Raw genomic sequence first — 109,783 nt, forward strand, 5'->3', positions numbered from 1 at the left:
CCACAGAAGAACCCGGCCCACGGGCCGAGCAGGTCGGTGGAGAAATCGATGAAGGATTTGTACTGCAGGTTGGACAGCAGCAGTTCGCCCATCGCGCGCATCACGAAGAACAGCATCGCGCCGATGATCAGGTAGACGAAGACGATGGAGGGGCCGGCCAGGCTGATGGTCTTGCCCGATCCCATGAACAGGCCGGTGCCGATGGCACCGCCGATGGCGATCAGTTGCAGGTGGCGGTTGGACAGGCTGCGGCGCAGGTGCTCGGGGGGCGTTGCGGGCTCGGTCATGGGCGCGGGCAAAAGGGGCGGGCGAAGCATTCGACGGTAGTCCTCCGCGGCGCCGAGCGCCAGCGCCAGACGGACCTATTGCGTCAAAGCGGGCCGCTTTCACCACAATGTGACCGAATACCGTATTGATCCCATTCCGCCCGGCCCGGCGCCATGCTCAGATAGCCGCACCTGCCCAAGGACCGGCCCACCATGCGCCCTGCCCCGCCCGCCCCGCTGGAGCCCCGGCCATGAGCCGGCTGCGCGTCATCATCGGCGGCACCGCCCTGGCCCTGCTGGCCGCTGCGCTGCCGATCGCGGTCATGGCCTACGCCACCTGGGACCGCGCGATCAGCGTCGAACAGCAGCGCCTGCGCGACATCGCCGATCGCACCCTGCGCCGCTCCGACCTGTCCTACCAGGAAGCGCTGGCGGCACTGAAATCGGCCGAGGCCGGCGCCTACGTACCCTGCAGCCCCGAACACATCCGGCGCATGCAGACCCTGGTGATGACCACCCCATCGATCGACCAGATGGGCTACTTCGAAGGTGGCAAGCTGCGCTGCACCTCGTGGGGTCCGTTCCTGTCCGATGTGGATCAACCCACGCCGGACCACGTCACCAGCGATGGCGCAGGCATTGCAGTGGATGTGCGCCCGGAAATCAGCGGCCGCCGCCAGGTGCTGGCGGTCCTGTATGGGTCCTACGACGCACTGGTGGACCCGCGCCGCTTCGTCGATGTCATTGCCGACCCGAACGTGCGGCTGGCGCTGGCCAGCCCCGATGGACGCCTGCTGGCCAAACAGCCCGGCCTGGATCCGGACCTGCTGCAGGCACTGCTGCGCGACCCCGGCGAAGGCCTGGATCACGCCACGCTGTTCGCCACCGCGCGCAACGAGGAATGGCTGGCCATCGCCACCACGCCGCGCACCGCGCTGGCCGCCGCCTTCCGCCAGCAGGCATGGCTGTACGTGCCGGTCGGCCTGCTGCTGGCCGCCGCCGGGGCCGGCCTGGTGATCTGGCTGTCGCGGCGCCGCCTGTCGCTGCGCGGTGAGCTGGCCACCGCCATCCGCCGCCGCGAGCTGTACCTGCATTACCAGCCGATCATCGAACTGGACACCGGCATCTGCGTCGGCGCCGAGGCGCTGGTGCGCTGGCAGCGCCCGGATGGCACCCAGGTGCGGCCGGACCTGTTCATTCCGCTGGCCGAAGAGGCCGGCATGATCGCCGACGTCACCGACCTGGTGATCGAGAACGTGGTGCGCGACATGCGCGAGCTGCTGGTGGCCGACCGCAGCGCGCACATCGCGATCAACCTCGCCGCCGAAGACATCAGCAGCGGCCGCGCCCTGAAGATGATTTCCCGGCACATGGCCGGCAGCGGCATCCTGCCGCAGCAGATCTGGATGGAGGCCACCGAACGTGGCTTCCTCGACCTGGACCGCGCGCGCACCATGCTTGCCGCCGCCCGCCGCGCCGGCCACAGCGTGGCGATCGACGATTTCGGCGTCGGCTTCTCCAGCCTGCAGTACCTGCAGCAGCTGCCACTGGATGCGCTGAAGATCGACAAGTCGTTCATCGATGCGATCGGCACCGAAAGCGCCACCAGCCCGGTCACGCCGCACATCATCGACATGGCCAAGGAGCTGGGCCTGTGGGTGGTGGCCGAGGGCGTGGAAACCGAAGCGCAGCTGGCCTACCTGCACAGCCGGCATGTGGAATTCGGCCAGGGCTGGCTGTTCTCGCGGCCGCTGCCGCGTGATGAGTTCGTCGCCTTCCACCACAAGCGGCAGCAGCAGTACGGCGCTGCACGCGAGCACATGCAGAACCCGCGCAGCGTGCCGATCGAGCGTGAAGGGATCGAGTAGGACGGCCAACGGCAGAGCCCCTGGTGGTGGGTCGCGTACAGCTATCCCGGCGTTGGCCGGGACGGTCTCTGACAGGTTCTGGCGGCGGTCCCACCACGGAATCAACAGAAGAAGCAAACGCGGGTCGCTGCGCTCGGTAGATCCACGCCATGCGAGGATGGCGCGGCCCACGGTAGTGCCGGCCGCTGGCCGGCACCGCATCATCGTTGAGCGCCGCCTACGCCCACGCCTTCGGCCGTGCCAGCAACCACGCGACGGTCACCGCCAGCAACAGCAGCGGCAACCATCCCAGCTGGCTCGGGCCGCTGGCCTGCAGCAGCACGCCGCCCGCCACGCCGCCGGCCGCAATGGCCAGGTTCCAGCCGGTCACCAGCATCGACTGCGCCAGGTCCGCGGCGGCCCCGGCGCGTCGTGCCAAGGCGGTCTGGAACAGGGTCGGCACCGCGCCGAACGCCACGCCCCACAGGATCGTCGCCAGCAGCAGCGCGCTGGCCACGCCGGGCCATGCCAGCAAGGCCAGCACCGGTACGATGAAGCCGATCACCGCCGCCCACACCAGCGCACGCAGGTGGCGATCCACGCCCCAACCAGCAATCCCGATGCCGGCAATCGCCGCCACGCCGAAGGCGAGCAGCAGCCGGTCCAGCCACGGGCCGGCACCCGCCTCCACCGCCAACGGTTCGATGTAGGTGTAGAGCACGTTGTGCGCCAGCACGTACAGCACCATCACCAGCAGCGCGCTGCGCACGCCCGGCATGCGCCAGACCTTGGCCAGCGACGCACGTTGACCGGCACCGGCCGCTGGCAGCGCCGGCAGTGCCCAGCGCGCGTACGCCAGCAGGCCCACGCCCAGCACGCTCATCAACGCGAACGCCCAGCGCCAGCCGACCTGCTGGCCCAGCAACGTACCGGCCGGCACGCCCAGTGACAGCGCCAACGGCGATCCCACCATCGCCACCGCGATCGCGCGCCCCTGCAGCGACGGCACCACCATGCGTGCGGCATAGCCAGCCACCAGTGACCACAGCAGGCCACCGCTCACGCCGGCCAGGAAACGCGCAGCAAGGATCAGCGCATAGCTGCTGCTCAGCGCCGTCAACGTGTTGACCACCACGAAGCCGGCGATGGCCGCCAGCAACAGCGGACGCCGCGGCAGGCGCTGGGTCAACGCTGTCATCGGCAGTGCCGCCATCACCGAGCCCAGCGCATACACGCTCACCAGCTGGCCCACCGCCGCATCACTCACGCCCAGGCTGTCGCCCATCGGTCGCAGCACGCCGGCCGGCAGGGTCTCGGTCAACAGGGTGATGAAGCCGCCGCCGGCCAGCGCCAGCAGGCCCGCCCACGGCAAGCGCGTGGCCTCACCGGCCGGGCTGGCCGCATCGATGGCGTGGCCGCTCATCGCGTGGTCTCCAGGTCGGCATAGACCGCGTCGCGCAGTTCATCGACAAAGGCGCCATCCATGCCTTCGTACAGCGTGTTGGTCAGCGCCACCACGCTCAGCCCACGCGCCGGATCAACAAACCAGCTGTGCCCATAAGCACCGCCCCAGCGCCAGGTGCCTTCGCGCTGCGGCGTGCCGCTGGCAGCGGCCTCGCGCAGCACTGCAAAGCCCAGCCCGAAGCCCCAGCCGGCCGGTTCCGGCGGCCCAAATTCGCCCACCTGCGGGCTGGCCATCTCTGCCGCCAGCGCGGGCGGCAGCAGGCCGGAGCGCTGCACGTCACGCAGCGCCTCCAGCACCGACATCACGTCATCGGCAGTACCCACCAGGCCGGCGCCGGCCGAAGCGAAACGGCGGGCATCGAGGGCACGCGCAAGGCTGTACTCGATGCCCACCGTTCCCTCGAACGGCGCGACCACCTCCCCTTCCTGCAGGCGATGCGGCTGGGGCGTGTCGCTCACATACGGCGTGGCCAGCCGTGCGGCAGCGCGCGTGGCGAACGCGGTATCGCGCAGGCCCAGGGGGGCAGCCAGCAAACACTTGAACAGCACCTGCAGCGTTTCACCGGTCGCCGCTTCGGCCACTGCACCGGCCACGTCCACGCCCAACGAGTACAGCCATTGGCTGCCCGGTTCGAACAGCAGCGGCGCCTGTGCGATACGGCGCACGTTCTCGGCCAGGGACACCGGGTTGGCGTCCATGCCATCGCTGACGCCGGCCCGGGCGTACGGTCCGTGCGAATCGGCTTCCAGGAAACGGTAGCCCAGCCCGCTGCTGTGGCTGAGCAGCTGGCGCAGGCTGATCGGCGGCCTGCGGCCATCGGCCAGCGCCGGCCGGAAGTCCGGCAGCCAGCGCTGCACCGGCGCATCGAGGTCGAGCACGCCCTCGGCCACCAGGCGCAGGATCACCGTGCTCAACAGCGGCTTGCTGACCGATGCCAGCCGGAACAGCTGGTCGCGCTGCATCGGCAGGGCCGACTCGCGATCGGCCTGTCCGGTCGCGCTGGCATGGCGCAGCTCGCCGTACTCGCACACCAGCACCACCGCACCGACCAGGCGCGTCGGGTGGACCTGCTGCAGCAGCCGCTGCACCGAAGGCAGCATCGGTGCAGGTTCGAGGGAAAGAGCGGCATTCATCGCGGTGATCCGTGGGGAGAGGCCCGCCACGTTAGGCAGCACGGCGCGGTGCAAAAAGCCGGTTGCCGCTCCGGGCATCATGGACCGTGGAGTCCGCAATCGGCATGATGGCCGGAACTGCAAGGCCGCAACAGCAGGCGCCCCCCACCCTGCACCACAGTGTTGCGGTGGCGGCGCCGCCCGCCGTGATCACGCCGCCCCTACCCTGCCGCTTTCATTGCCCCTACGCCGATGTCAGTCCTGGACAACCTCGCCAACCTGCAGACCTTCGTGCACGCCGCCGACACGCGCAGCTTCGTCGAGACCGGGCGCCTGCAGGGCATCTCCGCATCGGCCGCCGGCAAGTGCGTTGCCCGGCTGGAGCACGCACTGGGCGTGCGCCTGTTCCACCGCAGCACGCGCAGCATCACGCTCACCGCCGAGGGCCAGCTGTTCCTGACGCGCTGCCGGCGCATCCTCGACGAGCGCGATGCCGCACGCACCGAGCTGGCACAACCGCACGCCACGCCCAGCGGCACGCTGCGCATCAGCCTGCCGCTGGTCGGCGATCTCACCCTGCCGTTGATGGCCGAGTTCATGGCGGCGTATCCGGACATCCGCCTCGACCTGGATTTCAGCGACCGCCTGGTCGATGTCATCGAGGAAGGCTTCGATGCAGTGCTGCGCGTCGGTGAACCCAGCGACTCGCGGATGAACGCACGCCGGCTGGGGGTGTTCCCGCGCCGTGTAATCGCCTCGCCGGGCTACCTGCAGCGCCGCGGGGTTCCGCGCACGCCGGCGGAACTGATGCAGCACACGCTGCTGCACTATCGCTTCCCCAGCGCCGGCAAGCTGGAGCCGTGGCCGATCCACTGGCCCGATGACGAAGCACCGCAGGAACTTCCGGTGCACATGGTGGCCAACACCATCGAAGCACGGGTGGCGCTGGCACTGCATGATGTCGGCCTGGCCTTCGTTCCGGTGCACTCGGTGCGCGATGCGCTGGCCGACGGCCGCCTGGTCACCGTGCTGGAGGATCATGTGCACTCCTGCGGCACCTTCCACCTGCTGTGGCCTTCGGGCCGACACGTGCTGCCGAAGCTGCGGGTGTTCATCGACTTCGTCGGCGCCCGCCTGGGTACCGTGCCGTAGATCCACGCCATGCGTGGATGCTCAAGGTCAGCCGAGCATGGCTCGGCTCTACCGCTGCGCGCAGCCATTCAGCCAGTCCCGCTATACTGGCCCCTCATTCCTCCAAGAGGCTCGCGACCGATGCGCCATTGATGCCGCCGTCTTCCCATCAGACGGCCTGACTCTTCCCGCCCCTGCGCGCAGGGGAGAACCCGGCATCCATGGAGGTCGCATGACCCCGCATTCCCTCACGCTCGATCGCGTGTCGTATCGACTGGCCGACGGCCGCCCGCTGTTTTCCGATCTGACGTTTTCCTTCGATCCGGTCGCCACAGGCCTGGTCGGTGCCAATGGCGCTGGCAAGAGCGTGCTCGCACGCCTGCTCGCCGGCCGGGTGCAGCCAGAGAACGGGCAGGTACGCGGCAGCGGCCGCGTGTTCCTGTTGCCGACGCCCGGCTATCCACCCGCTGGCACGGTCGGTGAACTGGCCGGCGTTGGCGCTGAACTGGCCGCACTGCAACGCATCGAAGCCGGCAGCGTGGACGAGGCCGACTTCGCCTGCGTCGGCGACCGTTGGGACCTGCGCGAGCGCCTGCAGCAGCAATGGCAGGCGCTACGGCTGCCCGACGACCTCGATCCCGCCCAACCCGCCGCGCGCCTCAGCGGTGGCCAGGCCATGCAGGTGGCGCTGTCCGGCGCCTGGGCCAGCGGCGCTGATTGGCTGATCCTGGACGAACCCAGCAACCACCTCGATGCCCGCCATCGCCAGCAGTTGTGCGAACGGTTGCAGCAGTGGCGCGGCGGCCTGCTGGTGATCAGCCATGATCGCGAACTGCTGGCGCACATGCAGCAGATCGTCGAGCTCGACGCGCGCGGGCTGCATCGCTATGGCGGGCCGTGGCAGCACTACGCCGACGCGCGTGCCGCCGAACGCGAAGCGGCCGCGGCACAGCTCGATCACGCCCGCGCCCAGCACCGGCAGCAGCAGCGCAGTGCGCGCGAACAGCACGAACGCCAGCAGCAACGCCAGGCACGTGGCAATCGCGATGCAAAGCAGGCCAACCAGGCGCCGATCCTGCTCGGCCGACAGAAACAACGTGCAGAGGGCAGCCACGGCCGCGCACAGCAGGTACAGGCCGAGCGCCTGCAGGCCAGCGCAGACCAGCTGCGCGCTGCGGCCTCGGCGGTTCACGCCACACCGGAGCTCGCACTGTTTGCCGGCGAGGGGGAACGCGGCAGCGCACGCCTGCTGCAGGGCGAGTCGCTGGTGCTGCCGCATGGCTGCCGCGCGCCGTTGCAGCTGGACATCCGCCGCTGCCAGCGCATCGCCGTGGTTGGTGACAACGGCAGTGGCAAGTCCACGCTGTTGCGCGTGTTGGCCGGCCAGTTGCCTGCACGCAGTGGCAACGTACAACGGCATGCACCACTGGCGCTGCTCGACCAGCAGTTGCTGGGGCTCTCCGGCGAGCGCAGCATTCTCGACACCGTGCAGGCTGCCAACCCGGCGGCCGATACCGGTGAACTGCGCACACGGCTGGCCCTGCTCGGGCTGGACGCGCAGCGCATCCAGCGTGCAGCCCATCACCTCAGCGATGGCGAACGGGTGAAAGGCGCGCTGGCCAGCGTGCTGTATGCCGCCCCCCCACCGCAGCTGTTGCTGCTGGACGAGCCCGGCAACGCACTGGACCTGAGCGCGTTGCAGGCACTTGAAGAACTGCTGGTGGCATGGCCGGGAGCGCTGGTGATGGTCAGCCACGACCGGCACCTGCTGCAGGCGTTGCAGCCGACGCAGGTGTTGCAGGTGAGCGCCGAGGGTTGGCAGTGGCGTGACGCCTTGTAGATCCACGCCATGCCTGGATCTACTGCAGCAGCCGAGCATGGGCTCGGCTCTACAGGATTGGCCGCGACGGATCACATTGTAGAGTCGAGCCATGCTCGACTCCGCCATGCATCCATCCACGCATGGCATATCGACCAGGGGTAGTGCCGGCCGCTGGCCGGCAACCCATCGATCCTCAGTGCACCGTCACCGCTTCCACACCGGGAACGCCTGCGGCAACTGATGCCACAGCAGCGGGCCCGCACGCAGCTCCTGGTCGTTGAGCAGGCAGGCATCCAGTTCCGCACGTACCGCACGCTCATCCATGTGCACGCCGATCACCACCAGCTCCTGGCGGCGATCCCCCCACAACGGGTGCCACAGGCGTTGCATCGCCGAGTGCGCGGCCGCATCCGGAAAGTCTTCCGGCCCCGGCAACGGTGCGCTCCAGCAATCGGCCTGCTGCCGCGCCCAGCCCAGGTCGCTGTACGGCAGCGGCGTGGGCGGCAGCAACGGCGGCGTGTCCTCCAGCCCGGCACGCACGCGATCGCGAGCGGCGTACCAGAACCCCGCCGCCTGCGTCCGCGTCGCGGCACCTACGGTGTTCAGCTCGCCCACCCAGTCCATGCGGTTGGCCAGCCAGAACCAGCCCTTGCTGCGGATCACGCCCGGCATGCCCGACTGCAACGCGCGGGCGAAACGCGCGGGATGGAACGGTCGCCGCGAGCGGTAGACGAAACTGGCGATGCCGTACTCCTCGGTTTCCGGCGTGTGCTCGCCACGCAGCTCCTTTACCCAGCCCGGCGCACGTTGCGCACGCTCGAAGTCGAAGCGACCGGTGTCCAGCAGCTCGGCCAGCGGCACGTCACCGAAGCTGGACAGCAGCAGTTTCGCGTCGCGGTTCAGGCCACGCAGCACGGCCAGCGTGTCCTGCAGCACTTCGTCATCGGTCTGATCGACCTTGCTGACCACGATCACGTCGGCGAACTCGACCTGTTCGCACAGCAGGTCGACCACGCCGCGATCGTCATCCGGCCCAGCCTGCTGGCCACGCTCGGCCAGGCGCAGCGTCGAGCCGAAGTCGGCGAGGAACGCGCTGCCATCCACCACCGTCACCATCGTGTCCAGGCGCGCGATGTCACTCAGGCTGAAGCCCTGCTCGTCGCGTACCGCGAAGGTGGCCGCCACCGGCATCGGCTCACCGATGCCCGTCGACTCGATCAGCAGATAGTCATAGCGCCCCGCATCGGCCAGGCGCCGCACTTCCTGCAGCAGGTCATCGCGCAGCGTGCAGCAGATGCAGCCATTGCTGAACTCCACCAGCGTCTCTTCGGTGCGGCGCAGTTCGGCGCCGCCCTCGCGTACCAGCTGCGCATCGATGTTGACCTCGCTCATGTCGTTGACGATGACCGCCACACGCAGGCCCTCGCGGTTGCGCAGGATCTGGTTGAGCAGGGTGGTCTTGCCGGCCCCGAGGAAGCCGGACAGCACGGTGACCGGAAGGCGACGGTCGGCGCGGGAAACAGTGTTCATGTCGGAGCGGGTTGGCTGCGGAACGGAAATGTTACTGTATAACAATTACTGCGCAAGGAACCTCCCCCCATGAAGTCGCCTTCTGCCGCCCTGCTTGATGCCGGCGCGGTCGCCCTGTCCAGCCTGTGCCTGCTGCACTGCCTGGCGCTGCCCCTGCTTGCCGCCGCGCTGCCGCTGTTCGGCACGTGGGCCGAAGCGGAATGGGTGCATCTGCTGTTCGTGGCCATCGCCTTGCCGCTGACCGGCTACGCGCTGTGGCGGGCAGAACGCCGTCACCCGCTGCCCGTGCTGGCCTGGGCCACCGCCGGCGCCGGGCTCGGCCTGCTGCTGGCCGGCGCGTTGGCGCTGCCCTCGCACGACTGGGAAACACCGATGACGGTCACCGGCAGCCTGCTGCTGGCCGCCACGCATATCTGGAACGCGCGACACCGCCACGGGTAGTGCCGGCCGCTGGCCGGCAACCTCATGAACGGGGAAGACAACCTGCAGTCGCCGGCCAGCGGCCGGCACTACCTGGTCATTTGCCGTAGCGGCGCAGCAGCTCGACCAGCACCTGGGCCTCGGCCGCCCGCTGCTGCGGGTCTTCGGCGCCCACCACGTGTTCCTGCAGGTGCTCGTGCAGCAGCTCCATCAGCAGGCTGTGGGCGGCACCGCGCACGGCGGCAACCTGCACCAGCACGTCCGCACAGTCGCCGGCCTCACCCTCCGGCCTGTCCAGCGCCTGCTCCAACGCCGCCACCTGTCCGCCGATGCGGCGCACCCGGGTCAGCAACTGCTTTCGATGCTTGTGTACATGAGCCATGCCGGAATCATATACCCTATGGGGGTATCCACTCCACCGCTGGCCCCCATGCACCTGGACGCCCTTGCCGCCGCCCGTCGCCACGAACACCGCTTCGACGACGGCAACCCGCTGGCCGAACGCAATACCCGCCGCGCCCTGTGGCTCACCGTCAGCATGATGGTCGTGGAGATCGTCGGCGGCTGGTGGTTCAACTCCATGGCCGTGCTCGCCGACGGCTGGCACATGAGTTCGCATGCGCTGGCGCTCGGGCTCTCGGTGTTTGCGTACCGCTGCGCACGCCGCTACGCGCACGACCCGCGCTTCGCCTTCGGCACCTGGAAGATCGAGATCCTGGCCGGCTATACCAGCGCCATCGCCCTGCTCGGCGTGGCCGCGCTGATGGCCGTGCAGTCGCTGGAGCGGCTGTGGGTACCAGCACCGATCCACTACAACGAAGCCATCGCCATCGCGGCGGTCGGGCTGGGCGTGAACCTGCTGTGTGCCTGGTGGCTGCACGACAGCCCGGGCCACGCGCATCATCACCATGGCCATGACCACGGGCATGGCCACGAACACCACGACCACGGCCATGCGCACGGTCACGACCTCAACCTGCGCTCTGCCTACGTGCACGTGCTGGCCGACGCCGCCACCTCGGTGCTGGCCATCGTCGCCCTGCTCGGCGGCAAGCTGCTCGGCCTCACCTGGCTGGACCCGGTGATGGGCCTGGTCGGCGCCGTACTGGTCACGGTGTGGGCGGTCGGCCTGCTGCGCGACAGCGGCCGCATCCTGCTCGACGCGCAGATGGACGCGCCGGTGGTGGCCGAAGTACGCGAGGTGATCGAACAGGGCCCGTGGCCGGCACGCCTGGCCGACCTGCACGTCTGGCAGGTGGGTCGCGGCAAGTACGCGGTCAGCGCCAGCGTGGTCACCAGTGACGCCACGCTGGATGCCGATACCGTGCGCAACGCGCTGGCGATCCACGAAGAACTGGTGCATGTAACGGTGGAGATCCACCGCAGCGAGTGATGCACGCCAGGTAGTGCCGGCCGCTGGCCGGCAACCCCATGAACACCGCACGCCACCTGCAGTTGCCGGCCAGCGGCCGGCACTACCGCTAGAGCTTCAGCATCATCCGCAGCAGGTACATCAGCAGCGGCAGCGCGCTCAGCACCGCACCGCTGATGCCGATCCATGGCCAGCGCTCGCCACGCACGCGCGCGGCCACTGCCAGGCCGCCGCCCACCAAGGCCGCGCCCAGCACGCCCACGCCCAGCCCAGCGGCCATGCCATTGCCACCGGCAGCGACTGCCGCCTGCGCCGCCACGGTTCCTGCCCCCCACCCCACAGCAATCCCCAGCCAACTGGCCACGCCGCACCACGGTGCCTTGCCCTGCGCCATCCGAAAACCCCTGTGTCCTTGCCGAATTTCTGTACGGGCCACGCCCGCGTGCTGCCTACACTAGCCGCACCTGCCCTGTAGGGACATCCCATGCGCACGCTCCGCCTGCTGCTGCCCGGTGCCCTCCTGCTGCTCACTGCCTGCGGCGACGATGCGCGGCTTCCCTTCTCCGCCGACCCATTGCAGGGCTGCTTCGCCACCGGCGCGCGCAAGCCCGCCGACTTCCGCATCGACAAGGAAGGCGGCCAGTACTTCGTTTCCTTCAGCCGTGGCGAGCAGTGGCAGCGCGAACCGAACGCCCTGCACAAGGCCACGTCCAGCGAGATCAGCCGCTACTTCCGCGACGACGCCGACCAGATCGACAATGCCCTGATCCGCATGTCCGGCGGCTTCGGCATCTTCCACTTCAACAAGGGCGCGACGCTGAAGGGCAAGGCCAGCGACAGCGACTACATGGCGCTGATGCTGATCGGGGCTGGGCCGGTGTATGCGGTGAAGTGCGATTGAACTGTAGAGCCGGGCCCACGCTCGGCTACGTTTGCAGTAGATCCACGCCATGCGTGGATGCAGGCATGGTGGAGCCTAGGGCGGGCTCGGCTCTACAACAGCTGCGGTACCATGCCCTCCCCCGAACCGCCCCGGTACCCGCCGTGCCCCATTACACCGGCCCCCTGCTGACCCGCGACAGCGCCGATACCCTGCGCCGTGCCCGTGACAAGGGCGCCGCCGACTGGCAGGGCTCGCTCGACCTCGGGCGCAGCCAGGACAGCGTGGCGCTCGATGCGGACGGCTTCCACTTCCGGGGCCAGCCCTATCCCTGGCCGGGCAAGCTGAAGGACCGCACCCTGTACTACTGGGATGGCGAGGACTTCGCGCCGATCTCGCGCTACAGCGGCTCGCTGATCAAGCTGGTGCCGACCGAATGGGGCGCACCGACCTTCGAGATCGACGGCATCAAGATGCTGCCGACCTCGAAGCTGTCGCCGTTCGAGGATGCACGCCGCAAGGTGGAGCTGGTCGCCCCGGCCGGCAAGGTCATCCTCGATACCTGCGGTGGCCTCGGCTACTTCGCTGCCTGTGCGCTGGAAGCCGGTGTCGGCCAGATCCGCTCGTTCGAGAAGAACGCCGATGTGATGTGGCTGCGCACGCTCAACCCGTGGTCGCCGGATCCGGACTCGGCTGCCGCCGGTGGCCGCCTGCAGTTCAGCCACGGTGACGTCTCGCAGCAGATCGAACAGGTGGCCAGCAACAGTGTCGACGCAATCCTGCACGCCCCCCCGCACTTCGGCATCGCCGGCGAGCTGTACTCACAGGTGTTCTACGACCACCTCGCCCGCGTGATCCGCAAGGGCGGCCGCCTGTTCCACTACACCGGTGCGCCGAACAAGCTGACCAGCGGCCGCGACGTGCCGCGTGAAGTGGCCAAGCGCCTGGAAAAGGCTGGTTTCAAGGCCGAACTGGCGCTGGACGGCGTGCTGGCCGTCAAGCGCTGAGCCTTACTCCGAATCGACCTTGGCCAGCTTCATCACCCACGCCGGCACCTCGGGCTCGCCGGCGTAGAAATCCTTCGGCTTGCTCTCCGCCATCGCCCAGCGGTGCAGCCAGCTAGGGCCATAGCGGCCGTTGTAGCCCTCGGCACCCCGCGCATAGGCCGGGTCACTCATCGCCTCGTCCAGCGAAATGAAGCGATAGCCGCGGCGCTTCGTGGCCGCCACCAGTTCGGCGAAGATGGCCGCGTTGAGCTCATTGGCGTGCATCAGCCACACCTGCGGCAGCGCGTACCCCAGCAGCGCCTGCGACTGTTTCTCGTAATAGTCCAGCTTGTTCAGCATGTACGGCACGTAGCCCTTGCGCAGCTGCGCCAGCGTCGCCGCGCGCGCGGGCGAGTCCGCCTGCTCGTTCATCACGTTGGCATAGGCGAACGCCCACACCCACTCACCGTTGTCCACCGTCACCGGTGCCACGCGGTAGCCATGCTGCTTGAAGAACGCATCCATCTGCACCCGCTCATCCGCGGTGCGCCCGGCACGCAGGTAGGGGTGGCGCATCCACTGCGGCGCCTGCCCCTTCTCGGCCAGCAGCGGCCGCAGCACCGTCTCGCCGCGCAGGAAATCCTGCTGGAACGCCGCCAGGCCCTTCGCATTCAGATCCATGTGCGAGTAGGTGTGGTTGCCCAGCACATAGCCCGCATCACGCCAGTCGCGCAGCATCTGCACCCGCGCCGGCTGCACCTGTCCCTCCACCTCAAGCTTGTTCTCGTTGACGAAGCCGACCACCGGCACGCCTGCCTGGTGCAGCTGGGCCATCAACGCCTCATGCCGCGCCTGCAGGTCTGGCGGCACGATCTGGTCCAGCCGTGCCCACGGCAGATCATCGATGGTCACCGCGATACGGCGGTCCACCTCGGCGGCATGCACCGCCAGCGACAACAGCAACAACGGCAACGCACGCAGCAACAAGCGCATCGGGTCTTCCCTGGAGTGGCGAGGCGTCGACTGTAGCGCGATTGCCGCGCGCCGCCGAGCGTGCTCAGCCCGCCCGGGCCCGCGCGATCGCACGCCACAGGGCAACGCCGCCGGCCATCGCGGCCAACAACAGCACCGTCAACACCAGCGCCAGATCATCCGGATTACGCAGCAGTGGCGCGTTCACCCGCGTCAGGATGTGGAACACCACGCGCTGCGCCTGCTCCAGCGGTACATCGCCCTCCGACACCAGCTCCACCAGGCACGCCGTGGGTGACAGCCGCGCCACATTGCTCCACGCATCCTCGTACAGGTGCAGTACCCATCCGGCCAAAGCCAGTGCGCCACCGTGCAGCACCATAAGCGCCACGTTCGCCGTACGCAGCCGATCGCGCAGCCACAGCGCACGGCTTGCGCATACCGCCATGGCCCCCAGCAAGGCCAGCACCAGGCCTACCCATGGAATCCAGCCCAGGGGTTGCCAGTCATCCAGTGCGCCCGCACGCGCCATCACCTGTTCGGCAACCTGCAATCGCGCCTGCGCGTCCGGGCCCCCACAGGCCACCGTCACCGGCTCCAGCAACAGCTCCACGCGGTAATGGAAGAAGCCGGCAGCCAGCACCACAGAAAGCAGCGCGACCCACTGGAGCATCAACAGGATCGGCCCCTGCCCACAGATGCGGCGGATTCGGGAAGTGGCGGCGCTCATCGGTTCATCCATGACAGTAAAGAGCCATCCTAACCAAGCGCTTCGCACGTGTCGGCTGGCGGATGCGACACGCACCACGCAGCGCCGTTACGATGACGAGGTTGATTGAATCCGTGTGTGCCAAGCAGGATGTTCCCGATGGTGATGCTGTATCTGGTGGTACGAACGCTGCTGCCACTGCTGGCGTTCGTGCTCGCATGGTGGCTGCTCTCGCGCCTGATCAATGCGCGCGTCGCCCGGATGCCACGCGTCCCGTTGAACCTGCCGGAGCACAGCAGCAGCCCCCGCAGGAAGGATCGACGCATCTACGCGCGCAAGCTGCGGCGCAAGCCGGGCCTGCGCACGGCAACCCGCGCCGCCACCGCACCCCGCAGCTGGCACGTCGCCGCGGCCATCCTCTCGCTGATGGCGCTGATCGCCACCGTGCTGGTCATCCCCGATGGCGCACGCTTCCAGGTGATGGTGGACAATCTCACCGGTTATGCGGGAACCGTCGTCGAGGCGCAGGTTCCCGTGGCCGCACAGCCCGTCGTGCTGCAGGCATGGCAACCCGCGCTCGCACAGCTGGGGCGGCCCACGGCGATGCGCTACCCGATCGGTCGCACCGGCGGTGAGCATGAAGCCCATGCGGTCGTGCCCGTGCAGGTCCGGCAGCAGGGCGACCGCCTGCAGGTGGCCATCGCGCTGCCGTTGGACACCGAAATGCTGCGTGCGGAACTGGCACGGCTGGCCGGGTTGCCAATCGAGGCCATTGACGTACAGCAACGCGAGGTTGCGCCATGGAGGGAGTCGGGCTGGCAGCCACTGCCCGGCCCTTAGCGCCGAGCCCATGCTCCGCTGCCCTTTGCCCCTTCTCCGGCTGGCACGCGCCCCGCGCGCCATCCGAGCATCGGCTCGGCGCTACACCAGGCCCACAGCCAGCCTTTGAATCACGACCCACGCGGCAGCTTCGCCGCCCACATGTTGTCGACCAGGTTGGGATAGCGCCGCCCGTTCTCCTCGGCACGTTGCCGTGCCGCCGCCTTCTGCGCATCCGATAGCGGTTGCGACGTCTGCCCCTTGGGGTTGGGCTTCTTCCATGGGGGGGTTCTGGTCTGGCGCATGGCCGCAGCTTAGCGTTTCAGGAAGTTCAGCAGGGCCAGATTGAAGCGGTCGGCGTGGCTGGTGTTGCAGCCATGTGGCGCGCCTTCCAGGATCACCACTTCGCTGCCTTTGATGGCCTTGTGGGTACGCTGGCCGGAGCCCTCGAACGGCACGATGGCATCGCTGTCGCCATGCAGGATCAGCGTCGGCACCCTGATCTTCTTCAGGTCATCCCGGAAATCGGTCGTGGCGAACGCCTTCATGCAGCCCAGCGCCGCTGCCTGGTCGGATTGATGGCACAGTGCGATCGCCGACTGGCGCGTCTCTTCGGTCACCATCAACTGGCCATTGGCGCTGAAGAAGTCGCGGGTGAAGCCGTCGAAGAACGCCTCGCGATCCTTCTCCAATCCGCTGCGCATTTCATCGGCCTTGGCCTGGGTCAGCGGCCCCTCCGGGTTGTCGTCACTGCGCAGCAGGAACGGCGGCACTGCCGCAGCGAACACCACACTGTGCAGGCGATCCTGGCCGTGGTTGGCCACGTAGCGCGCTACCTCGCCACCGCCCATCGAGAAACCGACCAGGGTGACATCGCGCAGGTCACGTTCCTCGATCACCCCCGCCAGGTCTGCCGCCAGGGTGTCGTAGTCATAGCCGCCGGCCGGCTTGTCAGAGCGGCCAAAGCCGCGCCGGTCGTAGCTGATGACCCGATACTGGGCATCGCGCAGGATCGCCACCTGGGTCTTCCAGGCATCGGCGGACAACGGCCAGCCGTGGATCAGGATCACCGGGCGGCCGTCGCCACCGGTATCTTCAACATGCAGGCGGATGCGGGAAGCAGGCATGGGCGCTCCTGTGGAAGGGGAGGAGTGCAGGCTAGCGGCCGCGTCCTGTGGCAGCCGTGAGGGAATCACGCCCACTCATGACATCGCCTGCACATGCCGCAACGCGAAGCCGCACCGGCATTTGCGGCCTTCGCACCCCGCCTTCCCGGTTTCGTCGCAGCGCCGTACCGCCGTGGTCACCGGCATGCCAGCCTGCGCAGACCATCCCCGGGAGTCCTGTCATGTTGCTGCTCACCCTGCCCTTGCTGGCCGCCGGCCTCGCCGCCGCACCGTCGCCCGTCGATGACCTGCGCGAACAGATCCGCCAGGCCGATACCCAGCTGTTCGCCGTCGCCTTCGAGGCCTGCGACGCCGACAAGGCCGCCGCGATGACCACCGAAGATATGGAGTTCTTCCATGACAAGGACGGCAAGTCGGCCAGCAACCGCGAGGATTTCCGCCGCAGCGTGGCCAACCTGTGCGACAACGCGCGCAAGGACGGCTGGCGCCTGCGGCGCGAGCTGGTGGACTCCTCGCTGCAGGTATTCCCGCTGCACGACGAGCGGGCGCTGGAAATCGGCGACCACCGCTTCCACGAGCGCGGCAAGGACGGCGTAGAGCACTGGGTCGGCCAGGCCCGTTTCATCCAGGTCTGGCGCCGCGTGGACGGGCACTGGCTGGCCGAACGGGTGATCAGCTATGACCACCGGCCGGCGGACTGACCTTTCCGGCGCCCTTCACCGGCCGGATCTATACTGGCGGGGTTGACCCCGACCCACCGCTACCGTTCGATCGCCATGGCAGAACTCACCCCCAACCACCCCGACTATGGCCTCCATCAGCAGGTCCGCCAGGGCGTGTCCGCTCTGGATGCCCAGCATGGCCGTGCGTTCGACCAGACCAGCGAACGCCTGACCGCCAGCCTGACCGTACTCGCCCGCGAGCAGGGCCTGCAGCAGGTCGACCACGTGCTGGTCAGCAACGCCACGGCCCAGCACCCGGCCGGGCACAACGTCTTCGTGGTGCAGGGCGACCCGGCCAATCCGGCGCACCTGCGCGCGATGATGCCGACGGCCGTGGCGGTACAGACGCCGGTGGAGCAGTCGATGCAGAAATTGGGGTTGGCCCCGCAGCAGCCGGCCGTGGGGTTAGTGCCCGAACAGCAGACCCGTGAGCAGGAGCAGCAGCAGAGCCCGGCACACCGTCTGGGCTGAGCCGCCTCCAGCGTTGTTGGCGGAGCGGCGCAAGCCTCTGATCATTTTCCCGACAGAGGGTCCGCGTGGACCCGCAGCTGTGCCGGGTAATGCTGGAGCAAGAGGGTGGGCTGCACCGTGCGCACATCGAGGCGGTAGCGGGCATCGGTTTCCATCGGCAGGGTGACGATGTTCAACCTGTATCGGCTGGCGTCCATCGATACCTGATGCGCGTAGCGCCAGTCTGCCGACTCATGCCATTCGGGTAGCGGCTGACCCAGACTGCGCGCCCTTGCCTGATGGACATCAGACGTTGCAACGTCCTGCCAGGCACCTGCGACCCAGCGCTGCAGGGACAGCTGGAAGGGAACATGAACATTGTCCATGTCAGGCCCACTGTCAGGCCCGGGGCCATGTCGCTGCACCTCAAGATCCAGCACGTAGGGTCGACCCGGATAGAAACTGCGGGGATTCGTCTCGAACTCGAACCGCACCGTCTGGCCTGGCTCGGCAAGGTTGATCGGCTTGACCAGATCCAGCGGCTCCGGTGCATCCGGTATGCGGCTGCTGCAGGCGCCGAGTGCACCCACCAGCGTGAAGATCAGGCCGGCGCGCAGCCAGCGGTGGATACCCAGCATGATGAAGACCCTTTGGCGTCCTGCCATGAAGTACCTATCCTGGCGAGCGACCAGTGGCGCCGCAACCAGGCGATTGATTACTTTCCGGCGGGACGGGCGGCATGGATCCGCAAACGGGCCGAGTAATCCTGCAGTGCCTCAGTCCTCTGCACCGTGCGCACGTCCACGCGGTAGCGGGAGTCAATTTCCACTGGCAGAGCAACCAGGCTCAGCGTGTACTGGCCATCACTGCCCATGTGCGGCGACGTATACCGCCATTCGCTGGATGCATGCCATTCCGGAAGCTGCTCACCGGCATTGAGCACCCCGGCTTGATAGCTGTCGTAGGTGGGAACATCCTTCCAGGCATCAGCACGCCATTGCTGCAGGATCACCTCGAACGGGATCCGCATTGTGCCCACGTCAGGCTCGTCGGGCTTTCGCGTCTCTTGGCGCTGCAACTCCAGCTCCAGCGCATACGTGCGACCCGGGTGGAAGTTGCGGGCATTCGTCTCGAACTCGAACCGCACCGCTTGGCCAGACTGGGTCACGTTGATCGGCTTGACCAGATCCAGCGGCTCCGGTGCATCCGGTATGCGGCTGCAGGCGCCGAGTGCACCCACCAGCGTGAAGACCAGGCCGACGCGCAGCCAGCGGCGGATAGCCAGCATGATTCAGATCCTTTGGCTCCCTGCCATGGGCTTCAACCCTAGCGGGCAGCCTCTTGAACTGCAACCGGGCAAAGAAGAAGGCAGAGCCTGCGCCCTGCCTTCCTCATGCGACGCGCGACGGCGCGGGGCCTTGCGTCAGCGCCTTACAGCTGGATGCGCGCCACGCTCTCGTCAGCGCCCTTGTCATCCTTCTCGCCGTTCTTGATGCTCACGAACAGCACGTTGTTCTTCGCATCCAGCGCCAGGCTGTTCGGGTGGGTCGGCACCTTGTAGGTCGCCACCTTCTGGTAGCTGTCACTGTTGTACGCGGTAACCGTACCGGCTTCGCGGTTGGTCACGTACAGGCGCTTGCGCGGTGCATCCAGCAGGATGCCCAGCGGGCCGGCATCGGTCGGGATGCTGGCCAGTTCCCTGCCGGTACTGCGGTCCAGCACCAGCACGCGCTGGCCCGGATGCTTGCTGACCAGGCCGCTGCTCTTGGCCTGGTAGCCACGCAGGAATTCCGAGCCCTGGTCGGTCACGAACAGGCGCTTGCCGGCCGGGTCCAGCGCGATGTTCATCGGCTGCTCGGCGGCGATCCTGTGCTGCGCCACCACCTTGTTCGAATCGGTGCCCACCACCACCAGGTCGGCCAGCAGGTTGCTGGTGTAGACGCGCTTGTTGGCCGCATCCAGCGCCAGACCCGGCGCCTTGGCATTGCCCAGGCCGTCGATGGTGTTGATCACCTTCAGCGTGTTCGTATCGATCACGAACAGCACGCTGCTCACGTCCGGCTGGCTGCTGTGGCCGGTCACGTACAGGCGGTTGGCCGCGCTGTCGACCACCAGCTCGCGCAGGTCGTGGGTGTAGGCAGCCTTGCCGTCCTTGCCGGTCTTCTTCTCCATCAGCTGGATGGTGCCGACGGCCTTGTTCTGCGCGGTGTCGACCACGGTCACCGACAGGTCCACGGTGTTGCCCACGTACAGGCGGTTGTGGGCGTCATCCAGCACCACACCGAACGCCTTGCGCTCCAGCGGGATGCGGGTTTCCACGGCCAGCGTGGCCGGATTCAGGCGCAGCACCTGGGCCGGGCCGGCGTCATCGCCGAAACCGCCGGAGGAGGCCACGAACACGGCGTTCTGCTTCGGGCTGTAGGCCAGCTCGTACAGGCCCTTGGCCACGGCCTGGCGCTGCACGGCGGTGGTAGCGCTGGCGGCGGGCGCATTGTCGGCGAATGCAGAAGGCGCGCCGAGGCTGAGCGACACAGCAAGAGCCAGGGCGGCCGAGCGGAAGAGAGGATTACGGAACATGCGAGCGTCCTTGAATGGGCACGGGAAGGTGTCCTGGCTCGCTGGGCCGTACTGCGACGGCCCGACCTGCATCTGTCTGCGCGGGTGGGCTGGCTGGGGTTGCGGGGGAATGGTAGCAGGTGAGGGGGCGTGGCGTGCGCCGGCGCGGGCATGGCAGACGTTCGACCTTGGCGCTACCCGCCGGCTATGCCATCCGTGGGCCGTGGCTCTGTTGCAGTTGCTGCTCTTCCTGCAGGTGCTGCGCATCGCGCTGCGGCGGGTTCTGCTGCAGCTGCGCCACCCGTTCGAACGAGGCCTCTACCGGTGCCTGCGCTGCCAGCTCCGCCGGCATGCTGGCGCGCTGGTGTGCCGGGTCACCGCGGTCCCCCTGCACGATGAACAGCTTCGGCGCGGTATCACCGCGCTGCTCGCCCAGCACCACTTCGTCCACGCGCGAAAACTGCTGCTCCTTCGACAGCGCGAGCAGGCTGGCACTGACATTGCCGTTGCGTGCACCGAAAGCGCCGAGGTCGGCCACCTGCTGGTGGATCTGGTTGAGGCGGGCATGATCCCCGTGCGCCGGGTCTGCGGGCGTGCCGCTTGCCGCGAGGGTGCTGTTGCCGCGCCACTGCTCGCCGTTCTCGGTGAACATCCACTCGCGGAAGGTCTGCTTCGGCATCGGGTTCCACTGCACCCTGTCCAGCTCGCTGCCCTTCACCTGCTGCGGAATGGCGTTGACGGCGCGGATGTTGTCCAGGACCTTGGTGGCGCCCTCGTAGTTGGTGATCTCCCCGGCCAGCCCGACCGGGCGCAGGCCTGCGTGGTTCAGGGCACCCCAGGCGAAATCGGTGCAGGCGTTGGAGAAGAAGTCGTAGTTCATGTCGAACCCGTGCTTCTTCGGGTCTGCCGAGAACTCGAGGATGCGGTCGTACTGCGCCTTGCTGATCTCGATCGTGCGCTCGAAGCGGGGTTTGTCGTAGACCGACACGTCCATGTCATCGACTTTGCCCCTGTTCGGCTCGTCCTTGGTGCCTGCGTGGGTGAAACCAATGCTCTCCGGCAAGGGTTCACCCGAACGGCGCAGCGACAGGAACATGTGCCCCGCGAACGAAGGCTCCAGCAGAAACCTGTTTCCCTCGGCATCACGGCCGTAGCGCGGCGTGCCGGGGGCCGCCAGATGGATGGTTACGCTGAAGCGTTCGGCATCGTCCTTGTGCATGTCTACTTTCCTAGTGATTGGTAGCCAACGATCAGTTCTGCTTTCAGGCCGTCCAGCTGGGGTCGATCCTCCACAAGGTCGACCCGCAGAACGTAGCGCCCGGGTGCAATGCCTCCGACCTGCGCCAGCTGCAGCGTGCGATAGAGCACGTCTTCAGAGTACAACCCGGCCTCGGCCAAGCTGTTGATGTCCACACTCCCCGTCGTCAGGTCTGTGACCACGCCATCATCCCCGATCTTCTGCGAGTCGCGTCCGTCGCGGGTACGCTGCCAGAGCTGCACATGACGAGGCGCGCTGCCATCAATCCGCTCCAGGCGCAGCCGCGCTGGCAAACGTCCGAGAGTGATCTTCTCCGAAGCATCCAGCAACCGTCGCGCGTCGGTATCCTGCAACCGCAACCCGATGTTCAGGATCGGAATGGCCGGCTTCTGGGCCGCCGGCAAATCAAACGTGACCTCGGCAATCCGACCGGCCTTCTGCAACTGCACGGCCCGCGTGAACGGCACAACCGTGCGGGCCTCGGCCTGTGCGCGCGTCAGCAGGGGCGGCGCAACCTCAGGCGCTGGTGACGCACGGCACGCCGCCAGCGCGCCCAGCACCGCCAGTACCACCAGCCCCCGCCGCAGCGGCCGCGTCATTGCTCCTTCAACCGCAGCGAATCGGCCACATCGGTCTTGGCCGCCACCTCGGTGGCGATGCTGGCGCGGCGGTGCCCTGGGTCGTTGCGGTCGCCCTGCACGATGAAGATGCTCTCGGCGGCATGACTGCTTTTTGTCGGCCGGCTGAGCAGCACGTGGTCCACGCGCGAGAGATTGTTCTGCTTGGCCAGCACCAGCAGGCTGGCGCTGATGCGCTGGCTGGCCGCATCGAACGGGCGGCCGTGCGCGGCGTCCAGTTCGGCCACTTTCTGGATCAGCTGCGAGAACAGGCGATGGTCCGGATGTGAGGGGTCCAGCAGCGTGCCGGCCACTTCAATCGGCGTCGGCGGCGGCTCATCGCTGGCACGGTCACCCTGGCGATGGTGCTCGGCCTCGTGCTCGGGCATCGCGTTGTGGGTTTCGGCATTCAGATCGCTGCCCGGGAACGGCGCGGCGATGCACTGGATCTCTGGCAGGTTGAACAGCACCGCGAACTCGCCCAGGTTGCTGCCCCCATCCAGCGGCGTCGGCAGCGGATGCAGCCCGGCGTAGTGCAGCGCGGCCCAGACGAAATCGCTGCAGCGGTTGATGGTGGCCGGGCGATCCACATCGAATTCGAACTCGGCCGGTTCCTCGGCGAAATCACGCAGGCAGCCGTAGTGCTCCTCGGTGATTTCCAGGGTGCGGCTGTAGTACGGGTCCAGATGCTCGTCGGCATCGTCGTGGCGCACCTGCGCGTACTGCACGCCGGTGCGGGTTTCGCCCGGTGCCTGGCGCGGTGGTGCGAAGCCGTAGCTGTGGGCCTCGTCGCCCGCAGCGACCTGCAGGTACATGTGGCCGCGCGGCGAGATGCCCCCACTCTTCAGCGGGGTGCCGGGGGCGGCCAGATAAAGGGTTACCGTGTAGCGTGTTGCCTGCTCCATGCCTGTTCAGCCTTGATGGGTGCTGCGGTCCTGGGCGGATGATGGCATAGGTGGGATGGGGGGCAGGTGGAGGAATAGAGGACGCCGATCGCGACTTGCTGAATATGTGAGCCAGCATGCAGTACCAGCGCCCCGAAAGCGCGCGGGTGGCGGCACTAGCCCATCTGCATGCCGCCGGACGTCTGGGTTGCCGCCTCGCGCTGCTGCGTTTCCTGACGGGTCTGCTCGGCCACTCGCGTGTCGATCTGCTGACTGCGGGCCAGCCCCTCCTCAAGGCTTTGCTGAGGCTGGTTCAGATCTACCATGGCCCTGAAGCCAGGCGTCGTGCCCATCACAAAGATCTTCTCTTCCTGCAGCACCACATCGCGCAGCTGTTGCGGCTGGTGAATGCCGTTCTCCCGCGCAGCAACCATCGCTGACATCACCTGCGCATCGCTCACCTTCTCAGGCAGCTCCGATCGCATGCGGTCAAACAGCTGCTGCGATTCCGGCGACAGTGCAGCCAAACGCTCCTGCGGCGGCCGTTCGCCCTCCACCTCGGTCAACAGCTTCTGCAACGTGGTTTGCTTCTTGGGAAGGGGGTTCTCGTGCGTCGAATTGAGCTTGCTATCGGGGAACGGCTTGGGAATGCTCTTCAGCGCATCGATGTTCGGAAGCACCTTCATCGTCCCTTCGAAGTCGGGATTGGGCTTCTCCAGCTTGGGTCGCAGACCGGCCTGACCAAGGCCCGTCCACACATAATCGACGCAGCTGTTCGACCAACCCTTGTAATGGAGATTGAAGCGGCTCTGATCCCTGTTGACGCTCGCCTCGCCGTACTCCTTCAGTTTGTCGTACTGATCCTTGGTGATCTCGAGCGTGTAGGAGAACCGAGGGTTCTGATAGGTCTCGAATTCTCCTTTCACCACGTGCCCAGGCCCGGCGATCCCCGTTTTTATCGGCGAGAACCCATATCCGTCTTTCTTGTCACCATCGGCAACCATGAAGTAGGCATGGCCCGCCGAAGATGAGTGGGTCGTGCCATCCTTGCCTGCAACAGGTGTGCCCGGGGCAGCGAGGTAGACCGTGACGGTATAAGGCCCCTTCTTGCCTTCCTGGGGTGCGGCTGCACTGTTCGATTGACTGTCCATAGTCCTATTTCACGTTGTAGTTGGCGACGAGAAGCTCGATGTTGAGATGGGCAACTTCCGGGTTGGCCTGAAGGTTGGTCACCTTCAGCCGGTACTTCCCGGCCGCCAGATCCGCGGAATCAGCACGGGCCACCTCGTATTCCCTGTAGGCCAGGGACATGTCGTACTTTCCTGCGTTGACCAGACTGTTCGAATCCGCGCCGACGGCGCTCCTGTATTCGTACACATCGCCCTTGGCCGGTTGATATCGGCTGCCCTGCCAGACAGCAGGCAGATCGCGATTCAATACCTGTAGTGCTATGGGTGTTTCGGTGTCCCCCTCCAGCTTCCACAGCTGCACCTTCAGGGGAATCCGGGCGTCTTCAAGGAAGTCGACATCGCCCGGTTTCATATCCGGGCGCTTGGCGGGCCCGCCGGTACGGAACCCAATCAGGAATGTGCGAGGTTTGGGATCTTTCTCCCAAGGCGGTGGCAGTTCAAAACGCGCCTCTACCGTCGCACCTGCATGGACCAGGTCCATCGGCTTGGCGACGGGGAAACCATCGCCATACATCTGGGGTGCCTGGGCGCCACAGCCGCCCGCGAGCAGGGGCAGCAGTACCATCCATGGCCTCAGTAGCTGTCGCATCCGTTCCTCACATTCGGGCACTCACGTGTCGGCAGTTTATACACCGCACCGGTCGGGGGACCTGAACTGGCTTCACATTGCCCAGCGGCGGGATGGGGATTTCTGCCGGTGAACATTGCGTGGGCCAGTTCTGGTGTTAGCAGGCACGCGATGGTGCAGGCACTATTCCTGCAGTCAGGAGGGTGACCATGACCACGATAGACACCGCATGGCTGGAAGCGTTCGACAAGGAGCTTCTCTACCTGTTCGCCGTCGACCATAGCGACGCCGGCATGGATGAGTACCTGCTGGGTTGCTACGCAGACCTTCCGCCACGCGAGGCGGCGCTGGCGTTCGGCAGCGACTACGCCCTGGAGCGCGACGATGCGCTGTGGCCTCGGCCGGGGGTGGCGCTGCAAGGTTAAGCCATGTCGCAATCGGCCAACTTCGGATCTCAGCCATGCGGGCGGACTGTCGCTTTTGAGACCCCGATCCTCTGCAAACCGTGCTTTTCAATGCGCATTGGGGCGGTAACTTAACACCGGCCGAAACCACTGCACCGCAAGGGCTCTGCCACGCGCGCGCCATGCAACAATGCCGTAAGCGTCAGCATTTACGGCCTCTGCGGCCTACGGTTTCTTGGCATCTCGCGGCCATGCGAGTACACCTTGGCGTGCCACCGGAAAAGGGTGGCGCGGGGTTCGAAAGCCCGCTCAGTAACCTTGTGTTTTGCGCTTGTCAGCCGGCGTCACCTTTTGTGTGGCGCCGGCTGGCAATCCGTTCGCGTTCCATGGCGGGCGGTGCGTGGGGGTCTTCGGACCCACCGGCTTGGTTACTGTCCGGCTTTCGAACCACGCACCGTCCGCCGCCTCTATCGGTGGCGTTGCTATCTGTCCTGTACGGAGCATTGCCATGAATACATCGGACTTCCGTTCCCTGCACGCGCAGTACGATCCGGACAACGCCGAACCCGAGCGCGAGCCGTCCGTCGATCCCAACGCCTTCGTAGCCACGCTGCGCCGCATCGGATCTGGTGCAGCTGCGGATGGCCAGCCTTGGCCGGAACGGCATCAACTGCCTGGGCGGTGTCTTCAGTTGGCGGATGCAGATTGCGCACTAGCCGGGCTGCGTGTGGTGGCGGAGCTGATGTTGGCTGCGGAGCGCACCCGGCAGAACGGCGCGCCCGAGGAGTACCTGGGGGACCGGGTGATGGAAGGGTTGAAGATGGCTTGCGTGGCGTTGACTGCGCAGGTGGCTGAGCGGTTGCACGTGCGGGAGTAGCCCATTTGGACCTTGCCATCTGTCGCGTGGCTGCTGGGTATCCACGCGCTATCGGCGGACCGTTCGCCTTCTGGTCCCTCCCCTATCTGCAGAGCGTCCAATGAAGTCTGTGATCTATGGCGCTGTGCTGCTGGCGGCGCTGTCTGCCACGATCGCCAGCCGGCATGTACCCAAGGCAGGCTTGGAACTGCGGACGTTTCGGAAGGTGTCCGACGCTGAATTTTCTGTCATGCGCGAGGAGGCCGTTCGACTTGTGCACGAGGGCCTAGTACAGGACGCGCGCTACGCGGGAGAGAGGTACTTTGAGGTCAGCTGTAACGGTGCACCTGTGATGATGGTGGACAACTCGTTGGAACAGCTTGTGATTGTGCTATTTGCGGATAGATGGATTGATGTTCCGTGCGTTGTGCCGCTAATGTCGCATTGGAGTGGGCGGATTGTTGCGGAACGAGCGCGCACATAGCGAATGTGAGTACAGCGAGATGGGAGGCCACGCCGGACCACCTCTGTACGGCCCAAATTCTGCTATGACTAGCCGCCACCACTGCGCCCTGCATCTGATCTCGTGCTGCACATGCTGGTCGTCCGCATGCAGTTGGCCGTCCCCAATTGCACCCTAGGCGGCCTACGCTCCCTGGTCAAGATGGCCTTGGCTGAGGAGCTCACGGGGCAGAACGGCGCGCCGGAACAGCCTCTGGGCGAAGGGCAAATGGAGGGGCTACTGATGACGGTACTTTCGCTGACGATGATGGCCAGCGAGCGGGTGCAGGGGCAGCGGTAGGTCCCTGCTCCGGCACCCCCTCGATCACGCGCGAGGAGTTTCGCCATGACCAGCGCACCGGCACGCCGGTTGGCCTGCGCGCCGCTAGTGACCGTACTGGCTGTCAGCGGCCGCGCAAGGCCGCCATCCACGGGTTTGGAGACAGCATCGCCGCCACGCTCAAGGGCGCCACCAGCGCCCGCACGATGGGCGACCGCGCCCACACGACGCGGCCGGTGGAGACCAATCTGGGCCCGCACCGTTTCATGTTCCCGGCCAACCTCTACTACCACCAGATCGACCCGTTTGCCGGTGGCGGGATGATGCTGGCAGTGTTCTGGAAGGACTTCGATACCCCGCCGCCGGGGGATGACCCTATGCAGTCGGTGGAAGATGAATACCGGCGGGTCTCGATAGAGGCTGCAGTAGGTGGATGTCCACCTCCACATCCGTTCTACACTCACGACGGGCGCTTAAGCAAATTTCTGGAGCAGCGGAAGATGGGAGACATCCTTACAAAGGAAGCTCGAAGTGAGCGCATGTCACAGATTGGCTCGGCCAATACCAAGCCAGAGCTCATCGTTCGCCGAGAATTACACGCGCTTGGATTTAGATTTCGCCTGCATGTGCGCCATCTGCCGGGCCGGCCTGACATTGTCCTACCAAAATTCCGGACCGTAATCTTCGTTCATGGATGCTTCTGGCATGCACACCGCTGCCAAAAGGGGCGAATCCCGGCTGCGAACTCCAGTTTTTGGCGTGAAAAATTTCGATCCAATCAACTCCGAGACGCAAGGGTTACGAGGGAGCTCCGAAACTCAAGCTGGCGAGTTATAAAAGTATGGGAGTGCGAGTTGCGAACTGCGGAGATGCGCAAGCGAACCATTAACCGGGTGGCACGACTAATTCGTGCCACCCGGTAAAGCCAATGAATTATTAGTGCGACGCCCTACGACTCCCCGGCAACATCGTAGCGGGCAAACTGGACCCTCATTCGTCCATTGCCAGCTTTAATAATCGCATCACCCTTGCCGGCCAATTGCTCGGCCCCGCCCTCGTCAAGAACCACTCGACTTTCAGTGGCAGTATTTACCCGAAGTGCGATTTTTCCCGGAAGGTTACCCTTGACAACGGTATTAACAACTGACACGACAGGCTTTTGCGTCGACACGATGACATGAATACCTGCGGCACGGGCCTTCTGCGAGATTCTGCGCAAGCTTTGCTCAATCTTCTTCCGCTCGTCATCATCACTTGTCAGATCGGCATACTCATCAAGCACCAAAATCCAGCGTGCCATCTCTCCGCCAGACGCTTGGTACTCAGAGATACTCCTCACATGGCCAGGCATGGACTTGAACAGCCGATACCTATTCTCCATTTCATCAACAGCGCTAGCTAGGAGCTCCACCGCATCCTCAGCCATGCTGCCAATCGGGCCATCGGTATGCGGCAGCCCCTCCAGCGTATTGAGTTCCGTCCCCTTAGGATCAATGAGCTTCAGCTTGAGCTCTTCAGGTGAATAGAATTTCGCGGCACCATGGAGGATGGTAAGAAGCGCCTCTGACTTACCACTACCCGTCACGCCAGCAATCAACAGGTGAGGTGAATTGGAGCTTGAAAAGTCGATCTCGGCGATTTCACCAGAGGAATCCTCCCCCACCGGCACTACGAAACCTTTGCGCGGACGCTTCCAGCGCTTCCACATTTCCTCTGCATCTACAAAGTAACGCTCGGAGTCATCCTTCGGGACGGATATAACAATGTTTCCCATATGGGTCGAACAGCCCAATTGCATATCCGCGGCGAGTCCCATCCTCAGCTTCAGATTTTGGATCTGTGCCTCAACGCGATTTACGGACACACCATAGGCCGGCACGACAGAATATTCTACGAATGCGGGCCCCTCTTTGTAGGGCACTCCTTCCTTAGGTCTATTTACCTTTACGTTAAACTCCGAAAGAGCGGAGATAAGTTGGTCGTACTTATGTTCCAGCATCCTGCTGCTTAGCATTGCTTCAACGCGGGCGGTAGAAGCAGTCGACACCGTTAAGGAAACCTCAGCTTCGCCATCCGCACGCTCGCCATCAGGAAGCCGACTATCGACATCAACAAGTTTCATCTCAAGCCCAACCTCGCCTCCTTTAGCCGGCTCGGGAAGGGCTACTGGCTGGCCACCAAGTTCATCAGCTTCACAAAACAGGTCCTCGTTCGCCGCGGAAAGTGCTTGAAGAACAACATCGTGACAGTGCCCCACGGCGGAAGCTCCCCAATAGCTCGAGTCATATGCCGCAGGGTTTATGCGAATTTCAATTCTTCGATCTGACTCATCGCCATAGTCGCCACCAAATTCATCCCAAGTAGCAGTCTCTCCATCCTCAGTTTTGGCGAATGCCTGATACCAAATTAGTATGCCGGTACCAGTGGCGAACTGAGCCCTTCCCTCTGCTACAGACCGAAGGACTTCGACAGCGTCGGCGCTCTGGGTGTTGTTCAGCTGCAATCCGGCATCAAGCACTGCAAGTAGTCGTTGCCTAAGCATGGACGCCTTGCTTCCTACCGCTGACGTCACGCCGGCGCAAAGCTCCGCAAGTTGCATCTTGTACATTTTGAGCTGTTCGGCATGCTCGCGAAGACGCTCCTCGCCGGCCTTTGGGAAGCCTACTTCGCGCTCAGTCTTGACTAGACCGTAATGCTTGATTTCGATTGGAATCAGGTTCACGCAGTACAGGCCGCTGTTCGTACTCTGAGCCGATATCGCGATGAGGTCAGCTCGACGTCGATTGTCCCCCTTTGGATAGCCGACGGTATCCCTAAGGAAGGGATCCACAGCGTCGACCGGAAGCACCAGGCGCAATTCTCCTGGGGGAGCCTCATCCACCCAGTGCTGTAGAGAACTGAGCGCAAAGAAGAACCCAATCGCGCCCGTTGCCTGGTGGTGGCCAACAGAAAGTAGGGTGTTCAGGCCAATAGCGCGCTTTGCCAGTGTTGTAACAAGTAGCTTCGCACGCTGCCGTATCTCCTCCTCAGACGCAGTTGAATTGAGACGGCTCAACCGATCGCGAATAGCACCACTGAGAGCACCGGGAACGCTCGCGAGGACAAAGTACGGCTGCACCCTCATGGCCCCGCCTCTTCCGGCAGAAACGGTCGTAGCCGGGCGCCAATCCCAAAGTACGTAGCTACCGCCGACATGGCTGGCTACAGCTCCAGCCAGGGACTGCGGATCCACACCAAAGTCTCCGGCTACTAGCCAGTTGGGACTCGCTGTCGCGCCAGAAAAATTGGCCATTATCTTCACGGCCCATGCTTTGCCGCTATCGCTCTGTTCGTACGCAAGCAAAGCCTTGGCCAGTCCACTCTCACGTAATGCTTCGCTGTTCAAGCTGTAATCGAGAACTGAGTGATTAATGGCACTCTTTCGAACCGGCGTTCGTCGAAGCGGCAGATCAGGCAACCACCCCAGCGACTTGCCTATAAGGGAGAATCCGGCTCTTGCTGCGCCCCCCTCCACAAAGGTGACATGGTTCTCAGCGACATCACCATCCGGTGCGGTGTGCCATGTGAGATTGAAGCCGGGACGTGCTGACAGCAGAGCCTCCCCAAGGCGCCCAAGCGGCGGGATGTCACCTAGCCGATTGACTGAGTCCTTGATGTTCACGCTGGAGACCCCCTCGAGCTCTGCGCTAGACTCTGCCAACTCCCTGAGCTTGCTGAGGAGCCCCTCATCCATCACGTTGGATCGTCGAGTGGGCACATTGCTAGTTACTGCGATTCTAAGGGTCTGAACTTCTGGCGAAACCCGCAAGAAGTCATCTACAGCAGTAGAGATTGACGAGGGAGTCAGGGATGAAAGTCCCTCTGCTGGGAATCTCTCTCCTTGAAGCCAGTCAGGAATAGCTGGCGATCCCGAAGAAACCGGAACGCTCACATGCCATCCTATATACAGATCGGAAGGCCGTGCATCCACAGGCACCGGCAAGAAGGCTTCCTCTTCTTGGAATGCATCGAGGTTGCTGACCAATGCAGGGAAGTTGGTGCCATCCAATAGTGACAGTGAGGCAGAAGGGCTTGCTGAATCGTCATACGCCTCGCGAAGGCCGACCTGAACCTCCCAGCTCCATGCAAGACGAATGGGATGCAAGGGACTCAGCAGGACTGCACATACTTGCTGTACACCACTACCAACAGGGTACACCGCGACAGAGAAAGGGTTCCTGGCCCAGAATCGATCTGAAGGCTGGAGATTGGCCGAGACTGAGAGCATCTCCCTGTAAGCCGACAGCACGGCCCCGATCCGCTCTCGATCCAGCGAATCGAGCGGAAGGCGAGACACTGTCAGCTCGCCAGACTTCTCCCTGCCCTCTGTTTCGAGGGAGAGCTCTACCAATCCAAGTTCTGCGTACGATTCCCGCAGCCTCTTGTACTCAGGCAGCTCGAGTAGAGCAACACTAGGTTGGGCAGGATAAATATCCAAGCGAGCAGCTAGGCTCGTAGCAGCCTTGGTCCCGGGCCGGATAGTCTCGAATTGCTCAGCGACTTTGGAACTACTTGCTTGAATCGCGCCCAGCGCGTGCCCTTCAGCTAGTTCTCTGATGATGCAGTTGAACTCGGCCTCGAGCTTGCCAAGCACCGAAGGCTCGAGCAGCCTATCTGTCGCAGGGCGTGCACCGATAGCTGCGGCTACGAAAGGAGAGAGAGGCCTTGCCGCCGTAGATGCAACGTCTAGCAGAATCTTCAGGCTGTAGCCATCTTCAAGCTTGGGCCTGAGTTCAACAGTCGACGTGAGGTCTTCAGTGCCAATGGCGAATGCACCATCTGCACTTGACCATGGCAAGCACTCAAGATGCCCGTCATCCAATTGCCAAGTGGACTGATCGAACGGGAGCTCATGCCCCCATGCAAGAGCAAATTCATAGCGAGATGGTTTGTTAACAAGAAGGGTGGCTTCCGTTGCTCCATGAGCGCCGACAACGCAGAGGCGTGGTACCTGACGTTTTGATGATTCTTCCTTCAGCCAAAGCGCGCATTCGGATGACCGAATCTGTACAAACTTCAGAGGCTCCACCTTTCGGAGGTACTCAGGTACCTCTAACGATATAGCAGGTTCATTCTGCTTCGCTTTTCCGGTCTTGATGGTGAGGTCGCCTAGTAGGTGCATGCTCCCTGCGACCTTGACAGCGGACTTGAGCGTGAATGAAGAGCCTCGATAAGTTCCGACGCCTTGCACTTTTACTTGTGGAAGCTCAACACCCTCGAGCACGGCAGAAGGCACTTCAGCGCCGTCAGAGAGCGGAACGACGATCTCCATATCGACGTACGTAGAAGACCGCGAGCCCGAATCAAACTGATCTCCAGGTGTCGCGACTAGTACTGGTACGCCTTGCGGGAACGGAGAAGGCAGCGCCTTTCCATTTCGCCGCATCTCCATTTGCATGCGGTCACTTCTACTAGACGACTTGAACGTCGCTTCGTCGATCGCTGCCCAACCTAATGTTTTTAGCTCCTGATCAGCAGTTGCAGCCGCAGCGACTCGCGCCACCGCCGAGCCGCTGTCGTACTCTGAGCTCTCCACAACGTTTGCCCAATCGATTTTCTCCAACGTCTTCGCGCCGGAAGCCTCGTCACCCAGCATCCCGAGGCGACCCAGCTCTACACGAATGCCATCCGCATCGATCCAATCGCTTTCGAGCTTTCGCACGTAGTCTTTTGGCGTGATTGCAAGACCATCGGAGGAGGCAGGATTCGGCAAGCCCGCGGCACCGTACAAGAACGCTCCCGTCCTGGAGCCACGCCCCCCTGCGAATGCCACAACATTCGCGGCCCACTGTTTAATATGCAGCCACCAGTCGCGGGAAACGCTTGCCTGCCCACCAACGGAGAGCTCATAAGCATCCGCGAGAAATTTCAAAACGCCTCGGGTGACTGAAGCAAGTTCCCCATGCGAGATTTCGAGGGAACTACATTCCTCTATGAGGACAACCGACAGAGCCGCTGAGAAGTCCTCAAGGTTTGCCACCCCAGCTCCTACCTCGCCAGACCGGATAGAGGGGAAACCACTGCTAAGAAGCAGGGGGTAGACGCTGCTATAGGTGGACATTCCGCGGTTCTTGCTTGCATATGTAACTGCGAGATGCCGCCCTTGACGGTACATCGCAAGCTCACGGAAATCCACGCGGGGCGTGATTTCCCTGACGTCATCCCGCGCCTCATGAACGAACATTGCGAATTTGACTTCTTGAAGAATCCGCTCGTTTGCCCCATCAACAATCTCCCGCACGAAATCTGGCGGCAGGTCATCCGGCAGCTCCAGCATAAGCTGGCCGCCGACACTTTTAGCAACGAGCGCAATTGCCTTGCCTATCAATGGCATGTTAGTTCCCCCCAATACCCAAATTAATTTGTATCCCCTCGTCGCCATCTGAAGCGCTGACGCAGAGTCCTGCGCGCTCCAGCTCGGCAAGAAGAAAGTCAATTCGGGGTTTCAGCCCTAGCGAATCAAGTTGCCTCTGAACGTCACCAAGGCGTAGTTCTTGCGTGGGAGAGGAGGCGGAAACCGCTGCCATAACAACAATCCACTCTGGCCCTGGCGATACATGAGTGTAGTTCCTGCTGATCCTTCTCAACAGCGCGTGATGATCTGGAACATCGGACGCACTACGTTCGATGAGCGAATAGCGCACTGTCTCAACGAGGTTGGTCGTGCCAGATACGTCTCCGGCCTCCAGCTTTTCCCTGAGCGCCGCGGAGTGGTCGCGCCTTAGCAGGTTAATTACGTCAACGAAATTTCTGCAGGGGTCGATTTCTCCTTCTAGCACCTCGCCAAGGGCTTTGCGATATGCCGATCCTTGAATCAATGCCTGTTTTATCCCAGGCATGACATCCATTTGAGAAATGCTCCCTTTTTGGTACGCAATCAGCGGGCGCGTTGGCACAAGCGCACTTCGCGCGACGGCAGAGGATTCACGCGTGCCATCCCTGACCCCGCGGACCAGCTCCGCAAAGAAATTTGCTTCCCACAGGAAGGAAAATCCCAACGCATTGCGCAGCACACACACCGCCCACGCTGCCCACTTTCTTGGCGTCAATGCTGTGTACCAACTTTCAGAGCACAGTCTGTCCCAGCTGTCGCGGAACCAGGAGAATGGCGTTCCAATCTGTTTCGCGATCACGTCCTCATGCCACCAGGAAGGCAGGGGCGTCGATCGGGCTCCCTCGTGCAGCTGTACTTTAGTCGGCGGCCAGTCTGCAGGCAGAAATTCACTTAGAGTTGTTTTTGCCAGCGCAGTCTCTATGCGGCTCAGCGTAGTATCCGCCGCATAGTGAGTAGCAACTTTGAACCAACGCTCGGATGCAGTTCCCTCCCCCCCTCCAAGCGTGTACATCGTATTTAGAAGACTGGCAAAGTTAGGGGGATTTGGTGCACCCAGACCTCCTGCCGGATCCTGAAGCAATGCGCCACACAGCCCGATAGCAGACGATGCGTATCCGACTCCCTTCTCAGCACGCGCACCCATCAATGAATCAGTAACGGCCTCAACAACGAATTTAGGAAGTGTCCCGTCGTGAATGACGAACCCTTCCTGCTTTAGAATTTCTGAAAACGCCGTCAGATCCTCACCTACAGGCCTGGTAGGGTGAGTATTGAACTTGGATGCTGATGGCCGCGTTAAGTTGTTGCTGTCCTTTCTAACGTATATCAACCCCGTGTTGCGGGGAGCACTGGGCGGCCTAGGTATAACCGACCATGCCAAAGCCGAGAGAAGAATTTCTGGACTCGATGGATACTGCGGCCGCTTTAACTCAGGGAAATAATTACTCATCTCGCAACTTCCTTGTAGGTTCCATTGGCCACAACTGCAAGTCTTCGCTGCGTTCGATCGATTGCAGCCATGCTTGAAGACCTGCATCTTTCGATGCGCGGCTCAATAAAAGTCGTGGATTCGGTCTGGCCACAGAGCCCCTGGTTGAACGCCTGAGCCTCTCGAATCAGTGCGAAGTCGAGCACGAGCTGACCAATCGGCGCGGGATTACCTGCGATGTAGCATTGGATAACCAACCTGCTTCCCTGCCTCCGGACCTGAAGGCTCACGCTCGCAACGGAGACGATCTCAACGAGCTTTGGCTGCACTTGCTCCTTGACAGAGGAGACAGGCTCCGCCCTAGCGGAGAAGGCGGGCAACAGCATGCTGCTGGCGGGACCTTCAGGATGCGGTGGGAATATGAGCGCGCTGATCGACTGCTCGAGCTCGATTGGGAGCCTCGCGGATCCGGAGTTGCAGGATCGATGGCATCTCCGCCACTGTTCTATTACATCGACGTTTCCATAGGCGCCTCGCGCCACACCTACCAGTCGCGCGACGTATGCGCCGTACCAAGAAATCAGTCTGCGACGTTCGATATCGCTGCACTTAGGACTATCTACGTACTCGAGCAGAGTCCTTTCCAAGTATTCATCAAATTTAGACCAGACATTAGCAACATCGGGAATTTTCAAAAGCTCCCTGCTAGGAAGTTCGCCCATTGCTATGCACTGCATAGCTGCTTCCACGCTCTTCGAGTCAGCACTCCTCCATACCGCAGGATCAACCAGTGCCAGCCCGGCATGGATCGGAGTTGCAGGGGGGAACTCGGTGCCGTCAAGCTCCATCTGTGGAACTGGAGAGCGGAATATTGCGCAGTGTGCGCGATGCTTTGAGAGCGAAATAACTGCGGCAAGCCGGCCACGAGCATCGGGGCAGTTTGTCGCAACCTCTATTAGCGAATCCAAGTACTCCAGAATTTCTTGGCTTTTTGATCCAAGATTTACCCTTGGCCCTAACAGCGACATGGCTGCAGCACCCCATACGTCTCGATAGCTATACAACCGACCTGACGCGATCTCTGCAGATGACATCAGCTGCTGCCAAGAGCCCTGACCCGTTTGAGATTGCCACTGGATGATATTGGAGCGAATCGGACACAAGTCCGGTCGTTCGCCATCCACACCGTCAAATCTAGCGAGTAGCTCCGCGAACAGTGTTTGGCCGCGGGAGAATCCAACACTACTATCCAGCTCGAAGAGCGAATAAGAGTCCACGGCAAGGGCAACCAACCTCACTCGACGACCAGCTAGTACAAATTCCAACTCGCGTGTAGCACTCTGAGCATCGTGCTGTCGGGCCGTCAGCTCAGTCGCACCAATCTGATCGAATCTCAGATCTTCAGGATTAGCTAGCCATCGAAGGATCGAGAATGAAAGCGGCGGCTCAGGACCCTGAACCTCTTGCAGCCCACGAATCTCGTCGGCCACGATACCTCGATTGACGCAACAGAAGCCGCGCACCAGCATTTGGGAGGATTGCTCGAACCAGTCGAATAGATCGGCTGCCAAAGCAACCTCTTGATTCTTATACTCCCTTCTGGGGGCGATGGTCGCATCATTTAGTAGATAGTATTTTGCGCCATCAACGGTCGCAGTGTAGGTTCGCTGCGCCAGTGCACCTGGATTTTCGCTGCGAAGCCCAAGGCGCTCACCCAGCTCTCTCGCTGCGAATGATTTTCCGTTTCCAGCGCCTCCCATAAGGAAGACCACCTCCATCGCCACTTCCGGCGATGGAGTTGTACTAAAGCGATCAATTGCGATTTGAACTCCCGGAAGAAGAGCCGCTCGAGGCCACCATTTATCATCCGGTTTTTCGGGCTTGGCGGCGACGTCTTCGCCGCCAAATGCTCTCCCCTGCAGACGTTCCAATCCATCCCTGATGGTTGTACCGCTCACGCCTTCACATTTACGAATTGATGATTTTTCCATACCCCCCCCTGCTCCTTACTCCATGGAAATTTATGATCGCTTTGGGCTACCGCTTCGCAAAAAGGATTCCCGCCAAGTTTTTCCCGATCTCCCGAGCGAGCGGCACCGGTACCGCATTGCCAATCTGGGTGTATTTCGGCAGTTCTCTGAAGTGAATTCCTTCCTGAGGATTTCCTGCGCGTCGAATCCCGCCCGTGGTTCGCTTTCCGCGGAACTGGTACCAGTCGGGGAAACCTTGCAGTCTCGCCCATTCTCGTACAGTCAGAGTTCGCGCTTGTTCGAAGTGAACGTAGTCATCGGGAAGGGAAGTCGCTGTAATCATCGGCCCTTTAGCGCCCCAAACTGAAGGCAACAGACGTTGGGCAAATTTTTTCGTCCCTACGTAGTGGTCACCATTGATCATCGCCTGAAACTTCGCCCTCACGTGATCACTATGCTTGCTATATTCGTGATCAGTCAACGGTGCGCCTACTTCAGCTATCTCACCAGAAAGTTTTTGCCTGAGTAGATACTGGATGTCAGCCGATGGCCCTCTCGGATAGACAGCGGTCCGCCCGCCATTTGTATATTCTGGATCTATTAAATCACCAAGAAGATCCACCAGATCTGGCGCCCCACCGATCGCCCGAGGCAAAAAACCAAGACTGATGGCGGTGTCGTCTATTTCATCGATACAGTCTGCACGAGTAGCCGCCCCTGCAATGTCGTCACGGATTCCAACGAGCATTACTCGCGGCCGATTCTGCGCAACCCCATAATCCTTTGCATGTAACAATTGGGAAGCAATTCGATAGTTGCCAATGCGTGCGAATGCACGCTTGACCGCCCACCAAATTTCGCCAGGCTCCCCTTCGGGAGTCCAACGCGCAGTAAGCAAGCCCCTTACGTTCTCAAAGACGAAAGCCTTGGGCTGAAGGTGGCGAATGATGCTCGCCATGTCCTTGAAAAGATGATTCGACGGGATGTCATGTTTGTCTACGGAGTAGGAACGTCGATGACCAATTCCTGAAAAACCCTGACAAGGAGGCCCACCGACGATGAGATCGATCTCTCCATGCTTTATTCCGAAAGTCGACTCGAATCTGGACTCCAGATCATTGAGGTAGGACTTCTTCGTCATTTTTCGCGCATCAGAAGAGCTAAATGGATTTAGCCAACGTGACTCATCCATACCCTCTCGAAAATGAGCGTAGCGATCTCGCCTATTTACGAGGTAGGTGCTACGGGCATCATCATTAAGCTCGTTAACGAAGATGGGCGTGAATCCCGCCTCTTCAAGACCAAGTCCGAAGCCGCCGCAGCCTGCGAACAGGTCAACAACACTCAAAAAGTTCTTCTGCAAGATCTTCCCCAATCGCCGCGTCGAGATGGAGCTCGCCGCAACACAATTCACTCGCCCAGGGTCTCGGTCCATGCATAGCGAGCTGGTGATACGACATCCCAGTCGAAAGGATGACTTACGTAGCAGCGCTCCCTGACCACAACCCTGGGGCCGCCTGCGCCGGCGCCTTCTAATAAGGAGGCCGCATCAGTCACAGTCTGGCGTATTTTGACAGGACAGTTGAGGCCGGGCTACCCCGTTGGAATGGCGCTGACGCCATCAGTACGTTGGCCAGCGCATACCCTTGGCCTAGTTCTGGCCGGATATGAAGTCACGAATGTACAGGTGAGCTTGTCATTTCCAAATTGCACCTCGCCATCTAGAGAAGGTGCTGCTGATGAGTTCGTACGAATCCTGTTCGTCATCAACATCAGTTCGGTCGAAGGCCTCTGCTTGGCACCAGACGTCGCGGAAACAAACCTAAGGGGGCCTTGCCGGAGCAATTGATCCACGCGAAGTGACTCTTGCGCGCCAGCTGCAATGCACTTTTAGACCTTAGACGTCACTGGGTTGGCAGCCAACTTTTCACTGGGCTCCCGAACCATCAAAACGGCAAGGGCGACCAGTGGCCGCCCTTACTGCAGATCGTCATCAATTAATAAATCAATTGACCCAATCAAACCCCAACAGGATTAGCCTTCTCTGGATCAATCTTGTACTGCTTGATCGCCCGGGCCACATCCTTCGCGGTCATCTTCCCTTCCTTCGCCAGCGCCGCAATCGCGGCATGGGCGATGTAGTAGCGATCCACCTCGAAGAACCGACGCAGGTTCGCACGCGTATCCGAACGGCCAAACCCATCCGTACCCAACACCGTGTACGACATCGGCACGAACGCACGGATCTGGTCCGCATACGCACGCACATAGTCGGTGGCGGCAATCGCCGGGCCCTGGCGGCCTTCCAGCAGCTCGGTCACGTAGGCCTTGCGCTGCTCACCTTCCGGATGCAGGCGGTTGGCACGTTCCACGTCGAAACCATCGCGACGCAGTTCGTTGAAGCTCGGGCAGGACCAGATGTCGGCGGTCACGCCGAAGTCCTTGTCCAGCAGCTCGGCGGCGGCAATGGCTTCGCGCAGGATGGTGCCCGAACCCAGCAGCTGCACGCGCAGCTCGCCCTTCTTCGGCTTGCCGGCGTCGGTCAGCAGGTACATGCCCTTGACGATGCCTTCGGCCGCGCCTTCCGGCATTTCCGGGTGGGTGTAGTTCTCGTTCATCAGGGTGACGTAGTAATACTCGTCCACCTGGTCTTCCATCATGCGCTTGGTGCCGTGCTGCAGGATTACCGTCACTTCGAAGCCGAAGGTCGGGTCGTAGCTGCGCACGTTCGGGATGCCACCGGCCACCAGATGGCTGAAGCCATCTTCGTGCTGCAGGCCTTCACCGTTCAGCGTGGTGCGGCCGGCGGTGCCACCCAGCAGGAAGCCGCGGGTACGCATGTCGGCGGCCTGCCAGGCGATGTCGCCCACGCGCTGGAAGCCGAACATCGAGTAGTAGATGTAGAACGGCAGCATCGGCACGTTGCTGACCGAGTAGCTGGTACCGGCGGCCATCCACGAGCTGATCGCACCCGGCTCGCTGATGCCCTGCTGCAGCACCTGCCCGCTCTGGTCTTCGCGGTAGAACATCAGCTGGTCGGCATCGACCGGCTTGTACTTCTGGCCGAACGGCGCGTAGATGCCGATCTGGCGGAACAGGCCTTCCATGCCGAAGGTACGGGCTTCGTCGGCCACGATCGGCACGATGTGCGGGCCCAGTTCCTTGTCGCGCAGGGTGATGTTCAGGCTCTGCACGAAGGCCATGGTGGTGGAGTAGCTGCGCTCGCCGCTGCTCTTCAGCAGGCGCTCGTACGCTTCCAGCTTTGGTGCCACGAAGGTCTTGTCGGCCTTGCGGCGGCGCTGCGGCAGGTAACCGCCCAGCGCGGCACGGCGTTCCTGCAGGTACTGCACTTCCGGCGAATCCGGGCCCGGGTGGTAGAACGGCACCTGGCCGTCGGCCAGCTGCGCGTCGGTCACCGGAATGTTGAAGCGGTCGCGGAAGTGGCGCACCGCTTCGTCGTCCAGCTTCTTGGTCTGGTGGGTCGGGTTCAGTGCCTCACCGGCGCTGCCCATGCCGTAACCCTTCACGGTCTTGGCCAGGATGACGGTCGGCATGCCCTTGGTGTTCACGGCCTGGTGGTAGGCGGCGTACACCTTGTGCGGGTCGTGGCCACCGCGGTTCAGGCGCCAGATGTCGTCGTCGGAAAGGCCGGCGACCATCGCAGCGGTTTCCGGGTACTTGCCGAAGAAATGCTCGCGGGTGTACGCGCCGCCGAAGGCCTTGCAGTTCTGGTATTCGCCGTCGACGGTTTCCATCATCAGCTTCTTCAGGACGCCGTTGGTGTCCTTGGCCAGCAGGGCATCCCAGTAACCGCCCCACAGCAGCTTGATCACGTTCCAGCCGCCGCCACGGAACACGCCTTCCAGTTCCTGGATGATCTTGCCGTTGCCGCGCACCGGGCCGTCCAGGCGCTGCAGGTTGCAGTTCACCACGAAGATCAGGTTGTCCAGGCCTTCACGGCCGGCCAGGGCGATGGCACCCAGGGTTTCCGGCTCGTCGCTCTCGCCGTCGCCGATGAAGCACCACACCTTGCGGTCGGACTTCTCGATCAGGCCACGGTTTTCCAGGTAGCGCATGAACTGCGCTTGGTAGATGGCGGCCAGCGGGCCCAGGCCCATCGACACGGTCGGGGTCTGCCAGTAGTCCGGCATCAGCCACGGGTGCGGGTACGAGGACAGGCCACCGCCGTCCACTTCCATGCGGAACTTGTCCAGCTGCTCTTCGCTGATGCGGCCTTCCAGGAACGAACGCGCGTAGATGCCCGGGGCGCTGTGGCCCTGGATGAACAGCAGGTCGCCCGGGTGGTTTTCGCTGGGGGCGCGCCAGAAGTGGTTGAAGCCCACGTCGTACAGGGTGGCGCCGGAGGCGAACGAGGCGATGTGGCCGCCCAGGTCACCCGGCTTGCGGTTGGCGCGGACCACGGTGGCCATCGCGTTCCAGCGGATGATCGAACGGATGCGCCATTCCAGCTCGGCGTTGCCCGGGCTCTTGGCCTCGAACTGCGGTTCGATGGTATTGACGTATTCGGTGGTGGGAGAGAACGGCAGGTAGGCGCCCGAACGACGGGTCAGTTCCACCATGCCTTCCAGCAGCTGATGCGCGCGCTCGGAGCCCTCGACATCAATAACGGCCTTCAACGACTCGATCCACTCCTGGGTTTCCACAGGATTCGGGTCGTTGTTCAGCACCTCGTTCAACCAGTTCATTAGCGCTCCCATAACCGCACGCACGCGCGCGACTGTTGTATAGATTTCTAGACCGCAAAGTGTAGCGCACCAAGGGCTTTCGTCACTTGGCTACGCAGGCGTATGGATGCAACCGGCCAGTGTCCGCAAGGGGCTTGCCGGGCCCGCTGACGGCCCTGCGGCGGGCCTTGGCGGCTGCGCGGGCTGTCGCTTGCGGGCCGCTGCGCCCATGTGCAGGACGCAGTGTTACTGCTGCCGATGACGGTTGTAGGGCAACTCCGGCACCGCTGTAGGGGCGGATCGGGCAACGGTACTGAACCGGCGACAACATGTCGCACCTGCCTCTGGATCGGTACCGGCTGCGGGTCCAGCGTGGGCCGCGAGTGAGGGGCCTGGCGGCCCTGCTCCCTTCCACAGCATCGCCGGGGCGCCCTGCAAGGGGCGCCCCTTTTGCTGTGCACGCGGCCGCCCGTGGCCCAAAACGGTCCTGCTTGTGGCCGGATCGATGATTGCCGGCTTCGATATATCGATATATCGTTTGCACACTCGTTTACCGATATATCGAAATGAGCCGCCCCCCTTCTCCCAGAGCCCGTTCCACCGATCCGGCGGTGCCCCGCCGCAACGGCCAGCCACGCGTGCTGAGCCGCGGCGACCTGCGCCTGCTGGTGCTGGCCCTGATCGGCGAGCAGCCGCGCCATGGCTACGAACTGATGCAGCTGATCAGCAACCAGTTCATGCAGGCTTACACGCCCAGCGCCGGCACCATGTACCCGCTGCTGGCCAGCTTCGAGCAGGCCGGCTGGATCGAGGCCGAGGAAGTGGATGGGAAGCGGATCTTCCGCATCACCGCTGCCGGCGAGTTCGAGCTGAAGGTGCAGCGCACCCAGGTGCGTCTGGCGCAGCGACGTGCCTTCGACCGTGCCCGCGAGATCACCAAGGCCTCGCTGCCGCCGCCGCTGGCCACTGCCCTGCGCGAGTTCAAGCGGGCGCTGGTGCATCAGCACGGCCGCTGGGCCGAGGGCGAGGCGGAAGAAGTGGCGGCGCTGCTGACGCGGGCCTCGGCCCTGCTCAACGGTACCGCCGGTAGCGAGAACCCACCGTTTTCAACGACCCAGCCAGACTGAATCCAGCCAGGTCCTCCCCATGCCGCGCGCCCTCGCGCGACACGTTTACAGGTATCCCCATGACCGAACACAACAACACGCGCCTGCGCCTGGATGTGCGCTTCCGTGAACTGACCGTGCTGCGCACCGAAGACGTCACCCCGCACATGCGCCGCGTGGTGCTGGGCGGCGACGAGCTGGCCGGCTTCGATTCGCCCGGCGCCGACGACCACATCAAGCTGTTCTTCCCCAATGCCAGCGGCGAGATGGTGCTGCCGGTGCTGACCGCCGAAGGCCGCAGCTACCCGGACGGCAAGGAGCCCTCGCCGGCCCGCGACTACACCCCGCGCTGGTGGGACCACCAAACCGGCGAGCTGGCCATCGACTTCGTGCTGCACGACCAGGGCGTCGCCGGGCCGTGGGCCGAACGCGCACAGCCGGGCGACACGCTGGTGATCGGCGGCCCGCGCGGCTCGTTCGTGGTGGCCGACACCTACGACGCCTACGTGCTGATCGGCGATGAAACCGCGCTGCCGGCCATCGCCCGCTGGCTGGACGTGCTGCCGGACGCTGCCGAGGTGCAGGCCTTCATCGAAGTGCGCGACGAGGCCGAACGCCAGGACCTGCCGCAGTACGAGAACGTGCGCATCCACTGGCTGGAGCGCAACGGCTTCCCGGCGGCCAGCAGCACGCTGCTGGAAGACATGCTGACCGACTTCGAGGCCCCGGACGGCGATGTCTTCTATTGGATCGCCACCGAATCGCGCCGCGCGCGGATGATGCGCAAGTTCATCGAAGGCCACCTGGGCGTGCCGCGCGACTGGATCCGCTCGACCGGCTACTGGAAGGCTCACCCGGACGAAACCGACGGCGATTGACCGGCTCGGGGTCAGATCCCTTTTCCTGTGGAAAAGGCATCTGACCCCATGCACCAGAACCTGCCTGGTGGGTGCGGACCGTTGGTCCGCACGCCCTTGACTGTGTAGAGCCGAGCCCACGCTCGGCTGCTCTCCGCTCGGCCACCGATGGACCCATCGCGCTACGCGCGATGAGCCGAGCATGGGCTCGGCTCTACAGGAGGGGCCGCGACCGGCGGCTTGGCCACCTGCCGCGTCCACCCGAACCGCTGCGCGGCCCAGATCTCCAGCGCTACCAGCAGCGCGATGACCAGCAGCGGCAACAGCAGCCCGAAGTACACGCCGGGCATCATGCCGTTGATCTGTGCCTTCACCAGCCGCAGCACGCCACGGGTGTGCAGCAGCTCATCCACATGCATGGTCAGCGCCTCGCGCACCACCTTGGGTTCCAGCCCGACCGTGCCGGCCTTGTCCACCAGCGTGTCTTCCACCATGCCGCGCAGCAGGCCTTCGCGCACTTTGCCGATCACCCAGCCGGTGCCGCGTGCCAACGGGCCATTGCCAAGACGGTCCAGGCCGGGCAACGGATGTTCGCTGAGGTAGGCAGAGGCAATGGTGTCGGCCACATCGCCCACCGTGCCCTGGCTGCGCAATGCCTCGCGCATGCGCGGGTCGTCCAGCGAGTCGGTGAAGCCTTCGCTCCAGCCTTCCACCAGGGTCTGCAGGTGCGGCTGGAAATGATCGAGCTGCTTGAACAGCGCGCGGTGCGCACCGGCGGTGAAGCCCAGCTGCAGGCCGAAGAAGGCCGTGGCCAGCGGCAGCAGCACCACGTAGCTGGCCAGCAGCCAGTGATGCCAGCGCTTGCGCCGCTGCAACCAACCCCGGCTGTGCAGCCAGCGCCAGCCGAGGATGCCCAGCACCAGGCCAAGCAGCGTACCGAGCACACTGCCGCCCAGCAGATCGAGCACGCTCAGGCCCGACCAGAATTCGTTCAACCAGTACTGCGCGTCCTGCATGGGTCTTCCTTCCGTGGGTGATACAACAGCCATTGTAGAGCCGAGCCCACGCTCGGCTGCTCTCCGCTCCGCCATCGGAAAACCCTCGCGCTGCGCGCGATGAGCCGAGCGTGGGCTCGGCTCTACACGGATTCCGACACCCGGTTCAACGCATCAGCCGCCAGGCAATGCGACAATCGCGCTCCTTTCCTGCAGCAACGAGGCCCACATGGCCAAACTGACCCTGGCCAGCGTGGATGCGCTGCGTACCCGCTTTGCCGATGACGCCGCCTGCGATGCGGCGCTGGCCGCGTTCGCCGACACCGCCGTACTGCGCGCGCCGCTGCGCGAGCTGGTGGCGGCACAGCACCGCTACCTGCAGGCCGAATTCGAAGTGGCCCAGGTGGCCGACGTGCTGCGCCGCGACCAGAAGTACGCGCCGGTGGGCCGGCCGTCGGTGCACATCGTGCAGCTGCGCAAGCAACAGGCCGCGACCAAGCAGGCGGCGCTGATCGCGCGCCAGGTGGTGGCGCAGGCCGCGCAGACGTTCGTGCGGGTGAGCGGGCTGGCGGTGAAGGCCAAGCAGAGCCCGAGCGAAGCATGTGGGGCGTGGCTGGGCGCGTTGCGCTGAGGGCGCGTACCCGGTAGTGGCCAACCTTGGTTGGCCTGCGGAGTGCCCATGTGCCAACCAAGGTTGGCATCTACCAACGCGCGTTCCCCCGCACCCAAAAAGAAGGCCCGCTTTTCAGCGGGCCTTCTGCCTTCTCACGACGAGTGAGCGGGGTGCATCAAGCGGCCGGCTTTTCGCCGGTGGCTTCGGTGGTGATGCGGATCTTCACTTCATCGCTGACATTCGGAGCATACGCGCCGACGCCGAAATCGCTGCGCTTCAGGGTGGTGGTGGCATCGAAGCCGGCGGCCGGAACCTTAGCCATCGGGTGCTCGCCGCCGCCGTTGACGGTGACGTCCAGGGTGACCGGCTTGGTGATGCCCTTGATGGTCAGGTCACCGGTAACGGTCAGCTTGTTGGTGCCGGCCGCTTCCACCTTGGTGCTCTTGAAGGTGGCATCGGCGAACTTGGCGGCGTCGAAGAAGTCGGCGCTCTTCAGGTGCTCGTCGAACTTGGCGGTGAAGCTGTTCAGGCCACTCAGCGGCAGCTTCACTTCCACGGTGGACTTGGTCACGTCTTCGGCGTTGTACACCAGCGTGCCTTCGACGTTGCCGAAGTGCGCGCTCGGGTTGGAGAAGCCGAAGTGGCTCCACTGCGCCAGCACGTCGGTGTGGCTCGGGTCCAGCTTGTAGGTGCCCGAGGCGATCTTGATCGCTTCGGCAGCCGGCGCAGCAGCGGCGGCATCGGCGGCCGGGGTGGCGGCCTGCTCGGTGGTGGCCGGGGCGGCGGCATCGGCCGCCGGGGCAGCGGTGTCGGCCGGCTTGGAGCAGGCGGCGATGGCCAGGGTCAGGGCCAGCGGCAGCAGCAGTTTACGGGTGGCGCTCATCTGAGGAACTCTCCGGATCGTAGGGTGGGTACACGGTGCAGCAAGAGCCCGCCGCACGACGGCGGGCCCGAAACCGATACAGCGACTTACGCGATGCGCGCCGCTTCGTCGAACGACAGGCGCGGCAGGCGCGGGAACAGGCCCGCCGGATCACCGTAACCCAGGTTGACCAGGAAATTCGACTTGATGGAGGTGCCGGCGAAGAAGGCTTCGTCGACCTTGCCCGGGTCGAAGCCGGACATCGGGCCGGCATCCAGGCCCAGCGCGCGCGCGGCCAGGATCAGGTAGGCGCCCTGCAGGCTGCCGTTGCGGATGGCGGCTTCGTGGCGGCCTTCCTGCGGGCCGTCGAACCAGGCCTTGGCATCGGTATGCGGGAACAGGTACGGCAGCTTCTCGTGGAAGTCCAGGTCGAAACCGATGATGACGGTGACCGGCGCGGCCATGGTCTTGGCCAGGTTGCCTTCGGACAGCGCCGGGGCCAGCTTGTCCTTGGCTTCCTTCGAGGTGACGAAGACGAAGCGGGCCGGCGTGGTGTTGGCCGCGGTGGGACCCCACTTCACCAGGTCGTACAGTTCCTTCAGCAGGCTCTCGGGGACCGGCTTGTCGAGGAAGGCGTTCTGGGTGCGGGCCGTACGGAACAGCTGGTCGAGGGCGGCGGCGTCGAGCGCGTGGGACATCGGTGGATCTCCAGGGCGGCGAAAGGAAGTCAGTGCCCGCGGGCGGCGCGGGGCGAATCGACGAGCCGCAGTGTAGAGTGTCGCGACTGTTGCAACACCCAGCAGGACTGAAACGAATTAATGCCAATGGTGAAACGATCGAGCGCGCCCTGGACGGTCACTGACGGCCGTGCGGGCAATGTCCGCCAGGCGGTCGCGCTGGCCTCGGCACTGCGCCAGGGCACCCACCGACCGCTGCTGCTGCAACCGCGCGCGCCCTGGCGCTGGCTGTCGCCGCGGCGCCTGCCCGGCGATGTGAACGGCTACGGCGAGGCCTTCGCGACGCTGGCTGCCGACGCCCCGGCGCTGGCGATCGGCTGTGGCCGCCAGGCCGCTGGCGCCCTGCGCGTGCTGCGCGCACGCGGCACCCAGGTGGTGCAGATCCTCGACCCGCGCATTGGCGAGCGCCACTGGGACGTGGTGGTGGTGCCCGAACACGACGCCCTGCGCGGCAGCAACGTGCTGACCCTGCTCGGCAGCCTCAACCCGGTGGACGATGACTGGCTGGCCTGGGGCCGCGCTGCGTTCGCCGGCTTCAGCACCCTGCCCGGCCCGCGCACCGCACTGCTGGTCGGTGGGCCGACGCCACTGGCGCCGTGGGATGAGACGGCGATGGTCGGTGTATTCCAGGCGCTGGCCGACCAGATCCGCAGCGAAGGCGGCAGCCTGCTGGCGACCACCTCGCGACGCACGCCGCCGGCCTTGGCCGAGATCCTGCGCGCGAAGTTCGCCGACCTGCCGCACGTGATCTGGGGCGATGGTGGCGACGGCACCAATCCCTATGGCGGCCTGCTCGGCTGGGCCAACCGCGTGGTGGTCTCGCCCGATTCGGTGAACCTGCTCTCGGAGGCGTGCGCCACGCGCATGCCGGTGATGGTGGCGCTGGCCGACACAGCGCAGGGCCGCCTGGCGCGCTTCCAGCAGCAGCTGCGCGAACGCGGGCGGTTGCAGGCGCACTGGCTGGACTGGCAGTACGACCGCATCGAGCCGCTGCGCGAAACCGCGCGGGTGGCGGCGGAAGTGAAACAGCGCCTGGCACTGGGGTAGTGCCGGCCGCTGGCCGGCAATCCTGGGCGCCTGGCATCGCGGTAATGCCGGGTGCGCAGCGTTTTCTGAACATTTCGATCCGGCACCACGGTTACAGTCCAAGGCCCCCCGTTGGACTGAACTTCTTCATGCGTACCCTGCTCCTGCTGCCCCTGGCCCTGCTCGCCGCGTGTTCCACCGCGCCCACCGAGCTGGATCCGATCTCGTATCAATGCCAGCAGCAGCTGGACGCGTACCGCGAACAACCGGCGCTGCGCGATCCGAAGGGCCAGCGCCCGCCACTGCCGGTGGCTCCCATCAGTGACGCCTGCGACAAGGAGCTCAAGCGCAAGGGCGTGGATCGCCCGCTGCGCTGAGCAGCGTATGATCGGCGCGCGGGCCTGCCCGCCGTTGAAGGTACCGACATGGATCGTTTTTCCCGCCTGCCCCGCGCCGCGCTGCTGATCGCCAGCCTGCTGGCGACCGCACCGTCCTGGGCCAACAGTACCGAATGCCGCGAGCGCTCCCCCAGCGTGGCGTCGCAGGCGGCGATGCTGGACGTGGCCTGGACCACCGCCGAACGCCTGGACGCGCTGCCCGATGTGGACGTGGTGGTCGCCGCGCGCGGTGGCCAGGACCTGAGCCGCTATGGATTGCGCCACAGCCACCTGGCCTTCCTGCTGCGCGAGGACGACGGCCGCTGGCGCGCGATGCACCTGCTCAACCGCTGCAAGACCGACAGCTCGCAGCTGTACCACGAGGGCCTCGGCAACTTCGTCGGCGAGAGCGGCGGCCATACCGACCTGCGCATCGGCGTGCCGTCGGCCCCCTTGCGTGCCGCACTGCGCGCGATGCTGGTGCCGCCCTCGATCCAGCCCAAGGCGCTGCACGAAACCAAGTACAACGTGGTCGCCTACCCGTTCGCCACCGACTACCAGAACTCCAACCAGTGGGTGCTGGAAGTGCTGGCGGCGGCGATGGCGCAGGCCGAAGGCGCGCCGGCCATCGTCAAGCGCGAACAGGCACAGCAGTGGCTGCGCCAGCAGAAGTACCAGCCCAACGTGCTGCATATCGGCCTGGGCAAGCGCGTGGGTGCGCGCCTGTTCGTGGCCAACGCCACCACCACCGACCATCCGGCCGGCGAACGCATCTCCGGCAACTATTCGGTGGTGACGGTGGAATCGGTGTTCGACTTCCTGCACCAGCGCAGCCAGCTGCAGCAGGAACTGGTGATCCCCCATGTGCCGGTGGCCGGTGCCACCGCCGCCTCGCCCTGAATCCCGCAAGGAGAACGACATGCGTCTGCTGCACAACTCCCTGGTATCGATGCTGATCGTCACCGCGCTGGCCTGGTCATCGGCCGCCCATGCCGAACGCCGCATCGTGATCATCCATGACCCGGGCCCGCAGGGACCGAGCCTGGAAATGTCCACGCAGATGGTGGCCTCGGCCCGCGCCGCCGCGGCGAAGGAAGCCCAGGATGCCGCCGATGCCGGCCAGCCGCTGGCCCGCCCGCAGCAGATCAAGCTGCCGCAGATGGAGGTGAGCGCGATTGCCACTACCGTCGACGGCCGCCGCGAAGTGCTGCTGCGCGATGCCAACGATCCGCAGAACACCGCGTCGATGCAGTACCCGCGCGGCGTTGGCGACCCGGCCGTGCAGTTCACCGTGGGCCAGACCGTGAACTTCGAGCCGACGGGCAATGACCAGGGCTGGCAGTTGAAGGACAACCAGGGCCGTGCGCTGGAATACCTGCCCGAGGCTACCGGCCCGCGCGACATCTTCGATACCCGGCGCTGAGCCGCCGCCCCACGCTGACCAGGAGGTCTCCATGTTCCGTTGCCTGCGCGTTCCCACCACTGCATTGCTGCTCTCAGCGCTGCTGGTGCCCACCGTCCATGCCGGCGCCGCGCCGCAGTTGAACAGCAGCGAGGCCAGCGTGATCGTGACCTCGTTCGTGGTGCTGTCGCTGCCGATGGCGGCCTCGATGGGCCTGTCCGAACTGTCCAAGGCGCCGTTCAAGGCCAGCGAACGCAATGCCAGGGCGACCCGCACCAAGGCGGTGCCGCTGCCGCCAATGGAAGTGAAGAAGGTGGAGACCACGCCCACGGGCGAACGCCAGGTGCAGTTGCAGGTACCGGACAAGGCCGACCACACCGCCACCCTGCGCTGGCCGGTGCAGCCGCCGGGCGAGAACCCGACTGCAGCCTTCGTGGTCGGGCAACGGGTGCATTTCGACCCCACCGAGGCCGGTGCCGGCTGGAACGTGAAGAGCGCGCAGGGCCAGACCCTGGCCTATGTGCCGACGGCCTATGCCGCCGGTGATGTGATGAGTGAAGCGCTGTAAAGCTGAACGACCGGTTTTGGCTTTGCCGCAGGCCGGGCGGATAATGGGCGATCCCCTTTGTCCCCCTGGCTCGCCATGTCCGTGCGTCCTGCCCCTCTGTTTGCCCCGCTGACCCCGCGCGCCCTGGTGCTGGCGGTACTGGCCATGGGTGCAGTGGTGCTGCTGTCCAACGTGCTGGTGCAGTACCCGATCAACGACTGGCTGACCTGGGGCGCCTTCAGCTATCCGGTCGCGTTCCTGGTCAGCAACCTGATCAACCGCCGCTTCGGCCCGGGCCCGGCGCGCCGCGTGGCGTGGATCGGCTTCGCGGTGGCGGTGCTGCTGTCGATCTGGGTGGCCACCCCGCGCATCGCCATTGCCTCGTGCTCGGCGTTCATCGTGGCCCAGCTGCTGGACATCACCGTGTTCGACCGCCTGCGGCGCGGCAGCTGGTGGCGCGCACCGATGGTGGCCACCACCTGCAGCGCGACGGTGGACACCACCCTTTTCTGGTCGATCGCGTTTGCCGGTTCTACCTTGCCGTGGGTGAGCTGGGCCGCCGGCGACCTGGCAGTGAAGCTGGCGATCGGTGTCTGCCTGCTGGCCCCGTTCCGCGCGTTGTTGTGGAAGATGGCGCCGTTGCGCGCCACCAGCTGACCGCCATTGATCCGGTGGGTGCCGACCGTTGGTCGACACGCCCTGCAGAACTCATCGCTGCCGACAGATTGTGCCGACCAACGGTCGGCACCTACCAGGAGCGGGCCACCGAAGGGCCATTGATCCGGTAGTCGCAAACCTTGGTTGGCGCTTTGCATTCATGCCAACCAAGGTTGGCATCTACCAACGGCGTGCCATCGAAGGGCCATTGATCCGGTGGGTGCCGACCGGTGGTCGGCACGCCCTGCAGAACTCATCGCTGCCGACAGATTGTGCCGATCAACGGTCGGCACCTACCAGGAGCGGGCCATCGCAGGGCCGATCTGGTAGTCGCCAACCTTGGTTGGCGCTTGGCATTCATGCCAACCAAGGTTGGCATCTACCAACGGCAGTCCCTCGCAGGGCCATTGAGCCGGTAGTCGCAAACCTTGGTTGGCGCTTTGCATTCATGCCAACCAAGGTTGGCATCTACCAACGGCGTGCCATCGAAGAGCCATTGAGCCGGTGGGTGCCGACCGTTGGTCGGCACCTACAACAGCGGGCCATCGCAGGGCCATTGATCCGGTAGTCGCCAACCTTGGTTGGCGCTTGGCATTCATGCCAACCAAGGTTGGCATCTACCAACTGCAGTCCTCCGCCATCCGGCACTCAGGCGAACGGCAGCTCTGCCGCTCTGCACGCCGCCGTAATCGCTGCACACGCCTCTTCAATCGCCGGCGTGGTCGGGGCCAGCCGCGGGCGGCGGTCCAGCGTGCAGGCCAGGCCCACGTCCAACAGCGTGGCGTGCGCGCCATGCAGCGCCTGCGCGGTGGCATCGGGCAGGAAGCCCGCAACCGCCAACGCATCGATCAACGATGGCGTATCGCGCGGCTGCAGCAACGCCACGTGCCGCGCGCTGCGCGCCAGCACGCCGGTCTGCAGCAGGAATTCCAGGTCCACCACGCCGCCCGCACCCTGCTTCAGGTCCAGCCGTGCGGCGTCGCTGCGGTCCAGTTCGGTGCGCATGCGCCCACGCATCTTCAGCACGTCGGCATACAGCACATCCATGTCGCGCTCACGCCCCAGCGTCTGTGCACGCACCTGCTCGAAATCGGCCAGCAGGCTGGCATCGCCGGCCACGCCACGCGCGCGCACCAGCGCCTGGTGTTCCCAGGTCCACGCACGTTCGCGCTGGTACTCGGTGTAGCTGGCCAGCGAAGACACCAGCGACCCCTTGCCGCCATCCGGGCGCAGGCGCACGTCGATGTCGTACAGGCGGCCGGCGGCGGTGACCGCACCGAGCAGCGCCATCACCTTCTGCGCCAGCCGCGCATACCAGCGCCCCGGCTCCAGCGGACGCGCGCCGTCGCTGGCCTCCACGCCGGCCGGGTTGTCGTGCAGGAATACCAGGTCCAGGTCGGAACCGAAGCCCAGTTCAAGCCCGCCGAGGCTGCCGTAGCCGATGATCGCGAAACGTCCACCGGGAATCGCGCCGTGCGCGGCGCGCATGTCCGCCTCGGCCATCGCCAGCACGGTGATCACCACCGCCTGCGCCAGTTCGGCCAGTTGCCGCGTGCTGTCCACCGCGCCCTGGCGGCCGTCCAGCGTGGCCATCGCCATGCGGAAACTGAGCGCCAGCCGCGTCTCGTTGAGCCAGCGCAGTGCCGATTCGGGATCTTCCACCGCCAGCACCTGCTGGCACTCGGCCAGCATGCCGGCCGCATCGGGCATCGGTCCGGACACGCGCACGTCCAGCAGTTCATCCAGCAGCAGCGGATACGCGACCAGCCGCTCGGCCAGCAGCGCGCTGCGCGCCAGCACATCGACCAGACGCGCCAGCGCGCTCGGTTGTTCGTCCAGCAGCGCGAGATAGCTGGTCCGGCGCAGCACCGCCTGCAGCAGGCCGAGCACGCGCTTGAGCGCGGCATCGGGCTGCGGCGAACGCGTGGCCGCATGCAGCAACGCGGGCAGTACGCGATCCAGCCGCGCACGCGCCGCATCGGACAATGACTTCACGCCGGTGCCCTGGGCGAAATCGCACAGCGACTGGTCTGCGCCATTGGCATCGATGAAACCGGCTTCGGCCAGCAACGGCGCGTTGCTGCCCTCGGGCAGGCTGCGCCAGTAGTTGGCCAGCGCGTCGGGCGCGGCCTGGCCCTTGCGCGGGGCCAGCAGCGCGGCGAATTCGGTGCTGACCCGCTGCTGCTGTTCGGCCAGTGCCGCGCGCAGTACCTCCCAATCCGGGTAGCCGAGGCCGATGGCGATGCGCGCGCGGTCCAGCGCGTCGCTGGGCAGCACGTGGGTCTGCGCGTCGCGCAGCATCTGCAGGCGGTTCTCCAACCGGCGCAGGAACAGGTAGGCCTCGCGCAGCGCAGCGCCATCGTCGGGCGCAATCTGTCCGGCGGACACCAGCGCGTCCAGTGCCACCAGCAGGCGGCGCTCGCGCAGCGCGGGCTCGCGGCCACCGCGGATCAGCTGCAGCGCCTGGCACAGGAACTCGATTTCGCGGATGCCACCGGCGCCGCGCTTGATGTCTTCGTGCAGCTCGCGGCGCGCGACTTCGGCGGTGATCGCCGCCTTCATCTCACGCAGGCCGTCGAGCGCGGTGAAATCCAGGTAGCGGCGGTATACGAATGGGCGCAGGGTCTGCAACCACGCTTCGCCGGCGTCGATATCGCCGGCCACCGCGCGCGCCTTCAGCCACGCATAGCGCTCCCAGTCGCGGCCTTCGCGCTGGAAGTACTGATCCATCGCCGCGAACGACAGCGCGACGCGACCGGCGCTGCCGAACGGGCGCAGGCGCAGGTCGACGCGGTGGCTGAAGCCATCGACCGTGGTTTCGTCCAGCAGCTTGGCCAGGCGCTGGCCGAGGCGGGCGAAATATTCCTCGGCGGCCAGCGCGCGCGGACCGTCGGATTCGCCGCCCTGCGGGTACGCATAGACCAGGTCGATATCGGAACTGAAGTTGAGCTCGCCACCGCCGAGCTTGCCCAGGCCGAATACCACCAGCTGTTGGGGGACGCCTGCGCCATCACGGACCACGCCGTGCCGCTGTGCGAATTCCTGCTGCAGGGCGTCCAGCGCCAGCCGCAGGCAATCCTCGGCCAGGGTGGTGGCGCCAGCCAGGGTCTGCGCCACGTCATCCAGCCCGGCCAGGTCACGCCAGATCAGCCGCGTGGACATCGCGGTGCGCCAGCGCCGCAGCTGTGCCGGCCAGTCGCTGGGTTGCAGCGGATCGAGCACCGGCGCCGGGATCGGCGGGCAGCCGGGCGCGGCCAGCTGCGCCAGCAGCGCCGGTTGCCGCACCAGGGTGTCCAGCGCGAAGTCGCTGGCCACCGCCAGCCGGGTCAGCAGCGGCAGCAGCTCGGCCGGAACGGGCTCGGGCAGGACCTGGGCCAGGCGCGCCAGGGCGCGGTCGACAAGGGGCTGCAGGGTGGCGGGCAGGTCAGCGGTGGCGAGGGTCATGCGCTGATTCTCGCGGGGTCGGATCCCTTTGCCAACGGCGAAGGGCTCTGACCCCGAGGTGCCGCCGGTTGATGCCGCTGCTGGGGTCAGAGCCTTTTGCCCTTGGCAAAAGGATCCGACCCCGAAGGGGTGCCGCGCATTCATTCTGGGCGGCAGGCAATAAAAAAGCCCGCTTGCAGCGAACTGCCAGCGGGCTCTGCTCCCTCCCCCACGTCGGGATGCAGGGCCATCGTGCGGGCTGCGAAAGCACTTTGCACGCTGCACTGCAAAACAAAACCGGTGGGTATGGGTGACCCCGGTGGGGAAAAGCCATTCCACGAAGGTAGAACCCCCCGTACGGATGAGGATGGCCGATAATCGGGTTTCCCCCCAGAAACACTGTCGTCATGTCTGTTGATCGCATCGCCAACGCGCGTCTTCGTGACCGCGTGGTCTCCGCCGAGGCCGCAGCCGCGCTGATCCAGCCCGGTGAAACCGTGGCCATGAGCGGCTTCACCGGCTCCGGGTATCCCAAGGCCGTTCCCGTCGAACTGGCCCGCCGCATCGAAGCGGTGCACGCCCAGGGCCAGCCCTTCCAGATCAAGCTGATGACCGGTGCCTCCACCGCGCCGGAACTCGATGGCGCGCTGGCCAAGGCCGATGGCATCGCCATGCGCATGCCGTTCCAGAGCGATCCGGATGCGCGCAACCGCATCAACGAGGGCAAGCTGGATTACATCGATATCCACCTCAGCCACGTCGCCCAGCACGTGTGGTTCGGCTTCTACGGCGAGATCGATACCGCCGTGATCGAAGTCTCGGCCATCCGCGAAGATGGCTCGCTGGTGCCCTCCACCTCGGTCGGCAACAACAAGACCTGGCTGGACCTGGCCAAGAAGGTGATCGTCGAGGTCAACGAATGGCAGCCGGCCGGCGTCGACGGCATGCACGACATCTACTACGGCACCGCGCTGCCACCGCACCGCAAGCCGATTCCGCTGGTGAACGCCAACGACCGCATCGGCGACACCGCGCTGCGCTGCGACCCGGACAAGATCGTGGCCGTGGTGCGCACCAACGGCCCGGACCGCAACAGCCCGTTCAGTCCGATCGATGCGGCCAGCGAACAGATCGCCTCGCACCTGATCGAGTTCCTCAAGCACGAGGTGAAGAAGGGCCGCCTGCCGCCGAACCTGCTGCCGCTGCAGTCGGGCGTGGGCAACATCCCCAACGCCGTGCTGGCCGGCCTGGCCAGGAGCGGTTTCCGCGACCTGGCCGCGTTCACCGAAGTGATCCAGGACGGCATGCTCGACCTGCTGCGCGATGGCGTGCTGAGCTACGCCTCGTGTACCGGCTTCGCGCTGAGCCCGCAGGCCAACGAGACGTTCAAGGAGAACATCGATTTCTACCGCGAGCGCATCATCATGCGCACGCAGGAGATCTCCAACCATCCGGAACTGGTGCGCCGCCTGGGCTGCATCGGCATGAACGGCATGATCGAGGTGGACATCTACGGCAACGTCAACTCGACGCACGTGATGGGCACGCGGATCATGAACGGCATTGGCGGTTCGGGTGACTTCGCCCGCAACGGTTTCCTGTCGGCGTTCCTGAGCCCGTCCACTGCCAAGAACGGCACCATCTCGGCGATCGTGCCGATGGCCAGCCATGTCGACCACACCGAGCACGACGTGTCGGTGATCGTCACCGAACAGGGCCTGGCCGACCTGCGTGGCCTGACCCCGCGCAAGCGCGCGCAGGTGCTGATCGACAACTGCGCGCACCCGGATTTCCGCCCGCAGCTGCAGGATTACTTCGACCGTGCCAGCCGCGAAAGCTACGGCAAGCACACCCCGCACCTGTTGCCCGAAGCACTGTCGTGGCACCAGCGCTGGCTGGATACGGGCACGATGAAGGGCTGACCCCGGGTCCGGACATCGGGTAGAGCCGGCCGCTGGCCGGCTTCCCCTACAGCCGGCCAGCGGCCGGCTCTACCTCACGCGGTGCGCCCGGCCAGCGGCCGGCTCTACCTTCACGCGGTGCGCAGCGCCGCCAGCGATTCGGCCTGCAGCCGCTCGTAGATCTCGAACTCGTCATTCACCGCCACGCCCAGCGCCTGCTCGAAAGCCTCGCGGTTGGCGTGCGCGGCATACGCGCGCTGTTCTTCGCCGCCCAGGTTCGACTGGAAGATGCCCGCGGCACTGACCGGCAGGAAATCCTCGTAGACGATCGGATCGGCCGTGGCCAGGCCGGCGGCCACCAGCACTTCGGCAGGCAGATCGGCCACGCGTTCCGGCGCGGCGCGGCCGGCGTCGGTCAGCTGGTAGCGGTAGTAGCCCAATCCTTCTTGGCGCAGCGTGTCATGGTCATCCGGGAAGCTGGCGAACACCGCCTGCAGGCGCTGCCCGTAGTCGCCACCGGTACTGCCTTCGCCACCGGCATCGCGTGCCTGCGACAGCAGCTGGTCGTACAGCGCGCGGCCCTTCGGGGTCAGCGCAAGGCCGCGTTGTTCGATCTCGCCGAAGCGCGCGGTATGGGTGCCGGCATCGCCACCGTCCGCATCCGGGAAATGCACGGCCTCTTCCAGCGCCTTGAAGCTGGTCTGGCGCAGCAGGATCGGGCAGGCGCGGCGCGGCGGCCCTTCGATCACCGCCTTGGCCGCCATGCCGTGCTCGATCATTGCCGCCTGCGCTGCGTCGATGTCCAGCGTGCGCGGGGTCAGGTGGTTGATGTGCGGGCCACGGAAACTGACCACGTCGGCCACCAGGCGGTGCGCATTGTGCAGCGCGTGGTAGGTCGGCAGATCGACCGTGGCATCGCCGTGCCAGCGGAAGGTTTCCAGTGCTTCGTCGACGAAGCGCTCGGCGTCGGCCTGCGACAGGCCACCGTCACGCTCGGCCTGGTCGATCAGCGCCAGTGCGCCGTCGGTGAAGATGCGGCGGCGTGCCAGGATCTTCGCCGACTCGGCACGCAGGGTTTCGTCTTCGATCAGCTCCAGGCGCAGCAGCGAGGTGAACACGCGGAACGGATTCTGCGCCAGCGCGGCGCCGGTCAGCGGGCGGAACGCGGTGGAGTGCACGGGCACGCCGGCTACCGACAGGTCGTAGTAGCCGACCGGGTACATGCCCATCACCGCGAACAGGCGGCGCAGCGTCGCCAGCTCCTGCGCGGTGCCGACGCGGATCGCGCCATGGCGCTCTTCGTCCAGGCGCGCACGCTCGTCGTTGCGCTGCAGCTGCGCGGCCAGTGCCGGGTCCTGGGCAAGCACCTGCGCGTTGATCCGCTCCACCAGCTCCACCAGCGTGCCGTACAGCGGCACTTCGGTGCGGTACATGCGGGACATGGCCTGCGCGAACAGGCGGCGGATCACATCAGGCGAAACGAAAGAGGCGCTCATCAGTCACTCGATTACGGGAACGGGGAACAGCTCGGACCCGTATTGTCGCCGGAGCGCGCGGCGGCGGCGATACGCAGAGCAACATGGCCGGGTAGTGCCGGCCGCTGGCCGGCAACCTCCTGATGCCTGTAAGGGTGCAGTTGCCGGCCAACGGCCGGCACTACCGCTTCAACTGCCGCTTCAGGGTGGCATCCAGGGTGATCGGCCGGTCCCAGTGCTGGTAGCTGGCCACGATGGCATGCCGCACAGCGCGGTAATGCAGGTTGTCCGGCTTGGCCGGCATGCGCTTCACCACCGCTTCCCAGCCGCCCTCCGGGTCCTGGCTGAAGGCGCGCACGCTGTCGCAGCAGGTCTGGCCGCTGGCCTTGGCCCAGAAGCAGGCGAAATAGATATCCCCGGCCTGCCAGCCATGGGTGGTGAACAGCGCATTGATGTAGCCGCGGGGGACATCGGCGTAGCGCGACACTTCATCGAGGAAGGCATCGGGGTAGCGTTCGGCGTAATGGTTGATGTCCTGCAACTGGGCATCGATCCAGCGGTCACCGGTTGCCACCTCATACGCAGCCGAACGCTCGGCGGTCTGCTGGGCCAGCACGGTGGCCGGCGCCAGCAGCAGGGACAACAACAGCGCGCGCAGTCGAACGTTCATGCCACGATTCTGCCGCACCTGCCGGGCCCTGTCAGGCCGCCGCAGCGGCCTTGGCCTCGATCGCCGCCAGTGCGGCCGGCCAGTCGTGGGCGGTATCGGCGGTGACCATGCGCGGTTCGTCGTCGGCCACGCCGTGCTGGGTCTCATGGGCCCAGGTCACCGCGTACGGGGTATGCACGCCCCAGCCACCCAGGGTCACCACCGGCTCGATGTCCGAGCGCAGCGAGTTGCCGACCATCACGAAGCGCTGCATCGGCAGTTCGAATTCGGCCAGCACGCGGGCGTAGGTTTCCGGGTCCTTCTCGGAAACGATCTCGATGCGCGGGAACAGCTCGGCCAGGTTGGCGACCTTGATCTTCGCTTCCTGGTGGAACAGGTCGCCCTTGGTGATCAGCACTACCGGGTAGCGCTCGGCGATGGCCGCCACGGCTTCGCGCACACCGTCGATCAGTTCCACCGGGTGGCGCAGGGTATCGTGGCCGATATCCAGAATGCGCTGGATGTCCTTGGCCTCGATGCGCTGGCCGGTGATGTCGATGGCCGCTTCGATCATCGACAGGGTCATGCTCTTCACGCCGTAGCCGAAGGTGCCCAGGTGGCGCTGCTGAACTTCCAGCAGGTGGCGCGCGGTCTGGGTGTCGTGCACGTCGACATAGCGCGACAGCAGGTCAAGGTAATCCTGCTCGGCCTTGCGGTAGTAGTCCTCGCTCTTCCACAGCGTGTCGTCACCGTCAAAACCGACCAGGCCGATGGCGCGCGACGGCGCAGGCGTGGACGTGTTCATCGGCCAAGGATACAGGGGTGGCGATGACGAGAAAAACCCGGGCGGCCGCAGCCGCCCGGGTCCCCATGCACCGGTCTTCCCGAATCAGGTCTGGATCAGCGGCCCTGCGCCGCGCCGGCACCCGCACCGGCCTGCTGCGCGGCCACGTAGGCCTTGTACTCGTCGGCGCTCAGCTCGCCGTCCTTGTTGGTATCGGCCTGGTCGAACACCTGGGCCAGGCCAGCGTTCACCTGCGCCTCGGTCTTGCTGATGGTGCCGTTGCCATCGGTATCGATGCTGGCCCAGGTCTGGCCACCACCGTTGGCCTGCGCCGAGGCCGCTGCGGCCGCATCGGTCGCCTGGTCAGCCGCCTGCCCGGCCTGTGCTGCCGCCTGCTGGGCCTGCGCCGCTTCATTCTGCGCATGTGCGGCCTGCTGCTTGGCCGACTGGGCCATCGCCGGAATGGCCAGCACGCTGCCAGCGGCGACGATCAGGGCGATCAGGGGCTTGCGGTTGCGAATAGTCATCAGGGGTGTCTCCTGCATATTGGGTGGTGTTGCGCGGCCTGTTGTTTCCGCACGGCACCTACCCTGCCACCGCGTTTCTGAATCGATTTTGGGCCGCGACCGGCCTCCACACGCACGATTAACCACTCGCATCCACGCATGCTTTAGCGCGCTGGTTAGCGAGGAGTGAGCAGCTCATAAGATGCGCATTCAGCGCCTCTGCATTTAACCGGCAGGCAACGAAAAACCTGCGTCAGTCGACGGTTTTTTCCAATGACCGCGAACTGAACAACACCCATCCCAAGGCGACACCGGCGAGCGCGCCGGCGATTTCCAGCACGACACGGCTGCCGAGCTCGTTCGGATCGTGGATGGTGGCCAGGAACAGGCGCGCGTACAGCGGCGACTCCAGTCGCACGATGCCCATGTAGAACAGCTTCCACGCATCGATGCCAGCGGAGGCCACCACCGAGATGACGCAGGACCAGCCGATCGCATGCCCCACCGACCAGTGCAGCAGCCGGCACAGCCGCGACCACACGAAGTACACCAGCAGCCCGACCAGCAGGGCGATGGCGCCGGCTTCCAGGGTGCCGAGCAGGCCGAAGTGCAGGGGAAGGTTCATCGGGTGGGCTGGGATGAGAAGGCGGCCAGTGTAAGGGATCTGCGCCGGACCCAATCGGCAGCCACAGTGGATCCACGCCATGCGTGGATGAATCTCCATCCAAATCGAATATCTCGACGATTGAACAAGGAGCAGCCGAGCATGGGCTCGGCTCTACAACGGACCACGCGGGAAACTGTCAGAGGCGGGGCGCAGCCCTGCCGATGCCCCTACCGTACCGGGACATCGTACGCGGTGCCGGGATCCGGTTCGGGCTGCAGGGTGTAGTGCCACCACTCCTGCGGATAGTTGACGAAGCCCCGCCGCGCCATCGCGCGCACCAGCTGCTGGCGATTGGCCTGTTGCGCATCGCTCAATCCGCTTGCCTGCGTATGCGCGCGTGGACCGAAGAAATCGAAGTCGGTGCCCATGTCCAGCGGCGTGCATGCACCGCTGCGGCAATCCAGCAGGCCCAGATCAACCGTGGCACCGCGGCTATGGCCGGAGCGCTCGGCGATGTAGCCGTCGGCCAGCAACCGTGGTTTGTCCAGGTCCGGGTACTGCTGTGCCTTGCGCGAGCGCTCGCGCGGATCGTTCACCCAGGCCATGAACGCCTGCACCGAACGCACCGGCCGGTAGCAGTCGTAGAGCCGCAGGCCGAAGCCATCGCCGCGCAGGTCCTGTTCCACCTGTGCCAGCGCCTTCGCCACCGGCGCCAGCAGATAACACGATGGCGCCTCGTAGCCGGGCACGCGCGCACCGGTGAAGTTGTTGGCACCGGCATAGCGGATATCCAGGTCGATGCGCGGCGACAACGTGCGGATCTCCACCAGTCCGGCGCTGGCCGCGTCGGCTGCCGGTGAAACGCGCGGTGGCTCAGCGGCGCGGGTGGTCGCCGCCAGCGCAGTCGCCAGTACGAGTGAAATGCAGGTCCTGGAAGTCATAGCTGAAGTCGATGTCCGGGTCGATGGCGCGCAGGTCCAGCGACGGTGCCGGGGCTTCGCCCGGCTGCAGCCACGCCTGCGCCTCGTCGCCCAGCGTATCCCAGCGCAGCAGCCAGCGCCCCTGCAGCTGCAGCACCGTGGCCTGCAGCCTGGGCGACTTGTCCACGCTGAAACGCAGGCCGTCCTTGCCCGGGCAGAGCGAGGCCGCGCCCAGCCACGGATCGCGGTAGCGGCCCTGCCAGCGGGACAGGTCCGTACGGCTCGTCTCCTGCGCCGCCGCGGTGGATGGCCGCGAATGGCCGGTCGCGGCCCGCGTTGCCTGGTCAGCCTTCAGTTCGGCCAGGTAGTCCATCGCCGGACGCGCATCGTCCGCTGCGGTGAAGCGCTTCAGCGCGGCCTGCATCAGGGCCATGCGTGCGTCCTCGCCTTCGCCGTTGATCAGCATCACCACGCCCACCTTCCGGTCAGGCAGCAGCGCCAGCGATGAATACATGCCTGACAGCGTGCCGGTGTGCGCCACTTTCCACTGGCCGTCCATGTCGGACACGCGCCAGCCATAGCCGTAGCCGTAGAAGTGCGCGTTGTCCCAGCGCCGCTGGCGTTCACCCAGCGGCATCGGCATGTGCAGGGTCCACAGCGTGCGGCGCTGCTCCGTGTCCAGCCAGCCGGGCGCCAGGGTGGGATCGAGCAGCACCTGCATCCAGCGCGTCATGTCGCGCAACGAACAACGGATGCCGCCGGCCGCCATCGACGGCAGGTCCGGGCTGGTTCCACCATCGGCGTTCACCACTTCATTGCGTTCGCCACGCCAGGCATGCGGCTGCGCTACGTTGCCCACGCGTTTCACCGACCACGCCCCCACCTGGCAGCGCGTCATGCCCAGTGGTTCGAACACCTGCTCGCGCATCAGCTGGTCATACGGCTTGCCGCCCGCCGCAGCGGCCACTTCACCGGCCACCACGTACATCAGGTTGTCGTAGGCATAGTGACTGCGGAAGCTGCTGACCGGCTTGAGATGCGCCAATGCGGCGATGATGTCGGCACGGGTGAACGCGTTCGGCTCCGGCCACAGCATCAGGTCCCCGGCGCCCAGGCCCAGGCCGCTGTTGTGGATCAGCAGGTCGCGCACCTGCATCTGCTGGCCCACCCACGCATCGTGCATGCGGAAGCCCGGCAGATGCCGCTGCACCGGATCATCCCAGCGCAGCCTGCCCTGCTGCACCAGCCGCGCCAGCAGTGCAGCAGTCATCGCCTTGCTGTTGGAGGCGATCTTGAACAGCGTGTCCTCGTCGATGCGGCCGCCATCGCCACGCGCGCCCTCGGCGTGGCGATAGACCACCTGCCCGTTGTCGACCACCGCCATCGCCAGCCCGGGCAGGTGCTCGAGCTGGACGACGGCAGCGACATCGGCATCGAGGGAGGCGGTCGCGGTGGTCTGTGCCACCGCAACCGGGAACACCGCCAGCGCCGCCGCGCAGACGCAGTTTCGAGCCTGCCGTGCGGGCTTCAATAGGCCCATGTCACGGTCAACTGCGCATAGCGCGGTGACTGGAAGCCGGTGCCGTAGCGGTACAGCGGGTTCGGCGTGCCGATGCTGTCCTGCGGCTCGTAGTCCTGGTCCACGGTCACCACGCGCTGCTGGTTGAGCACGTTGTACACCGCCAGCTTCAGGCGCAGATCGGTGGGAATCGGTACCTTGTACGAGACGCTCACGTCCAGGTCATAGGTCCAGGGCGTGCGGCCATCGCCACCGCGTGGCGAATGCACGAACACGCGCTGGGACGGAACCGTCGCCTGGCAGTTGGACACGCACACGTAGTAGCTGTGGAAGTCGGTGTCGTCGAACGGATTGCCGGCGCCGAAGCGGGTAATCGGGCTGCCCGACTGCACGCCCAGCGTAGCCGCCACACTGAGGTTCTCGGTCAGCGCGTAGCTGCCACGGAACTTGAACTGGTGGCGGCGATCATTGGCCAGGTAGCCATAGCCCCCGTAGTTCACCCACGGATTGTCGAAGTTCTCGGTGCGACCGGCATCGGCGAAGTCGGTATCGGAGTTGACCGGACCCTCGGCATTGCCGCGGCCATAGGCCAGCGTGTAGGACGCATTGAAGCCCCACTTGCCGTCCCACGCGCGGTCGACCTGCAGTTCCAGCGCCTTGTAGTCACGCTTGGGCTTCACCCAGCCGCGCTGGCCGACATAATTGCCGTTGTCGTCATACAGCGCCCAACCTTCCTTCGAGGTGTCGATGCTGATCCAGCCATCGTTGCGGCCGTCGCAGTCGGTGTCACCCCACACGGTGTTGGTGCGCCCCGGGTTGCCCATGATCCACACGCCGTCGACGGCACCACACTGGCCGGTCGCGGTGATGTTCATGTCATCGATGGCATTGTGCAGGCGCCGGTAGGTCACGCTGGCGCCTACCGACCAGGCCTCGTTGATCATCTGCTGGAAGCCCAGGATCGCTTCATCCTGGTAGACCGGGTCCATGTCCCGGTTCACTTCCGCGCGCAGGTCCGGCACGCTGCCGTCGCCCTGCGAGTTGTCCACCGGGCCGATCTGCGCGCCCAGGTTGGGGATGTTGTTGGCTGCGCCGGTGTAGCCGAGGAACTCGTACCAGGTGCGCTCGTCGAGGAAACCACCGGCCTGCTTGATGTTGATGACGTTGGCCACCGGCAGGAAGTATCGGCCCAGGTTGCCGAACACCTTGGTCGTGCCATCGCCGCGCACGTCCCAGGAGAAGCCCAGGCGCGGGGCCAGCATGTCGTCGATCTTGATGTAGCTGCTGCCGTCGCCGCCCTTGTTGTCGAAGGCTTCCAGGCGCAGGCCCATGTTCAGCAGCAGATTCGGCGTCACCTGCCAGTTGTCTTCCAGGTAGTAGGCCGAGTTGATCGTCTCGAAGGCCCCGTCCACTTCATAGCGACGGGTGCGCACGACCACGCCGCTGGCCGGCACCACGCCACCGTTCAGCGAGCTGCCGGGAGTGCGGTAGTAGATGTCGTAGCGGAAGCCGCCCGGGCCCGGATAGGCGCGGCTGTAATCGGAGGTGTTCTCTTCCCGATCCAGGCCGAACCGCAGCAGGTGGTTGCCCAACGTCCATTCGAAATCCGCGCGCGCGGCCTTGCGCGTGTCCAGCGCCGACTCCAGCTGCGAGCTGCTGGTGCAGCTGCGGTCGCCCTGCAGCGACGGCGGCACGCCCTGGCCGGCCGTGCGGTTGTCGAACACGCGGTTGCAGTTCTGGTCCATCAACGAGCTCTGCACACGGTTGCGCTTGTTCTCGCCGTACATCAGCTTCATGGTCAGGTCGTTGTTGACCTGCCAGCTGTAGGTACCGGACCAGTTCTTGCCACCCACCGTGTTGTAGATCTGGTTGCTGCGCTCGCCCACGGTCTGCCCCGTGGCGTAGTCGTAAGCGTAGACGTCGGTGAGGGTCTTGCTCTTGTCCGAGAAGCCGAACAGCGACAGCATCTGGTTGTCGGTGATCTGCCAATCGATCTTGCCGCCCCAGAACGGATCATCGGCCTTGCCCTGGCTCAGGCGCGTGCCGGCATCATTGGTCGAGGTGGGACGGTAGTCGCGCGCCTCGTACATGCCGAAGAAGAACAGGCGGTCCTGCACCAGCGCACCGGAAGCGAACACATTCAGCGCGCTGCGGCTGTAGTCATCGCGGCTGGCGGTGATGTAGCGGCTGCCGCTGCCGTCGTAGCGGTCGCGTGCCTGCGACTGCCACGCGCGCGGCTCGAACACCAGTTCGGCACCGGCCTTGAAATCGTTGCTGCCCGAGCGGGTCACCGCATTGATGACGCCGCCGGTGCTGCGCCCGAACTCCACCGAGTAGCCGCCCGTCTTGACCTGGAATTCCTGGTAGAACGAGAACGGCACCGACGAGAAGCCGACCCGGTTGTAGAAGTCGGTGACGTTCAGGCCATTGATGTAGACGGTGTTCTCGGCCACCGACGAACCGCCGAAGGAAATGCCCTGCCCGCCCAGCGACCCCTTGCCCTTCACCGCGCCCGGCGCGAGCAGCGCCACCGCGGTGATGTCACGGTCCACTGGCAGGCGCGACAGTTCCTCGCGGGTGATGTTGGTGGCCGACTCGGTGGACTTCACATCCACCATCGACACCACCTGCGGCGCCCGCACTTCGACCGTGCCCAAGGTACTGACCGCACCCAGCGGCACGTTCACCGTGGTCGCGCTGCCGAGACTGACCGTCACCTGGCCGACACGGCTGGCCCCTCCGCCGGGCAGGCTCACCTCCATCTCATAGGTGCCGACGGGCAGCAGCGGAATGCGGTAGCTGCCGTTGGCTTCGGCCTGCACGGAGCGCACGAAGCCCGTTGCCGGGTTGCGTACGGTCACCGTGGCACCGGCCGGTACCTGGCCGGCATCGCTGACCAGCCGGCCGACCACTGAACCATCCTGTGCGAATGCGCTGGGCGCGATCACGCCCAGACACGCCCCGAGAGCGACGCACAACGCCGCCCGCTTGATGCTGTAAGCCTTCATCCCCTGCTCTCTCCTGCAAGAATTGAATGGTGTGGAATGCGATGTGTCGCGCTAGCGTTGCCTGGCTGGCAGTACCCGCCACTGGAAGTCGTAGCTCCATTGGTCGAAGTACAGGTTGCCGCCTGCCCACTCGGCCTCGCCGCGCTGCGAGTCGACCGTTTCCGAGCGGAAGTGCTGCTTGGCCGGCACGAGGGGCTGGCCGAAATCATCGTTGAAGGCGATGCGGTAGCCATCGAGGCCACCCAGGTAGAAGTTGCGCAAGGCCGGCACATCGATGGCCAGTGCGCCGGTGGTAACGTCCATCGGCAGCCAGCCATACGGCGCCAGGTAGACCTGTCCCCAGTCATGCAGGTTGTTGTAGCCACTGCCGTCGTCGGAGAACACCATGCCCGACTGCCAGCGCGCGGGAATGCCGTTCAGGCGCAGCAGCGCGATCAGCAGCAGGGTCTGCTGCCCGCAATCGGCATGGCCGGAACGCAGCGCGTAATCGCTGATGTTGCTGAGCGTGGAATATTCGCGCGCACCGGCCCAAGGAATACGGTCGACCGCAGCAAACAGCTTGCGCACCACTTCATATGGGCGCGTCTCGCCCTGCAGCACCTGGTCGGAGAACAGCTTCAACGCAGGGGTGAAGCGCACATGCGGCAGCTGCTCGGCCAGATACGGCTTCAACGCCGTATCGGCCGGGGTCGGTTGCACCACGGCCGGGTCGATCGCGGTGTGCCGGGCGAAGATCGTGACCGCGTAGCGGATCTCGAAGCGGGTCGGCTGCCCGGCCACCGCTTTGGCCTCCAGATAGGCCGTGCGTTGCAAGGTGCTGGCCGGTGCCACCCGCGCCTTGCCTGGGCTGCTGCCCAGCCACTGCACCTGCTCCTGCTGGCCGGGGATCTCGCGTGGGTACGGAATCCAGGCACGCACGGTTTCGCCGGCCGGCACGGCATCGGCCTTCACCGTGAGCGATTGGGTGAATTCGATACGCTGCGGCAGCACCGACGCCCGGCCACTCTGTTCGGCCGCGGCGACCACGCGCGTGTGGTGCGCGTTGAGCACTTCGTTGGGCCCTGGAGGCGGCATCGGCGCATCCGCACGGCGGCGTGCGCGTGCTTCGTCGCTGAGCAGGAACAGATTCGACGGTGCGCGCTTGAAGTACCAACGCTCGCCATCGATATCGAGATGCTCGATCAGGCCAAGCTGGTCCCAGCGCGCGAATTCCTCGTCGGTCAGGTCGGGAATCCAGCGGCGCACGGCAGACTTGGCGGCGGTTTCGTCGAGGGAAAGATCCAGGCGGATGCGGCGCATGCGCTCACGCTGGAACGCGCCTTCGGCAGCATCGCTCCCTGTCGCCAGCAACGCATCGGCGTCGCTGAAGCGGCCGCCGTCGATCAGGTCGATCACCTGCGCCTGGCGCGCACGCTGCTGGCTGCTGCGCCCGTCTGCCGCCTGCGTGACCGACACCCACAGCAGCAGCGCGGCACACAGGCCGGCAGCAGCAGGCAGACGCGGTTTGCGAATGGCAGGATCCACAGCGACACTTCCCCAGCGCGGGTGGTAACGGCTGTGTAACACGGGCCGGGATGCCGGTCAATAATTTATTCTTGCTTTCGATGCCGAAAGGAATAAATATTCCACAAGGCATTCGAGGAGGGTGTGCACCGCATGAGCCTGGCTTCCCGCGAACGGCACCGGCATTGGCCGCGCCGCTTGACCTTGGCCCTGTGCCTGCTGGCCGCACCGGCCTTTGCACAGGCCGCCCCGGCGCCCGATCCCGGCGCACCGCTGCCCTATGTGATCGGCCTGCACGAGGCCTACCTGACGCCGCAGTACTGGGCGGCGCGTCTGGACAACGCCGATGCGCCGATCCTGGATCGCGCGCAGATCGAGGCACAGAACGCACGGATGCGGGCGCAGGACAGCCACATCCAGGACATCGCGGCGTTGCCAGCCCAGCTTGATGCGGCGACGGTGCGTGCCAGCATCACCGCGCTGTCGAGCTGGCCCACGCGCACCCTCTACAGCGACAAGGGCACGCCCATCGCGCCGGCCCTGCGCAGCGCGATCGAAGCCAACCTCGGCCTTGATGCGATTCCCGCCCAGGTGGCACCGGCCTACGCGCTGGTGGTGAAGCGTGCCGCACTGCGCACCTTCCCCACCCGCGAGCGCGTCTTCAGCACCGTCGGTGACACCGACATCGACCGCTTCCAGGAATCGGCACTGTTCCCCGGCGACAAGGTCGCCGTGGTCCACCGCAGTGCCGACGGCCGTTGGCTGTTCGTGCACAGCGAGCGCTACAGCGCGTGGATCGAAGCCGACGCCATCGCCAGCGGCGACAAGGCCACGGTGCTCGGCTACGGCGCGAAGGGACCCTACCGGATCATCACCGGTGCCACCGCGCAGACCGCCTACACCCCGGAAGAACCGCGTGTCTCGCGCCTGCAGCTGGACATGGGCGTGCGCCTGCCGGTGCTGGCCGACTGGCCCGCGTCAGAACCGGTGAACGGCCAGCAGGCGCACGCATCGTGGGTGGTGCAGCTGCCGGTACGCGAGGCAGATGGTCGCCTGAAACTGGTACCGGCCCTGCTGCCGCGCTCGCAGGACACCGCCGCCGACTACCTGGCCCTGACCCCGCGCCTGTTGCTGCAGCAGGCCTTCAAGTTCCTCGGCGAGCGCTACGGTTGGGGCCACGACTACGACACCCGCGACTGCAGCGGTTTCGTCTCCGAGATCTACCGCAGCTTCGGCGTGCTGCTGCCACGCAATACCAGTGCACAGGCGGTCAGCCCGGCGCTGGATCGCCTGCCGTTCACCGGCAAGGACGGCAAGGCACTGCGCGACCGTGCCGTCACCGACCTGAAGGTCGGCGATCTGGTCTACATCCCCGGCCACGTGATGATGGCCATCGGCCACGTCGACGGTCGTACGTGGGTGATCCACGATACGGCGGGCGGCAGCTGGTTCGGTGCCGACGGCACGCGCGTGCAGGCCCATCTCAATGGTGTTTCGGTCACGCCGCTGGAGCCGATGATGGCCAGCGATACCGTCCGCTACATCGACCGCATCACCAACATCCAGCGCCTGCGGGCCAAGACTCCTGAATGAAGATCACCGCCATCGAACTGGGCATGCTGCGCGTGCCGTTGAAGACACCGTTCAAGACCGCCCTGCGCACGGTGGAAACCGTGGAAGACGTGGTGGTGCTGATCCGCACCGACACCGGCAACACCGGCTATGGTGAAGCCCCAGCCACCGCCGTGATCACCGGCGATACGCACGGCTCGATCATCGAAGCGATCCGCCACTTCATTGCCCCGCGCCTGATCGGCCAGGACGTGGTCAACCTCAACCACCTGTGCACGCTGGTGCAGACCGCGATGGAGCGCAACACCAGCGCCAAGGCGGCGGTGGAGATCGCGCTGTACGACCTGTGGGCGCAGCTGCACGGCGCCCCGCTGTACCAGATGCTCGGTGGTGGCGACCCGGTGATCACCACCGACATCACCATCAGCGTGGACTACATCGACAAGATGGTGGCCGACTCGCTGTCGGCGATCGAACGCGGCTTCGAGTCGTTGAAGATCAAGGTCGGCAAGGACATCGGCCTGGACATCGAACGGGTCAAGGCGATCCATGCCGCCGTGGAAGGCCGCGCCCTGCTGCGCCTGGACGCCAACCAGGGCTGGACCGCCAAGCAGGCGGTGCATGCGATGCGTACCCTGGAAGACGCCGGCGTGGTGCTTGAACTGCTGGAGCAGCCGGTGAAGGCGGCCGACATCAGCGGCCTGAAGTACGTCACCGACCGCGTCAACACGCCGGTGATGGCCGACGAAAGCGTGTTCAGCCCGAGCCAGGTGATGGACCTGATCCAGCAGCGTGCGGCCGACATCATCAACATCAAGCTGATGAAGACCGGCGGCCTGTCCAACGCGATCCGCATCGCCGACATTGCCGGCATCTACGGCGTGCCGTGCATGATCGGCTGCATGATCGAATCGAGCATCAGCGTGGCCGCCGCCGTGCACCTGGCCGTGGCCAAGAGCGATGTGATCACCAAGGTCGATCTGGACGGCCCCTCGCTGGGCCAGTTCGATCCGGTCAGCGGCGGCGTGCATTTCAACGAATCGGAGATCAGCATCAGCGACGTGCCGGGGCTGGGCATCACCGAAGTGCGCGGGCTGGAGATGCTGGGTTGATTTCTGCCTTGCGGCTGACGTTGCCTGCCACTGACGTTGGGTCGCGCGTTACTTTTCTTTTCGCGAAGAGAAAAGTAACCAAAAGACACGCTCCGCCGGCCGCGAGCCGGTGCTACGCACCGGTTCCCTGCGCTCCTCGGCCCGTCGAGGGACGGCGCGGGAACTCGCTGCGCTCAGACACCCGCGCCTCTTCGCCCTCGCCGGACCTGCGGTGCTCGGCTCGCTACAAGGCGGACTCAACGTCCAATGCAACAGCTGCACCCAGTAGATCCACGCCACGCGTGGAAGCGCTTGTTTTTGCCCTACCCCGTAATCCCTTCGCGGCTGGCACGCGCGCGATGTGTCCAGGGTCGGGCGGGTGGGGCTTGCGGGGGTGTCCGCCGCATGGATGCGGCGGCCAAGCCTACACGGACGTACTTGCGGCGTCCCCCGCAATCCCCACCCGCCCGACCCACCCCATAATTCGCTTTATGCGGCCAACCGCAACGCCTTTGCAGACCCCCGGACACCCCGCATGCCGCCCCTGCTGAAGATCCGCACCGAGCGTGGGCAGATGTCGGCCATCGAGCGCCGCATCGCCGACTTCATCCTCGACAACGCCCACCTGCTGCGCGACTACTCCTCCCAGCAGCTGGCCAGCGCGCTCGGCATCAGCCAGTCCAGCGTGGTGAAGTTCAGCCAGAAGCTTGGCTTCAAGGGCTACCCGGATCTGAAGTACTCCATCGGCCAGGACGTGGCCCGCGCAGGTGCCGATCCGCAGCAGGCGCCCGACGAACCCGACAGCGGCGATGACTACCTGCGCCTGGGCGAGGCCCTGCGCCGCAGCAAGGCGCAGGCCGAGGAGGAAACACGCCAGGCCAATCCACGCGGGGAGATCGAGCGCATCGTGCAGCTGCTCGACGGTGCGCCCAAACTGTTCGTCTACGGCCTGGGTGACGACGGCCTGTTCGCCCGCGAGTTCGCCATGCGGCTGTCGCTGCTCGGACTGCTGGTGGTGCCGCATACCGATCCGATCCTGATGCTGGCCAACCTCTCGGCCGCACGCCCCGGCGATGCGCTGCTGATGTTCTCCGAGTTCGGCAACCTGCCCCAGCTTTCACAGTTGTCGCGGCAGTTCCAGGACATGGGTGGCAAGGTGATTTCCATCACCCGCCACACCGCCAACCCGCTGCGCGCGCATGCGGATGCGGCACTGGCGGTCTGCGCGCACGACCGCACGCCACAGGTCGCGCAGCTGCTGTACCGTAGCGCCATGCACGCCCTGCTCGATTTCCTGTTCGTGCTGCTCTGCCACACCAATCCGGATCGCCAGCAGCAGCTTGCGGTGAACCTGGAGCGGATCGACCACCTGCTGGATTCCTGACCGGAGCGCATGTTGATGAGATCGCTGGTCCGCCTTGCCACCACTGCACTGCTGCTCGCCGCGGCGGTGTCCGTTCACGCGGCGCCGCTGGATGGCGCGCGCCAGCTGATCGTGGTCACCAGCGATGGCTGGGACAGCACCCAGGGGCAACTGCAGGCCTATGTGCGCGACGGCCAGGGCTGGCACCCGCATGGCCAGGCGTTCCCGGTGGCGCTTGGCCGCACCGGCAGCGCCTGGGGCCTGGGCCTGCATCCGGCGCAGGCCGATGGCCCGCAGAAGCAGGAAGGCGATGGCCGCAGCCCGGCCGGCATATTCGCCCTCGGCAGTGCGTTCGGCTATGCCGTCACCCGCCGCGGCACCGCCATGCCCTACCAGCCGATGCTGGACAGCAGCTACTGCATGGACGTGCCTGGTTCGCCGTTCTACAACCGCATCGTTGATGAAAAGAAGGTCGGCAATGCAGCGGTCAAGGGCTCCACCGAGCCGATGCGGCTGGACCTGCACAACAAGGGCGACGTGCGCTACCGGGAAGGCTTCGTCATCGCCCACAACCCGGACAACCGGCCCGGCAAGGGCAGCTGCATCTTCGCCCATCTGTGGCGCCAGCCCGGCGAGGCCACCGCCGGCTGCACGGCCATGCCGCAGGAACGCATGCAGGCACTGCTGGACTGGCTGCGGCCGCAGGACGCGCCGCGTTTCGTCCTGCTGCCGCGCGCGGAGTACAAGCGCCTGCAGGCGCAGTGGCAACTGCCCGCGCTGGCCGGAGACGTCCGTTGAGCACGCAGGACGAACCGCAGCTGCAACGCGCGGTCAGCCGCTGGCAGATCGTCGGCCTATCGATCAACGATGTGATCGGCAGCGGCATCTACCTGCTGCCGGCCGCCACCGTCGCCCTGCTCGGCCCCTTCAGCCTGTGGGGCGTGGTCGCCGCCGGCATCGTCGTGGCCTTGCTGGTGCTGTGCTATGCGCAGGCCGCCAGCTACTTCGATGAACCCGGCGGCAGCTACCTGTATGCACGCGAGGCGTTCGGGCGCTTCGCCGGTTTCGAGATCGGCTGGATGATCTGGCTGACCCGCATCAGCTCGGCCGCTGCGCTCAGCAACGCGCTGGCCGACGCGGTTGCGCGTTTCTGGCCGTGGGCCGATGCCGGCCTGGGCCGCATCGCGGTGATCGTGGTATCGCTGGGCTTCCTCACCGGCATCAACATCATCGGCGTGCGCTCGGCCGCGCGTACCGGCGTGGTGCTGGTGATCGGCAAGATGCTGCCGCTGCTGCTGTTCGTGGCCATCGGTGCGTTCCACATCGACCCACAGCTGGCCTTCTCCGGCCAACGCCCGGACCCGCATGACCTGCAGCGCATGGGCGAAGCCGCCTTGCTGCTGCTTTACGCCTACGCGGGCTTCGAGAACATCCCCGCCGCCGCCGGCGAGTACCGCAATCCGCGCCGCGATATTCCGTTCGCCCTGATCACCATGATCATCACCGTCACCGTCATCTACGGCGCGGTGCAGGTGGTGGCGCAGGGAACGCTGGCCGGCCTGTCCAGTTCGGCCACCCCGCTGGCCGATGCCGCCGCCGGTTTCGGTGGCGAAGCACTGGCGCTGATCCTGACCGTCGGTGCCACCATCTCCATCCTCGGCACCAACAGCAACACGATGATGATGGGCCCACGCTTCCTGTTCGCACTGGCCCGCGATGGCTACGGCCCGAAGATCTTGGCGCAGGTGCATCCACGCTTCCACACCCCGGCCGCGTCGATCCTCTGCCAGGGCCTGATCGCGCTCGGCCTGGCCCTGTCCGGTTCGTTCGTGCAGCTGGCCCTGCTGTCGATGACGACGCGCCTGTTCGCCTACATCGGCACTGCCGCAGCAGTCCTGGTACTGGCCAAGCGCTACGCCGACCGCCCGGGCGCGTTGAAGCTGCCCGGCGGGCCGTTGATTCCGGTGCTGGCGCTGCTGCTGTGCCTGGCGCTGTTCGCCAGTGCCAGCTGGCAGAACATCGCTGCTGCGCTGGTGGCGTTCGCCATCGGCGCGGTGATCTACACGCTGCCGCGAAAAGATACCGATGCCGGATGACCGATAGCGCCGGGCCATGCCCGGCGGATTGATCTGGTGATCACGCTGCCGGACCGGGCCGTTAACCGCCACACAGGCACGATCGGGCTTCGTCCACAACGGAGCCTTCCATGACCGAGTACCAGATCCCCGGCCGCGTACCGGACGACAGCACGCCGCGCGACGCGGTCAGCAACTACTGGCGCGAGCGCTACACGGCCGAGCCGTACTACGACGACCAGCTGTTCTTCGAGGACTACGAGCCGGCCTACCGCATCGGCCACGGCGCGCGTGCACAGGACATGATCCGCGCCTATGAACAGGTCGAGGCCGAGCTCGAATCACGCTGGGCCAACGAACGCGGCCGCAGCCGCCTGGACTGGGCGCAGGCACGCAATGCGGTGCGTCGTGGCTGGGAGGAGGCACAGCTGGCGGATCCGCGGCTGGCACGATAGCGCCAGACTTCTGTAGAGCCGAGCCTACGCTCGGCTCTCGCACCTCGTCTGTAACGTCGAGCCACGCTCGACTGAGCCGAGCATGGCCCGGCTCTACACCGGATCGATCACTCCTGTTCCGGCAGCGGCGGCACGATCGCGCTGCGCTTGCTCTCGCCCCCACCGGCGGCGATCAGGTCGCGGGTGTTCTTCTGCACCGCCACCGCGCCGAACAGCGACAGCGCATACGCCATGCCATAGAAGCCCTTCTCACTCGGCGCCAGCGTGGCATTCCACAGGCCGACCAGCAGCAGCATCAGCGCCGACAGCAGCGCGAACCAGCACAGCGCGTAGTACAGGCCACTCACCGGAATGCCTTCGACGCGGTCGCGCACGCTCTTCTGCAGCGACACCGCCGCGAACAGGCCGAACAGCAGCAGGGTCAGGTAGTAGCCCTTCTCGTTGAGCGCCATCGTGGCGTTGAACAGGCCGATCAGGTACGCCGCCGCCCCCAGTAGCAGGGCCACCCAGGAGGCGACGATGAAGGCGGTGGACGGCTTGTGGGGCATGGCAGTGTTCATTGCAGGTCCTTGGCAGGCGGGCGGGCACGCTTTGCCCGGGCGTGCCCACCCTAGACGATCCCGCCGCGCTCGCACAGGGGGCGCAGGACCTTCGGGCCACGACGCTCACGGTGCCGGTGGTATACAAGGGACAGCCCGGCCATCCGCATCCCCGCACTGGAGATACCCATGACCCGCACGCCCCTGCTGCTCGCCCTCGGCCTTGTGCCGATCCTTGCCACCTCCGCCTGCAATGCTGCCGATCCGGCCGCCAACAGTGCGCAGAACGCCACGGCGGCCTCTGCCGCCACCGACCAGCGCCCGTTCAACGCCACCGAAGTCAGCCGCTTCGACCAGCCTTGGGCGATGACCTTCCTGCCCGACGGCAGCCTGCTGGTCACCGAAAAGCGCGGCAAGCTCCAGCACCTGGACCCGGCCAGCGGCCAGAAGCACGAGATCACCGGCGTTCCGAAGGTCGCCTATGGTGGCCAGGGTGGTTTCGGCGACATCATCCTGCACCCGGATTTCGCCCGGAATCATGTCGTTTACGTCAGCTATGCCGAGGAAGGCACGCTGGATACCCGCGGTGCCGCGGTGGCCCGGGCCACGCTGGCACTGGATGCCAACGGCGGTGGCCAACTGAAGGACCTGAAGGTGATCTGGCGGCAGAGCCCCAAGGTCAGCGGTGAGGGTCACTACGGGCATCGCCTCGCCTTCGGCCCGGACGGCAAGCTGTGGATCAGCTCCAGCGAGCGCCAGAAGTTCGATCCGGCCCAGGACATGGGCAGCAACCTCGGCAAGATCATCCGCCTCAACGACGATGGCAGCCTGCCCGCCGACAATCCGTTCGCGTCGCAGGGCGGGGTGGCCGCACAGGTGTGGTCGCTGGGCCACCGCAACATCCTCGGCATGGCCTTCGATGCCAACGGCAAGCTGTGGGCGCACGAGATGGGCCCGGCCGGCGGCGACGAACTGAACCTGATCGTGCGTGGCGCCAACTACGGCTACCCGATCGTTTCCAACGGTGACCATTACGACGGCCGGCCGATTCCCGACCACGACACGCGCCCGGAATTCGCCGCGCCGAAGGTGACCTGGACGCCGGTGATCTCGCCGGCCGGCTTCGTGATCTACAGCGGCACCCTGTTCCCGCAGTGGAAGGGCAGCGGCTTCATCGGTGGCCTATCGTCCACCTCGCTGGTGCGCGTGGCCTTCGATGGCGACAGCGCGCGCGAAGCCGAGCGCTTCAACATGGGCGAGCGCATCCGCGAAGTGGAACAGGGCCCGGACGGCGCGCTGTGGCTGCTGGAAGACGGCAGCAAGGCGCGCCTGCTGAAGCTCATGCCGAAGACCTGAGGTAGTGCCGGCCGCTGGCCGGCACCCTGGATCCTTCCGGCATCCTGCGGTTGCCGGCCAGCGGCCGGCACTACCCTTGCCAAACGGCCCCGCACGCGGGGCCGTCTGCATTCATTGGATGGTGATGACCTTCACCTCGGTCTTCGTGCAGGCCTGGTCCAGGCACTGGCCGCTCAACCACACCTGGCCGCTGCCGATCATCACGCCCTGCTGGTTGACGAACACCTTGCCGAAGTCCTGCGCGGACACCGCCTTGACCACCTCCGGCGTGATGATCTTCTCGTAGTGGCGCTGGAACTCTCCGGGGCCGGAGATCTTCTTTCCGCCGCTGATGTTCAAGGGGAATCGCACTTCCTCGACCACCGCAGCGCGATCACCGCCGACCACGGCGGCCTTGAACGCATTGAAGACCTTTTCGAACTGCGCGGCATCGCCGAGCAGCGACTCGATGCGCGCACGCGCATCCTCGGCGGCCGCCTCGGCTGCCGGTGCGGCAGGTGCAGCGGCGGCTTCGGCAGCCGGCGCCGCCGGTTCAGCCGCAGGCGTCGAAGCAGCACTGACCTCCATCGGCGGCGGCGCATCCGCTGCAGGCTCGGCCGGCGGCGCCGGCTGCGAACAGGCCGCCAGCAGCAGGGCGGGAATCAGGTAGACCATCCGGCGCATGCGCGCACTCCATTGGAACAGGAGGCCCGATGGTAGCGCCGCCACAGTGAGGACCACAAAAAAGGGGACGGAGGGGATTAAGTCGTTTGTGCACAAACGACTTAATCCCCTCCGTCCCCTTTTTTTCGATCAGGCCTTCAGCAGCTCGAACTGCACCGCTTCGCCGGCGGCCGACGAGGCACAGACCCACAGGTCGAACTGGCCCGGCTCGGCACGCAGCACGCCGTCGCGGCCGGTGAAGGCCAGTTGCTCGCGGGTCAAGGTGAACACCACTTCGGTCGACTCGCCCGGCTGCAGCACCACCTTGCGGAAGTCCTTCAGTTCACGCACCGGACGCACGCGGCTGGCCACGCGATCGTGGATGTATAGCTGCACCACTTCCTCGCCCGCCACGCGGCCGGTGTTGGTCAGCACGGTGGTGATGGTCAGGGTGTCGTCCCAGCCGAGCTGTGCCGTGCTCAGCTGCGGCACGCCGTAGGCGAAGGTGGTGTAGCCGATGCCATGGCCGAACGGGTACAGCGGTTCATTGGGAATCTCGCGCCAGCGCGCCTTGAACTCCGACATGGTCGGCAGTTCCGGGCGGCCGGTGCGCGGGTGGTTGTAGAAGTACGGCTGCTGGCCGGACACCTGCGGGAAGCTGACCGGCAGGCGGCCGGACGGGCTGTAGTCGCCGAACAGTACATCGGCCACGGCATGGCCGGTCTGCGTGCCCAGGTACCAGGTCACCGCCACGGCCTGCGCATTGCGCACTGCGCCCTGCAATGCCAGCGCGCGGCCATTGCGCAGCAGCACCACCAGCGGCTTGCCGGTCATCGCCACGGCCTCGGCCAGCGCCTGCTGTGCCGGCGGCAGGGTGATCTCCACGCGCGACTGTGCTTCGCCGCTGTAGCGCTGCGGTTCGCCCAGCGCCAGCACCACCACGTCGGCACGCAGTGCGGCAGCCACAGCGGCTTCCGTGCCGCCCGGAATCGCGGCTTCCAGTTCGCAGCCCGGCACGATTTCCAGCAGCGCTTCGTCGCCGATGGCGGCACGCACGCCGGTTTCCAGGTCCACGTAACGCTGCTTGTCGCCGAACAGCGTCCAGCAGCCTTCGATGTTCTCGCGGTCCTGCACGAACGGGCCGATCAGCGCGATCTTCTGCCCGGTCTTCTGCAGCGGCAGCACGTTGTCACGGTTGTTCAGCAGCACGATCGAACGCCGCGCGGCATCGCGCGACAGTTCGTCATGCGCGGCAATGTGCGAGGTATCCGCTTCGCGCGCCGGGTCCAGCGAACGGTACGGGTCGTCGAACAGGCCGATGGTCTCCTTCAGCCACAGGATGCGGCGCACGCCCTCATCCAGCACCGCCATCGGCACCTCGCCGCTCTCGACCAGGCCGGGCAGGTGTTCGGCATAGAAGCCGCTCTGCATGCTCAGGTCCAAGCCGGCGGTGAACGCCTTGGCCGTGGCATCGCGGTCATCGGCGGCATAGCCGTGCGCGACCAGTTCCATGTCGGCGGTATAGTCGGAGATCACCACGCCCGGGAACTTCCATTCGCCGCGCAGGATGTCGGTCAGCAGTTCGGCATTGGCGCTGGCCGGCACGCCATTGATGTCATTGAACGAGGACATCACGGTGATCGCGCCGGCCTCGAAGGCGGCCTTGAACGGCGGCAGGTGCACGTCGCGCAGGGTCTGCGGCGAGATGTCCACCATGTTGTATTCCATGCCGGCCATCACCGCGCCGTAGGCGGCGAAGTGCTTGGGCGTGGCCAGCAGCGAATCGGCCGCACGCAGGTCGCTGCCCTGGAAGCCACGCACGCGGGCGGCGGCGAACGCACAGCCCAGCACCACATCCTCGCCGGCACCTTCGGCGCCACGGCCCCAGCGCTGGTCGCGGGCGATGTCCACGGCCGGCGCATAGGTCCAGTGCAGGCCCGCGGCGGTGGCTTCGATCGCAGTGGCGCGCGCGGTGCGCTCGGCCAGGTCCGGCTCGAAGCTGGCGGCCTCGCCCAGCGGAATCGGGAACACGGTGCGCATGCCGTGGATGACGTCGGCCGCCAGGATCACCGGGATACCCAGGCGGCTCTCCTCGGTGGCGACCTGCTGGATGCGGCGGCCCAGTTCGGCGCCCACACCATTGAACAGCGAGCCGACCTTGCCCTCGCGCACCTGCTGCAGCACCTGGTCGGCATTGCGCACGTTGGCTTCCGGGTTCACGTCCGGGGCGAACGGGCGGACCATGTCCGCGAAGACACCCAGCTGGCCGACCTTTTCCTCGACGGTCATCTGGGCAATGAGGGATTCGATGCGATCGGAGGCCACCGGCAGTCCTTGATGAAAACGTTTACAAGCCCGGCATTCTAGCGATCCCGAGCCGTTTGGCGAGAGGTTTCTTCATTCAGTTTCAGCCACCAGCGGGGTCCGTATGGCCCCGCCGGGGGCACCGCAGCTTACTCCGAGCCGGCCAACTGGCGCTGCCCGGCCATCAACATGGCGTCACTGGAGGCCTGGAATACCCGCAGGCCGAAGGCCGGCAGGATCGCCAGCAGGTGGTCGAAGATGTCCGACTGCACCGCCTCATACTCGGCCCAGGCAGTGCTGCGGGTGAAGCAGTAGAGCTCCAGCGGCAGGCCCTCGGTGGTCGGCTGCAGCTGCCGTACCAGCAGGGTCATGTCGGTATGGATGCCCGGGTGGCTGCGCAGGTAGCGCTCCACATAGGCCCGGAACGTACCCAGGTTGGTCACGCGGCGGCTGTTGACCTCGGCCACGCCCTGCTCGCGCAGGCGCCCGTTCCACTGCCCCAGTTCCTGTTCCTTGTCGCGCAGGTAGTCGCGCAGCAGCGCGAACTCGCCGAGGAAGGCCAGGTCACCCTCGTCCAGGAAGCCGACGCTGTGCTGGTCCAGGTACAGCGCGCGCTTGATCCGGCGCCCGCCGGCCTCCTGCATGCCGCGCCAGTTCTTGAACGACTCGGTCACCAGCTTCTTGGTGGGGATGGTGGTGATGGTCTTGTCGAAGTTCTGCACGGTGATGGTGTGCAGCGCGATGTCGATGACGTCGCCGTCGGCGTTCTGGCTGGGCATCTCGATCCAGTCGCCGATGCGCACGCGGCCATCGCCACTGATCTGCACGCTGGCCACCAGCGACAGGATGGTGTCCTGGAAGATCAGCATCAGCACCGCCGTGGCCGCGCCCAGGCCGGTGACCAGATAGCGCAGGTCGACGCCCGCCAGGGTAGCGACGATCGACAGGCCGGCGATCACGAAGAGGACGATCTTGGCGACCTGCAGGTAGCCCTTGATCGGCTTGTTGCGTGCCTCGGGGCGGCGCTCGTACAGATCGTTGGCCGCATCCAGCGCATGCGAGATGGCCAGCACCACGGTCAGGATCGCCCACGCCTGGCAGGCGCCGATGATGAAGCTGACCAGGCCCGGCGGCAGGTCCGGCACGATGCGGATGCCCGAGGCGATCACCTGGCTGGGCACCACGTTCGACAGGCGCGAGATCACCCGCATCAGGTGGCTGCCGCGGCCAGTGTCAGCGCCCGGAAGGCGGCTCAGCAGCCGCCGCAGCCCGCGCAGCAGGATGCGCTTGGTCACCCAGTTGGCCAGGCCAGCGGCGATCAGCAGCGCCGAGATCATCAACGCCAGGTAGGCGCCGGGATAGGGTTCCAGTGTGTTCTGCAGCCGTTCCAGCAACTGTACCGCCACCACCGCGTCCACCATCAGTTGTCTCCTGTCTGTTTCGTTGTTGCCAAGGTTGCCAGCCAGCGGCCGGCACTACCGGGGTTGTCGGCCAGCGGCCGGCACGACCGGGTCAGTCCCGCGTGCGTTCGATGATCACGCCCACCGCGCGCGCGCCGCGCACTGCGCCCGGCTTGCTCAGCTTCAGGCGCAGCCACTTCACGTCGAATTCGTCCAGCACGATCTGCGCGCAGCGCTCGGCCAGGGTCTCGACCAGGCCGAACTCCGACTCGCGCACGAACTGTTCCAGGCGCTTGCTCACCGCCTTGTAGTTCAGGGTGTGGGCGATGTCATCGGTGGCAGCGGGGCGACGGTTGTCGAAACCCATTTCCAGGTCGAACACCAGGTCCTGGCGGATCCGTCGTTCCCAATCGTAGATACCGATCAGGGCGTCGATCGTCAGCCCCTCGATGAAAACCTTGTCCATTGCGCTTACCGGCACGAATACAGGCGGCCATGGTAACGGCACGGCGGTGAGCCTGCCCGGAACGGGCGGTGGGCCACCGGCGTGGGGCGGCCCGGAAAAAACAAAGGGCCCTGCTAGCGGGGCCCTTTGGTACTACCGTTTGTCCCCGGGGGGAGCTGAAATCCAGCCGCGAGTCCCGGTGGCGCAGGCACGCAGATTAGGCAAGGACCAGATCGCCGGTCAAGGCCAAATCCGACAGGACAGGTCAGGTATTCGTCCGAGGCAAAACGCAGAAAATCAGCCGCGCGGACAAGGACGTTCCCTGATGGTCGCCGCCGCCCACTCTCGCGAACATCGATTCCTCCTTCACCACCGCACATGACGATGGCTCCATACGATGTACTGCGGCGCGCGTTGTCAGCGGAGCGTCTGTCTACTTACGAGAGAATCGCATCGACCTGCAGCCCCGACGTCACAGCCGAATCCCTGTACCTGTGGAACATGCGGATGTGCAGTGCACTGATGATGCCGGTCCATCTGTGCGAAGTGGTCACCCGCAACGCCGCTGCAGCTGTGCTCGCCAGGCAGCATGGCCCGCGTTGGCCTTGGAATAATGCCTTCCGACGGAGGCTGCCAACCTCATCCAGTACTTCTCCGCGCACGGTACTGGAACAACTTGCCAGCCGCGTATCCGATACACCTGGGATCGTCGCCAACCTGCCGATGGTGTTCTGGCAGCAGCTCTTTACCTGTCGCTTCGACTCCACACTTTGGATACCCGCACTCAGCAGGGTTCTGCAGCATGCTCCCTCTGCTCATCCCAGTGCCGTCAGGAAAGCCATCCATGCGGATATCGGACGCATCCGCCACCTGCGCAACCGCATCGCCCACCACGAGCCGGTCCTGGAACGTGACCTCGGCGCCGACCTGGCCGCGATCGGGCGGCTGATCCATGCCCGCTGCCCACATACGCTGGGCTGGCTGCAGCGCCATGAGCGGGCGACAACCGTGCTGGCGGCGTCGCCGTTGGCAGTGCATCGGTGATGCGTCCGCCGGGCATGGCCCGGCGCCACCGGCTCAGACCGCCGGCAGGGTCGCCATGTCCCAGCGCGGTGTCACATCCACCTTCGGCGGGCTGTGCTGGCCGGCCTGCAGGCGCAGCGCGCCGGCGAAGGCGATCATCGCCCCGTTGTCGGTGCACAGTGCCGGCCGCGGGAAGCAGGCACGGCCGCCGAGGCGCTCGGCCATCTGCTGCAGGCGGGCGCGCAGGCGCGTGTTGGCGCCGACGCCGCCGGCCACCACGATCACGTTGGTCCCGGCCGCTTCCAGTGCGCGCTCGCACTTGATCGACAGGGTCTCGACCACCGCGTCCTCAAAGCCCCGGGCAATGTCGGCGCGGGTCTGCTCGCTCTGGTCACTGTCGCGCCAGGCCATCAGGACCTGGGTCTTCAGGCCGGAGAAGCTGAAATCCAGCCCAGGGCGGTCGGTCATCGGCCGCGCGAAGCGGTACGCGCCCGGCGTGCCCTGCTCGGCCAGCCTGGCCAGCTGCGGGCCGCCCGGGTACGGCAGGCCCATCAGCTTGGCGGTCTTGTCGAAGGCCTCGCCGGCCGCGTCGTCCAGGGTCTCGCCCAGCAGGCGGTACTGGCCGATCGCATCCACCGCCACCAGCTGGGTGTGGCCACCGGACACCAGCAGCGCCACGAACGGCGCTTCCGGCGGGTCGTCTTCCATCAGCGGGGCCAGCAGGTGGCCTTCCATATGGTGTACGCCCACGGCCGGCACCTCCAGCGCCCAGGCCAACGAACGCGCCACGCCCGCGCCCACCAGCAGCGCGCCGACCAGGCCGGGACCGGCGGTGTAGGCCACGCCATCGATATCGCCCACGCCCAGGCCGGCGTCGGCCAGGGTCTGGCGTACCAGTGGCAGCAGCTTGCGGACATGGTCGCGGCTGGCCAGCTCGGGCACCACACCACCGTATTCGGCGTGCAGGGCGATCTGGCTGTAGACCGCATGGGCGCGCAGGGCCGCGCTGCCGGCCAAGTCGGTGTCATACACCGCCACGCCGGTCTCATCACAGGAAGATTCGATGCCAAGGACTCGCATGCCTGCTATTATGACGCCCCTGCCGCCCCCTCGGGGGACGTGCAGATCTCACTGCTTTCGAACCCCCGGCCCGTATTCAGGGTTGGCCGCTTGCAGTTTGTCGTTTCGCCGCTATAATGTGCGGCTCGCCGGGCGTGACCCGGTTCTACTGTGTCCCGGAGATTCCATGCCCAGCGTCAAAGTCCGCGAGAACGAGCCCTTCGAGTTTGCTCTTCGCCGCTTCAAGCGCACTTGCGAAAAGGCCGGTGTGCTGGCCGAAACCCGCAAGCGCGAGTTCTACGAAAAGCCGACCCAGGAGCGCAAGCGCAAGGCCGCCGCTGCTGTGAAGCGTCAGCTGCGCCGCTCGTCGCGCGACGTCACCAAGCGTCAGCGCCTGTACTGATCGGACGCATCTTCATTGCGGCGGGCCTGCCTGTCGCGATGGAGCCGAAGCCGGCACGCGCGAGCGTCGCCGGCTTTTTGCGTTTCCGGGTTCGGGCATCCGCCCCGCCCCACCTACCACCACGAGGTTCCTCATGAGCATGAAGCAGCAGCTCACCGAAGACATGAAGGCCGCCATGAAGGCGGGCGAGAAGCACAAGCTGGGCGTGATCCGCCTGATCAACGCTGCCATCAAGCAGCGCGAAGTGGACGAGCGCATCGAGCTGGACGACACCGCCGTGATCGCCGTGCTCGACAAGATGGTCAAGCAGCGCAAGGACTCGGTCAGCCAGTACGAAGCCGCCAACCGCGAAGACCTGGCCGAGATCGAGCGCGCCGAGATCGTGGTCATCGAAGCCTACCTGCCGGCCAAGATGGGCGAGGCCGAGATCGTGGCCGCCATCCAGGCCGCCATCGCCGAGACCGGTGCCGCCGGCCCGGCCGACATGGGCAAGCTGATGGGCGCGCTGAAGCCCAAGCTCGCCGGCCAGGCCGACATGGGCCTGGTCTCCAAGCTGGTCAAGCAGCTGCTGGCGTAATCCAGCACCTGGGGTCGGATCCCTTCCGCAGCGCGGAAGGGCTCTGACCCCATTGATGCACCCGCTTCACCGCACCTTCGTCGGTCGCCTGCTACAACCGCACACATGGTTGAACCCGAGCCCAACGTTCCCGTGTCCCTGCACAAGTACCTCAAGCGCCTGCAGGACAGCTTTCCGATGGCGGTGGCCAAGCGCTTCATCGACGTCGACGTGCTGACCCAGGCAGCTTCCGTCTCCTTCTACGCCCTGCTGTCGATGGCACCGTTGCTGGTGCTGCTGCTGTGGCTGACCGCCTCGCTGTACCCACCGGCCCAGCAGGCGCTGATCGACCAGATCAGCTCGGTGGCCGGCAGCAGCGCGGCTACCGTGGCCGAAACCGTTCTGAAGAACGCCGACAACCAGCCGGATGTCGGCTCGCTGGCGGGTGTGTGGAGCACGCTGCTGCTGTTCGTCGGCGCCACCGCCGTGTTCGCCCAGCTGCAGAACGCACTGAACCTGATCTTCCGCACCAGCGGCGAGCGCCTGGAAGGCCTCAAGGCCTGGCTGCGCAAGCGCGTGTTCTCGTTCGGCGTGGTGCTGGCCCTGGGCTTCCTGCTGATCCTGTCGATGACGGCCACCACGGTACTGCAGGTGGCCTTCGCCCAGCTGCCCTCGATCCTGCCCGCGCTGGGGTATGTCACGAGCCTGCTGCTTTACGCAGTCGGCTTCGCCTTCATGTACCACTACCTGCCCGACCGCCGCGTGGCCTGGCGCCAGGCCTTCATCGGCGGCGTCATCACCTCGGCACTGTTCGCACTGGGCCGCTACGGCATCGGCGTCTACATCGCCACCGTGGCCCCCGGCAGTGCCTACGGCTCGATGGGTGCGCTGGTGATCTCGCTGGTCTGGATCTACTACGCCACCGTCGTGTTCTTCGTTGGCGCACTGATGACGGCGGTGATCGATGAGCGCCTGCGCGCGCGTCATCACCTGGCCGCAGCCGGCATTGATCCGGCAACCGCCAGCCAGGTGCCCGACAGGGGGTAAACTAGGCCGACCGCCCCCGGTTCCGTCGCGTGGTCCTGCACCGCGCCCTGCCCTGTTGCCCATGGCCCGTATCCCCGACGCTTTCATCGACGACCTGCTCGCCCGCACCGACATCGTCGAGGTGGTGGGCAGCCGCGTGCCGTTGAAGCGCCAGGGCAAGGAGTACGCCGCCCGCTGCCCGTTCCATGACGAGCGCTCGGCGTCGTTCACGGTCTCGCCCACCAAGCAGTTCTATCACTGCTTCGGCTGTGGCGCGCACGGCACCGCGATCAGCTTCCTGATGAACTACGACCGCCTCGAGTTCCTCGACGCGGTGGATGAACTGGCCAAGCGCGCCGGCATGGAAGTGCCGCGCAACGAGAATCCGCGCAGCCCGCAGCAGCAGGACGACAGCCGCGAGCTGTACTCGGCGCTGGACGCGGCGACCAAGTTCTTCCAGAAGAACCTGGAGGGCAGCGAGAAGGCCCGCAGCTACCTGGATGGCCGTGGCGTGGACGAAGAGAACCGCGCGCGCTTCCAGATCGGCTACGCGCCGGATGGTTACAGCGGCCTGCGCGACGCGCTGGGCAAGGACGAGCGGCGCATGAAGCTGCTCGACCGCGCCGGCCTGTTCTCCAAGAACGACCGCGGCCACGTCTACGACAAGTTCCGCGACCGGGTGATGTTCCCGATCTTCGACCGCCGTGGCCGGGTGATCGCCTTCGGCGGCCGCGTGTTCGAGAAGGACGACGGCCCCAAGTACCTCAACTCGCCCGAGACCGCGCTGTTCCACAAGGGCCGCGAACTGTACGGCCTGTGGCAGGTGCGCCAGGCCAACCAGAAGATCGAGCGGCTGATCGTGGTCGAGGGCTACATGGACGTGGTCTCGCTGTTCCAGTTCGGCGTCACCCAGGCGGTGGCAACGCTGGGTACCGCGACCACGCCGGACCATGCCGAGCTGCTGTTCCGCAACGCACCGGACGTGTTCTTCTGCTTCGACGGCGACGCCGCCGGCCGCCGCGCCGGCTGGAAGGCGCTGGAGTCGGTGCTGCCGCGCATGAAGGATGGCCGCCAGGCCTTCTTCCTGTTCCTGCCCGATGGCGAAGACCCGGACACCATCGTGCGCAAGGAAGGCGCCGAAGCGTTCAACGAGCGCCTGAAGCAGGCTACGCCGCTGTCGCAGTTCTTCTTCGATGAACTGACCCGCGAGATCAACCTGGGCACGCTCGATGGCAAGGCACGCCTGGCCGAACGCGCCAAGCCGATGCTGGCGCAGATTCCCGACGGCGCCTTTGGCGACCTGATGAAGCAGCAGCTGGCGCAGCTGACCGGCCTGGGCGGTACTGCCCAGGCCACGCGCGCGCCGATGCCGCAACGCCAGCCGCAGCGGACGATCCAGCCCGTGGCCAAGCGCAGCCTGGTGCGCGGCGCGATCGCCGTACTGCTGCAGCAGCCGTCGCTGGCGCTGACGCTGGGCGGCAAGCACCACTTCCAGGGCCTGCGCCTGCCCGGCGTGGAACTGCTGCTGGAGCTGCTGGGGCTGGTCGAACAGCGCCCGGACATCAGTACCGGCGCCCTGCTGGAACACTTCGACGGGCGCGAGGAACAGGCCTCGCTGCATACCCTGGCCGCACAGACGCTGCCCGGCACCGAGGCCAGCTGGACCCAGGAACTGCACGACGCAGTGGCACAGCTGGAGAAACAGCTGCTGGTGCAACGTCTGGAGGAGTTGTTGGCAAAGCAGCGCCAGCAGGGCCTGGACGATACTGACAAGTACGAACTGCGCGAGCTGCTGAAGGCGCGCGCCGGACTGCGCCTGTAGCGGCAGAACGTTTTCACGGAGAAGACCATGCTGCTGCGCCTGACCTGCCTGCTGTTGTTGTCGCTCTGCCTGTCACTGACGGCCCTGGCCGAAGACGCGCCCCTCAACGAAGTCCGCCCCGGCCTGTATGCCGGCGGCCAGCCCAGCGCCGCACAGCTGCAGGCCTTGGCTGCACAGGGCGTGCGCACTGTGATCGACCTGCGCCAGCCCGGCGAGGACCGGGGCTTCGATGAAACCCGCCTCGCCGAATCATTGGGCCTGCGCTACGTGCGCATTCCGGTGGCCGGCGCCGATGGCCTGGATACGGCCAACGTGCGCGCCGTGCACCTGGCCCTGCAGCAGAGCCAGGGGCCGGTGCTGCTGCACTGTGCGTCCGGCAACCGCGCCGGCGCCGTGCTCGGCCTGGTCAATGCACGGTACGAACATGCCAGCCCCGAACAGGCCCTTCAGCTGGGCCAGCGTGCTGGCCTGAAGTCGCTGGAAGCCGCCACCCGCCAACGCCTGGCAACGCCGGTCACCTCGCCCTGAACCCTCCGCACCAAGGACCCTGCCCACCATGACCCGCTGGTGGTCGCGCCTGCGACCGGACAACTTCACCCTCGCCCTGCTGTGCACCGTCGGCCTGGCCTCGCTGCTGCCGATGAAGGGCGCCGCCGCCATCGTCCTCGACGATGTCACCACCGTCGCCATCGCCGCGCTGTTCTTCCTGCATGGCGCGCGCCTGCCGCGCGAGTCGATCATCGGCGGCATGCTGCACTGGCGGCTGCACCTGACCATCCTGGCCTGCACCTTCATCCTGTTCCCGCTGCTGGGGCTGATGTTCAAGCCGCTGTCGGGCTGGCTGCTGACCCCCGAGCTGTACCTGGGCGTGCTGTTCCTGTGCACCCTGCCCTCCACCGTGCAGTCGTCCATCGCGTTCACTTCGATGGCGCATGGCAACGTGCCCGCAGCGGTGTGCAGCGCCTCGCTGTCGAGCATCCTCGGCGTGTTCCTGACCCCGCTGCTGCTGACCGCGCTGGCCGGCACCTCGGGCGGCATCCATGATCCGCTGCATGCGATCGGCGGCATCATGCTGCAGCTGCTGGTGCCGTTCGTGGCCGGCCACCTGCTGCGGCCGTGGATTGCCGGCTGGGTGGAACGCCAGCGCGCGCTGCTGCGCTACACCGACCAGGCCACCATCCTGCTGGTGGTGTACTCGGCGTTCGGCGAAGCCGTCACCGAAGGCCTGTGGAGCAAGACCCCGCTGCTGTCGCTGCTGGCTGTGGCCATCGTGGCCGCTGTGCTGCTGGGCATCGCCATGCCGCTGATCACCTTCATCGCCCGTCGCCTGCGCTTCAACCGCGAGGACGAGATCGCCATCGTGTTCTGCGGCTCGAAGAAGAGCCTGGCCACCGGCGTGCCGATCGCCAAGGTGCTGTTCGCCGGCGGCAGCCTGGGCGCCATCGTGCTGCCGGTGATGATCTACCACCAGATCCAGCTGATCGTCTGCGGCGTGATCGCGCAGCGGTATGCGCGGCGCAAGCCCTGACCTGATGGGGAAAACATCCACGCATGGCGTGGACCTACTTGAACACTCCACGCATGTCGTGGATCTGCTGTAGAGCCGAGCCCATGCTCGGCTGATGGTTGAACGGCGCCGGTAGATCCACGCCATGCGTGGATGCATCAGCCCCTCACAACCAGGGCAGGATCCAGTGGTCCACCAGCAGGAAGGCAAACAGCGCCATCAGGTAGACGATGGAGTAATAGAACATCTTCATCGAGAACAGCTCGTCCGGCGGGTTCAGCATGCGCCAGGCGTACCAGAGGAACACGGCGTTGAGCACGATCGCGCCGCCCAGGTAGAACGCACCGCTCATGCCCACCAGGTACGGCAGCAGGCACACCAGCGCCAGCACCACCGAATACACCATGATCTGCTTGCGGGTATGCACCACGCCGTGGGTCACCGGCAGCATCGGGATCTCCGCCTTCGCGTAGTCCTCGCGGCGGAAGATCGCCAGCGCCCAGAAGTGCGGCGGGGTCCAGATGAAGATGATCAGCACCAGCAGCGACGAGTACGCCCAGTCCGACGAACCCTGCATGCCGGTCACCGCGGCCCAGCCCAGCATCGGCGGCATCGCGCCGGCCAGGCCACCGATGACGATGTTCTGCGAGGTCGCACGCTTGAGGTACACGGTGTAGATCACCGCGTAGCCGATCAGCGAGGCGAAGGTCAGCACCGCGGTGATCAGGTTCACCCACAGCACCAGAATGGTCATCGACAGCACGATCAGCACGCCGGCGAACACCAGCACCTGCCACGGCTTGACCTTGCCCACCACCAGCGGGCGCCACGAGGTGCGCGCCATCTGCGCATCGATGTGCGCGTCCAGCAGCTGGTTGATGGCGGCCGCGGCCGAGGCCGCCAGCCAGATGCCGAGGAAGCCGAGCAGGCCGGCGCGCACCTGCTCCCAGCTCGGCACGCCGGGGATGGCCAGGACCATGCCGACCAGGGCGGTGAAGACGATCAGGGCGACGACCTTGGGCTTGGTCAGGTCCCAGTACTGGCGGTAATTGGAAAACATGGAATCAGTCCGGGGCACGCAGGCGGGCCAGCAGGCTGACCAGTACGAACAACAGGGCAACGGCCACGCCGTTGTGGGCCACGGCCACTTCCAGCGGCAGCGCCAGCTTCACGTTGAGGATGCCGAGGGTGACCTGCAGCACCAGCAGCGCGATCAGCGCGCTGGCCCAGCCACGCATGCTCGGCAACCGGAACAGGCGCACGCCCAGCCACAGCAGGTAGACGGCCACCACCACCGCGAACAGGCGATGCGCCATCTGGATGGCGATGCGCGAAGCACCATCCAGCACGCCGCCTTCGTAATCCACGCCGATGCCGCGCCACAGGGTGAAGCCTTCGACGAAGTTGTGCTGCGGCCACCACTGGTTGGCGCAGCGCGGGAAGTTGTCCAGCGAGGCGCTGCCACCGCCGCAGGCGAGTGCGGCGTAGTTGGCGCTGACCCAACCACCCAGCGCGATCTGGGTAACCAGCACCGCCACGCCGATGCGCATCAGCCACTTCAGCTTCGGCGCTTCGGCCAGGGTGATCGGCATGTGCGTCGCGCGCCAGGCCATCCACACCAGCAGGCCGAACATCAGCATGCCACCCAGCAGATGGCCCATCACCACGATGGGTTTGAGCAGCAGGGTCACCGTCCACATGCCCAGCAGGGCCTGGAAGATCACCACCGCCAAGGTCAGCAGCGCCGCACGTGCGAGATCGATGTTGCTCCAGCGCAGCGCGGCGATCAGCAGGATCGCCTCGCCGGTCAAGGCCAGGGCACTGGCGGTGCCGTGCCAGCCCATCATGTACAGCGGTATGCCGGCGGCCACCAGCACGCAGGCGGTCACCACCGCCGTGCTTCCGAATCGTCGCTTGCGCGTGGCCAGCAGCGCCAGGGTCAGGATCTCGATGCCCAGCGCGCCGGCCAGGAAGCGATGCACCTGTTCTCGCCAGGCCTTGTGGGTCTCCAGCGGGCGGATCTCCGCCGCCGGGTGGCCGATGGTCTCTTCCACGTGCTGCGGCCAGGTGGCCTGGCCATAGCAGGTCGGCCAGTCCGGGCAGCTCAGGCCGGCATCGGACAGGCGCACGAAGGCGCCGAACATGATCGTGCTCGCGGTCATGATCATGGCGAACCACGCCAGGCGGTGGAAATTGCGGTGCAGCGCCGGACGCGCGGAAAGGCTCATCAAACGGGACTCACTTCAGTTTCAGCAACGTGGCCATGTCCTTGCGCAGGCCACCGAGGTCGGAACCCGGGGCATGGCGCATGATCACGAAGCCGTTCGGATCGATCACGTAGACCGGCAGTCCCGCCGGATCATCGACGCCCGGCAACGCCGCGCGCAGGGCTGGCGACGGAGCCAGCGGCCGCAGCGCGGGCAGCGAGGCGATCGACGCCGGTGGCGTACCCAGCCACAGGATCTCGACATTATCGGCGTTATGGCCGAACAGCTGCCACACCTTGCCCAGTCCCTGCGACAAAGTGACGCACTGCGCGTCGCAGGCACCGGCCGGCGCCACCAGCAGGCGCCAGGTACGGGCCTCGGGGTTCCAGGGGTAGGACTGGCCGCTGGCCAGGGTCGGCGCCTGCTGGCGCAGGTCCACCGGCGGCTTCAGCAGCTGGCCGGCATTGCGGTGCCCGGTCGGCTGCCAGCCGGAGAAGCGCAGCACGGCGGCCAGTGCCATCGCCCCGAAGAACACGGCAAACAGCAGCACCAGGGTCCGGCGGCCGGAACCGCGCGCCTGCGGGGACGTAGCAGTGTTCATGCGGGGCATTTTCTCATGGTTGGGTAGGGGATGCCGGTAGTGCCGGCCGCTGGCCGGCATCCAGGATTGCGGGGGTTGCCGGCCAGCGGCCGGCACTACCGGGTAATCACGCGCCTCCGCCGCCGCTCCAGCACCACGGCCACCACCAGCACGGTCAGGGCCAGCCCGAACCACTGCACGGCGTAGCCCAGGTGGCGCTGAGGCGGCAGCGTGTTCGGCAGCAGGTCCAGATCGCGCTCGTCGCCAAAGGGCAGCGCCGGGTCCAGCCTCAGCACGCGGTCGGGTAGCGCCTGCAGCCCCAGCGCGCGCGCCAGCCCGTCGTCCGGCAACCGGCTGGCCAGCCAGCGCCCGGCCTCACCGGTAGCAGAGAACGCCGGGCCCAGTAGCAGTCCCGCCGATGGTGGCGGCGCGAGCAGCCCGCGCACGGCCACCGGCGAAGGCGGCGACGGCACCTCCGGAAGCGTGCGATCCGGCGGCAGCGCACGCCAACCGAGGTCGACCAGCAGCACGCTGCCGTCGTCACTGCGGAAGGGGCGATAGATCTTCACGCCGGCGCGGCCATGCCGGATCTGGTTGTCCAGCAGTACCACGCCGGGCAGGAAGCGACCGTGGTCGGCCACGCCGTGCAACGCGCCGGGCGCCGCCAGGGCCTCCGACAGCGGCAACGCCTGTGCCACGGCTGGACCCTGTGCATCCAACATTGCCTGTTTGGCATGCATGCGCTGCAGCTGCCACAGCCCCAATGCGGTGAATCCGGCCATCGCCAGCACGGCCAGCAACCATCCGAACACGCGCGTGTGCTGGCGCATCATGACAAGTCCGCGCAAACGCGGTCAGATAGGCACATCCACCCTGCCCTCGAGCCGCGCATGAGTGATTCGCTGAAGACCCTGCTGGTAATCGCGTTTCTGATCGTCATCGTCTGGAATCTGGGCGCCGGCCTGTACTACCTGCTGGTCGACCGCGGCCAGACCAAGCGCACGGTCAATGCACTGACGCGCCGCATCGCGGTGTCGGTCGCGTTGATCCTGCTGGTGATCGTGAGCATCTACATGGGCTGGATCAAACCACACGGCATCGGCGGCTGAGACCACCGATGCGCGCCTGATCAAAGCACGTAGACGAACAGGAACAGCATCAGCCACACCACGTCGACGAAGTGCCAGTACCACGCGGCGGCTTCGAAACCGAAATGGTTGTCGCGGGTGAAGTGTCCCTTGGCCGAACGCAGCCACATCACGATCAGCATGATCGTGCCCAGCAGCACGTGCGCGCCGTGGAAGCCGGTCAACATGAAGAACGTCGACCCGTAGATGCCGGAGCCGAGCGTCAGGTTCAGTTCCTTGTAGGCATGGATGTACTCCTCTGCCTGCAGGGTCAGGAAGCCCAGGCCGAGCACCACGGTCAGGCCCAGCCAGATCAGCAGCTGGCGGCGGTTGCCGGCCTTCAGTGCGTGGTGGGCGATGGTCAGGGTCACGCCGGAGGTCAACAGGATCAGCGTATTGATCAGTGGCAGGCCCCAGGCCGGGATGGTCTGGAACGCGCCACCGATCGCCGCCGGGCCATTGGTCGGCCATCCGGCGGAATAGCCCTGCCAGAGCAGCTCGTTGGTCATGACCCCACGGCCTTCGCCACTGAGCCACGACAGGCCCAGGTTGCGGGTGTAGAACAGCGCGCCGAAGAACGCGCCGAAGAACATCACCTCGGAGAAGATGAACCAGATCATCCCCATCCGGAATGATCCGTCGACCTGGTGGTTGTAGTTGCCGGCCTGCGATTCGCGCACCACGTCGCTGAACCACCAGAACAGGGTCAGCACCAGCATCGCGATGCCGATGTAGAACGTCCAGCGTCCCCAGCTGGCATCGTTGAGCCAGCTGGCCACGCCCACCATGGTCACCATCATGGCGATGGAACCCACGAACGGCCATTTGCTCTGGGCCGGGACGAAGTACACGTTGGCGTCGGTCGGTGTCTGGGCCATGTCGGTATCCGGGTCAGGGTGCGGCGTGCGCGCCGTCCGAGGTGGCGGCCGGAGCCAGCCGATCAGACAGCGCGTCGTTGCGGTAGAAGGTGTAGGACAAGGTGATCGTCTTGATCTCCGGCGGCAGGTCCGGATCGACGATGAAGCGCACCGGCATGTCGCGCTTCTCGCCGGCCTGCAGCGTCTGCGCGGTGAAACAGAAGCACTCGGTCTTGCTGAAGAAGCCCGACGCACGCGCCGGTGCCACCGAAGGCACCGCGCTGCCGACCACGGCAGCTGCGCTGTCGTTGCGGGCGAAGTACAGCGCCTCGTTGAGCTCGCCGGGCACCACGTCCATGGTCAGCTGCTCAGGATGGAACGACCACGGCAGTCGCGAATTGACGCCGCCATCGAACTCCACCCGCACGGTGCGCTTGCCGGCCGCGGCACCTGCGCTGGCTTCGCCACCCGGACCGCGTTCCAGGCGCACGCCGAACACCTTCTCGCAGGCAATGCGGTACAGCGGCACCAGCGAGAACGTCAGCAGGAACACCGCCACCGCCACGCCGATCAGGCGCGGCAGCCCGGCACTGCGTGACGGTGTGCTGGCCGGTGCCCCGCTCATCGCCCGATCACCCCGCTGAGGATGAAGCCGACGTAGACCAGCACAGCGATGGCGCCGACCCACATCGCGGTGCGCTTCGCACGCTGGCGCTGCTGCTCGATGCTTCCGCCCTGGTAGAGCCGACCGCTGGTCGGCTGCTTCTCATCCGCCGAGCATGGCTCGGCTCTACAGGTCTGCAGCGGGCTCTCGTTATGCATGCCCCACCTCAATGCGTGATGTCGTCATGCGCCAGATCCCCCGGACGGATGGTCGGCGGGGTGGTGAAGGTGTGCGCCGGTGCCGGCGACGGCAGCGTCCATTCCAGGCCGCGTGCACCCTCCCAGGAACGCGCTTCGGCCTTCTCGCCGTTGCGCAGCGAGGACAGCAGGATCGCGGCCATCATGAACGGGGTGACGAACATGCCGAACGCACCGATCGAGCTGATCAGGTTCCAGTCGGCAAACGCCACGCTGTAATCGGGAATGCGGCGCGGCATGCCGGCCAGGCCGAGGAAGTGCTGCGGGAAGAACAGCAGGTTGACGAACACGATCGACCACCAGAAGTGCACCTTGGCCCACTTCTCGCTGTACATGCGCCCGGTCCACTTCGGCCACCAGTAGTACACCGCGGCGATCAGCGCGAACACCGCACCGGTCACCAGCACGTAGTGGAAGTGCGCGACCACGAAGTAGGTGTCGTGGTACTGGAAGTCGGCGGCCACGATGGCCAGCATCAGGCCGGAGAAGCCACCGATGGTGAACAGGATGACGAAGGCCACCGACCACAGCATCGGTGCCTCGAACGTCAGCGAGCCACGCCACATGGTGCTGACCCAGTTGAACACCTTCACGCCGGTCGGGATCGAGATCAGCATGGTGGCGAACATGAAATAGATCTCGCCGCCCAGCGGCATGCCCACGGTGAACATGTGGTGGGCCCAGACGATGAACGACAGGAACGCGATCGCCGCGGTGGCGTACACCATCGCCTGGTAGCCGAACAGCGGCTTGCGGCTGAAGGTCGGGATGATCTCGCTGACCACGCCGAAGGCGGGCAGGATCATGATGTAGACCTCGGGGTGCCCGAAGAACCAGAAGATGTGCTGGTACATCACCGGGTCACCGCCACCGGCGGCGTTGAAGAAGCTGGTGCCGAAGAACTTGTCGGTCAGCAGCATGGTCACCGCACCGGCCAGCACCGGCATCACCGCGATCAGCAGGAACGCGGTGATCAGCCAGGCCCAGCAGAAGATCGGCATTTTCAGCAGGTCGATGCCCGGCGCACGCATGTTCAGCACGGTGGCGATGATGTTGATCGCACCCATGATCGAACTGATGCCGGCCACGTGGATAGCGAACACGCTGAAGGCCACGTTGTAGCCGCCCTGCAGCGACAGCGGCGGATACAGCGTCCAGCCACCAGCCGGCGCACCACCGGGCAGGAACAGGGTCAGCAGCAGCAGGCTGAAGGCCACCGGCAGCAACCAGAACGACCAGTTGTTCATGCGCGGCAGCGCCATGTCCGGCGCGCCGATCTGCAGCGGGATCATCCAGTTGGCGAGGCCGACGAAGGCCGGCATCACGCCACCGAAGATCATCACCAGCGCATGCACGGTGGTCATCTGGTTGAAGAACTCGGGCTTGACGAACTGCAGGCCGGGCTGTGCCAGCTCGGCGCGGATCACCACGCTCATCGCCGCACCGATGATGAACATGATGAAGCTGAAACCCAGGTACAGCGTGCCGATGTCCTTGTGGTTGGTCGAGAAGAACCAACGCTCGAAGAAACTCTGCTGGTGATGGTGATCGTCGTGCCCAACTGCCGAGTGCGCCATTGCAAAACACCTCTCAGAATCGGTTGTCACCACGGCCGCGGGCGGCCGCGGGCTTTACATCACGCGCCGCTGGCTGCAGTGGCAGGTGCGCTGGCCGCTTCTGCAGCAGCAGGCGCAGCCGGCGCCTCGCCCGCCGGTGCAGCCGGTTCGGCAGGTGCCGCAGGCGTGGCCGGCGCGGCAGCCGGCGCCGGCTTGCGCTGCGCCAGCCACTGTTTGAATTCCTCCTTGGACACCGCCTCGACCACGATCGGCATGAAGCCGTGGTCCTTGCCGCACAGCTCGGCGCACTGGCCGCGGTACACGCCAGGCTGCTCGATGCTGGTCCAGGCTTCGTTGATGAAGCCGGGAATGGCATCCTGCTTCCAGCCCAGCGCCGGCACCCACCAGGCGTGGATCACGTCGTCGGAGGTGATGACGAAGCGCACCTTGGTGTCGACCGGCAGCACCAGCCGGTTGTCGACATCCAGCAGGTAGTGCGGATGGCTTTCACGGGTCGGCACGATGCCACTTTGCCGCACGCGGTCGGACTCGCGGTCCAGGCGGCTGGTGAAGGTGACGTTCTCGCCGAGGTATTCGTACTTCCACATCCACTGGTAGCCGGTGACCTTGACCGTCATCTCGGCATCGCGGGTGTCGTACATCTTGATCAGGTTGGCCGTGGCCGGCCACGCCATCACGATCAGGATGATCACCGGGATCACCGTCCAGATGATCTCGGCCTTGGTGTTGTGGCTGAAGGTGGCGGCGACTGCCCCCTTGGATTTGCGGAACTTGAAGATGGCGTAGGCCATCGCGCCGAACACGATGACGCCGATCACCGTGCAGATGATCAACGAGAGATTGTTCGATTCCCAGGCCAGGCGCGAGGTCTGGGTCACCCCCTTGCCCATGTTCAGCTGCCACGGCTTGGGATCGGCCGCCTGGGCCCAGGCCAACGCCGGCATCAGTCCCCCGGCCACCATGGCGGTGACCACTGCAACGCACTTCGTGCCCCACCTGCTGCTTTGCTTCATTGCCTAGACCCTTAGCGTCGTCGGTTGCCGCCATCGCTGGCGGCGAGCAAGCTTTCAAGTGTCTCTGCGAGCGTCTGACGTTCGGCCGGCGCGAGGAAACTCCCCACCTCCACCTGCCGGCCGCTGGATGCCAGCCGGACCCTCTCATCGTCGGTGAGCAGGCGCACCCAGTGGGGGTGGGCCCGGAACACCGGCGATCCACCGGGTACGGGGATGACCTCCACGTACGCCGGCACTACCCGGATCTCCTCCTGCCGTTCACCGCTGCGCCACAAGGCACGCAGTGCCGCCGCAAGCACCAGGCTGTACAGCAGCGCGAACAGGGGGGCGAATGCATTGCCGGCCAACCACCCGAGGGCGGACACCAGCCACATCGCACCCGACAACACGGTGAACAACAGGACGAACTGCCGGGCATCGAGCGCCCGTGGGGGACGCAGCCGCAGCTGCGTACCTGACCCATCCGGAGCTGGAAGCACCTCGATCATGTCGCAACCGCGTTCCTGCCGCGGGAAACGTCTCGATGGTAGCCCTGCCCTCTCGCCGGTAGCAAGGGTGCATTCACACTTTTTCCCATGCTGCAACACAGCATGGGGTCGGCGGCGCGAATGCCGAATTCAGCACAAATATTGCCGGGCTTGCTGAACACGCTGAATACACCACCGTTAGGGGCTATCAGCCCTTCACGAAGGTGGCTGCGGGGCACTTCCGCAACCCGCAAAAATGATTAAAATCGCCAAGTTTTCCATTGGCCGGACCGGCATGAACGCACCTTCCTCCTCCCCTGCCGCCAGCGACGCCCAGCGTCCCGGCGTGCTGCTGTCGCCGGAACTGCCGGCGCCCCCCAACCCGTTCCGCCAGGCCATCACCGATGCCTGGTTGAAGGACGAGGCCAGCCACGTCCGCGAGCTGCTGGCGCAGGCCCGGCTGCCGGCCGACGAGCAGGCCAGGGTGCAGGCGCTGGCCGCCGACCTGGTCGGCCGCGTGCGCGTGCGTGCCAAGGACCAGGGCGCGATCGAAGCCTTCATGCGCCAGTACGACCTGGGCAGCGAAGAAGGCGTGCTGCTGATGTGCGTGGCCGAAGCGCTGCTGCGCATTCCGGACCAGGACACCGCCGACAAGCTGATCCGCGACAAGCTGGCCGATGCCGACTGGGAAAAGCACCTGGGCGGCAGCGACTCGGTGCTGGTCAACGCCTCCACCTGGGGCCTGATGCTGACCGGCAAGCTGGTACAGATGAACGACGCCACCCGCGCCGATGCGCCCAGCGCGTTCAAGCGCCTGGTCGGCCGCGTCGGTGAGCCGGTGGTGCGCCTGGCCGTGCGCCAGGCGATGAAGATCATGGGCCACCAGTTCGTCATGGGCCGCACCATCAGCGAGGCGCTGTCGCGCTCGCACAAGGGCGACAACGCGAACTACCGCTACTCCTTCGACATGCTGGGCGAAGGCGCGCTGACCATGAAGGACGCGCTGCGCTACCTGGAAGACTACCGTCGCGCGATCCACGCCATCGGCGGTGATCACAAGGCCCGCGGCGGCCGCCCGGATGGCGACGTCAACAACGCACCGGGCATCTCGATCAAGCTGTCAGCGCTGTACCCGCGCTACGAGCACGCCAAGCGCGAGCGCGTGCTGAAGGACCTGGTGCCGGGCGTGCTGGAGCTGGCGCAGCTGGCCAAGAGCTACGGCATCGGCTGCACCGTCGACGCCGAAGAGTCCGACCGCCTGGAACTGTCGCTGGACATCATCGAGCAGGTGTTCTCCGACGCCTCGCTGGCCGGCTGGGACGGCTTCGGCGTGGTCGTGCAGGCCTACCAGAAGCGCACGCCGTACACGATCGACCACCTGGCCGACATGGCGCGCCGCGCCGGTCGCCGCCTGCAGGTGCGCCTGGTCAAGGGCGCCTATTGGGATGCCGAGATCAAGCGCGCGCAGATCGAAGGCTATCCGGGCTACCCGGTGTTCACCCGCAAGCAGAACACCGACGTGTCCTACCTGGCATGCGCCAAGCGCCTGTTCACCCATGCCGACGCGATCTACCCGATGTTCGCCACGCACAACGCGCACACCATCGCTGCGGTGCGCAGCATCGCCAACGGTGGCGTGTACGAGCACCAGAAGCTGCACGGCATGGGCGATGACCTGTACGCCGAAGTGGTGCCGGCCGATCGCCTGGGCCTGCCCTGCCGCGTGTATGCCCCGGTCGGTTCGCATGAAGACCTGCTGCCGTACCTGGTGCGCCGCCTGCTGGAAAACGGCGCCAACTCCAGCTTCGTCAACCGCATCACCGATGAGCGCGTGCCGATCGCCGACCTGATCCGCGATCCGGTCGAGATGGTCGCCTCGTTCGCTTCGATTCCGCATCCCAAGATCCCGCTGCCGGTTGACCTGCTGCGCAGCCAGAACCACGACAGGAAGAACTCCATGGGCGCCAACCTCGCCAACGACAACGAACTGCGCGCCCTCGCCGAGCAGCTCAACGCGGCCGTGAAGCCGTGGCAGGCCGCCCCGCTGGTGCCGGGTGCGAACCCGGCCGGCACCTCGCTGCCGGTGACCAACCCGGCCGACACCCGCGAAGTGGTCGGCCAGTGGCTGGCCGCCGATGCCGCCACCGTGCAGAAGGCGCTGGCGAATGCCGTAGCCGCGCAGCCGGCCTGGAACCGCACCCCGGCCGCCAGCCGCGCCGCCATCCTCGAGCACGCCGCCGACCAGCTGGAAGCGCGCATGCCGGAGTTCATGGCGCTGTGCGTGAAGGAAGCCGGCAAGAGCCTGCCCGACAGCATCGCCGAAGTGCGCGAAGCCGTGGACTTCCTGCGCTACTACGCCAAGCAGGCGCGCGAGCAGTTCAGCCACGCCGAGAAGCTGCCCAGCCCGACCGGTGAGTCCAACGAGCTGCAGCTGCACGGCCGCGGCGTGTTCGTCTGCATCAGCCCGTGGAACTTCCCGCTGGCGATCTTCCTGGGTCAGGTCGCTGCTGCACTGGCCGCCGGCAACAGCGTCATCGCCAAGCCGGCCGAACAGACCAACCTGATCGGCTACTACGCGGTGAAGCTGCTGCACGAAGCTGGCGTGCCGGCCGAGGTGGTGCAGTACCTGCCGGGCGACGGCGCCACCGTCGGTGCCGCACTGACCGCCGACCCGCGCGTGGCCGGCGTGGCCTTCACCGGCTCCACCGACACCGCACGTGCGATCAACCGCGCCATGGCCGCGCGTGACGCCGCCATCGGTGTGCTGATCGCCGAGACCGGCGGCCAGAATGCCTTCATCGCCGACTCCTCGGCGCTGCCGGAACAGCTGGTCAAGGACGCGATCGGTTCGGCCTTCACCTCCGCCGGCCAGCGTTGCTCGGCCGCGCGCGTGCTGTTCGTGCAGGACGACATCGCCGACAAGGTGATGACCATGCTGGCCGGCGCGATGAAGGAACTGAAGGTCGGCAACCCGGGCCTGCTGTCCACCGACGTCGGCCCGGTGATCGACGCCGACGCGCTGAAGATCCTGCAGGACCACGCCGAGCGCATGGACCGCGAAGCGCGCCTGATCGCGGCCGCCGAGCTGTCCACCGAAGCGGCCAATGGCACCTTCTTCGCACCGCGCGCGTATGAACTGAAGGACCTGGGCCAGCTGCACAAGGAAATCTTCGGGCCGGTCCTGCACGTGATCCGCTGGAAGGGCGACCAGCTCGACGCGGTGATCGACCAGATCAATGCCACCGGCTACGGCCTGACCCTGGGCGTGCATTCGCGCATCGACGAGACCGTTGATCGCATCAGCAACGGCGTCCACGTCGGCAACGTCTACGTCAACCGCAACCAGATCGGCGCGGTGGTCGGCGTGCAGCCGTTCGGCGGCCAGGGCCTGTCCGGCACCGGCCCGAAGGCCGGCGGCCCGCACTACCTGCTGCGCTTCGCTACCGAAAAGACGGTGACGGTGAACACCACAGCCGCCGGCGGCAACGCCTCGCTGCTGACCCTGGGCGACTGATCGCCTGCTTGATGCAGTAAACAAAAAACCCCGCGAACGCGGGGTTTTTTGTGCTTTGCTTCCTGTAGAGGCGGGCCCACGCTCGGCTTTCCTGGCTGTAGAGCCGAGCCCATGCTCGGCTTTTCTGGCGCAGCCGAGCGTGGGCTCGGCTCTACAGAGGCAAGGCGACACTGAACCGATTGTCCGCCCGCTTCGCCAGCTCGCCCTGCACGCGTGCGATGCGCGTCTCCAGATCGCCTTCCAGCAGCACATGCGCGACACCCTCTGCCTGCAGCTGCTCCAGGTACCACGCATGCTGCTGCGTCCGGAAGGCTTCGCCCACGCGCGTGCCATCCTGGTCAAACGGAATATCCGGCGCGCACAGGAACAGCAGGTCGTAGCGTCGTCGTGCCGCTTGCCGCAGCGGCTGCGGCGCCGTGCCAAACATCCAGCCGCTGTAGCCCAGCGTCACCAGCGGCGTGGTATCGCAGAACAGCCAGCGATGCGCACGCCGCACAGCTTCGTCTTCGTGCTGTGGCTGTGTCATTGCGATGCGCAGCAGATCGCCCGGCGTCAGCTCTCCGCCTCGCTGCTCCCACAGCGTGCGGCCATACTCCGGCACCCAGACAGTCTGCAGACGCTCGGCCAGCACGCGGGCCAGCGTGGTCTTGCCGCTGGACTCGCCACCGATGAAGGCCACGCGCTGTACATGGTCGGCATACACCTGCGGTGCGAGCCCATGGCGATGCGCATGCGGATCGCTGCGCAGCTCGGTGCCGCAGGCCTGCCCGACGTCCAATGCGCGTTCGAGCCGCTCATGGCGTACCGGCGCACCGAAGTGCGTGGCCAGCGCCTGCGCGAAGCCGTCACCGTAGTCCTCACCGGTGTACACCGCCTGCACCGGCCCACCGAACAGGTTCAGGCACAGCCAGGCGGTAAAGTCACGTTGCACCTGTTCGTCATCACTGTCCTGCGGCAGCGCTCGCACCGGCAAGCCATGCTGCGTGCACAATGCGGCCAGTCGCGCGTCGTCAAGCACCGCTACCGTGGCCTGCGGGAAACGCGCACGCAGCCAGCGCTCGCGGCGCGCAGCGCTGTAGCCGGCAAAGCCCGGCTGCGACCAGCCGATCACCAGCAGCTGCTGGCAGCGCGTGGCGGCGAAGTCGATCAGTCGTTCATGGCCGCGATGCAGCGGGCAGAACTTGCCCACCACCAGGCCGCGTGCAACGCGCTCAGGCAGCGGCATCGGCCGCCCTGGCCTCGTCCCGCATCAGGTGCCGCCAATGGCGCAAGGCCACCAGCGCGTTGATCCAGAAGCCCACATACAGGATCGAGGTCAGGTGCAGGCCACGGCTGTAGTAGAGCGGCACCGCAACGGTGTTCACCAGCAGCCATACCCACCACGATTCCAGCTTGCGTCGCATCATCAGGATCTGCGCGATCACACTCAACACCAGCACCGCCGAATCGATGTACGGCGCATAGGCATTGGTCAGGCGGGTCAGCATCCAGCCGTAGCCGAACGTGGCCACTACCGCCAGCGGCGCCAGCCAGGCCCAGGCGCGCGGCCGCAATGAAGTGATCGGCAACGGCGCGCCATGGTCACCACGCAGCCACTGCCACCAGCCCAGCACGCTGATGGCGATGAAGAAGAACTGCAGCACCATGTCCGCATACAGATGCGATCGTTCGAACACGGCAGCAAACAAGGCGCAGCCGACGATGCCCAGCCACCAGGTGTGCACGTTGTTGCGGCCGGCCAGCAGGATCGAGCCGGCGACGGCGATGTTGGCAGCCAGCTCCAGCTGGAAGTTCGGATCGGACAGGTTCATGTCGCTATTGTCGTGGATCCGTGCGCTGCGTGGACGCCCCCGGCCCGTCCCCACAAGAAGAAAGGCCCCGCTTGCGCGGGGCCTCCTTCGTACTGCTTCAGGCAATCGCCCGAATCAGAACTTGTACTGCATCGAAGCCGCCAGCACGTCGCCGCTGACCTTGTACTTGCCGGTCACGGTGTCGCCGGTGGCCGAGGTCGAGGTGATGTTCGGATCCTTGGTGAACAGGTGGGTGTAGCCCACGCTGTATTCCATCTTGTCCGAAGCGGCGTAGGTCATGCCCAGCGACAGCCACTTGCGGGTGGTGTCCGGCACGCGCACGTCGCGGTGGGCATCGGTGGTCGGGGTCTGGTCATAGGCCAGGCCGCCACGCAGGGTCAGCTTGTCGTTCACGCGGAAATCGGTACCGATCGACGCGAAGGTGGTGTCACGGTAGTGGAACGGCAGCACGCTGTCCGGCTGGTTGGAGTCGTAATCGACGACGACCTGGTCGAACTTGCTCCACGCGGTGCGCGTGACTTCAGCCATGATCTGCCACTGGTCGTTCACACGGTGGGTGAAGCCCACGGTGGCGCTGGCCGGCAGGGTGATGGTCGCGCGACCGTTGCTGTCGATGAAGGTACCCGGGGCAGCAGTGGCCAGGAAGGCCGCCGCATTCTGCGGGATGGTGAAATCGGCCTTGCCGTCGGTGATCTTGTGCTCGACCTTCGAGCGGTAGCTGAACGCGATGTTGGTGCCTTCCACCGGGGTGACCGTCATGCCCAGGGTGTAGCCGACCGACACTTCATCGCCCTTGATGCGCAGGTAGCCATCGGCGGTGCCCGGCGAGAAGCCGAGCTGGGCGGCCTGGCGTGCAGCGGCCTGCGAGGCCGCCGCAGCCTGGGCTGCGGTGCCGCCGGCAGCCAGCACACGCGCCGCAGCGGTGCGCTGGGCAGTGGCGTTGATCGCGGTGCCGGTGTCGACAGCACTGGTCAGGTCGACGTTCAGGCGCTCGGCGAACACCGAAGCACCGAACGACAGGTACGGGTTGACGTCATAGGAGAACGCCACGCCCAGGTCGATGGCCTGCAGCTCGGTCTTGACGCCGTTGTAGCGGCCGACCCAGTCGCGGTCGTATTCGGTCTTGAAGCCGAACGGCACGGTCAGCGAAGCACCGAAGTGCATGTTGTCGTTCTCGCCGAACGGCACGTGGAAGTAAGCCGCCGGAACCGGGGCGATCATGCCGGCGTCGCCGCCGTTGCCGCCGGAAATCGGCGCGCCGTTGGCGTACTTGCCCTGGCCACGGAACTTGGCGCCGAAGCTGATGGCGCTGACGTCGCCCTGCAGCAGGGTGCCGTCGAGCAGGCGCATGGAGGCCGGGTTGGTGGCGATGACCGAGGCGTCACCTTCGGTCGAGGTGGAGCCGGCGAACGCGCGGCCCAGGCCCTTGGCGCTGTTTTCCTTCAGCTGGAAGGCGGCAGCATTGGCATCGGCAGCGGCCAGCGCACCGGCAACGCCGACGGCCAGCAGGGTCAGTCGGGCAATGGTGGAAGCGGTTTGCATCGTAGTTCTCTCTCTCCGGTAAGCGGTGATGGTGCTCTGAGTGCGCCTGCGCCCGACCGGCCCTGAAGCCCTTCGGAGCGCGCCGGATTCCCCTCCCGACATACGACGCCGTATGCGAGTATTACCCAGAGCTGTTAATGAAACAATAACAGCGCAGGCGGTTTTTTCGTCTCAAAAGCTGAACAGGACCATCCCCACCGAACGTGGCCGCACGCTAGGCTATTGGCATGTTCGTCTCCCTCCCGTCGCGCAAGAAGGCGGCCCTGCGCTGGGCCACGCCCGTGCTGTTCGCGTCACTGTGGCTGGCATTCCTGTGGTCGATCTCGCGCCCGGACGATGCCCGCGGCAGCCTCTGGCTGGACTGGGGCGCCCTGTCCACCGGCCTGACCCGTCCGCTGGACTGGTGGGCGACCCTGCAGGACGGCAGCGTGCTGCGCCTGTTCACTGCGCTGTTCCTGCACGCCGACTGGTCGCACCTGCTGGGCAACCTGGTGTTCCTGCTGATCTTCGGCCTCCCCGCCGAGCGGGTGCTGGGACCCTGGCGGTTGCTGCTGCTGTTCCTTGTGGGCGGCGCGGTGTCCAACCTGGTGGCGATCTACACCATGGGCAGCCCGGACCAGATCATCATCGGCGCCAGCGGCGCGGTGTCGGCGCTGATCGGCACCTATCTGGCCCTGTTCCCCGGTGCCCGGCTGGGCGTGGTGATCCCGCTGGGCCTGTTCCTGGAGTTCGTGCGCGCCCCGGCCTACCTGCTGATCGGCGTCTGGGCCGCGCTGCAGGTGGTATTCGCCCATATCGGCCCCAGCTTCGGCATGGTGGCCTGGTGGGCGCACATCGGCGGCTTGGTGTTCGGCGTGGTGTATGGCGTGTACGTGCGCGCCGCGATCGCGCGCCGCCTGCGCAAGCGGCACGGATTCTGACCCTTGGTAGTGCCGGCCGCTGGCCGGCTCCACGCTCACCCGCTCGTTCGTAGATCAGTCGAGCATGGCTCGACTCTACAAAATCAAGGCTTGGCCGGGACGGGTTCGGGCTTTGCTTCCGGCTTTGCTTCCGGCTTCGCCGCAGCGGCCTTCGCGGCCTTGGCCGCATCCGCCTTGGCGGCCTCGGCCTTCAACCGTGCGGCCACCGAGCCTGGGTTCTTCAGCTCGGCCAGCGCGTCGTTGATCGGGCCATCGCCCGGCAGCACCGCACCGGCGTGGTAGCCCTCGGTGCCTTCGTCATCGCCGCGCAGATGGCCCGGCAGGGTCGCTTCGCTGTAGTCGCTCAGGCTGGCTGGCAGTGCATCCTCGGCCGGCGTGGCGGCGGGCTTCAGTTCGACGTCCGGCACGATGCCGGTGGCCTGGATCGATTTGCCGCTCGGCGTGTAATAGCGCGCGGTGGTCAGCTTCACCGAATCACCGTTGTCCAGCGGCAGCACGGTCTGCACCGAGCCCTTGCCGAAGGTACGGCTGCCGACCACGCGCGCCCGCTTGTTGTCGCGCAGCGCGCCGGTCAGGACTTCCGATGCACTGGCCGAACCGGCATCGGCCAGCACGACCACCGGTGCGCCCTTCAGCAGGTCGCCCGGGGTCGCGTCGAATCGTGCATCGCTGATGCTGATGCGGCCACGGGTGCTGACGATGTTGCCCTTGTCGAGCAGATCATCGGCCACCTGCACGGCAGCGGTCAGCAGGCCACCCGGGTTGCTGCGCAGGTCCAGCACCAGGCCCTTGAGCTGGCCACCGGACTGCTTCTGCAGCTGCTGCACGTGCTTCTGGAAGTCCGAACCGGTATCGGCCTGGAAGGTGCTCAGGCGGATGTAGCCATAGCCGGGTTCCAGCAGGCGGCTGCGCACGCTGGTCACGCGGATGGTCTGGCGGGTGAGGCTCACGTCGAACGGCTTGGGCTTGCCTTCGCGCACGATGGTCAGCACCACCTTGCTGCCGGCCGGGCCGCGCAGCGGCTCGCTGGCATCGATCGCACTGATCGGCTTGCCGTCGATGGCGATGATCAGGTCACCAGCGAGGATGCCGGCCTTGGCCGCCGGGGTGTCGTCGATCGGCGCGATCACCTTCATGCTGGCGTTGTCCGGCTGCTGCTGCAGCTCCACGCCGATGCCTTCGTAGGCGCCATTGGCCTGCTCGTCGAAGGCCTGCGCATCTTCCTTGTTGAAGTAGGTGCTGTGCGGATCGAGGTCGAGCAGCAGGCCACGCACGGCCGACTGCATCAGCTTCTTGTCATCGACCGGATCGACATAGGCCGCACGCACCGCGTTGTAGACAGCCACGAAGCGGCGGATTTCCTCCAGCGGCACCTTCGAGGTCACCGCCTCCTCGCTGTTCGCTGCCTGCCCGCTGGTTTCCTGGCTCGGGGCGGGCGCGGTCTGCTGCGCCCAGGACAGCGCTGGCAACAGGGCCAGCAAGAGGGTGGCGGTACGGGCTGCGCGCATGGATCACTCCTGTCGACGTTGGCATCGTGCCCAAGGCACATGCACCGATTATGCGCGAAGCCCGGCTAAATTCCCGTTGAATCCAACCCGCATCCGGCAGGCCTGGATTCAGCGCCGCTGCAGCCAGCTGTCCGGGTTGACCGGCTGCCCGCCACGGCGCAGCTCAAAGTACAGCGCGGTGACGCCCTGGCCACCGGAATTGCCGACCTTGGCCACCGCATCACCGCGGCTGACCCGTGCGCCGGCATCCTTCAGCAGGGTGTCGTTGTGGGCATACAGGCTCATGTAGCCATTGCCGTGGTCGACGATCAGGATCATGCCGTAGCCGGTCATCCAGTCGGAGAACACCACGGTGCCGTCGGCCACGGCCGTGACGGTGCTGCCGGCCGGCGCGCCGATCAGCACGCCGCTGCTGGTACGGCCATCGGGCAGCTTGCCGCCATAGCGGGCCAGCAGGTTGCCGGACAACGGCCAACCCAGGCCGCCGACCTTCGGTGCCGGTGCCGACGCCACCGCAGGTGGAACCTTGGTTGCCGGCGGCGGTGGCCGGCCCTGTGCGGCCGCCTGGCGTGCGGCCCGCTCGGCAGCGGCCTTTTCGGCAGCAGCTCGACGTGCCGCCGCGCGACGCTCGGCTTCGGCCCGGGCGGCAGCGGCACGCAGATTGGCCAGCAGCGTTTCCAGCGCCTTGGCATCCTGGCCCAGTGCCTGTTCCTTCTCGCGCCGGTCCTTGAAGCGTTCGTCGAGCGAGGCCACGGTCTGCGCGCGGTCACGCCGGTCGGCCGCCAGCGCCGCTGCCTGCTGCTTCTGGTCCTGCTGCGCCCCCTGCAGCTTCTGCTTGCGCTCGGCGATCTGCGCCTGCAGCGCTTCCAGTTCCTTCAGGTCGGCGGTGAGCGTGGTGATGCGCTGCGCTCGTTCGCGCTGCAGGTAACGATGGTAGGCCAGGGCGCGATTGGCATCGGCCACCGTGTCCTGCGACAGCAGCAGCTTCAGCGGTGCGTGATTGCCAAGCTGATACGCCGCGCGCAGCAGGCCGGCCAGTTCGCGGTGCTGCTGGGCCAGGTTGGTTTGCAGGCTGCTGCGGCGCTGCTCGGCCTGGGCCAGGGCCTGGGCCTGCTCACGCAGCGCCGCTTCGGTCTGCGCAAGCGCGCGGCCGGTGCGTGCCACCTTCTCGTCGGCCTCGCGCAGCTGTTGCGATGCCTGGCCACGCTGCCCTTCGATCTGCCGTCGCTCCTGCGCCACGCCCTTCAGCTCGGTACGCAGCTTCTGCAGCTTGCGCTCGGTCTCGCGGGTGGTCTGCGCAGCACCCGGCAGGGGCAGGGCCAGCGCCACAGCCAGCCCCAGCAGCAGCCAGCGCCCGCCGCGTACGGCGGCGATGTGATGTCGGCGTGATGGGAAGGCGTTGTCGCGCAAGGGCTTTCCAGTGACTTCAGGCAGTTGCGGGGGGTACCGGGGAATGGTGACATCTCCGCACGCGGCCTGCCAGCCGCACATCCATCGAGGTTTCCATGAAAACTCTATCCATTCCGCTGCTGTTGGGCGTACTGCTGGTCACCGGGCCGGTCTGCGCCCAGGAGAACATCAGCAAGGTCAACGGCAGCATCAGCGCCGAACCCGGCCAACGCTACGGCAAGCTGGACACCGTCAACGGCGGCATCCGCGTCGGCGAAGGCGTCGAGACCGGAAGCATCGACACCGTCAACGGCGGGGTGAAGGTTGCCGACCGCGCACGCACCGGCAAGATCGAAACGGTCAACGGCGGTGTCCGCCTGGGTCGCGAAGTGATCGCCAGCGGTGGCGTCAGCACCGTCAACGGCAGCATCTTCACTGATCGCGGCAGCCAGATCGAAGGCGGCGTCGAGACCGTGAACGGCGGCATCGGTCTGGTCGAGAGCCGCGTCGGCAAAGACGTCGAGACCGTCAACGGTGACATCACCGTCGGCATCGGTTCGCAGGTCAACGGCGGCGTGCATGTGCGCAAGCCGAACTTCAGTGTCTCGCTCACCGCCAGCCGCAAGCCGCGCGTGATCATCGGCCCCAACGCGGTCGTCAGTGGGCCGCTGCAGTTCGAGCGCGAGGTGGTGCTGTACGTGCATCGCACCGCACGCATCGGCCCGGTCACCGGGGCCGAGCCGATCCCGTTCGATACCGAAACCGCGCCGGCCGACTGAACCCGTCGCACCCGCCGCTTTGGTGATACTCGCGTTTACCGGTCGCGCGTGAGGTGCGACCGCCCTTTGTTCTCCAGGAATCGACGATGCCCCGCAAACTCCTCCTGTGCTTGGCCGCCGCGGCCGCGCTCAGTGCCTGCAAAGGCGAATCCACGCCGGCTGCCACGCCGCCCACCGATACCGCTGCCGCGAAGCCGGCCGCCCATCAGTTCTCACCGGAGATCAACGCCGGCGACTTCGCCGAGATGGTCAAGACCCTGGCTTCGGATGAGTTCGAAGGCCGCGCCCCGGGCAGCAAGGGCGAAGAACTGACGGTCAACTACATCCGCGACCAGATGCAGCGCATCGGCCTGCAGCCCGGCAACGGCGACAGCTGGTTCCAGGATGTGCCGATGACCGAGACCACGGCCGATGAATCGACCGTGCTGAAGATCACCCAGGGCGGCAAGACCACCGAACTGAAGTTCGGCACCGACATGGTGGTCGGCACCCGTACCGGCCAGGCCGAAGTGAAGGTCGATGCCAGCGACCTGGTGTTCGTCGGCTATGGCGTCGATGCGCCGGAGCAGAAGTGGAACGACTACGCCGGTCAGGACTGGAAGGGCAAGACGGTCGTGATGTTCGTCAACGACCCGGGCTTCCACGTCGACGACGCGAAGCTGTTCGACGGCAAGCGCATGACCTACTACGGCCGCTGGACCTACAAGTTCGAGGAGGCCGCCCGCAAGGGCGCCGCCGCCGCGCTGATCGTGCACGACACCGCCGGCGCGTCCTACGGCTGGGACGTGGTGAAGAATTCCTGGGCTGGCCCGCAGTACGACCTGCCCGCCAAGGATGACCCGGAAGCGCGCATCCCGGTACAGGGCTGGCTGAGCGCCGACGCGGCCAAGGCGCTGTTCGCCGGTGCCGGCCTGGACCTCGCCCAGGCCTACAAGGACGCCAGCAAGCGCGGTTTCAAGCCAGTGCCGCTGAAGGCCACCGCTGCGGTCGACCTGAAGAGCCAGATCGCACAGAAGCAGTCGCGCAACGTGGTCGGCGTGCTGCCGGGCAGCAAGCGCGCTGACGAGGCCGTCCTGTACATGGCGCACTGGGACCACCTGGGCAAGCATGAGGGTGAGACCGGCGACAACATCTACAACGGCGCGGTCGACAACGCCACCGGCGTGGCTGGCATTCTCGAAGTGGCCGAAGCCATGGCCCACCAGGAGCCGAAGCCGGAGCGTTCGGTGGTGTTCCTGGCGGTGACCCTGGAAGAGTCCGGCCTGCTGGGTTCCAAGTACTACGTCGCCCACCCGACCTTCCCGCTGGACAAGATCGCCGGTGTGATCAACATCGATGCGATGTCGGTGGCCGGCCCTGCCAAGGACGTGACCGTCACCGGCTTCGGCAGCTCGGAGCTGGAGGACATCCTCAAGCCGCTGGCCGCCGCCCAGGACCGCACCCTGCACGGTGAGACCTCGGTACAGAGCGGCTTCTACTTCCGCTCCGATCACTTCAACTTCGCAAAGGCGGGTGTGCCGGCCCTGTACGCCGATGGCGGCGAAGACCTGCGCGAGGGTGGCGTGGAAGCGGGCCGCAAGGCGGCGGCGGACTACGGCGCCAACCGTTACCACGGCCCGAAGGACGAGTTCGACGCCGCCACCTGGAAGCTGGACGGCACCGTCGAAGACCTGCAGCTGATGTACGGCGTGGGCAAGGAACTGGCCGGTGGCGATCGTTGGCCGAACTGGTATGCAGGCAATCCGTTCAAGGCAGCCCGCGACGCGATGATGAAGGACAAGGTCCCGGCCAAGTAAAGTCGGGCCATGCTCGACTGAGCACTGTTGAGAGCAGAGCGGCGCCCCACGGGGCGCCGCTTTTCTTTTGCGTACCGTCGGCGGCTCATCCACGGTTGGTGTGGATCTGCCGGTAGTGCCGGCCGCTGGCCGGCAATCGATTGGTAGCGGCCAACTCTGGTTGGCGCCATGCTCCTCGCGGAGCACTTACGCATGGCGTGGATCTACCGGGCAATGCAACGCCATCGGATTGCCGGCCAGCGGCCGGCACTACCGGGGTTTCCTGCGCACAAAGAAAAACCCCGCTGCATGAGCAGCGGGGTTTTGGGTGTAAACCCTGGCGATGACCTACTCTCGCATGGCTTGAGCCACACTACCATCGGCGCAGCTGCGTTTCACTTCCGAGTTCGGGATGGGATCGGGTGGTTCCACAGCGCTAATTTCACCAGGGAGACGGTTGCAGCAGCGCTTGCAGCGCCAGCTTCGCGATCTTGCCCTTGGGGCGGAAGGGACCCGGAAAATGCAGTGCCTTCACTTAATAAG

Annotated in this window: 100 protein-coding genes and 1 rRNA gene (1 of these 101 cut by a window edge); 43 read left to right on the plus strand and 58 right to left on the minus strand. The window is 65.8% G+C overall.

Going from position 1 to position 109,783, the window contains the following annotated elements:
* Positions 1-287, minus strand: the start of a protein-coding gene (gene cycA, locus J3A72_RS22420) for a D-serine/D-alanine/glycine transporter (RefSeq protein ID WP_032962245.1). It extends 1,087 nt beyond the left edge of the window; 287 of the gene's 1,374 nt are visible here — the first part of the coding sequence; its start codon is at positions 285-287; its stop codon lies off the left edge, out of view.
* Between the two features lie 230 nt (positions 288-517).
* Here cycA and J3A72_RS22425 point away from each other — a divergent pair, with 230 nt between their 5' ends.
* Positions 518-2,134 carry an EAL domain-containing protein gene (locus J3A72_RS22425; RefSeq protein ID WP_075076829.1) on the plus strand — a complete coding sequence of 539 codons (1,617 nt, stop codon included), beginning with the start codon at positions 518-520 and terminating at the stop codon, positions 2,132-2,134.
* Between the two features lie 217 nt (positions 2,135-2,351).
* On the opposite strand, the gene J3A72_RS22430 is transcribed toward J3A72_RS22425, so the two are convergent.
* Together J3A72_RS22430 and J3A72_RS22435 are read right to left on the minus strand one after the other, a co-directional pair.
* On the minus strand, positions 2,352-3,536 hold the full coding sequence (locus J3A72_RS22430; RefSeq protein WP_075076830.1) for an MFS transporter: 1,185 nt from the start codon (positions 3,534-3,536) through the stop codon (positions 2,352-2,354).
* Entirely contained in the window at positions 3,533-4,711 is a 1,179-nt protein-coding gene (locus J3A72_RS22435) for a serine hydrolase domain-containing protein (protein ID WP_075076831.1), read from the minus strand. The genes J3A72_RS22430 and J3A72_RS22435 overlap by 4 nt, the downstream gene beginning before the upstream one ends.
* A 231-nt stretch (positions 4,712-4,942) precedes the next feature.
* Here J3A72_RS22435 and J3A72_RS22440 point away from each other — a divergent pair, with 231 nt between their 5' ends.
* Together J3A72_RS22440 and J3A72_RS22445 are read left to right on the plus strand one after the other, a co-directional pair.
* Positions 4,943-5,842, plus strand: a complete 900-nt coding sequence (locus tag J3A72_RS22440) for a LysR family transcriptional regulator (protein ID WP_209572147.1) — start codon at positions 4,943-4,945, stop codon at positions 5,840-5,842.
* A 211-nt stretch (positions 5,843-6,053) separates the two neighbouring features.
* Positions 6,054-7,661 (plus strand): ATP-binding cassette domain-containing protein, encoded by a 1,608-nt coding sequence (locus J3A72_RS22445; protein ID WP_075076833.1) that lies wholly within the window; start codon positions 6,054-6,056, stop codon positions 7,659-7,661.
* A gap of 186 nt (positions 7,662-7,847) precedes the next feature.
* Here the strand turns inward: J3A72_RS22445 and J3A72_RS22450 are convergent, their stop codons facing one another.
* Positions 7,848-9,173, minus strand: a complete 1,326-nt coding sequence (locus tag J3A72_RS22450; protein ID WP_014645761.1) for a GTP-binding protein — start codon at positions 9,171-9,173, stop codon at positions 7,848-7,850.
* Between the two features lie 69 nt (positions 9,174-9,242).
* Between J3A72_RS22450 and J3A72_RS22455 the strand changes: the two genes are divergently transcribed.
* Positions 9,243-9,614 carry a MerC domain-containing protein gene (locus J3A72_RS22455; RefSeq protein WP_014645760.1) on the plus strand — a complete coding sequence of 124 codons (372 nt, stop codon included), beginning with the start codon at positions 9,243-9,245 and terminating at the stop codon, positions 9,612-9,614.
* Between the two features lie 76 nt (positions 9,615-9,690).
* Here J3A72_RS22455 and J3A72_RS22460 read toward each other — a convergent pair whose 3' ends face one another.
* Positions 9,691-9,975 (minus strand): metal-sensing transcriptional repressor, encoded by a 285-nt coding sequence (locus J3A72_RS22460; RefSeq protein ID WP_041863029.1) that lies wholly within the window; start codon positions 9,973-9,975, stop codon positions 9,691-9,693.
* Positions 9,976-10,023: 48 nt separating this feature from the next.
* Here J3A72_RS22460 and dmeF point away from each other — a divergent pair, with 48 nt between their 5' ends.
* Complete coding sequence (dmeF, locus tag J3A72_RS22465) at positions 10,024-10,986, plus strand: CDF family Co(II)/Ni(II) efflux transporter DmeF (protein WP_046428557.1); 963 nt, start codon at positions 10,024-10,026, stop codon at positions 10,984-10,986.
* An 88-nt stretch (positions 10,987-11,074) separates the two neighbouring features.
* Here dmeF and J3A72_RS22470 read toward each other — a convergent pair whose 3' ends face one another.
* Positions 11,075-11,359, minus strand: a complete 285-nt coding sequence (locus tag J3A72_RS22470; protein WP_032961769.1) for a hypothetical protein — start codon at positions 11,357-11,359, stop codon at positions 11,075-11,077.
* Between the two features lie 90 nt (positions 11,360-11,449).
* Between J3A72_RS22470 and J3A72_RS22475 the strand changes: the two genes are divergently transcribed.
* A complete protein-coding gene (locus tag J3A72_RS22475; protein WP_075076834.1) occupies positions 11,450-11,866 on the plus strand; it encodes a hypothetical protein in 417 nt (138 codons plus the stop codon).
* Positions 11,867-12,009: 143 nt separating this feature from the next.
* Complete coding sequence (locus tag J3A72_RS22480) at positions 12,010-12,852, plus strand: SAM-dependent methyltransferase (protein WP_075076835.1); 843 nt, start codon at positions 12,010-12,012, stop codon at positions 12,850-12,852.
* 3 nt (positions 12,853-12,855) lie between these two features.
* Here J3A72_RS22480 and J3A72_RS22485 read toward each other — a convergent pair whose 3' ends face one another.
* Both J3A72_RS22485 and J3A72_RS22490 read right to left on the minus strand, forming a co-directional pair.
* Positions 12,856-13,824 carry a polysaccharide deacetylase family protein gene (locus J3A72_RS22485; RefSeq protein WP_075076836.1) on the minus strand — a complete coding sequence of 323 codons (969 nt, stop codon included), beginning with the start codon at positions 13,822-13,824 and terminating at the stop codon, positions 12,856-12,858.
* Positions 13,825-13,888: 64 nt separating this feature from the next.
* Positions 13,889-14,533: a hypothetical protein gene (locus J3A72_RS22490; protein WP_014645753.1), complete on the minus strand. Its 645-nt coding sequence runs from the start codon at positions 14,531-14,533 to the stop codon at positions 13,889-13,891.
* A 138-nt stretch (positions 14,534-14,671) separates the two neighbouring features.
* Here J3A72_RS22490 and J3A72_RS22495 point away from each other — a divergent pair, with 138 nt between their 5' ends.
* Entirely contained in the window at positions 14,672-15,352 is a 681-nt protein-coding gene (locus J3A72_RS22495; RefSeq protein WP_069118052.1) for a hypothetical protein, read from the plus strand.
* A 110-nt stretch (positions 15,353-15,462) separates the two neighbouring features.
* Here the strand turns inward: J3A72_RS22495 and J3A72_RS22500 are convergent, their stop codons facing one another.
* Both J3A72_RS22500 and J3A72_RS22505 read right to left on the minus strand, forming a co-directional pair.
* Positions 15,463-15,636 carry a hypothetical protein gene (locus J3A72_RS22500; RefSeq protein ID WP_005415066.1) on the minus strand — a complete coding sequence of 58 codons (174 nt, stop codon included), beginning with the start codon at positions 15,634-15,636 and terminating at the stop codon, positions 15,463-15,465.
* 9 nt (positions 15,637-15,645) lie between these two features.
* On the minus strand, positions 15,646-16,458 hold the full coding sequence (locus J3A72_RS22505) for an alpha/beta hydrolase (protein WP_075076837.1): 813 nt from the start codon (positions 16,456-16,458) through the stop codon (positions 15,646-15,648).
* Between the two features lie 221 nt (positions 16,459-16,679).
* Between J3A72_RS22505 and J3A72_RS22510 the strand changes: the two genes are divergently transcribed.
* On the plus strand, positions 16,680-17,159 hold the full coding sequence (locus J3A72_RS22510; protein ID WP_075076838.1) for a nuclear transport factor 2 family protein: 480 nt from the start codon (positions 16,680-16,682) through the stop codon (positions 17,157-17,159).
* A gap of 75 nt (positions 17,160-17,234) precedes the next feature.
* Positions 17,235-17,651: an XVIPCD domain-containing protein gene (locus J3A72_RS22515; protein WP_075076877.1), complete on the plus strand. Its 417-nt coding sequence runs from the start codon at positions 17,235-17,237 to the stop codon at positions 17,649-17,651.
* Positions 17,652-17,692: 41 nt separating this feature from the next.
* On the opposite strand, the gene J3A72_RS22520 is transcribed toward J3A72_RS22515, so the two are convergent.
* From J3A72_RS22520 to J3A72_RS22555, 8 genes are all read right to left on the minus strand, one after another.
* Positions 17,693-18,268 (minus strand): hypothetical protein, encoded by a 576-nt coding sequence (locus J3A72_RS22520; protein WP_053494895.1) that lies wholly within the window; start codon positions 18,266-18,268, stop codon positions 17,693-17,695.
* A 77-nt stretch (positions 18,269-18,345) separates the two neighbouring features.
* A complete protein-coding gene (locus J3A72_RS22525; protein WP_075076839.1) occupies positions 18,346-18,918 on the minus strand; it encodes a hypothetical protein in 573 nt (190 codons plus the stop codon).
* Between the two features lie 143 nt (positions 18,919-19,061).
* Positions 19,062-20,207, minus strand: coding sequence for a YncE family protein (locus J3A72_RS22530; protein ID WP_075076840.1), 1,146 nt, complete (start codon positions 20,205-20,207; stop codon positions 19,062-19,064).
* A 184-nt stretch (positions 20,208-20,391) separates the two neighbouring features.
* On the minus strand, positions 20,392-21,405 hold the full coding sequence (locus J3A72_RS22535; protein WP_075076841.1) for an XVIPCD domain-containing protein: 1,014 nt from the start codon (positions 21,403-21,405) through the stop codon (positions 20,392-20,394).
* 2 nt (positions 21,406-21,407) lie between these two features.
* Entirely contained in the window at positions 21,408-22,043 is a 636-nt protein-coding gene (locus J3A72_RS22540) for a hypothetical protein (RefSeq protein ID WP_075076842.1), read from the minus strand.
* Positions 22,040-22,966, minus strand: coding sequence for an XVIPCD domain-containing protein (locus tag J3A72_RS22545; protein ID WP_075076843.1), 927 nt, complete (start codon positions 22,964-22,966; stop codon positions 22,040-22,042). The genes J3A72_RS22540 and J3A72_RS22545 overlap by 4 nt, the downstream gene beginning before the upstream one ends.
* 155 nt (positions 22,967-23,121) lie before the next feature.
* Complete coding sequence (locus J3A72_RS22550; protein ID WP_230374599.1) at positions 23,122-24,096, minus strand: lytic enzyme; 975 nt, start codon at positions 24,094-24,096, stop codon at positions 23,122-23,124.
* Positions 24,097-24,100: 4 nt separating this feature from the next.
* Positions 24,101-24,700: a hypothetical protein gene (locus J3A72_RS22555; protein WP_075076844.1), complete on the minus strand. Its 600-nt coding sequence runs from the start codon at positions 24,698-24,700 to the stop codon at positions 24,101-24,103.
* 212 nt (positions 24,701-24,912) lie between these two features.
* On the opposite strand from J3A72_RS22555, the gene J3A72_RS22560 reads away from it, so the two are divergent.
* The 4 genes from J3A72_RS22560 to J3A72_RS22575 all read left to right on the plus strand — a co-directional run bounded on the left by J3A72_RS22560 (position 24,913) and on the right by J3A72_RS22575 (position 27,667).
* Positions 24,913-25,128 (plus strand): hypothetical protein, encoded by a 216-nt coding sequence (locus J3A72_RS22560; protein WP_172617743.1) that lies wholly within the window; start codon positions 24,913-24,915, stop codon positions 25,126-25,128.
* 487 nt (positions 25,129-25,615) lie between these two features.
* Positions 25,616-25,984 carry a hypothetical protein gene (locus J3A72_RS22565; protein ID WP_075076846.1) on the plus strand — a complete coding sequence of 123 codons (369 nt, stop codon included), beginning with the start codon at positions 25,616-25,618 and terminating at the stop codon, positions 25,982-25,984.
* A gap of 574 nt (positions 25,985-26,558) precedes the next feature.
* Positions 26,559-26,765 carry a hypothetical protein gene (locus tag J3A72_RS22570; RefSeq protein ID WP_140222872.1) on the plus strand — a complete coding sequence of 69 codons (207 nt, stop codon included), beginning with the start codon at positions 26,559-26,561 and terminating at the stop codon, positions 26,763-26,765.
* 479 nt (positions 26,766-27,244) lie between these two features.
* A complete protein-coding gene (locus J3A72_RS22575) occupies positions 27,245-27,667 on the plus strand; it encodes a very short patch repair endonuclease (RefSeq protein WP_075076879.1) in 423 nt (140 codons plus the stop codon).
* A 26-nt stretch (positions 27,668-27,693) separates the two neighbouring features.
* Here J3A72_RS22575 and J3A72_RS22580 read toward each other — a convergent pair whose 3' ends face one another.
* The 5 genes from J3A72_RS22580 to aceE all read right to left on the minus strand — a co-directional run bounded on the left by J3A72_RS22580 (position 27,694) and on the right by aceE (position 41,222).
* Positions 27,694-33,117: an FtsK/SpoIIIE domain-containing protein gene (locus tag J3A72_RS22580; RefSeq protein ID WP_172617744.1), complete on the minus strand. Its 5,424-nt coding sequence runs from the start codon at positions 33,115-33,117 to the stop codon at positions 27,694-27,696.
* A gap of 1 nt (position 33,118) precedes the next feature.
* Positions 33,119-34,567 carry a hypothetical protein gene (locus J3A72_RS22585; RefSeq protein WP_140222873.1) on the minus strand — a complete coding sequence of 483 codons (1,449 nt, stop codon included), beginning with the start codon at positions 34,565-34,567 and terminating at the stop codon, positions 33,119-33,121.
* Positions 34,564-36,537: a hypothetical protein gene (locus J3A72_RS22590; RefSeq protein WP_140222874.1), complete on the minus strand. Its 1,974-nt coding sequence runs from the start codon at positions 36,535-36,537 to the stop codon at positions 34,564-34,566. The genes J3A72_RS22585 and J3A72_RS22590 overlap by 4 nt, the downstream gene beginning before the upstream one ends.
* 46 nt (positions 36,538-36,583) lie before the next feature.
* Positions 36,584-37,879 carry a DNA cytosine methyltransferase gene (locus J3A72_RS22595; protein ID WP_075076880.1) on the minus strand — a complete coding sequence of 432 codons (1,296 nt, stop codon included), beginning with the start codon at positions 37,877-37,879 and terminating at the stop codon, positions 36,584-36,586.
* A gap of 655 nt (positions 37,880-38,534) precedes the next feature.
* Positions 38,535-41,222: a pyruvate dehydrogenase (acetyl-transferring), homodimeric type gene (gene aceE / locus J3A72_RS22600; RefSeq protein ID WP_012478970.1), complete on the minus strand. Its 2,688-nt coding sequence runs from the start codon at positions 41,220-41,222 to the stop codon at positions 38,535-38,537.
* A gap of 545 nt (positions 41,223-41,767) precedes the next feature.
* On the opposite strand from aceE, the gene J3A72_RS22605 reads away from it, so the two are divergent.
* Positions 41,768-42,328 carry a PadR family transcriptional regulator gene (locus J3A72_RS22605; RefSeq protein ID WP_075076853.1) on the plus strand — a complete coding sequence of 187 codons (561 nt, stop codon included), beginning with the start codon at positions 41,768-41,770 and terminating at the stop codon, positions 42,326-42,328.
* A gap of 59 nt (positions 42,329-42,387) precedes the next feature.
* A complete protein-coding gene (locus J3A72_RS22610; RefSeq protein ID WP_075076854.1) occupies positions 42,388-43,185 on the plus strand; it encodes a siderophore-interacting protein in 798 nt (265 codons plus the stop codon).
* A 161-nt stretch (positions 43,186-43,346) separates the two neighbouring features.
* Here the strand turns inward: J3A72_RS22610 and J3A72_RS22615 are convergent, their stop codons facing one another.
* Positions 43,347-44,180: a hypothetical protein gene (locus tag J3A72_RS22615; protein WP_075076855.1), complete on the minus strand. Its 834-nt coding sequence runs from the start codon at positions 44,178-44,180 to the stop codon at positions 43,347-43,349.
* Between the two features lie 208 nt (positions 44,181-44,388).
* Between J3A72_RS22615 and J3A72_RS22620 the strand changes: the two genes are divergently transcribed.
* Positions 44,389-44,790, plus strand: coding sequence for a hypothetical protein (locus J3A72_RS22620; RefSeq protein ID WP_075076856.1), 402 nt, complete (start codon positions 44,389-44,391; stop codon positions 44,788-44,790).
* A gap of 157 nt (positions 44,791-44,947) precedes the next feature.
* On the opposite strand, the gene J3A72_RS22625 is transcribed toward J3A72_RS22620, so the two are convergent.
* On the minus strand, positions 44,948-45,655 hold the full coding sequence (locus tag J3A72_RS22625) for a YceI family protein (RefSeq protein ID WP_005415047.1): 708 nt from the start codon (positions 45,653-45,655) through the stop codon (positions 44,948-44,950).
* A gap of 86 nt (positions 45,656-45,741) precedes the next feature.
* Positions 45,742-46,332, minus strand: a complete 591-nt coding sequence (locus tag J3A72_RS22630) for a malonic semialdehyde reductase (RefSeq protein WP_075076857.1) — start codon at positions 46,330-46,332, stop codon at positions 45,742-45,744.
* A 126-nt stretch (positions 46,333-46,458) separates the two neighbouring features.
* On the opposite strand from J3A72_RS22630, the gene J3A72_RS22635 reads away from it, so the two are divergent.
* From J3A72_RS22635 to J3A72_RS22660, 6 genes are all read left to right on the plus strand, one after another.
* Positions 46,459-47,418, plus strand: coding sequence for a mitochondrial fission ELM1 family protein (locus J3A72_RS22635; RefSeq protein WP_075076858.1), 960 nt, complete (start codon positions 46,459-46,461; stop codon positions 47,416-47,418).
* Positions 47,419-47,546: 128 nt separating this feature from the next.
* Positions 47,547-47,774, plus strand: a complete 228-nt coding sequence (locus tag J3A72_RS22640) for a hypothetical protein (protein WP_014645731.1) — start codon at positions 47,547-47,549, stop codon at positions 47,772-47,774.
* A gap of 48 nt (positions 47,775-47,822) precedes the next feature.
* Positions 47,823-48,674 carry a DUF2145 domain-containing protein gene (locus J3A72_RS22645; protein ID WP_075076859.1) on the plus strand — a complete coding sequence of 284 codons (852 nt, stop codon included), beginning with the start codon at positions 47,823-47,825 and terminating at the stop codon, positions 48,672-48,674.
* A gap of 19 nt (positions 48,675-48,693) precedes the next feature.
* Positions 48,694-49,197 carry a hypothetical protein gene (locus J3A72_RS22650; RefSeq protein ID WP_014645729.1) on the plus strand — a complete coding sequence of 168 codons (504 nt, stop codon included), beginning with the start codon at positions 48,694-48,696 and terminating at the stop codon, positions 49,195-49,197.
* Positions 49,198-49,228: 31 nt separating this feature from the next.
* Positions 49,229-49,744 (plus strand): hypothetical protein, encoded by a 516-nt coding sequence (locus J3A72_RS22655; protein WP_014645728.1) that lies wholly within the window; start codon positions 49,229-49,231, stop codon positions 49,742-49,744.
* 75 nt (positions 49,745-49,819) lie between these two features.
* A complete protein-coding gene (locus J3A72_RS22660; protein WP_014645727.1) occupies positions 49,820-50,380 on the plus strand; it encodes a queuosine precursor transporter in 561 nt (186 codons plus the stop codon).
* 648 nt (positions 50,381-51,028) lie between these two features.
* Here the strand turns inward: J3A72_RS22660 and glnE are convergent.
* Positions 51,029-53,824, minus strand: a complete 2,796-nt coding sequence (gene glnE, locus J3A72_RS22665; protein WP_075076860.1) for a bifunctional [glutamate--ammonia ligase]-adenylyl-L-tyrosine phosphorylase/[glutamate--ammonia-ligase] adenylyltransferase — start codon at positions 53,822-53,824, stop codon at positions 51,029-51,031.
* A 386-nt stretch (positions 53,825-54,210) separates the two neighbouring features.
* On the opposite strand from glnE, the gene J3A72_RS22670 reads away from it, so the two are divergent.
* A complete protein-coding gene (locus J3A72_RS22670; protein WP_075076861.1) occupies positions 54,211-55,725 on the plus strand; it encodes an acetyl-CoA hydrolase/transferase family protein in 1,515 nt (504 codons plus the stop codon).
* Between the two features lie 110 nt (positions 55,726-55,835).
* Here the strand turns inward: J3A72_RS22670 and J3A72_RS22675 are convergent, their stop codons facing one another.
* From J3A72_RS22675 to J3A72_RS22715, 9 genes are all read right to left on the minus strand, one after another.
* Positions 55,836-57,200, minus strand: coding sequence for a VOC family protein (locus J3A72_RS22675; protein WP_014645724.1), 1,365 nt, complete (start codon positions 57,198-57,200; stop codon positions 55,836-55,838).
* Between the two features lie 160 nt (positions 57,201-57,360).
* Positions 57,361-57,849, minus strand: coding sequence for a hypothetical protein (locus J3A72_RS22680; protein ID WP_075076862.1), 489 nt, complete (start codon positions 57,847-57,849; stop codon positions 57,361-57,363).
* A 31-nt stretch (positions 57,850-57,880) separates the two neighbouring features.
* Positions 57,881-58,633 (minus strand): HAD family hydrolase, encoded by a 753-nt coding sequence (locus J3A72_RS22685; RefSeq protein ID WP_075076863.1) that lies wholly within the window; start codon positions 58,631-58,633, stop codon positions 57,881-57,883.
* Positions 58,634-58,728: 95 nt separating this feature from the next.
* Positions 58,729-59,139, minus strand: coding sequence for an EF-hand domain-containing protein (locus tag J3A72_RS22690; protein WP_014035758.1), 411 nt, complete (start codon positions 59,137-59,139; stop codon positions 58,729-58,731).
* 232 nt (positions 59,140-59,371) lie between these two features.
* Positions 59,372-59,743 (minus strand): hypothetical protein, encoded by a 372-nt coding sequence (locus tag J3A72_RS22695; protein WP_046428249.1) that lies wholly within the window; start codon positions 59,741-59,743, stop codon positions 59,372-59,374.
* Between the two features lie 209 nt (positions 59,744-59,952).
* Positions 59,953-60,666: a M15 family metallopeptidase gene (locus J3A72_RS22700; protein ID WP_041863017.1), complete on the minus strand. Its 714-nt coding sequence runs from the start codon at positions 60,664-60,666 to the stop codon at positions 59,953-59,955.
* A complete protein-coding gene (locus tag J3A72_RS22705) occupies positions 60,599-62,185 on the minus strand; it encodes a serine hydrolase (RefSeq protein WP_075076864.1) in 1,587 nt (528 codons plus the stop codon). Before J3A72_RS22705 ends, J3A72_RS22700 begins: the two co-directional genes overlap by 68 nt.
* Positions 62,173-65,172: a TonB-dependent receptor gene (locus J3A72_RS22710; RefSeq protein ID WP_032960962.1), complete on the minus strand. Its 3,000-nt coding sequence runs from the start codon at positions 65,170-65,172 to the stop codon at positions 62,173-62,175. The genes J3A72_RS22705 and J3A72_RS22710 overlap by 13 nt, the downstream gene beginning before the upstream one ends.
* Positions 65,173-65,223: 51 nt before the next feature.
* The gene (locus tag J3A72_RS22715) at positions 65,224-66,696 is read right to left on the minus strand and encodes a transglutaminase-like domain-containing protein (protein ID WP_075076865.1); all 1,473 of its coding nucleotides are present in this window, start codon (positions 66,694-66,696) and stop codon (positions 65,224-65,226) included.
* 132 nt (positions 66,697-66,828) lie between these two features.
* Between J3A72_RS22715 and J3A72_RS22720 the strand changes: the two genes are divergently transcribed.
* From J3A72_RS22720 to J3A72_RS22745, 6 genes are all read left to right on the plus strand, one after another.
* Entirely contained in the window at positions 66,829-68,268 is a 1,440-nt protein-coding gene (locus tag J3A72_RS22720) for an SH3 domain-containing protein (RefSeq protein ID WP_075076881.1), read from the plus strand.
* Positions 68,265-69,359, plus strand: coding sequence for a dipeptide epimerase (locus J3A72_RS22725; RefSeq protein WP_014645715.1), 1,095 nt, complete (start codon positions 68,265-68,267; stop codon positions 69,357-69,359). Before J3A72_RS22720 ends, J3A72_RS22725 begins: the two co-directional genes overlap by 4 nt.
* Positions 69,360-69,873: 514 nt before the next feature.
* Positions 69,874-70,722, plus strand: a complete 849-nt coding sequence (locus tag J3A72_RS22730) for a MurR/RpiR family transcriptional regulator (RefSeq protein ID WP_032957791.1) — start codon at positions 69,874-69,876, stop codon at positions 70,720-70,722.
* A 15-nt stretch (positions 70,723-70,737) separates the two neighbouring features.
* On the plus strand, positions 70,738-71,499 hold the full coding sequence (locus tag J3A72_RS22735) for a L,D-transpeptidase family protein (RefSeq protein ID WP_075076866.1): 762 nt from the start codon (positions 70,738-70,740) through the stop codon (positions 71,497-71,499).
* Entirely contained in the window at positions 71,496-72,797 is a 1,302-nt protein-coding gene (locus J3A72_RS22740) for an amino acid permease (protein ID WP_014645712.1), read from the plus strand. The genes J3A72_RS22735 and J3A72_RS22740 overlap by 4 nt, the downstream gene beginning before the upstream one ends.
* Positions 72,798-72,907: 110 nt before the next feature.
* Entirely contained in the window at positions 72,908-73,231 is a 324-nt protein-coding gene (locus J3A72_RS22745; protein ID WP_053495439.1) for a hypothetical protein, read from the plus strand.
* Between the two features lie 107 nt (positions 73,232-73,338).
* Here the strand turns inward: J3A72_RS22745 and yiaA are convergent, their stop codons facing one another.
* The gene (gene yiaA / locus J3A72_RS22750; RefSeq protein WP_075076867.1) at positions 73,339-73,791 is read right to left on the minus strand and encodes an inner membrane protein YiaA; all 453 of its coding nucleotides are present in this window, start codon (positions 73,789-73,791) and stop codon (positions 73,339-73,341) included.
* Positions 73,792-73,959: 168 nt separating this feature from the next.
* On the opposite strand from yiaA, the gene J3A72_RS22755 reads away from it, so the two are divergent.
* Positions 73,960-75,126, plus strand: coding sequence for a PQQ-dependent sugar dehydrogenase (locus J3A72_RS22755; protein ID WP_075076868.1), 1,167 nt, complete (start codon positions 73,960-73,962; stop codon positions 75,124-75,126).
* A gap of 111 nt (positions 75,127-75,237) precedes the next feature.
* Here J3A72_RS22755 and J3A72_RS22760 read toward each other — a convergent pair whose 3' ends face one another.
* From J3A72_RS22760 to folB, 4 genes are all read right to left on the minus strand, one after another.
* A complete protein-coding gene (locus J3A72_RS22760) occupies positions 75,238-75,789 on the minus strand; it encodes a hypothetical protein (RefSeq protein WP_075076869.1) in 552 nt (183 codons plus the stop codon).
* A 129-nt stretch (positions 75,790-75,918) separates the two neighbouring features.
* Positions 75,919-78,093: a glycoside hydrolase family 3 N-terminal domain-containing protein gene (locus tag J3A72_RS22765; protein WP_075076870.1), complete on the minus strand. Its 2,175-nt coding sequence runs from the start codon at positions 78,091-78,093 to the stop codon at positions 75,919-75,921.
* Positions 78,094-78,221: 128 nt separating this feature from the next.
* Entirely contained in the window at positions 78,222-79,493 is a 1,272-nt protein-coding gene (locus J3A72_RS22770) for a mechanosensitive ion channel domain-containing protein (RefSeq protein ID WP_075076871.1), read from the minus strand.
* A 91-nt stretch (positions 79,494-79,584) separates the two neighbouring features.
* Entirely contained in the window at positions 79,585-79,938 is a 354-nt protein-coding gene (folB, locus tag J3A72_RS22775) for a dihydroneopterin aldolase (RefSeq protein ID WP_005407807.1), read from the minus strand.
* 357 nt (positions 79,939-80,295) lie between these two features.
* On the opposite strand from folB, the gene J3A72_RS22780 reads away from it, so the two are divergent.
* Complete coding sequence (locus J3A72_RS22780; RefSeq protein WP_075076872.1) at positions 80,296-80,961, plus strand: hypothetical protein; 666 nt, start codon at positions 80,296-80,298, stop codon at positions 80,959-80,961.
* Positions 80,962-80,994: 33 nt separating this feature from the next.
* Here the strand turns inward: J3A72_RS22780 and tsaD are convergent, their stop codons facing one another.
* Entirely contained in the window at positions 80,995-82,020 is a 1,026-nt protein-coding gene (gene tsaD, locus J3A72_RS22785; protein ID WP_032957776.1) for a tRNA (adenosine(37)-N6)-threonylcarbamoyltransferase complex transferase subunit TsaD, read from the minus strand.
* Between the two features lie 166 nt (positions 82,021-82,186).
* Between tsaD and rpsU the strand changes: the two genes are divergently transcribed.
* From rpsU to J3A72_RS22815, 6 genes are all read left to right on the plus strand, one after another.
* Complete coding sequence (gene rpsU / locus J3A72_RS22790; protein ID WP_002808376.1) at positions 82,187-82,402, plus strand: 30S ribosomal protein S21; 216 nt, start codon at positions 82,187-82,189, stop codon at positions 82,400-82,402.
* 133 nt (positions 82,403-82,535) lie between these two features.
* Positions 82,536-82,979, plus strand: a complete 444-nt coding sequence (locus tag J3A72_RS22795) for a GatB/YqeY domain-containing protein (protein WP_014645703.1) — start codon at positions 82,536-82,538, stop codon at positions 82,977-82,979.
* Between the two features lie 105 nt (positions 82,980-83,084).
* The gene (locus J3A72_RS22800) at positions 83,085-84,005 is read left to right on the plus strand and encodes a YihY/virulence factor BrkB family protein (RefSeq protein WP_032957774.1); all 921 of its coding nucleotides are present in this window, start codon (positions 83,085-83,087) and stop codon (positions 84,003-84,005) included.
* 61 nt (positions 84,006-84,066) lie between these two features.
* A complete protein-coding gene (gene dnaG / locus J3A72_RS22805; RefSeq protein WP_032957772.1) occupies positions 84,067-85,806 on the plus strand; it encodes a DNA primase in 1,740 nt (579 codons plus the stop codon).
* 27 nt (positions 85,807-85,833) lie between these two features.
* Positions 85,834-86,334, plus strand: a complete 501-nt coding sequence (locus tag J3A72_RS22810; protein WP_069118091.1) for a sulfur transferase domain-containing protein — start codon at positions 85,834-85,836, stop codon at positions 86,332-86,334.
* Between the two features lie 28 nt (positions 86,335-86,362).
* Positions 86,363-87,334 carry a bile acid:sodium symporter family protein gene (locus tag J3A72_RS22815; RefSeq protein ID WP_032957769.1) on the plus strand — a complete coding sequence of 324 codons (972 nt, stop codon included), beginning with the start codon at positions 86,363-86,365 and terminating at the stop codon, positions 87,332-87,334.
* A 145-nt stretch (positions 87,335-87,479) separates the two neighbouring features.
* Here J3A72_RS22815 and cyoE read toward each other — a convergent pair whose 3' ends face one another.
* From cyoE to J3A72_RS22835, 4 genes are all read right to left on the minus strand, one after another.
* Entirely contained in the window at positions 87,480-88,373 is an 894-nt protein-coding gene (gene cyoE, locus J3A72_RS22820) for a heme o synthase (RefSeq protein WP_061480359.1), read from the minus strand.
* A gap of 4 nt (positions 88,374-88,377) precedes the next feature.
* Positions 88,378-89,541 carry a COX15/CtaA family protein gene (locus tag J3A72_RS22825; RefSeq protein WP_041863006.1) on the minus strand — a complete coding sequence of 388 codons (1,164 nt, stop codon included), beginning with the start codon at positions 89,539-89,541 and terminating at the stop codon, positions 88,378-88,380.
* A gap of 10 nt (positions 89,542-89,551) precedes the next feature.
* The gene (locus tag J3A72_RS22830; RefSeq protein WP_046428212.1) at positions 89,552-90,121 is read right to left on the minus strand and encodes a hypothetical protein; all 570 of its coding nucleotides are present in this window, start codon (positions 90,119-90,121) and stop codon (positions 89,552-89,554) included.
* A 95-nt stretch (positions 90,122-90,216) separates the two neighbouring features.
* Positions 90,217-90,933: an SURF1 family protein gene (locus J3A72_RS22835; RefSeq protein ID WP_014645694.1), complete on the minus strand. Its 717-nt coding sequence runs from the start codon at positions 90,931-90,933 to the stop codon at positions 90,217-90,219.
* Between the two features lie 57 nt (positions 90,934-90,990).
* On the opposite strand from J3A72_RS22835, the gene J3A72_RS22840 reads away from it, so the two are divergent.
* Positions 90,991-91,209 (plus strand): twin transmembrane helix small protein, encoded by a 219-nt coding sequence (locus tag J3A72_RS22840; protein WP_005412025.1) that lies wholly within the window; start codon positions 90,991-90,993, stop codon positions 91,207-91,209.
* 20 nt (positions 91,210-91,229) lie between these two features.
* Here J3A72_RS22840 and J3A72_RS22845 read toward each other — a convergent pair whose 3' ends face one another.
* Genes J3A72_RS22845 through J3A72_RS22870 form a run of 6 tightly spaced genes read right to left on the minus strand, consistent with a single transcriptional unit; the run spans position 91,230 to position 96,023 of the window.
* Complete coding sequence (locus J3A72_RS22845; protein WP_005407793.1) at positions 91,230-92,105, minus strand: cytochrome c oxidase subunit 3; 876 nt, start codon at positions 92,103-92,105, stop codon at positions 91,230-91,232.
* Positions 92,106-92,118: 13 nt separating this feature from the next.
* On the minus strand, positions 92,119-92,709 hold the full coding sequence (locus J3A72_RS22850; protein ID WP_075076873.1) for a cytochrome c oxidase assembly protein: 591 nt from the start codon (positions 92,707-92,709) through the stop codon (positions 92,119-92,121).
* The gene (locus J3A72_RS22855) at positions 92,706-92,906 is read right to left on the minus strand and encodes a hypothetical protein (RefSeq protein WP_049408388.1); all 201 of its coding nucleotides are present in this window, start codon (positions 92,904-92,906) and stop codon (positions 92,706-92,708) included. The genes J3A72_RS22850 and J3A72_RS22855 overlap by 4 nt, the downstream gene beginning before the upstream one ends.
* 8 nt (positions 92,907-92,914) lie before the next feature.
* The gene (gene ctaD, locus J3A72_RS22860; protein WP_004153896.1) at positions 92,915-94,522 is read right to left on the minus strand and encodes a cytochrome c oxidase subunit I; all 1,608 of its coding nucleotides are present in this window, start codon (positions 94,520-94,522) and stop codon (positions 92,915-92,917) included.
* A 59-nt stretch (positions 94,523-94,581) separates the two neighbouring features.
* Complete coding sequence (gene coxB / locus J3A72_RS22865) at positions 94,582-95,535, minus strand: cytochrome c oxidase subunit II (RefSeq protein WP_046428202.1); 954 nt, start codon at positions 95,533-95,535, stop codon at positions 94,582-94,584.
* Positions 95,536-95,546: 11 nt separating this feature from the next.
* Complete coding sequence (locus tag J3A72_RS22870) at positions 95,547-96,023, minus strand: DUF2244 domain-containing protein (protein ID WP_004153894.1); 477 nt, start codon at positions 96,021-96,023, stop codon at positions 95,547-95,549.
* A gap of 274 nt (positions 96,024-96,297) precedes the next feature.
* Here J3A72_RS22870 and putA point away from each other — a divergent pair, with 274 nt between their 5' ends.
* Complete coding sequence (putA, locus tag J3A72_RS22875; RefSeq protein ID WP_053496267.1) at positions 96,298-99,516, plus strand: bifunctional proline dehydrogenase/L-glutamate gamma-semialdehyde dehydrogenase PutA; 3,219 nt, start codon at positions 96,298-96,300, stop codon at positions 99,514-99,516.
* A 151-nt stretch (positions 99,517-99,667) separates the two neighbouring features.
* On the opposite strand, the gene J3A72_RS22880 is transcribed toward putA, so the two are convergent.
* The 3 genes from J3A72_RS22880 to J3A72_RS22890 form a co-directional block, all read right to left on the minus strand.
* A complete protein-coding gene (locus J3A72_RS22880; RefSeq protein ID WP_080469297.1) occupies positions 99,668-100,741 on the minus strand; it encodes an AAA family ATPase in 1,074 nt (357 codons plus the stop codon).
* On the minus strand, positions 100,728-101,327 hold the full coding sequence (gene pnuC, locus J3A72_RS22885; RefSeq protein ID WP_014645686.1) for a nicotinamide riboside transporter PnuC: 600 nt from the start codon (positions 101,325-101,327) through the stop codon (positions 100,728-100,730). The genes J3A72_RS22880 and pnuC overlap by 14 nt, the downstream gene beginning before the upstream one ends.
* Positions 101,328-101,441: 114 nt before the next feature.
* Positions 101,442-102,869 (minus strand): outer membrane protein transport protein, encoded by a 1,428-nt coding sequence (locus tag J3A72_RS22890; protein ID WP_209572148.1) that lies wholly within the window; start codon positions 102,867-102,869, stop codon positions 101,442-101,444.
* Between the two features lie 227 nt (positions 102,870-103,096).
* On the opposite strand from J3A72_RS22890, the gene J3A72_RS22895 reads away from it, so the two are divergent.
* Entirely contained in the window at positions 103,097-103,789 is a 693-nt protein-coding gene (locus J3A72_RS22895; RefSeq protein ID WP_075076874.1) for a rhomboid family intramembrane serine protease, read from the plus strand.
* An 83-nt stretch (positions 103,790-103,872) separates the two neighbouring features.
* Here J3A72_RS22895 and J3A72_RS22900 read toward each other — a convergent pair whose 3' ends face one another.
* Positions 103,873-105,297, minus strand: coding sequence for a S41 family peptidase (locus J3A72_RS22900; protein WP_075076875.1), 1,425 nt, complete (start codon positions 105,295-105,297; stop codon positions 103,873-103,875).
* Positions 105,298-105,405: 108 nt separating this feature from the next.
* On the minus strand, positions 105,406-106,707 hold the full coding sequence (locus tag J3A72_RS22905; protein WP_014645683.1) for a peptidoglycan DD-metalloendopeptidase family protein: 1,302 nt from the start codon (positions 106,705-106,707) through the stop codon (positions 105,406-105,408).
* A 95-nt stretch (positions 106,708-106,802) separates the two neighbouring features.
* On the opposite strand from J3A72_RS22905, the gene J3A72_RS22910 reads away from it, so the two are divergent.
* Both J3A72_RS22910 and J3A72_RS22915 read left to right on the plus strand, forming a co-directional pair.
* Entirely contained in the window at positions 106,803-107,465 is a 663-nt protein-coding gene (locus tag J3A72_RS22910) for a hypothetical protein (protein WP_014645682.1), read from the plus strand.
* Positions 107,466-107,551: 86 nt separating this feature from the next.
* Positions 107,552-109,261: a M28 family metallopeptidase gene (locus J3A72_RS22915; protein WP_075076876.1), complete on the plus strand. Its 1,710-nt coding sequence runs from the start codon at positions 107,552-107,554 to the stop codon at positions 109,259-109,261.
* 314 nt (positions 109,262-109,575) lie between these two features.
* Here the strand turns inward: J3A72_RS22915 and rrf are convergent.
* Positions 109,576-109,690 (minus strand): 5S ribosomal RNA (gene rrf / locus J3A72_RS22920).
* Positions 109,691-109,783 lie beyond the last annotated feature (93 nt).

This window comes from Stenotrophomonas sp. PvP093, from assembly GCF_017876915.1.
In the GTDB taxonomy this organism is placed as follows: Bacteria; Pseudomonadota; Gammaproteobacteria; order Xanthomonadales; family Xanthomonadaceae; genus Stenotrophomonas; species Stenotrophomonas muris.

Excerpts from the sequence above, each read along its gene's own strand:
- J3A72_RS22425 (WP_075076829.1), top strand. The coding sequence starts at position 518 with ATGAGCCGGCTGCGCGTCATCATCGGCGGCACCGCCCTGGCCCTGCTG.
- J3A72_RS22430 (WP_075076830.1), bottom strand. The coding sequence starts at position 3,536 with ATGAGCGGCCACGCCATCGATGCGGCCAGCCCGGCCGGTGAGGCCACG.
- J3A72_RS22435 (WP_075076831.1), bottom strand. The coding sequence starts at position 4,711 with ATGAATGCCGCTCTTTCCCTCGAACCTGCACCGATGCTGCCTTCGGTG.
- J3A72_RS22440 (WP_209572147.1), top strand. The coding sequence starts at position 4,943 with ATGTCAGTCCTGGACAACCTCGCCAACCTGCAGACCTTCGTGCACGCC.
- J3A72_RS22445 (WP_075076833.1), top strand. The coding sequence starts at position 6,054 with ATGACCCCGCATTCCCTCACGCTCGATCGCGTGTCGTATCGACTGGCC.
- J3A72_RS22450 (WP_014645761.1), bottom strand. The coding sequence starts at position 9,173 with ATGAACACTGTTTCCCGCGCCGACCGTCGCCTTCCGGTCACCGTGCTG.
- J3A72_RS22455 (WP_014645760.1), top strand. The coding sequence starts at position 9,243 with ATGAAGTCGCCTTCTGCCGCCCTGCTTGATGCCGGCGCGGTCGCCCTG.
- J3A72_RS22460 (WP_041863029.1), bottom strand. The coding sequence starts at position 9,975 with ATGGCTCATGTACACAAGCATCGAAAGCAGTTGCTGACCCGGGTGCGC.
- dmeF (WP_046428557.1), top strand. The coding sequence starts at position 10,024 with ATGCACCTGGACGCCCTTGCCGCCGCCCGTCGCCACGAACACCGCTTC.
- J3A72_RS22470 (WP_032961769.1), bottom strand. The coding sequence starts at position 11,359 with ATGGCGCAGGGCAAGGCACCGTGGTGCGGCGTGGCCAGTTGGCTGGGG.
- J3A72_RS22475 (WP_075076834.1), top strand. The coding sequence starts at position 11,450 with ATGCGCACGCTCCGCCTGCTGCTGCCCGGTGCCCTCCTGCTGCTCACT.
- J3A72_RS22485 (WP_075076836.1), bottom strand. The coding sequence starts at position 13,824 with ATGCGCTTGTTGCTGCGTGCGTTGCCGTTGTTGCTGTTGTCGCTGGCG.
- J3A72_RS22490 (WP_014645753.1), bottom strand. The coding sequence starts at position 14,533 with ATGAGCGCCGCCACTTCCCGAATCCGCCGCATCTGTGGGCAGGGGCCG.
- J3A72_RS22495 (WP_069118052.1), top strand. The coding sequence starts at position 14,672 with ATGGTGATGCTGTATCTGGTGGTACGAACGCTGCTGCCACTGCTGGCG.
- J3A72_RS22500 (WP_005415066.1), bottom strand. The coding sequence starts at position 15,636 with ATGCGCCAGACCAGAACCCCCCCATGGAAGAAGCCCAACCCCAAGGGG.
- J3A72_RS22505 (WP_075076837.1), bottom strand. The coding sequence starts at position 16,458 with ATGCCTGCTTCCCGCATCCGCCTGCATGTTGAAGATACCGGTGGCGAC.
- J3A72_RS22510 (WP_075076838.1), top strand. The coding sequence starts at position 16,680 with ATGTTGCTGCTCACCCTGCCCTTGCTGGCCGCCGGCCTCGCCGCCGCA.
- J3A72_RS22515 (WP_075076877.1), top strand. The coding sequence starts at position 17,235 with ATGGCAGAACTCACCCCCAACCACCCCGACTATGGCCTCCATCAGCAG.
- J3A72_RS22520 (WP_053494895.1), bottom strand. The coding sequence starts at position 18,268 with ATGCTGGGTATCCACCGCTGGCTGCGCGCCGGCCTGATCTTCACGCTG.
- J3A72_RS22525 (WP_075076839.1), bottom strand. The coding sequence starts at position 18,918 with ATGCTGGCTATCCGCCGCTGGCTGCGCGTCGGCCTGGTCTTCACGCTG.
- J3A72_RS22530 (WP_075076840.1), bottom strand. The coding sequence starts at position 20,207 with ATGTTCCGTAATCCTCTCTTCCGCTCGGCCGCCCTGGCTCTTGCTGTG.
- J3A72_RS22535 (WP_075076841.1), bottom strand. The coding sequence starts at position 21,405 with ATGCACAAGGACGATGCCGAACGCTTCAGCGTAACCATCCATCTGGCG.
- J3A72_RS22540 (WP_075076842.1), bottom strand. The coding sequence starts at position 22,043 with ATGACGCGGCCGCTGCGGCGGGGGCTGGTGGTACTGGCGGTGCTGGGC.
- J3A72_RS22545 (WP_075076843.1), bottom strand. The coding sequence starts at position 22,966 with ATGGAGCAGGCAACACGCTACACGGTAACCCTTTATCTGGCCGCCCCC.
- J3A72_RS22550 (WP_230374599.1), bottom strand. The coding sequence starts at position 24,096 with ATGGACAGTCAATCGAACAGTGCAGCCGCACCCCAGGAAGGCAAGAAG.
- J3A72_RS22555 (WP_075076844.1), bottom strand. The coding sequence starts at position 24,700 with ATGGTACTGCTGCCCCTGCTCGCGGGCGGCTGTGGCGCCCAGGCACCC.
- J3A72_RS22560 (WP_172617743.1), top strand. The coding sequence starts at position 24,913 with ATGACCACGATAGACACCGCATGGCTGGAAGCGTTCGACAAGGAGCTT.
- J3A72_RS22565 (WP_075076846.1), top strand. The coding sequence starts at position 25,616 with ATGAATACATCGGACTTCCGTTCCCTGCACGCGCAGTACGATCCGGAC.
- J3A72_RS22570 (WP_140222872.1), top strand. The coding sequence starts at position 26,559 with ATGCTGGTCGTCCGCATGCAGTTGGCCGTCCCCAATTGCACCCTAGGC.
- J3A72_RS22575 (WP_075076879.1), top strand. The coding sequence starts at position 27,245 with ATGGGAGACATCCTTACAAAGGAAGCTCGAAGTGAGCGCATGTCACAG.
- J3A72_RS22580 (WP_172617744.1), bottom strand. The coding sequence starts at position 33,117 with ATGCCATTGATAGGCAAGGCAATTGCGCTCGTTGCTAAAAGTGTCGGC.
- J3A72_RS22585 (WP_140222873.1), bottom strand. The coding sequence starts at position 34,567 with ATGAGTAATTATTTCCCTGAGTTAAAGCGGCCGCAGTATCCATCGAGT.
- J3A72_RS22590 (WP_140222874.1), bottom strand. The coding sequence starts at position 36,537 with ATGGAAAAATCATCAATTCGTAAATGTGAAGGCGTGAGCGGTACAACC.
- aceE (WP_012478970.1), bottom strand. The coding sequence starts at position 41,222 with ATGAACTGGTTGAACGAGGTGCTGAACAACGACCCGAATCCTGTGGAA.
- J3A72_RS22605 (WP_075076853.1), top strand. The coding sequence starts at position 41,768 with ATGAGCCGCCCCCCTTCTCCCAGAGCCCGTTCCACCGATCCGGCGGTG.
- J3A72_RS22610 (WP_075076854.1), top strand. The coding sequence starts at position 42,388 with ATGACCGAACACAACAACACGCGCCTGCGCCTGGATGTGCGCTTCCGT.
- J3A72_RS22615 (WP_075076855.1), bottom strand. The coding sequence starts at position 44,180 with ATGCAGGACGCGCAGTACTGGTTGAACGAATTCTGGTCGGGCCTGAGC.
- J3A72_RS22620 (WP_075076856.1), top strand. The coding sequence starts at position 44,389 with ATGGCCAAACTGACCCTGGCCAGCGTGGATGCGCTGCGTACCCGCTTT.
- J3A72_RS22625 (WP_005415047.1), bottom strand. The coding sequence starts at position 45,655 with ATGAGCGCCACCCGTAAACTGCTGCTGCCGCTGGCCCTGACCCTGGCC.
- J3A72_RS22630 (WP_075076857.1), bottom strand. The coding sequence starts at position 46,332 with ATGTCCCACGCGCTCGACGCCGCCGCCCTCGACCAGCTGTTCCGTACG.
- J3A72_RS22635 (WP_075076858.1), top strand. The coding sequence starts at position 46,459 with ATGGTGAAACGATCGAGCGCGCCCTGGACGGTCACTGACGGCCGTGCG.
- J3A72_RS22640 (WP_014645731.1), top strand. The coding sequence starts at position 47,547 with ATGCGTACCCTGCTCCTGCTGCCCCTGGCCCTGCTCGCCGCGTGTTCC.
- J3A72_RS22645 (WP_075076859.1), top strand. The coding sequence starts at position 47,823 with ATGGATCGTTTTTCCCGCCTGCCCCGCGCCGCGCTGCTGATCGCCAGC.
- J3A72_RS22650 (WP_014645729.1), top strand. The coding sequence starts at position 48,694 with ATGCGTCTGCTGCACAACTCCCTGGTATCGATGCTGATCGTCACCGCG.
- J3A72_RS22655 (WP_014645728.1), top strand. The coding sequence starts at position 49,229 with ATGTTCCGTTGCCTGCGCGTTCCCACCACTGCATTGCTGCTCTCAGCG.
- J3A72_RS22660 (WP_014645727.1), top strand. The coding sequence starts at position 49,820 with ATGTCCGTGCGTCCTGCCCCTCTGTTTGCCCCGCTGACCCCGCGCGCC.
- glnE (WP_075076860.1), bottom strand. The coding sequence starts at position 53,824 with ATGACCCTCGCCACCGCTGACCTGCCCGCCACCCTGCAGCCCCTTGTC.
- J3A72_RS22670 (WP_075076861.1), top strand. The coding sequence starts at position 54,211 with ATGTCTGTTGATCGCATCGCCAACGCGCGTCTTCGTGACCGCGTGGTC.
- J3A72_RS22675 (WP_014645724.1), bottom strand. The coding sequence starts at position 57,200 with ATGAGCGCCTCTTTCGTTTCGCCTGATGTGATCCGCCGCCTGTTCGCG.
- J3A72_RS22680 (WP_075076862.1), bottom strand. The coding sequence starts at position 57,849 with ATGAACGTTCGACTGCGCGCGCTGTTGTTGTCCCTGCTGCTGGCGCCG.
- J3A72_RS22685 (WP_075076863.1), bottom strand. The coding sequence starts at position 58,633 with ATGAACACGTCCACGCCTGCGCCGTCGCGCGCCATCGGCCTGGTCGGT.
- J3A72_RS22690 (WP_014035758.1), bottom strand. The coding sequence starts at position 59,139 with ATGACTATTCGCAACCGCAAGCCCCTGATCGCCCTGATCGTCGCCGCT.
- J3A72_RS22695 (WP_046428249.1), bottom strand. The coding sequence starts at position 59,743 with ATGAACCTTCCCCTGCACTTCGGCCTGCTCGGCACCCTGGAAGCCGGC.
- J3A72_RS22700 (WP_041863017.1), bottom strand. The coding sequence starts at position 60,666 with ATGACTTCCAGGACCTGCATTTCACTCGTACTGGCGACTGCGCTGGCG.
- J3A72_RS22705 (WP_075076864.1), bottom strand. The coding sequence starts at position 62,185 with ATGGGCCTATTGAAGCCCGCACGGCAGGCTCGAAACTGCGTCTGCGCG.
- J3A72_RS22710 (WP_032960962.1), bottom strand. The coding sequence starts at position 65,172 with ATGAAGGCTTACAGCATCAAGCGGGCGGCGTTGTGCGTCGCTCTCGGG.
- J3A72_RS22720 (WP_075076881.1), top strand. The coding sequence starts at position 66,829 with ATGAGCCTGGCTTCCCGCGAACGGCACCGGCATTGGCCGCGCCGCTTG.
- J3A72_RS22725 (WP_014645715.1), top strand. The coding sequence starts at position 68,265 with ATGAAGATCACCGCCATCGAACTGGGCATGCTGCGCGTGCCGTTGAAG.
- J3A72_RS22730 (WP_032957791.1), top strand. The coding sequence starts at position 69,874 with ATGCCGCCCCTGCTGAAGATCCGCACCGAGCGTGGGCAGATGTCGGCC.
- J3A72_RS22735 (WP_075076866.1), top strand. The coding sequence starts at position 70,738 with ATGAGATCGCTGGTCCGCCTTGCCACCACTGCACTGCTGCTCGCCGCG.
- J3A72_RS22745 (WP_053495439.1), top strand. The coding sequence starts at position 72,908 with ATGACCGAGTACCAGATCCCCGGCCGCGTACCGGACGACAGCACGCCG.
- yiaA (WP_075076867.1), bottom strand. The coding sequence starts at position 73,791 with ATGAACACTGCCATGCCCCACAAGCCGTCCACCGCCTTCATCGTCGCC.
- J3A72_RS22755 (WP_075076868.1), top strand. The coding sequence starts at position 73,960 with ATGACCCGCACGCCCCTGCTGCTCGCCCTCGGCCTTGTGCCGATCCTT.
- J3A72_RS22760 (WP_075076869.1), bottom strand. The coding sequence starts at position 75,789 with ATGCGCCGGATGGTCTACCTGATTCCCGCCCTGCTGCTGGCGGCCTGT.
- J3A72_RS22770 (WP_075076871.1), bottom strand. The coding sequence starts at position 79,493 with ATGGTGGACGCGGTGGTGGCGGTACAGTTGCTGGAACGGCTGCAGAAC.
- folB (WP_005407807.1), bottom strand. The coding sequence starts at position 79,938 with ATGGACAAGGTTTTCATCGAGGGGCTGACGATCGACGCCCTGATCGGT.
- J3A72_RS22780 (WP_075076872.1), top strand. The coding sequence starts at position 80,296 with ATGACGATGGCTCCATACGATGTACTGCGGCGCGCGTTGTCAGCGGAG.
- tsaD (WP_032957776.1), bottom strand. The coding sequence starts at position 82,020 with ATGCGAGTCCTTGGCATCGAATCTTCCTGTGATGAGACCGGCGTGGCG.
- rpsU (WP_002808376.1), top strand. The coding sequence starts at position 82,187 with ATGCCCAGCGTCAAAGTCCGCGAGAACGAGCCCTTCGAGTTTGCTCTT.
- J3A72_RS22795 (WP_014645703.1), top strand. The coding sequence starts at position 82,536 with ATGAGCATGAAGCAGCAGCTCACCGAAGACATGAAGGCCGCCATGAAG.
- J3A72_RS22800 (WP_032957774.1), top strand. The coding sequence starts at position 83,085 with ATGGTTGAACCCGAGCCCAACGTTCCCGTGTCCCTGCACAAGTACCTC.
- dnaG (WP_032957772.1), top strand. The coding sequence starts at position 84,067 with ATGGCCCGTATCCCCGACGCTTTCATCGACGACCTGCTCGCCCGCACC.
- J3A72_RS22810 (WP_069118091.1), top strand. The coding sequence starts at position 85,834 with ATGCTGCTGCGCCTGACCTGCCTGCTGTTGTTGTCGCTCTGCCTGTCA.
- J3A72_RS22815 (WP_032957769.1), top strand. The coding sequence starts at position 86,363 with ATGACCCGCTGGTGGTCGCGCCTGCGACCGGACAACTTCACCCTCGCC.
- cyoE (WP_061480359.1), bottom strand. The coding sequence starts at position 88,373 with ATGTTTTCCAATTACCGCCAGTACTGGGACCTGACCAAGCCCAAGGTC.
- J3A72_RS22825 (WP_041863006.1), bottom strand. The coding sequence starts at position 89,541 with ATGAGCCTTTCCGCGCGTCCGGCGCTGCACCGCAATTTCCACCGCCTG.
- J3A72_RS22830 (WP_046428212.1), bottom strand. The coding sequence starts at position 90,121 with ATGAACACTGCTACGTCCCCGCAGGCGCGCGGTTCCGGCCGCCGGACC.
- J3A72_RS22835 (WP_014645694.1), bottom strand. The coding sequence starts at position 90,933 with ATGATGCGCCAGCACACGCGCGTGTTCGGATGGTTGCTGGCCGTGCTG.
- J3A72_RS22840 (WP_005412025.1), top strand. The coding sequence starts at position 90,991 with ATGAGTGATTCGCTGAAGACCCTGCTGGTAATCGCGTTTCTGATCGTC.
- J3A72_RS22845 (WP_005407793.1), bottom strand. The coding sequence starts at position 92,105 with ATGGCCCAGACACCGACCGACGCCAACGTGTACTTCGTCCCGGCCCAG.
- J3A72_RS22850 (WP_075076873.1), bottom strand. The coding sequence starts at position 92,709 with ATGAGCGGGGCACCGGCCAGCACACCGTCACGCAGTGCCGGGCTGCCG.
- J3A72_RS22855 (WP_049408388.1), bottom strand. The coding sequence starts at position 92,906 with ATGCATAACGAGAGCCCGCTGCAGACCTGTAGAGCCGAGCCATGCTCG.
- ctaD (WP_004153896.1), bottom strand. The coding sequence starts at position 94,522 with ATGGCGCACTCGGCAGTTGGGCACGACGATCACCATCACCAGCAGAGT.
- coxB (WP_046428202.1), bottom strand. The coding sequence starts at position 95,535 with ATGAAGCAAAGCAGCAGGTGGGGCACGAAGTGCGTTGCAGTGGTCACC.
- J3A72_RS22870 (WP_004153894.1), bottom strand. The coding sequence starts at position 96,023 with ATGATCGAGGTGCTTCCAGCTCCGGATGGGTCAGGTACGCAGCTGCGG.
- putA (WP_053496267.1), top strand. The coding sequence starts at position 96,298 with ATGAACGCACCTTCCTCCTCCCCTGCCGCCAGCGACGCCCAGCGTCCC.
- J3A72_RS22880 (WP_080469297.1), bottom strand. The coding sequence starts at position 100,741 with ATGCCGCTGCCTGAGCGCGTTGCACGCGGCCTGGTGGTGGGCAAGTTC.
- pnuC (WP_014645686.1), bottom strand. The coding sequence starts at position 101,327 with ATGAACCTGTCCGATCCGAACTTCCAGCTGGAGCTGGCTGCCAACATC.
- J3A72_RS22890 (WP_209572148.1), bottom strand. The coding sequence starts at position 102,869 with ATGCAAACCGCTTCCACCATTGCCCGACTGACCCTGCTGGCCGTCGGC.
- J3A72_RS22895 (WP_075076874.1), top strand. The coding sequence starts at position 103,097 with ATGTTCGTCTCCCTCCCGTCGCGCAAGAAGGCGGCCCTGCGCTGGGCC.
- J3A72_RS22900 (WP_075076875.1), bottom strand. The coding sequence starts at position 105,297 with ATGCGCGCAGCCCGTACCGCCACCCTCTTGCTGGCCCTGTTGCCAGCG.
- J3A72_RS22910 (WP_014645682.1), top strand. The coding sequence starts at position 106,803 with ATGAAAACTCTATCCATTCCGCTGCTGTTGGGCGTACTGCTGGTCACC.
- J3A72_RS22915 (WP_075076876.1), top strand. The coding sequence starts at position 107,552 with ATGCCCCGCAAACTCCTCCTGTGCTTGGCCGCCGCGGCCGCGCTCAGT.